Annotated in this window: 88 protein-coding genes and 2 pseudogenes (2 of these 90 cut by a window edge); 59 read left to right on the top strand and 31 right to left on the bottom strand. The window is 39.8% G+C overall.

The features are described 5' to 3' along the window. A protein-coding gene (radA, locus tag ACYIB7_RS09310) for a DNA repair protein RadA (RefSeq protein ID WP_103982106.1) crosses the window boundary here: on the top strand, positions 1-1,015 show its 3' portion. Its footprint begins 356 nt before the window's first position; the window shows 1,015 of its 1,371 coding nt (coding positions 357-1,371); its start codon lies off the left edge, out of view; the stop codon is at positions 1,013-1,015. Between the two features lie 9 nt (positions 1,016-1,024). After that, positions 1,025-2,587, top strand: a complete 1,563-nt coding sequence (locus tag ACYIB7_RS09305) for an NAD(P)/FAD-dependent oxidoreductase (protein ID WP_480336852.1) — start codon at positions 1,025-1,027, stop codon at positions 2,585-2,587. Here the strand turns inward: ACYIB7_RS09305 and ACYIB7_RS09300 are convergent. Then, entirely contained in the window at positions 2,565-2,960 is a 396-nt protein-coding gene (locus tag ACYIB7_RS09300; protein ID WP_103982104.1) for a hypothetical protein, read from the bottom strand. The two genes, ACYIB7_RS09305 and ACYIB7_RS09300, sit on opposite strands and share 23 nt — an antisense overlap. Positions 2,961-2,975: 15 nt before the next feature. After that, a complete protein-coding gene (locus ACYIB7_RS09295) occupies positions 2,976-3,791 on the bottom strand; it encodes a peptidylprolyl isomerase (protein ID WP_103982311.1) in 816 nt (271 codons plus the stop codon). A 112-nt stretch (positions 3,792-3,903) separates the two neighbouring features. Between ACYIB7_RS09295 and ACYIB7_RS09290 the strand changes: the two genes are divergently transcribed. Both ACYIB7_RS09290 and ACYIB7_RS09285 read left to right on the top strand, forming a co-directional pair. Next, positions 3,904-5,580, top strand: coding sequence for a putative transporter (locus ACYIB7_RS09290; RefSeq protein ID WP_103982103.1), 1,677 nt, complete (start codon positions 3,904-3,906; stop codon positions 5,578-5,580). Between the two features lie 258 nt (positions 5,581-5,838). Continuing rightward, positions 5,839-6,684, top strand: a complete 846-nt coding sequence (locus ACYIB7_RS09285) for an ROK family protein (RefSeq protein ID WP_103982102.1) — start codon at positions 5,839-5,841, stop codon at positions 6,682-6,684. A gap of 101 nt (positions 6,685-6,785) precedes the next feature. Here ACYIB7_RS09285 and ACYIB7_RS09280 read toward each other — a convergent pair whose 3' ends face one another. From ACYIB7_RS09280 to recJ, 3 genes are read right to left on the bottom strand one after another with little or no spacing between them, the layout of a single operon-like run. Then, positions 6,786-7,649 carry a hypothetical protein gene (locus ACYIB7_RS09280; protein WP_099465466.1) on the bottom strand — a complete coding sequence of 288 codons (864 nt, stop codon included), beginning with the start codon at positions 7,647-7,649 and terminating at the stop codon, positions 6,786-6,788. 60 nt (positions 7,650-7,709) lie between these two features. Further along, on the bottom strand, positions 7,710-9,626 hold the full coding sequence (locus tag ACYIB7_RS09275; protein ID WP_480336850.1) for a RecQ family ATP-dependent DNA helicase: 1,917 nt from the start codon (positions 9,624-9,626) through the stop codon (positions 7,710-7,712). A gap of 9 nt (positions 9,627-9,635) precedes the next feature. Continuing rightward, entirely contained in the window at positions 9,636-11,360 is a 1,725-nt protein-coding gene (recJ, locus tag ACYIB7_RS09270; RefSeq protein ID WP_099465464.1) for a single-stranded-DNA-specific exonuclease RecJ, read from the bottom strand. Positions 11,361-11,556: 196 nt separating this feature from the next. On the opposite strand from recJ, the gene ACYIB7_RS09265 reads away from it, so the two are divergent. Genes ACYIB7_RS09265 through ACYIB7_RS09245 form a run of 5 tightly spaced genes read left to right on the top strand, consistent with a single transcriptional unit; the run spans position 11,557 to position 16,658 of the window. Then, positions 11,557-12,117 carry an L-threonylcarbamoyladenylate synthase gene (locus ACYIB7_RS09265; RefSeq protein WP_103982100.1) on the top strand — a complete coding sequence of 187 codons (561 nt, stop codon included), beginning with the start codon at positions 11,557-11,559 and terminating at the stop codon, positions 12,115-12,117. A gap of 1 nt (position 12,118) precedes the next feature. Continuing rightward, on the top strand, positions 12,119-13,519 hold the full coding sequence (locus ACYIB7_RS09260; RefSeq protein WP_480336848.1) for a sugar transferase: 1,401 nt from the start codon (positions 12,119-12,121) through the stop codon (positions 13,517-13,519). A 1-nt stretch (position 13,520) separates the two neighbouring features. Next, positions 13,521-15,305, top strand: a complete 1,785-nt coding sequence (locus ACYIB7_RS09255; RefSeq protein WP_103982098.1) for a chloride channel protein — start codon at positions 13,521-13,523, stop codon at positions 15,303-15,305. A 6-nt stretch (positions 15,306-15,311) separates the two neighbouring features. Beyond that, positions 15,312-16,286 carry a methionyl-tRNA formyltransferase gene (fmt, locus tag ACYIB7_RS09250; protein ID WP_480336846.1) on the top strand — a complete coding sequence of 325 codons (975 nt, stop codon included), beginning with the start codon at positions 15,312-15,314 and terminating at the stop codon, positions 16,284-16,286. Beyond that, positions 16,287-16,658 (top strand): YbaN family protein, encoded by a 372-nt coding sequence (locus ACYIB7_RS09245; RefSeq protein ID WP_103982096.1) that lies wholly within the window; start codon positions 16,287-16,289, stop codon positions 16,656-16,658. It abuts the gene before it with no gap. A gap of 22 nt (positions 16,659-16,680) precedes the next feature. Here the strand turns inward: ACYIB7_RS09245 and ACYIB7_RS09240 are convergent, their stop codons facing one another. Next, on the bottom strand, positions 16,681-17,850 hold the full coding sequence (locus ACYIB7_RS09240) for a sensor histidine kinase (RefSeq protein WP_480336843.1): 1,170 nt from the start codon (positions 17,848-17,850) through the stop codon (positions 16,681-16,683). Next, positions 17,834-18,058, bottom strand: a complete 225-nt coding sequence (locus tag ACYIB7_RS09235) for a hypothetical protein (protein ID WP_103982094.1) — start codon at positions 18,056-18,058, stop codon at positions 17,834-17,836. Before ACYIB7_RS09235 ends, ACYIB7_RS09240 begins: the two co-directional genes overlap by 17 nt. Positions 18,059-18,681: 623 nt before the next feature. On the opposite strand from ACYIB7_RS09235, the gene ACYIB7_RS09230 reads away from it, so the two are divergent. The 5 genes from ACYIB7_RS09230 to mobV all read left to right on the top strand — a co-directional run bounded on the left by ACYIB7_RS09230 (position 18,682) and on the right by mobV (position 24,661). Then, complete coding sequence (locus ACYIB7_RS09230) at positions 18,682-19,917, top strand: site-specific integrase (RefSeq protein ID WP_016564205.1); 1,236 nt, start codon at positions 18,682-18,684, stop codon at positions 19,915-19,917. 18 nt (positions 19,918-19,935) lie between these two features. Beyond that, on the top strand, positions 19,936-20,325 hold the full coding sequence (locus ACYIB7_RS09225; protein ID WP_016564204.1) for a hypothetical protein: 390 nt from the start codon (positions 19,936-19,938) through the stop codon (positions 20,323-20,325). A 310-nt stretch (positions 20,326-20,635) separates the two neighbouring features. Next, positions 20,636-21,877 (top strand): primase-helicase family protein, encoded by a 1,242-nt coding sequence (locus ACYIB7_RS09220; RefSeq protein WP_016564203.1) that lies wholly within the window; start codon positions 20,636-20,638, stop codon positions 21,875-21,877. A 254-nt stretch (positions 21,878-22,131) separates the two neighbouring features. After that, on the top strand, positions 22,132-23,100 hold the full coding sequence (locus ACYIB7_RS09215; RefSeq protein ID WP_016564201.1) for a toprim domain-containing protein: 969 nt from the start codon (positions 22,132-22,134) through the stop codon (positions 23,098-23,100). Positions 23,101-23,293: 193 nt separating this feature from the next. Beyond that, complete coding sequence (mobV, locus tag ACYIB7_RS09210; protein WP_022508104.1) at positions 23,294-24,661, top strand: MobV family relaxase; 1,368 nt, start codon at positions 23,294-23,296, stop codon at positions 24,659-24,661. Between the two features lie 89 nt (positions 24,662-24,750). On the opposite strand, the gene ACYIB7_RS09205 is transcribed toward mobV, so the two are convergent. From ACYIB7_RS09205 to ACYIB7_RS09185, 5 genes are all read right to left on the bottom strand, one after another. Further along, positions 24,751-25,977, bottom strand: coding sequence for an MFS transporter (locus ACYIB7_RS09205; RefSeq protein WP_016564142.1), 1,227 nt, complete (start codon positions 25,975-25,977; stop codon positions 24,751-24,753). 1,075 nt (positions 25,978-27,052) lie between these two features. Next, entirely contained in the window at positions 27,053-28,309 is a 1,257-nt protein-coding gene (locus ACYIB7_RS09200; protein WP_103982093.1) for an acyloxyacyl hydrolase, read from the bottom strand. A gap of 167 nt (positions 28,310-28,476) precedes the next feature. Beyond that, a complete protein-coding gene (locus ACYIB7_RS09195) occupies positions 28,477-31,596 on the bottom strand; it encodes an efflux RND transporter permease subunit (protein ID WP_480336839.1) in 3,120 nt (1,039 codons plus the stop codon). Positions 31,597-31,602: 6 nt separating this feature from the next. Further along, a complete protein-coding gene (locus ACYIB7_RS09190) occupies positions 31,603-32,724 on the bottom strand; it encodes an efflux RND transporter periplasmic adaptor subunit (protein WP_103982091.1) in 1,122 nt (373 codons plus the stop codon). Between the two features lie 39 nt (positions 32,725-32,763). Beyond that, entirely contained in the window at positions 32,764-34,176 is a 1,413-nt protein-coding gene (locus ACYIB7_RS09185) for an efflux transporter outer membrane subunit (protein WP_099465453.1), read from the bottom strand. Positions 34,177-34,514: 338 nt separating this feature from the next. Between ACYIB7_RS09185 and ACYIB7_RS09180 the strand changes: the two genes are divergently transcribed. Genes ACYIB7_RS09180 through ACYIB7_RS09160 form a run of 5 tightly spaced genes read left to right on the top strand, consistent with a single transcriptional unit; the run spans position 34,515 to position 39,458 of the window. After that, a complete protein-coding gene (locus ACYIB7_RS09180) occupies positions 34,515-35,894 on the top strand; it encodes a polyamine ABC transporter ATP-binding protein (RefSeq protein WP_103982089.1) in 1,380 nt (459 codons plus the stop codon). A gap of 42 nt (positions 35,895-35,936) precedes the next feature. Beyond that, on the top strand, positions 35,937-36,707 hold the full coding sequence (locus tag ACYIB7_RS09175) for an ABC transporter permease (protein WP_103982088.1): 771 nt from the start codon (positions 35,937-35,939) through the stop codon (positions 36,705-36,707). Further along, on the top strand, positions 36,707-37,495 hold the full coding sequence (locus ACYIB7_RS09170) for an ABC transporter permease (protein WP_394340836.1): 789 nt from the start codon (positions 36,707-36,709) through the stop codon (positions 37,493-37,495). The genes ACYIB7_RS09175 and ACYIB7_RS09170 overlap by 1 nt, the downstream gene beginning before the upstream one ends. 5 nt (positions 37,496-37,500) lie before the next feature. Then, positions 37,501-38,835 (top strand): ABC transporter substrate-binding protein, encoded by a 1,335-nt coding sequence (locus ACYIB7_RS09165; RefSeq protein ID WP_103982086.1) that lies wholly within the window; start codon positions 37,501-37,503, stop codon positions 38,833-38,835. 8 nt (positions 38,836-38,843) lie between these two features. Next, positions 38,844-39,458 carry an HAD family hydrolase gene (locus ACYIB7_RS09160; RefSeq protein WP_480336837.1) on the top strand — a complete coding sequence of 205 codons (615 nt, stop codon included), beginning with the start codon at positions 38,844-38,846 and terminating at the stop codon, positions 39,456-39,458. A 362-nt stretch (positions 39,459-39,820) separates the two neighbouring features. Here ACYIB7_RS09160 and ACYIB7_RS09155 read toward each other — a convergent pair whose 3' ends face one another. Beyond that, a complete protein-coding gene (locus ACYIB7_RS09155) occupies positions 39,821-40,501 on the bottom strand; it encodes a queuosine precursor transporter (protein WP_099465447.1) in 681 nt (226 codons plus the stop codon). Positions 40,502-41,001: 500 nt separating this feature from the next. Here ACYIB7_RS09155 and ACYIB7_RS09150 point away from each other — a divergent pair, with 500 nt between their 5' ends. Both ACYIB7_RS09150 and ACYIB7_RS09145 read left to right on the top strand, forming a co-directional pair. Further along, entirely contained in the window at positions 41,002-42,243 is a 1,242-nt protein-coding gene (locus ACYIB7_RS09150; RefSeq protein ID WP_103982084.1) for a PLP-dependent transferase, read from the top strand. After that, complete coding sequence (locus ACYIB7_RS09145) at positions 42,240-42,890, top strand: response regulator transcription factor (RefSeq protein WP_103982083.1); 651 nt, start codon at positions 42,240-42,242, stop codon at positions 42,888-42,890. The genes ACYIB7_RS09150 and ACYIB7_RS09145 overlap by 4 nt, the downstream gene beginning before the upstream one ends. Here the strand turns inward: ACYIB7_RS09145 and ACYIB7_RS09140 are convergent. Next, complete coding sequence (locus ACYIB7_RS09140) at positions 42,881-43,318, bottom strand: hypothetical protein (RefSeq protein ID WP_103982082.1); 438 nt, start codon at positions 43,316-43,318, stop codon at positions 42,881-42,883. The genes ACYIB7_RS09145 and ACYIB7_RS09140 overlap by 10 nt on opposite strands. 351 nt (positions 43,319-43,669) lie before the next feature. Then, positions 43,670-44,617: a cysteine synthase A gene (gene cysK, locus ACYIB7_RS09135; RefSeq protein ID WP_103982081.1), complete on the bottom strand. Its 948-nt coding sequence runs from the start codon at positions 44,615-44,617 to the stop codon at positions 43,670-43,672. 429 nt (positions 44,618-45,046) lie between these two features. Here cysK and ACYIB7_RS09130 point away from each other — a divergent pair, with 429 nt between their 5' ends. The 7 genes from ACYIB7_RS09130 (at position 45,047) to ACYIB7_RS09100 (ending at position 57,601) form a co-directional block, all read left to right on the top strand. Beyond that, complete coding sequence (locus tag ACYIB7_RS09130; RefSeq protein ID WP_103982080.1) at positions 45,047-45,592, top strand: RNA polymerase sigma-70 factor; 546 nt, start codon at positions 45,047-45,049, stop codon at positions 45,590-45,592. Positions 45,593-45,719: 127 nt separating this feature from the next. Further along, on the top strand, positions 45,720-46,688 hold the full coding sequence (locus ACYIB7_RS09125; RefSeq protein WP_103982079.1) for a FecR family protein: 969 nt from the start codon (positions 45,720-45,722) through the stop codon (positions 46,686-46,688). A gap of 164 nt (positions 46,689-46,852) precedes the next feature. Continuing rightward, positions 46,853-50,293 carry a TonB-dependent receptor gene (locus ACYIB7_RS09120; protein ID WP_480336834.1) on the top strand — a complete coding sequence of 1,147 codons (3,441 nt, stop codon included), beginning with the start codon at positions 46,853-46,855 and terminating at the stop codon, positions 50,291-50,293. Positions 50,294-50,308: 15 nt separating this feature from the next. Then, a complete protein-coding gene (locus ACYIB7_RS09115) occupies positions 50,309-52,237 on the top strand; it encodes a RagB/SusD family nutrient uptake outer membrane protein (RefSeq protein ID WP_480336833.1) in 1,929 nt (642 codons plus the stop codon). Positions 52,238-52,260: 23 nt separating this feature from the next. Beyond that, positions 52,261-52,986: a DUF3823 domain-containing protein gene (locus ACYIB7_RS09110; protein WP_103982076.1), complete on the top strand. Its 726-nt coding sequence runs from the start codon at positions 52,261-52,263 to the stop codon at positions 52,984-52,986. 108 nt (positions 52,987-53,094) lie between these two features. Further along, positions 53,095-55,320 (top strand): hypothetical protein, encoded by a 2,226-nt coding sequence (locus tag ACYIB7_RS09105; protein ID WP_480336832.1) that lies wholly within the window; start codon positions 53,095-53,097, stop codon positions 55,318-55,320. Positions 55,321-55,327: 7 nt separating this feature from the next. After that, a complete protein-coding gene (locus ACYIB7_RS09100; protein ID WP_480338469.1) occupies positions 55,328-57,601 on the top strand; it encodes a GH92 family glycosyl hydrolase in 2,274 nt (757 codons plus the stop codon). Positions 57,602-57,722: 121 nt separating this feature from the next. On the opposite strand, the gene ACYIB7_RS09095 is transcribed toward ACYIB7_RS09100, so the two are convergent. After that, positions 57,723-58,892, bottom strand: a complete 1,170-nt coding sequence (locus tag ACYIB7_RS09095) for an MFS transporter (RefSeq protein WP_103982308.1) — start codon at positions 58,890-58,892, stop codon at positions 57,723-57,725. 173 nt (positions 58,893-59,065) lie between these two features. On the opposite strand from ACYIB7_RS09095, the gene ACYIB7_RS09090 reads away from it, so the two are divergent. The 5 genes from ACYIB7_RS09090 to ACYIB7_RS09070 all read left to right on the top strand — a co-directional run bounded on the left by ACYIB7_RS09090 (position 59,066) and on the right by ACYIB7_RS09070 (position 62,591). Then, positions 59,066-60,367: a phenylacetate--CoA ligase family protein gene (locus ACYIB7_RS09090; RefSeq protein WP_103982075.1), complete on the top strand. Its 1,302-nt coding sequence runs from the start codon at positions 59,066-59,068 to the stop codon at positions 60,365-60,367. A gap of 22 nt (positions 60,368-60,389) precedes the next feature. Next, positions 60,390-60,815: an amino acid-binding protein gene (locus ACYIB7_RS09085; protein WP_099465435.1), complete on the top strand. Its 426-nt coding sequence runs from the start codon at positions 60,390-60,392 to the stop codon at positions 60,813-60,815. Between the two features lie 66 nt (positions 60,816-60,881). Next, positions 60,882-61,691: an outer membrane protein assembly factor BamD gene (locus ACYIB7_RS09080; RefSeq protein ID WP_103982074.1), complete on the top strand. Its 810-nt coding sequence runs from the start codon at positions 60,882-60,884 to the stop codon at positions 61,689-61,691. Positions 61,692-61,714: 23 nt separating this feature from the next. Next, entirely contained in the window at positions 61,715-62,047 is a 333-nt protein-coding gene (locus tag ACYIB7_RS09075; protein ID WP_099465522.1) for a DNA-directed RNA polymerase subunit omega, read from the top strand. Between the two features lie 76 nt (positions 62,048-62,123). Further along, positions 62,124-62,591, top strand: coding sequence for a DUF4293 domain-containing protein (locus tag ACYIB7_RS09070; RefSeq protein ID WP_103982073.1), 468 nt, complete (start codon positions 62,124-62,126; stop codon positions 62,589-62,591). Between the two features lie 127 nt (positions 62,592-62,718). Here ACYIB7_RS09070 and ACYIB7_RS09065 read toward each other — a convergent pair whose 3' ends face one another. Next, the gene (locus ACYIB7_RS09065; protein ID WP_103982072.1) at positions 62,719-63,381 is read right to left on the bottom strand and encodes a porin family protein; all 663 of its coding nucleotides are present in this window, start codon (positions 63,379-63,381) and stop codon (positions 62,719-62,721) included. Beyond that, complete coding sequence (locus ACYIB7_RS09060; RefSeq protein ID WP_103982071.1) at positions 63,378-65,177, bottom strand: PBP1 and LysM peptidoglycan-binding domain-containing protein; 1,800 nt, start codon at positions 65,175-65,177, stop codon at positions 63,378-63,380. The genes ACYIB7_RS09065 and ACYIB7_RS09060 overlap by 4 nt, the downstream gene beginning before the upstream one ends. Positions 65,178-65,491: 314 nt before the next feature. On the opposite strand from ACYIB7_RS09060, the gene ACYIB7_RS09055 reads away from it, so the two are divergent. From ACYIB7_RS09055 to nhaA, 7 genes are all read left to right on the top strand, one after another. After that, entirely contained in the window at positions 65,492-66,835 is a 1,344-nt protein-coding gene (locus tag ACYIB7_RS09055; protein ID WP_480336828.1) for a T9SS type B sorting domain-containing protein, read from the top strand. After that, the gene (locus tag ACYIB7_RS09050) at positions 66,828-67,793 is read left to right on the top strand and encodes a lytic transglycosylase domain-containing protein (protein WP_394340833.1); all 966 of its coding nucleotides are present in this window, start codon (positions 66,828-66,830) and stop codon (positions 67,791-67,793) included. The genes ACYIB7_RS09055 and ACYIB7_RS09050 overlap by 8 nt, the downstream gene beginning before the upstream one ends. Before the next feature lie 14 nt (positions 67,794-67,807). Further along, positions 67,808-70,645: an excinuclease ABC subunit UvrA gene (uvrA, locus tag ACYIB7_RS09045; protein ID WP_099465521.1), complete on the top strand. Its 2,838-nt coding sequence runs from the start codon at positions 67,808-67,810 to the stop codon at positions 70,643-70,645. Positions 70,646-70,650: 5 nt separating this feature from the next. After that, positions 70,651-70,869: a hypothetical protein gene (locus ACYIB7_RS09040; RefSeq protein ID WP_103982068.1), complete on the top strand. Its 219-nt coding sequence runs from the start codon at positions 70,651-70,653 to the stop codon at positions 70,867-70,869. A gap of 3 nt (positions 70,870-70,872) precedes the next feature. Next, complete coding sequence (locus tag ACYIB7_RS09035; protein WP_455628402.1) at positions 70,873-71,469, top strand: IMPACT family protein; 597 nt, start codon at positions 70,873-70,875, stop codon at positions 71,467-71,469. Positions 71,470-71,750: 281 nt separating this feature from the next. Next, the gene (locus ACYIB7_RS09030) at positions 71,751-72,962 is read left to right on the top strand and encodes a cation:proton antiporter family protein (protein ID WP_103982066.1); all 1,212 of its coding nucleotides are present in this window, start codon (positions 71,751-71,753) and stop codon (positions 72,960-72,962) included. A 56-nt stretch (positions 72,963-73,018) separates the two neighbouring features. Then, positions 73,019-74,365: a Na+/H+ antiporter NhaA gene (gene nhaA, locus ACYIB7_RS09025; protein WP_099465520.1), complete on the top strand. Its 1,347-nt coding sequence runs from the start codon at positions 73,019-73,021 to the stop codon at positions 74,363-74,365. A 13-nt stretch (positions 74,366-74,378) separates the two neighbouring features. Here nhaA and pbpC read toward each other — a convergent pair whose 3' ends face one another. Further along, complete coding sequence (pbpC, locus tag ACYIB7_RS09020; protein WP_480338468.1) at positions 74,379-76,715, bottom strand: penicillin-binding protein 1C; 2,337 nt, start codon at positions 76,713-76,715, stop codon at positions 74,379-74,381. 154 nt (positions 76,716-76,869) lie between these two features. Here pbpC and ACYIB7_RS09015 point away from each other — a divergent pair, with 154 nt between their 5' ends. Beyond that, on the top strand, positions 76,870-82,401 hold the full coding sequence (locus ACYIB7_RS09015; protein WP_480336825.1) for an alpha-2-macroglobulin family protein: 5,532 nt from the start codon (positions 76,870-76,872) through the stop codon (positions 82,399-82,401). On the opposite strand, the gene ACYIB7_RS09010 is transcribed toward ACYIB7_RS09015, so the two are convergent. Beyond that, positions 82,388-82,861 carry a GAF domain-containing protein gene (locus ACYIB7_RS09010; protein WP_103982064.1) on the bottom strand — a complete coding sequence of 158 codons (474 nt, stop codon included), beginning with the start codon at positions 82,859-82,861 and terminating at the stop codon, positions 82,388-82,390. The genes ACYIB7_RS09015 and ACYIB7_RS09010 overlap by 14 nt on opposite strands. Positions 82,862-82,937: 76 nt before the next feature. Between ACYIB7_RS09010 and ACYIB7_RS09005 the strand changes: the two genes are divergently transcribed. The 11 genes from ACYIB7_RS09005 to glmM all read left to right on the top strand — a co-directional run bounded on the left by ACYIB7_RS09005 (position 82,938) and on the right by glmM (position 94,480). Then, a complete protein-coding gene (locus ACYIB7_RS09005) occupies positions 82,938-84,293 on the top strand; it encodes an MATE family efflux transporter (RefSeq protein ID WP_480336823.1) in 1,356 nt (451 codons plus the stop codon). 46 nt (positions 84,294-84,339) lie between these two features. Beyond that, positions 84,340-84,981 (top strand): cytidylate kinase-like family protein, encoded by a 642-nt coding sequence (locus tag ACYIB7_RS09000; RefSeq protein ID WP_103982062.1) that lies wholly within the window; start codon positions 84,340-84,342, stop codon positions 84,979-84,981. A gap of 382 nt (positions 84,982-85,363) precedes the next feature. After that, positions 85,364-86,659 (top strand): hypothetical protein, encoded by a 1,296-nt coding sequence (locus ACYIB7_RS08995; protein ID WP_103982061.1) that lies wholly within the window; start codon positions 85,364-85,366, stop codon positions 86,657-86,659. 33 nt (positions 86,660-86,692) lie between these two features. After that, positions 86,693-88,288, top strand: a complete 1,596-nt coding sequence (locus ACYIB7_RS08990; RefSeq protein WP_103982060.1) for an OmpP1/FadL family transporter — start codon at positions 86,693-86,695, stop codon at positions 88,286-88,288. Positions 88,289-88,492: 204 nt separating this feature from the next. After that, on the top strand, positions 88,493-89,086 hold the full coding sequence (locus ACYIB7_RS08985; RefSeq protein ID WP_099465418.1) for an RNA polymerase sigma factor: 594 nt from the start codon (positions 88,493-88,495) through the stop codon (positions 89,084-89,086). A 77-nt stretch (positions 89,087-89,163) separates the two neighbouring features. Beyond that, positions 89,164-89,340, top strand: coding sequence for a hypothetical protein (locus ACYIB7_RS08980; RefSeq protein ID WP_199163430.1), 177 nt, complete (start codon positions 89,164-89,166; stop codon positions 89,338-89,340). Between the two features lie 80 nt (positions 89,341-89,420). Beyond that, positions 89,421-90,071: a ribulose-phosphate 3-epimerase gene (rpe, locus tag ACYIB7_RS08975; protein ID WP_103982059.1), complete on the top strand. Its 651-nt coding sequence runs from the start codon at positions 89,421-89,423 to the stop codon at positions 90,069-90,071. Positions 90,072-90,403: 332 nt separating this feature from the next. Beyond that, positions 90,404-91,375 carry a ComEC/Rec2 family competence protein gene (locus ACYIB7_RS08970; RefSeq protein WP_234999255.1) on the top strand — a complete coding sequence of 324 codons (972 nt, stop codon included), beginning with the start codon at positions 90,404-90,406 and terminating at the stop codon, positions 91,373-91,375. A 47-nt stretch (positions 91,376-91,422) separates the two neighbouring features. Further along, positions 91,423-92,472: a DHH family phosphoesterase gene (locus ACYIB7_RS08965; RefSeq protein ID WP_103982057.1), complete on the top strand. Its 1,050-nt coding sequence runs from the start codon at positions 91,423-91,425 to the stop codon at positions 92,470-92,472. A gap of 53 nt (positions 92,473-92,525) precedes the next feature. Beyond that, positions 92,526-93,083 carry a BamK family beta-barrel-assembly machinery protein gene (gene bamK, locus ACYIB7_RS08960; protein WP_099465414.1) on the top strand — a complete coding sequence of 186 codons (558 nt, stop codon included), beginning with the start codon at positions 92,526-92,528 and terminating at the stop codon, positions 93,081-93,083. 8 nt (positions 93,084-93,091) lie between these two features. Continuing rightward, positions 93,092-94,480: a phosphoglucosamine mutase gene (glmM, locus tag ACYIB7_RS08955; RefSeq protein ID WP_480336820.1), complete on the top strand. Its 1,389-nt coding sequence runs from the start codon at positions 93,092-93,094 to the stop codon at positions 94,478-94,480. 70 nt (positions 94,481-94,550) lie between these two features. Here the strand turns inward: glmM and ACYIB7_RS08950 are convergent, their stop codons facing one another. Continuing rightward, positions 94,551-94,817: an integrase core domain-containing protein gene (locus ACYIB7_RS08950; protein ID WP_160034605.1), complete on the bottom strand. Its 267-nt coding sequence runs from the start codon at positions 94,815-94,817 to the stop codon at positions 94,551-94,553. 86 nt (positions 94,818-94,903) lie between these two features. On the opposite strand from ACYIB7_RS08950, the pseudogene ACYIB7_RS08945 reads away from it, so the two are divergent. Continuing rightward, a pseudogene (locus ACYIB7_RS08945) lies at positions 94,904-95,083 on the top strand (LytTR family DNA-binding domain-containing protein); the annotation flags it as partial. 2 nt (positions 95,084-95,085) lie between these two features. Here the strand turns inward: ACYIB7_RS08945 and ACYIB7_RS08940 are convergent. Both ACYIB7_RS08940 and ACYIB7_RS08935 read right to left on the bottom strand, forming a co-directional pair. After that, entirely contained in the window at positions 95,086-96,855 is a 1,770-nt protein-coding gene (locus tag ACYIB7_RS08940) for a sensor histidine kinase (protein ID WP_480336817.1), read from the bottom strand. Between the two features lie 12 nt (positions 96,856-96,867). Next, positions 96,868-97,554, bottom strand: a complete 687-nt coding sequence (locus tag ACYIB7_RS08935; RefSeq protein ID WP_103982053.1) for a response regulator transcription factor — start codon at positions 97,552-97,554, stop codon at positions 96,868-96,870. Between the two features lie 420 nt (positions 97,555-97,974). Between ACYIB7_RS08935 and ACYIB7_RS08930 the strand changes: the two genes are divergently transcribed. After that, positions 97,975-98,292 carry a hypothetical protein gene (locus ACYIB7_RS08930; RefSeq protein WP_103982052.1) on the top strand — a complete coding sequence of 106 codons (318 nt, stop codon included), beginning with the start codon at positions 97,975-97,977 and terminating at the stop codon, positions 98,290-98,292. 104 nt (positions 98,293-98,396) lie between these two features. Here ACYIB7_RS08930 and ACYIB7_RS08925 read toward each other — a convergent pair whose 3' ends face one another. Next, entirely contained in the window at positions 98,397-98,891 is a 495-nt protein-coding gene (locus ACYIB7_RS08925; protein WP_103982051.1) for an NUDIX hydrolase, read from the bottom strand. A gap of 28 nt (positions 98,892-98,919) precedes the next feature. Next, positions 98,920-100,950: a DNA topoisomerase 3 gene (locus ACYIB7_RS08920; protein WP_480336814.1), complete on the bottom strand. Its 2,031-nt coding sequence runs from the start codon at positions 100,948-100,950 to the stop codon at positions 98,920-98,922. Between the two features lie 162 nt (positions 100,951-101,112). On the opposite strand from ACYIB7_RS08920, the pseudogene ACYIB7_RS08915 reads away from it, so the two are divergent. From ACYIB7_RS08915 to ACYIB7_RS08905, 3 genes and pseudogenes are all read left to right on the top strand, one after another. Next, positions 101,113-101,877: pseudogene (locus ACYIB7_RS08915) on the top strand (sulfatase-like hydrolase/transferase); the annotation flags it as partial. 156 nt (positions 101,878-102,033) lie between these two features. Further along, positions 102,034-102,864, top strand: a complete 831-nt coding sequence (locus ACYIB7_RS08910; protein WP_103982048.1) for a metallophosphoesterase — start codon at positions 102,034-102,036, stop codon at positions 102,862-102,864. Between the two features lie 167 nt (positions 102,865-103,031). Further along, positions 103,032-104,594 carry a carboxylase gene (locus tag ACYIB7_RS08905; protein ID WP_103982047.1) on the top strand — a complete coding sequence of 521 codons (1,563 nt, stop codon included), beginning with the start codon at positions 103,032-103,034 and terminating at the stop codon, positions 104,592-104,594. Between the two features lie 116 nt (positions 104,595-104,710). Here ACYIB7_RS08905 and rpiB read toward each other — a convergent pair whose 3' ends face one another. The 6 genes from rpiB to ACYIB7_RS08875 all read right to left on the bottom strand — a co-directional run bounded on the left by rpiB (position 104,711) and on the right by ACYIB7_RS08875 (position 112,809). Then, on the bottom strand, positions 104,711-105,151 hold the full coding sequence (gene rpiB / locus ACYIB7_RS08900; RefSeq protein WP_103982046.1) for a ribose 5-phosphate isomerase B: 441 nt from the start codon (positions 105,149-105,151) through the stop codon (positions 104,711-104,713). After that, a complete protein-coding gene (locus ACYIB7_RS08895; protein ID WP_480336811.1) occupies positions 105,151-107,178 on the bottom strand; it encodes a transketolase family protein in 2,028 nt (675 codons plus the stop codon). Before ACYIB7_RS08895 ends, rpiB begins: the two co-directional genes overlap by 1 nt. A gap of 256 nt (positions 107,179-107,434) precedes the next feature. Further along, entirely contained in the window at positions 107,435-108,586 is a 1,152-nt protein-coding gene (gene galK / locus ACYIB7_RS08890) for a galactokinase (protein WP_103982044.1), read from the bottom strand. Between the two features lie 121 nt (positions 108,587-108,707). Further along, positions 108,708-109,985: an MFS transporter gene (locus ACYIB7_RS08885; RefSeq protein ID WP_103982043.1), complete on the bottom strand. Its 1,278-nt coding sequence runs from the start codon at positions 109,983-109,985 to the stop codon at positions 108,708-108,710. A gap of 34 nt (positions 109,986-110,019) precedes the next feature. Next, on the bottom strand, positions 110,020-111,099 hold the full coding sequence (locus ACYIB7_RS08880) for an aldose epimerase family protein (protein WP_103982042.1): 1,080 nt from the start codon (positions 111,097-111,099) through the stop codon (positions 110,020-110,022). Positions 111,100-111,288: 189 nt separating this feature from the next. Beyond that, positions 111,289-112,809, bottom strand: a complete 1,521-nt coding sequence (locus tag ACYIB7_RS08875; RefSeq protein WP_103982041.1) for a hypothetical protein — start codon at positions 112,807-112,809, stop codon at positions 111,289-111,291. Between the two features lie 351 nt (positions 112,810-113,160). Between ACYIB7_RS08875 and rbsK the strand changes: the two genes are divergently transcribed. Both rbsK and ACYIB7_RS08865 read left to right on the top strand, forming a co-directional pair. Beyond that, entirely contained in the window at positions 113,161-114,075 is a 915-nt protein-coding gene (rbsK, locus tag ACYIB7_RS08870; protein ID WP_103982040.1) for a ribokinase, read from the top strand. 56 nt (positions 114,076-114,131) lie between these two features. Further along, on the top strand, positions 114,132-115,343 hold the 5' portion of the coding sequence (locus ACYIB7_RS08865) for an ADP-ribosylglycohydrolase family protein (RefSeq protein WP_480338467.1). The gene runs 309 nt beyond the window's last position; 1,212 of the gene's 1,521 nt are visible here — the first part of the coding sequence; it begins with the start codon at positions 114,132-114,134; the stop codon falls past the right edge of the window.

Genomic DNA, 115,343 nt, shown 5'->3' with positions numbered 1-115,343 from the left:
AACTTTATATGTTTCAGGAGAAGAAAGCAGCCGACAGTTGAAGTTGCGTGCGGATCGGCTGAAGCATGATACCCCGGATTGTTTTATTCTGTGTGAGACAAATCTGGAGCAAATATTTGTACAAGCCCAGAATGTACAGCCGGATTTGTTGATTATTGATTCGATACAAACAATTTTTACCGAATTGGTGGAATCGTCTCCAGGAAGTGTTTCTCAAGTGCGGGAATGTAGTGCTGCCATCTTGAAATATGCAAAAGAAAGCGGTGTTCCTGTTTTATTGATCGGTCATATTAATAAAGAGGGAAGCATTGCCGGTCCGAAGGTCTTGGAACATATAGTTGATACGGTTCTTCAGTTTGAAGGCGACCAACATTATATGTATCGTATTTTACGTAGTATTAAGAATCGTTTCGGTAGTACTGCGGAACTGGGAATTTATGAAATGAGACAAAATGGATTGCGTGAAGTAAGTAATCCGTCTGAGTTACTGCTTACCCAGAACCATGAGGGTTTGAGTGGTGTGGCGATTGCTGCGGCAATTGAGGGCGTTCGTCCGTTTCTTATTGAGACACAGGCTTTGGTCAGTTCTGCTGTTTATGGTACTCCGCAGCGGAGTGCTACGGGATTTGACCTGCGCCGGATGAATATGTTGCTGGCGGTTCTTGAAAAACGTGCAGGCTTTAAGCTGATCCAAAAAGATGTTTTTATGAATATTGCAGGTGGCTTAAAGGTAAATGATCCTGCAATAGATTTGGCTGTCATTAGTGCTGTTCTTTCGTCCAGTTTGGATATTAGTATTGAAACAGGTGTTTGTATGGCCGGTGAAGTGGGGTTGTCCGGCGAGATTCGTCCGGTAAACCGTATAGAGCAACGTATTATGGAAGCAGAGAAATTGGGATTTTCCGGTATTATTATTCCGCATAATAACCTGAAAGGGTTTGAATCGAATAAGTGCAAAATTCAGATTATTCAGGTGAAAAAAGTAGAAGAAGCATTCCGTCATTTGTTCGGATAATATAAAAGTATGGTAACAGAATTACAATTTCGCCTTTTGCCGGAAGAAACGGCTAATGAACAGGCATTAAAATTGGTTGCTGCCCGTGAAATGGGAGAGACCGCAGAAAACATCCGGGCTGTTCGTGTATTGAAGCGCTCAATAGATGCCCGGCAGCGTATTATATATGTTAATGTAAAGCTTCGTGTTTTTATTAATGAATTACCTGAAGAATCCGAATACCAATCTGTAGAATATAAAGATGTGACGGATAGGAAGAATGTGATTGTAGTAGGGGCTGGACCTGGAGGTTTGTTTGCGGCTCTCCGCTTGATAGAGCTTGGTCTACGTCCGATCATAGTTGAGCGTGGAAAAGATGTACGTGAACGGAAGAAAGATATAGCTTTGATAAGCCGTGAGCATAAGGTAAATAATGAATCTAATTATAGTTTTGGAGAAGGAGGGGCTGGAGCCTACTCGGATGGAAAACTTTATACTCGCAGTAAAAAACGTGGTTCGGTAGATAAGATTCTGAATGTCTTTTGTCAGTTCGGTGCAAGTCCTTCTATTTTGGCAGATGCACATCCGCATATCGGAACTGATAAATTACCCCGTGTGATTGAGAATATCCGTGAACAGATCAAAAAGTGTGGAGGTGAAGTCCATTTTGAAACACGAATGGATGCGTTTGTAATGAAAGGAGACGAAGTGGTCGGAATAGAAACGAATACAGGCAAAACTTTTTTTGGACCTGTTATTCTTGCAACCGGACATTCTGCACGTGATGTTTATTATTATTTGCATGAAAAAGCAATTCCAATCGAAGCAAAAGGCATTGCTGTAGGTGTTCGGTTAGAGCATCCGCAGGAATTAATAGATCAGATACAATACCACCGGAAAGAAGGACGTGGCAAATATCTGCCTGCTGCTGAATATAGTTTCGTGACACAGGTAAATGGACGTGGCGTTTACTCGTTTTGTATGTGTCCGGGTGGTTTTGTAGTTCCGGCGGCAAGTGGCCCGAAGCAGGTTGTTGTTAATGGTATGTCTCCATCCAACCGTGGCTCTCGCTGGGCTAATTCGGGTATGGTAGTGGAAATTCATCCTGAAGATTTTCCCGAATTTGCTTCATATAAAGAGTTAGCATTGATAAAGTTTCAGGAGCAGTTAGAAGAATATTGCTGGCAAAATGGTGGCATGAAACAAGTTGCTCCAGCACAACGTATGGCAGATTTTATACAGAAAAGAAACTCCTTCGATTTGCCTGTATCTTCTTATACGCCAGGGTTATTGGCATCACCTCTTCATTTCTGGATGCCCGAATTTGTCACCAGCCGGTTACGTGAAGGACTTCGGTATTTCGGTAAAGTTTCCAATGGGTTTTTAACAAATGAGGCGACAATGATTGGAGTGGAAACGCGTACCTCTTCTCCTGTCCGTATTGTACGTGACCGGGAAACTTATCAGCATGTTACAGTAAAAGGCCTCTTTCCTTGCGGTGAGGGTGCCGGTTATGCCGGAGGAATTGTTTCTGCGGCTATAGACGGCGAACGATGTGCGGAAGGGGTAGCTATGTTGATAGCAAGTCATTGATTTGTTCCATTAGAGCAATGCGTTCTAGGGAGAAAGTTGAGTCGTGCTTTTGTATGTATTCTAATAATTCTTTAGCCCGAAACAGTGTTTTTTTATTATTAGGATCAGGTTGTATATAACTGTCTTCAATAAGTGTTTTTGCTGCTATTTCCATGCGGGATAAACCTTGTGAATCTTCGCAGTCCAGAAATCGGCGGAGATCGTCTATTGAAGTTGTAAGTAAGAAATCTCTGTCTAATTTTAAGGATGTATAAACAGTTTCAATTAATTCAGGATTGCGTCCGCCACCATTTAAGTTACGATTGAAGATGATCTGAGCAATTACTTTGCCCAGCTCTTCGATCTGTACCATAATAAAGTCTCTTTTTAGCATAAGCTTAATGATTTTTTATTTAACGGTTATACTTATAATTCGTATATCTTTTTGGGGTCTGTCGTAAGCATCACGAGGCTGTGAGGCTATTTGATCAAGAATTTCGAAACCTTCAATAAGCTCGCCGTAAACAGTATATTCTCCGTCAAGATAGTGATAACCACCTACGGTTGTATAAGCTTTCCGTTGTTCTTCAGTGAATATTAAATGGCCTGGAGTTGCCAGAATAAAAGAGTCTATCTTTGCACTGATAGAAGCTGCCAGTTTATTATATTCTTGCGGGTTTTCCTCACGAAGACGTTCTACTTCCTCACGAACCGGTTCATAGAATTGTTTTAATGCTTTTTTGCGGATAGGTTGGTTCTTTATCCGTTCTAATGTGTCTAATCTTCCTTCGGTATAGACTTTTCCTTGTACGATGAAAAATTGAGACATATCCGATTTCTTTTTGGGGTTCACGTCATCACCTTGCCGTGGAGCAGCTATGGCACCTTTCTTACAGAAATATTTAGGATTAAATTCCGGCATAATTTCAGAAGAAGAGTCTCCGAAACCACAACGCGCCCCTGCTGGTGCATTCCGCGTGTCAGGTGCGCCGCCTTGTATCATAAAATCTTTAATAACCCGGGAAAATAATGTTCCATTATATTTTCCGGCCTTGGCTCTTTCGGTAAAGGCACGGACATGATTTGGCACATCATTATATAATTTGGCTTTCATTACTCCGATATTTGTCGTTATCGTTACTGTTTTTTCTTGTGCCCTTATGTGGAGGAAAGAAAATGAACTGACAATAAGCGCTATAATTATTGTATTGTATGTTTTATTCATGGCAATAACTGTTTGTTGGGTAAAGATAATACTTATGTTGTAAAACACAAAACAAATGTCTACCTTTGCACCCTTATTAATAAGCAATAAGTTTTTAAAATATTTAAATAATATGGATTGGATAAATGATTTGTTATGGGGTGAAGGCATAGGGCATTCTATATTATTGTTGTCTATTGTGATTGCTGCAGGTATCCAACTGGGTAGAATTAAGGTGTTTGGTGTGTCTTTAGGTATCACACTCGTATTGTTTGTGGGGATTATACTCGGACATTTTGGTTTTACGATCAACTCTAATGTAATACATTTTTTTAAGGAGTTTGGATTAATTTTATTTGTTTACTCTGTTGGTATGCAAGTTGGCCCTGGTTTCTTTTCTTCATTTAAGAAAGGTGGAGTGACTTTAAATATGTTGGCTTGTGGAATCGTATTTCTTGGGGTAATAACAGCAATCGTTATTCATTATATTACGGGAGTATCGATGTCTACGATGGTTGGCATTCTTTCCGGTGCGGTGACGAATACGCCTGGGTTGGGGGCTGCTCAGCAAGCATATTCGGATATGTTCGGCGTTTCTGATAAAACGATAGCTCTGGGTTATGCAGTGGCTTATCCGCTGGGTGTGATTGGTATTATTCTTTCTACGATTTTTATTCGTTATGTATTTCGTATTAGTTTTGAGAAAGAAACGGAAAAGCTTAATACGGAAGATGATAAACATATAAATGAAGCGAAGCCCATATCTTTGATAGTCAAAAATCCGGCTCTTTTTGGTAAGAAGGTCAGCGAGTTGTCAAATTTGCTGGAGCATAGGGATTTTGTTATTTCCCGTGTATGGCGTAATGATAATAAACAAATCGAAATAGCTTCTGCCGCAACTGTTTTACAGGAATATGATAAAATATTTGTCATAACTACCGAACAGGATGCTGAGACGATCAAAGCATTTATCGGCGAAGAAATAGATATGGAACGTAAACAATGGATACGTATGGAAAGTCAGTTTATCAATCGCCGTATATTGATTACAAAGCCTGAACTGAATGGAAAGCATTTAGGACAATTAAAATTGCGTAAATTATATGGTATAAATATTACGCGTATTAATCGTGCCGGTGTGGATTTGGTTGCAACTCCTGGATTAAGATTACAGGTAGGTGACCGTGTAAATGTTGTAGGTACTGAAACTGCAGTATCTAATGTTGAGAAAGTTTTAGGTAATTCCATGAAGCGTCTGAATGAACCGAATTTGATTACTATTTTTATAGGCATTGCATTAGGTATTATTTTAGGAAGTATTCCTATTTCGTTTCCGGGTATTCCTCAACCCGTGAAATTAGGGTTGGCAGGCGGCCCTCTTGTTGTGGCTATCCTGATAAGCCGTTTTGGATATCAATATAAATTGATTACATATACGACCCAAAGTGCAAATTTTATGTTGCGCGAGATAGGTATAACACTTTTCCTGGCATGTGTAGGATTGAGTGCCGGTGATGGCTTTGTAGATACGATCGTGAACAACGGAGGTTTGGCATGGATAGGTTATGGATTTATAATTACTGTAGTTCCGCTATTGATTGTAGGATGTATTGGCCGTTATTTCTGTAAAATCAATTATTTTACATTAATGGGGCTGATAGCCGGAAGTACAACTGATCCTCCGGCATTGGCTTATTCAAATGCAACGGCTGGAAACGATGCTCCGTCAGTGGGATATGCAACTGTATATCCGTTAACAATGTTTCTGAGAGTACTTACCGCTCAGTTATTAATTTTATTTTTTGCCTGATTCTGTAAAAACAATAACAATTATTGCTGTCCGATAAACTATTTTAAATTAGATTATAAAATTTCCAATAACTATGAGTGGAAGTACACATGGATAGCAATAAAAGGATATATGTTTTTATTTACAAAAGACAGCTCTTTAGTAAGCCCTTTCTTGCTTGTATATTTACTAAGTTTTATAAGACAGTAAATAATAACAAATATTTTCTTTTATGGATTAAATGAATATATTTGTTAGCTAAAGAAATAATAGAATATCATGGAGAAAAAAAACTCGGTTATTGGTGTAGATCTTGGAGGCACAAATATGCGTGCAGGTCGTATTAAGGATGGTATATTAATAGCAAAGAATACAATCCCTACACCAAAACAAGCGAAAAATTGTGAGGAAACGTTGGGTGCTTTAATAGAAGTAATACATTCTGTATGGGATGAAAGTGTGACAGCTATAGGAATAGGTGTTCCCAGTGTCGTAGACCGTATGCGGGGCATCGTGTACAATGTTGCTAATATTCCACATTGGGAGGAAGTACATTTAAAAGAGATACTGGAAAAGGAGTTTTCTGTTACTGTTTATGTCGATAATGATGCAAATTGTTTTGCTTTAGGCGAACGTATATTTGGAGATGGACGTGATATTGAGAATTTTGTAGGACTTACCTTAGGCACCGGACTAGGAGGTGGTATCATTCAACGTGGAAAATTGCTTTCAGATGCCAACTGTGGTTCAGGAGAGTTCGGTATGTTGCCTTATAAAGATAAAATACTGGAATACTACTGTAGCGGTTCTTACTTTATGAATGTATGGGGTGTTGACGGAAAAGAAATGCACGCCCGTGCTATGAGAGGGGAAGCTGAGGCTTTGGAAGCCTATCGTCAGTTAGGAATTTATATTGCGGCAGCAATCAAGATCGTAGTATTGACAGTAGACCCGGAAATGATTATTTTTGGAGGTTCTGTAGCCTCTGCTCATATGTTGTTTGAAGAAAGTATGCGTGAAAATTTAAAAGATTTCGACTATCCTAATTCTATAAAAAAATTGCAAATACGTTACTCGACAATGGAAGATCCGGGTATTGTCGGTGCGGCATCTTTGTGCTATTAACTAAGGTGAAATCTTTTGCTTGTATTCTAAAGCCGTGCAGAATGTGAATGGAAACTGTGCGGCTTTATAATAAACGGCTGTAGTTATTAATTATCTTATTTCTAAAAGCAACGTATATATGCTAATGAGTATCTGTCATATAAATCGTCTTGTAAGCCATGTCGATAACGGAATGAAATGATATTCTTTTTAATTTCATAATTTAATTTGGTACGGATGGCCATTGGGCGGTCTCCGTTATTTTTATATCCTTTAATTCCGGATAAGTCAGCATTGAGCGTGAAACTTTTGTAAATACCGGAAATACCTCCTCCATACGAAATTGCATCATTCTGGCGATGTACCGTGTTATTTGTCATCCAGCAATAAAAACCAACCATTGCCTGTATGCGTAGAGACATGCTTTCGTCGGCCGATTTTAGAAGGGTTCTTCCAGCCGTAATATCAAACCAGTAGGAGGCAGCATCAGTAAAACGTGCGTCACATAAACGGCCTCCGCTTGCTGTTTTTAAGTTTAGACTGACCATTACATCTGCCCATTTTTCACTGCGGACTACTTGTACATAGGTGGTTGCTATCAAATCTCCAAAACATTTAATGGGAGGGGTCAGTTCTACGGCTGAACGTTCATCTCTTGTTTCGGGAGTCATTTTGTAGTTCTCAATAATTACACCGCTTAGTTCAATGCCTGCACGCCCCTTTGCTATTGGGATAAAGAGCCGGGCAAATAAATCTTTTGTTTTATCTCCTTTATAATAGCTATATTCTCCGCGTAATTCTATTTCCCAACGTTTCCCAACACTTCCATTTTGTAATTCAGGCATGGGGAAAGCATTCGGTCCGAAATAGCGTGGCGAGTAGGTTAAAAATTCCATTTTATCACGCCAATCTTCACTAAAAACTGCCGATGGAATAAATAATAATATGGAGATGTAGAGGACTGTTGATTTAAAAAAATGTATCATGTTATTTATAAGTTTGAAAGTACTTGTATTTGTAGAGCCACAAATGTACTGTTTTTGGAGTTATTCTGTTTCTTTTATATAATGAATATATCCATCTTTTAATATAAAATGTTCATCGTGTTCTGCTAAATACCGGATCGCAGTGATACTTTTTTCTACAGGGAATGGTAAAGATTCGGCGAGAGTCTTAATGTGCATGGTCTGCTCTTTTAGCGTATTTTGTAATGCTTTCCGGATATCGTTAAACATTTTGTTGCTTAATCCGGAATCATTTCTTGCCAGACATATATCACAACAACCACAATCCTCCGATTTTGTTTCGCCAAAATAAGCTAGTAACATACGACTTCGACAAACAGAATTCTCATCAATATATTTTAATATTTTGTTTATACGTTCTTCAAAACGCTTTTTGCGCTCGTTATAAGCCTGATGTGGAATAACCAGATATTTTTGATCTTCACGGGTTCGCGTATAAATAATGAGCGGTGTTTTTTTATGAGGGATGTAATTTACGACTCTGTATTTGGAAAGGCCAATTAACGTATCGTATATCTCTTGCTGATTAATCCCGGAACGGCTTGCTATCAAAGCCTCGTCTATATATACGTAATCTGCAAATAATCCAGTGTATGACCGTAGTATAGTTTGTATAATCTCGTCTGTTTTTTTGTCTTGATGTAAATGTTTGTAGAGTTCATCGCGAGTGGCTGTAAATAGTAAACGCGATGCATTGTCTACTTCTTCCGTATATTCAATATAGCCTGATAGCTCTAATATTTTTAATGCATGATGTGTTTGAAGCAAAGAAAATTTGAATACAGAACAAAAATCAGATAATGAAAAATCGTGTACGGTGTCTAACCCGTAGCCTACAGCAATTTGATAATAATTGCCCAAAGCCTCATAGACCCGAAAAATGAAATCTTTATCAGGGAATTCATCGGCCAGACGTTTTTTTAACTTTGCATTGTCTATGCCGGAACATAAAGCTACAGCATAAGCTTTTTGTTCGTCACGTCCGGCACGTCCGGCTTCCTGGTAATATTCTTCTAGTGATCCGGGCATATCCAGATGGACAACTAGTCGGACGTCTGGTTTATCTATGCCCATTCCAAAAGCATTTGTGGAAACAATTACACGGCATTCATTATTTTTCCAATTATTTTGCCGTATAGTTTTCTCTTCACGGTTTAGTCCGGCATGGTAGAAGCTTGCCGATATACCGGCTTGCTGTAACAAACCTGCAATTTCTTTCGTCCGCTTTCTGTTTCTCACATAAACAATGGTACTTCCTTGTATTCTACCTAATATGTATATGAGTGTATTGATTTTGTCTTCAGTATGACGTACAATATATGAAAGGTTCTTACGGGCAAAACTTTTTTGGAAAACATTTTTTTCTTTGAATGACAGTTTTTCCTGTATGTCATTAACTACTTCAGGTGTAGCAGTTGCCGTAAGTGCCAGAACCGGGACGGCTGAGGGTAGCTCTTTACGAATCTCTGCAATATTAAGGTAGGAGGGACGGAAGTCATATCCCCATTGTGAAATACAATGACTTTCGTCTATAACAAGTAAGCATACTTTCATTGCCTGCAACTTTGAACGAAAAATTTCAGTACTTAGCCGTTCTGGTGATACGTATAAGAATTTATAGTCGCCAAAGATACAGTTTTCTAGTTGGGTGATGATTTCTTGCCTGCTCATCCCAGAATATACAGCAGTGGCTTTGATTCCCAACCGGCGTAAATTATCGACCTGGTCTTTCATCAAAGCTATAAGAGGGGTAACTACGATACAAATTCCTTCCATAGTCATAACCGGAACTTGGAATGTAATAGATTTACCTCCTCCTGTGGGCATCAGTCCGAGTGTGTCTTTTCCTGCACACACAGAATGAATGATATCTTCCTGTAAAGGACGGAAAGTCCGGTAACCCCAATATTTTTTTAATATCTTATGGTAGATATCCACAAGTGTCCTTCATATATCGTCCGGCTTGATATCTTTTATCATCAGCTGTAAAGAAGTATTTCCGTTATAGGTGTTTTCTTCTATTGTATAGCAGATGTTAAAAGGTTTCATGCCTTTTATATGCTCACTAAATTGATACATTCCGAAAGCAATGCCGTGGATAGGTGTATTGGAATTGCCGTCTATAACTTCCAGTTTGATATGTTCCAGGTCTTTACCTACAAGCTTGCTTGTACCATAATCTTTGACATCTAAAGAACAAAATACGGGTTTTTGATTGTCTGGGCCAAAAGGACTCATTTTCTTCAGATCATTCATGAATTTGGTATTGATGTCTTTTAAGTCTAATATGGCGTCAATGTCAATTTGGGGAGTCATTTGTTCCGGAATAATTTCATCGGCAGCTAGTTGCAGAAAGCGCTCTGTAAAAGCTTCCAGATTTTCTTCTTTTAAAGATAGACCGGCCGCATAGGTATGTCCCCCAAAATTTTCCAGTAAATCCCTGCAACTTTCTATAGCTTTGTAAATATCAAACCCGGTGACAGAACGTGCAGAACCTGTTATTAATTCGGATGATTTGGTTAAAACGACTGCCGGACGATAGTATTTTTCTGTTAACCTGGAAGCTACAATACCAATGACACCTTTATGCCATCCCTGGTTATAGACAACAATGGCTTTACGATCTTCCATGTTTTCGAATTCGTCAATGATAGCATTTGCTTCATCGGTTATTTTTTTGTCCAGTTCCCGTCGTTCTTCATTATATTGATTGATATTTTCACTCTTTTCCCTGGCGGATTCACTGTCTTTCGAAAGGAGAAGTTCAACAGCTTCTTTTCCGTTCATCATACGTCCCGAAGCATTGATACGCGGTCCTATTTTGAAAACAATATCGCTGATAGTAATTTCTTTTCCTGTTAATCCGCAAATGTCTATGATACCTTTTAATCCTAAACTTGGGTTGCAATTTAATTGCTTCAACCCATAATAGGCAAGTACTCTGTTTTCTCCTGTAATGGGAACAATGTCAGAGGCGATACTTACAGCAGTAAGTTCCAATAGTTTTTCTAAATCTGAAAATGGAAAATTATTGCTTTTGGCAAATGCCTGCATGAGTTTAAATCCTACCCCACATCCCGATAAGTGTTCGTAGGGGTAGATTGAATCAGCTCGTTTGGCGTCCAACACAGCAACAGCATCCGGTAATACATCATCGGGCATATGATGGTCGCAAATAATAAAATCAATACCTTTCTGTTTGGCATATTCTATTTTTTCGATAGCCTTTATGCCACAGTCCAAAGATATGATTAATGATATATCATTCTCCGCCGCATAATCTATACCTTTGTAAGAGATGCCGTATCCTTCATCATAACGATCCGGAATGTAAAAATCCAGACTTGATGAATAAGGGCGTAAATATTTATATACAAGAGATACGGCAGTTGTTCCGTCTACATCGTAATCACCGTATATTAAAATTTTTTCTTTATTTCCTAAAGCCTTATTTAACCTTTTGACCGCTTTATCCATGTCGGGCATGAGGTACGGATCATGAAGATCATTCAGACTGGGTTTAAAGAATTTTTTTACTTCCTCAACGGAAGTAATTCCCCTCTGAACAAGCAGAAGACCTATAACCGGATTGAGACCCAGTTCGGCCACTAATTCGTCTCTTTTATGTAATTCTTCTTCTGTTGGGGTTCGAAAATTCCATCTGTTAATCATTATATATTGTTTTTTTCTTTTTTCTAGCTATCGATGCATTTTGGGCATAAATACCACTTATGCAATATATTTCAATCCGTAAAGTTAGGAATTAAAAATCGTATAATAACTACTGCTTAGTGAAAATAGTTTTTTTCTTATTATTTTTTTGAAGTCCGCGAAACCTTTGTACATTTGTCAAAATAATGTAAAGAAAATGCAGGAAGACATAAAAAAAGCCTGTGAAGTAATGCAGGCCGGAGGGGTAATTCTTTATCCTACAGATACAATTTGGGGTATCGGCTGTGATGCTACCAATGAAAAGGCTGTACAGAAAGTGTATGAGTTAAAGCAAAGAGTAGATAATAAAGCAATGCTGGTACTGATTGATAGTACTGCTAAGTTAAATATGTATGTATCCGAATTGCCTGATATTGCCTGGGATTTAATAAATGTGGCCGATAAACCATTAACAATTATTTATCCTACAGCTAAGAATCTTGCCTCTAATTTATTGGCAGAGGATGGTAGCGTTGGTATACGTGTTACGAATGAGGAATTTTCTCGTGCTTTATGTGAACGTTTTCGTAAACCGTTAGTTTCTACTTCTGCTAATGTGAGTGGCGAAAAATCTCCTGCAAACTTTTGTGAAATCTCTGAAGACATAAAAAATGGAGTTGATTATATTGTGCAATATCGTCAGGATGATATGAGTAAGGCACAGCCGTCAAATATTATTAAGTTGGGTTTGGGAGGACTTATCCAGGTAATCAGATAGAATGAAAAAAAGCTGGCAGGCAGGAAAATATATTATATCGGATTTTCTATCGGCATCATTAGTTTGGCTGTTGTTTAATCTGCTCCGTTACGATGAAGTTGCTGTTTATGGTGGTTTTCGTACGCTGCAAGATTATTTGTTATATATATATATATGGGGCGGCCAGTTTCTACTTCCATTTTTCTGGATTTTCTTATATTATATTTCTGGATATTATAATAAGCCATTTGGAAAATCGCGTTTAGTAGAATTGTTTTCTACTTTTTTGACTGTACTTATTGGCGTAGTTCTTGTTTTCTTTATATTTGTACTGAATGATTTACCTCGTTCTTTTCATATTTATTACGAACTATTCTTTTCATTGTTTGGACTTCAGTTTTTGTTAACTTATATTCCTCGTTTAATAATAACCCAGAATGGCATACGAAAAATAAAACGGAGGGAATGGGCCTTAAATGTTCTGATAATAGGTGCAGGAGAAAAAGCAGTTTATATTGCAACAGAGTTATATAAATTAGGCTATAATGTAATTGGGTTTATACCTGAAGATAAAAATATACCGATTAAAGTTACACAGCAACAGATTCTCGGTTCGTTGGCTGATTTGTCTGATTTGATAGAAAAAGAGTCTGTTGATGAATTGGTTGTAGTGCTAGACAGTTCAGATAGCCAAAAGTTGTTGGACATATTGTACTCTCTTTACCATTATAAACGTCCGATAAAGGTGCTGGCAGATAAATCCAACGTTCTTTCGCGGGTAAAAATTAAAACTATTTACGGTATTCCTTTGATTGACGTTACAGATAATAATTTTTCACAAGTTGAGAAAAATGTGAAATTTTTTATGGATAAGGTATTATCAGTGTTGGTATTGATATTATTATCCCCTCTTTATTTATATATAGCTTGGAGAGTGAAAAGAGATTCTTTTGGTCCCGTCTTTTATCGACAAGAACGCATTGGATATATGGGACAACCTTTTGTAATGTATAAATTCAGGACTATGTATGTTGATTCTGAAAATAATGGTCCGTTATTATCTGTAGAGAATGATCAACGTGTAACTCCTTTCGGCCGTTTTATGCGTAAATACCGGTTAGATGAACTTCCCCAGTTCTGGAATGTATTAAAAGGAGATATGTCTATTGTCGGGCCTCGCCCGGAACGTAAATATTTTATAGATCAGATAGTAAAGAAAGTTCCCTTTTATTATTTGTTACACAACGTTCGTCCGGGTATTACTTCATGGGGAATGGTAAAATACGGATATGCAGGTAGTGTAGATGAGATGATAGAGCGGTTGAAGTATGATATATTATATTATGAAAATATGTCATTAGTATTGGATATTACTATTCTGATATATACAATAAAAACAGTTATTACAGGCAAAGGTATTTAAAATGGCTAAAGAAGGATTATTTTATAAATTTCTGTTGTGGAGAGAGAAACGGATAAAAGAAAAACATTTTATTCTGATTATTAGTTTCATCGTGGGAATTTGCACTGCAGCATCAGCAATTATATTAAAACAGTTAATCCATTTAATACAGCATTTGCTTACTGCTAATTTTGCTGCGGATGGAGTAAATTATTTATTACTTCTTTATCCGGTTATTGGCATTTTGTTGGCCGGTTTATTTGTGAAGTATATTGTTCGGGATGATATAAGCCATGGAGTGACAAAGATTCTATATGCTATTTCTCAGCGAAAAAGCCGTATCAAACCTCATAATACATGGTCTTCCATTGTAGCAAGCTCAGTTACGATTGGTTTTGGTGGATCTGTAGGAGCGGAAGCTCCTATTGTATTAACGGGAGCAGCTATAGGTTCCAATTTAGGACGTATTTTTCGGATGGAGCAAAAAACATTGATGCTTCTGGTTGGTTGTGGTGCTGCCGGCGCTATTTCCGGTATTTTTAAAGCTCCTATAGCAGGTCTTGTTTTTGTGATAGAAGTTTTAATGCTGGATTTAACAATGACATCTGTATTACCGCTACTGATATCTTCCGTAACGGCAGCTACTGTTTCTTATATATTTACAGGTACAGAGGCTATGTTTAAATTTTCTCAAACGGAAGTTTTCGAAATACAGCGTATTCCTTATGTGTTATTATTAGGTGTATTTTGTGGTTTAGTATCTCTTTATTTTACTCGTGTGATGAACCGGGTAGAGGGTATGTATAGAAAACTTGGAAGTTATTGGCATAAATTTTTGTTGGGAGGTGTAATGCTAAGTATTCTGATTTTTATATTTCCGCCTCTTTATGGTGAAGGTTATGATACGATAGGCTCTTTATTAAACGGGCAATTCTCCCATATAATGGATAAAAGTTTGTTTTATGATTTGAATGATACTTATTGGGGAGTTATTCTTTTTCTATTATTAATAATATTGACGAAAGTCTTTGCTTCCAGCGCTACAAATGCTGGGGGGGGGTGTGGTGGTATATTTGCTCCTAGTTTATATTTGGGATGTATTGCCGGATTTGTTTTTGCACATACTTCAAATTATTTTCCATTTACAATGTATATATCTGAGAAGAATTTTGCACTGTTAGGTATGGCTGGAATAATGTCTGGAGTAATGCACGCTCCACTGACCGGAGTTTTTCTTATTGCAGAACTTACCGGTGGATATGATTTATTTCTTCCATTAATGATTGTTTCTATAAGTTCTTATATAACAATCCTGATGTTTGAGCCTCATAGTATTTATTCTATGCGTTTGGCACAGAAGGGAGAATTGCTTACTCACCATAAGGATAAAGCGGTATTAACATTATTGAGTATAGATAATGTAATAGAAAGGGATTTTGAAACGGTATCACCGGAAATGTCATTAGGAGATATGGTAAAAGTGATAGCTCGAAGTCCCCGGAATACTTTTCCTGTAATTGATGAAAAAGGGGTTTTACTAGGAATTGTATTATTGGATAATATCCGTAATATAATGTTCCGGCCAGAACTTTACAATCGTTTTCATGTTTCTAAATTTATGGTGTCGGCACCTGCTAAAATTCGAATTAGTATGCCGATGGAACAAATAATGCAAACTTTTGATGATACAAAAGCCTGGAATCTTCCGGTTGTGGATGATGAAGGACATTATATAGGCTTTATGTCTAAATCAAAGATTTTTAATTCGTATCGTGAAGTTTTGGTTGATAATTTTTCAGGAGATTAAATAAAAATGAGAAAAGAAGACTTGCGTATTGTTTATATGGGTACTCCGGACTTTGCAGTGGAGAGCTTACGTGTTTTGGTGGAAAATGGCTATAATGTAGTAGGAGTAGTTACTATGCCCGATAAGCCGATAGGCAGACACGGCAGTGTTTTGCAATCCAGTCCTGTTAAACAATATGCCGAATCAAAAGGTTTGCCTGTTCTGCAACCTGAAAAACTTAAAGATGAAACTTTTTTGACTCAATTGAAAGATTGGAATGCCGATTTGCAGATAGTAGTTGCTTTTCGAATGCTACCGGAAGTTGTTTGGGATATGCCTCGGTTGGGAACATTTAATTTGCATGCTTCTTTGTTACCTCAATACCGTGGGGCTGCTCCTATTAATTGGGCTGTAATTAATGGAGATAATGAAACTGGCGCAACCACTTTTTTCCTTACTCATGAAATTGATACAGGAAAAATTATTCTTCAAAGACGTTTGCCTATTGCAGATACGGATGATGTTGGGACAGTGCATGATTCATTAATGCAAATGGGGGCAAAATTAGTGACGGATACCGTAGACTTGTTGTTGGCCGGTAAGGTTGATGTTGTTTCGCAAGAAGATTTTTATAAAGATTTATCGGAGCTTCGCCCTGCTCCTAAAATTTTTAAAGATACTTGTCATATTAATTGGAATCAGCCAGTAAAGAAGATATATGATTTTATCCGTGGTTTGTCTCCCTATCCGGCTGCTTGGACGGATTTGGTTGCAGTGGATGGTTCCCGCCAGGTATTGAAGATTTATCAGACAGAAAAGCGTTTGGTTAATCATGACATTTCAGTAGGAACTATTTGTACGGATAAGAAAAGCTATATTGATATAGCTGTGGAAGACGGTTATTTGCGCTTGTTGTCCTTACAACTGGCAGGTAAGAAACGTATGAATGTAACAGACTTTCTCAATGGAAACAAACAAATTGGTGATTATACCGTTGAGTAAATGAATAGGGCCAGGCGGGTTATTTATATTGTCTTAGGAACCTTCTTTTTGATATTGGGTGCAATTGGTATTTTTGTGCCCTTACTTCCTACAACTCCGTTTTGGCTTCTGACATGTTGGTTTTACATTCGTGGTTCCGGATATTTATATAATAAAGTAATGCAGAATCGCTATTTTGGTCCATATATCCGCAATTTTATAGAAGATAAAGCTATACCTATGCGTTCTAAAGTTATATCAGTTGGTATAATTTGGCTTTCAACTATATCTACTACAGCTTTTTTGATTGAGAAATGGTGGATTATACTTTGTCTTTTCTTAATCAGTGCCGGAGTAAGTTGGCATATTTTATCATATCCTACGAAACAATAGTATATAAGAGGTTGTCTGTTGTTTATATAGATGCCATTCCTTTTTCTGTTACTGTGTGAGGAATAGTGAATGTAAAAGTAGAGCCTGCCCCTTCTTTTGAACATACCGAGATTGTTCCGCCCATTTTCGTAACTAGCCCTTTACAGATAGCTAACCCTAATCCGACTCCATCTTTTTTATTCATACCAATTTGAGTGAAACGGGAAAATATATTTTTTATTTCTTCCTCAGGAATACCGCATCCTGTATCGCTTACGTAGAATCGAATGAATCCATCTTCACACTTGTAGCCAAAATGTATATTACCAGTGGTAGTGTATTTTATTGCATTTGTAAGCAGGTTTATCAGAACCTGGCTTAATCGACTTTTATCTATATATAAAGTTTGATCGGAACAAGGATCTAGGACAAATTCAATTTCTTTTTTCATTTTCAGTTGTATGGTCATGTATATGTCTTTCATAAGAGGTTGTAAAGGCACATTTACATAGTCAAATGTCAATAGATCTGACTCAATTTTAGATATATCCAGTATATCATTTATCAATTTAACCAATAATTCATTGTTTGTTTTGATTATGTTTATGTATTCATGTCGTAAATTCAGGTCAATTTCATCACTAAGTAGTTCGGCAAAGCCTACGATTGCGTGTAATGGCGTGCGGATATCATGCGTCATGTTTGCAAGGAATACCGATTTTAATTGACTTGATATCTCAGCTTTTTCTTTGGCTTTTTGCAAGATTTCTTCGTGCTCAATGTATTCTTGGTTATCTATTATACATCCTACAATTAAACAGGGTTTGCCATCATTGTCAAATTTTTTGGTTTTGCCTGTTATTTCGTAATTACAGTATTTACTATTATCATTTTTTAATTCGAAATTTGTTGTGAATTTTTCAAGCTTTTCTTCTCTTATTTTATTAATAAGATGAAGTAATTTGGCTTGATCTTCTGCTTGTTGTAATGAGGATAAAGATTTACAGATATATTGATTCTTTTGCAATAGATGATTTTTGCTTCCGTAAAGCTGGATGCATTGATTACAATGCACTTTGTCGCAGGTTTTAAATTTATTGAAATCAAATGAGTATAATGTTGCACGGCTGTTTTGCAAAGCCTGTTCCATTAGAGTTTGGTTTTCGGAAACCTTGTCTGTTGGCTTATTATTTGCTTTATTCGGTTTTGCCATTTCGTTTTTTCTGATGATCGGTTAAAAAAGTATTTTCAAAAAGATGATTTAAAAAGAATAATGATTTATCCGTTATATCGTATTTCTTTTTCATGGAGTAATTGATATCAATCATTGCTCCATTAATATCATATAAAGCTTCGCTTATTGGAGGATGATAGTTAAAGTATTTAAACGGCACTTGGCTATCGTTAGAAAACGTATCCATAATTTTACCCTCAATAAAGTTTTACCCTTCCTAGATAGTATGCAAAATAAGTAAAACTTTGTTTGTAGAATATTGACTTTATCGAGAATTGTTTACAGAATAACAAAATATAACTATTGCTTTTTTTTGTCTGATGTAAATATTTGATTTAAAGTTTTTTTGTGCATTTATTTGTGCTTCTTTGATTTGCTTTGATTTTCTATGTGTTTGGGATAATGTTGTTTGGTGGGGAGTAATGAGATGGGATTAAGTTTTACTGATTTTATAGTTATTTGAAGTTTCTGTCGGTTAAATATATATTAACATAGTATTAAGAAAAAAGGGATGCTTTTGCACCCCTCTCATCAATATAATTTAAAATAAACACCTAACGGAATAGCAAATTTGAGTAAAGCGTAGCGAACAGACTGAAAAAGCGTTCGTTACGCTATATTTTTCTCTTGTTCAAAAGCCAAGAAGAGACAGAATATGGACAAACGCAGCAAAAGTTCAGTTACTTTATCATTACCCGTGCGATGATGCAAATTTCTTGCGAAACCTAAATTTTGCATCGTTTGGCGTTATGTGTCGTATCTGTCGGTAACTCACTATGAATTAATTTTGTAACCAAAAAAAAGTGAGTTATGAGAAGTACATTTAAGGTATTGTTCTACGTGAAGAAAGGCAGTGAGAAACCCAACGGCAACCTGCCTTTGATGTGTCGCATTACGGTGGACGGAGAGATTAAGCAGTTCAGTTGCAAGATGGATGTTCCCTTGCGCCTGTGGGACGTGAAGAACAACCGTGCTTCGGGTAAGAGTGCCGAAGCGCAAAGAATCAACCGTGCCGTTGACAAAATCAGAGTGGAGATAAACCGCCGTTATCAAGAGTTGATGCAGACGGACGGTTATGTCACTGCTGCCAAGTTGAAAGATGCCTATCTCGGCATCGGTATCAAACAGGAAACCTTGCTAAAACTGTTTGAACAACACAACAGCGAATTTGCCAAGAAAGTGGGACACAGCAGGGCAAAAGGAACATTCCGACGTTATGTTACCGTCTGCAAGCACATCCGTGAGTTCCTACCCCATACCTACAAGCGTGAAGATATTCCGTTAAAAGAGTTGAACCTCTCGTTCATCAACGACTTCGAGTATTTCCTGCGTACTGAGAAAAAATGCCGCACCAATACCATTTGGGGCTACATGATTGTGCTGAAACACATTATTTCCATAGCGAGGAATGACGGTCGTCTGCCGTTCAATCCCTTTGCAGGGTACATCAACTCTCCCGAAAGCGTGGACAGAGGGTATATTACGAGAGAGGAGATACACACAATGATGAACACCGATATGCCCGACAAGACACACGAGCTTGTCAGGGATTTATTTCTGTTCTCCACCTTTACAGGTTTGGCATATTCCGATGTCAAGAACCTTACGGAAGACAACCTGCAAACATTCTTTGACGGAAATCTGTGGATTATCACCCGAAGAAAGAAAACTAACACGGAATCCAATATCCGATTGTTGGATGTTCCCCGAAAGATAATAGAGAAGTACAGGGGTATGACAAGAGATAATAAAGTATTCCCCATGCCGAGTAACACGACTTGCAACAAGAAGCTGAAAGCCATTGCCAAGTTGTGCGGTATAAAAGTCCACTTGACCTATCATGTAGCAAGACATTCGGCAGCGACCACTGTGCTGTTATCCAACGGAGTACCCATTGAAACCGTCAGCCGACTTTTGGGACATACCAACATAAAAACGACCCAAATTTACGCAAAAATCACAGCCCAAAAGATTAGTCAGGATATGGAAACATTGTCGCACAAACTGGAGGATATGGAAAAGAACATTTGCAATGCCATTCAGTAACCCTTAAATCAAACGATAATGAAAGAGGAAAGAAACATCATAACAATGAACGAGTTCGGCAATGTAGTTATGCCGAAAGATATACAGGCAACCGCCATGAGTGAGTGGGAGCTTTGCGAGTTGTTCAATGTAACCGCCCCGACTATCAGGGCAGGGATAAAGACACTCTGCAAGAACGGCATTCTGAATGAGTGTGAGATAAGGCATACCATCCGACTGTCCGACAAGTGCAGCATGGAGGTTTACAGCCTTGAAACGATAATCGCCCTTGCGTTCCGTATCGGCACATACAGTGCGAAGCAGGTGCGCAATGCCGTTCTTGAAAGACTGTACTTGCGAAAAGAGAAAACAAGCATCTTCTTTTCGCTGAACACCAACGGCATAGCCAAAGCCGAATACTTCTCGTAGCTGAATTGGTTGCACGACTGACGGAATCCATTCATTCAGTCACGAATAGAGTAATCAAGCCAGCGTGTCAGCATATAATCTGACCGACATATCAACAGGAACTCCAATTTTTTCTCCCGAAAAGCGTAATCCCCACATTCGTTTTTTGGGAGTTTTTTCGTCTGTCCTGCCCGACTTCCGTTCCAAACCATTGAAAGTTTTTTCTTCGGGGGCTATTTGTCACCGTTCTGCCGCGTTTTGCGTAACAACTTATCCGATAAATGCTTATACTTTTGTAGCTGGTATTTTTCAAACTTAAAACCATTTGATTATGTCAGCTAACAAACAACAAGACAGCCACAGACCGCCATCGGATGGTGGCATGGCAAAGGAGGAATTCATCCGAGTGGGGACTACGCTTTACAAGATTGTGGAGCAGCCCAAACTGAACGGAGGGTATGTAAGGAAACGCATAGCATGGAACAACGAAACCCTGCGCCAAGACTACGGCAAGGACTACATCGGCAGCGTTCCCAAGTATGACGGCTTCTGCACCGTACCCGAACACATCGGCTACCATCCCGTGGTCGGCAAGTTCCTTAACCTCTATGAACCGATAGACCACCAACCTAAAGAGGGCGATTTCTCGCATATCCAATCTTTGGTAGGTCACATCTTCGGGGAGCAATACGAGTTGGGCATGGACTACCTACAACTGCTCTACTTGTACCCCATTCAAAAGCTGCCTATCCTGCTGTTGGTATCAGAGGAACGCAACACAGGCAAAAGCACATTTCTGAATTTTCTAAAACTCCTATTTCAGAACAATGTAACCTTTAACACCAACGAGGATTTCCGTAGCCAATTCAATTCCGACTGGGCCGGCAAACTGCTTATCGTGGTGGACGAGGTGCTGCTCAACCGTAGGGAGGACAGCGAGCGGTTGAAGAACCTAAGCACCACACTTTCCTACAAGGTGGAAGCCAAAGGCAAAGACCGTGACGAGATAGCGTTTTTCGCCAAGTTCGTGCTATGCTCCAACAACGAGTACTTGCCTGTAATCATTGATGCAGGGGAAACACGCTATTGGGTACGCAAGATAGACCGCTTGCAGTCTGATGATACCGACTTCCTGCAAAAGCTGAAAGCGGAGATACCCGCCTTTCTTCATTTCCTGCAACACAGAACACTATCCACCGAAAAGGAAAGCCGTATGTGGTTTGCTCCATCGCTGTTGCATACCGAAGCCTTGCAGAAGATAATCCGCAGCAACCGTAACCGACTGGAGATAGAGATGCACGAGCTGATACTTGACATCATGGATAGTGTCGGCACGGACACATTCTCGTTCTGCTACAACGACATTCTTCTGTTGCTGGTACACTCGCAGGTAAAAGTGGAGAAGCACCAAGTCCGAAAGGTGTTGCAGGAGTGTTGGAAACTTACGCCTGCACCCAACGGACTGACCTATACCACCTACCAATTCAACTACAATCGGGAGTGTCGGTATGAGCCTGTAAAACGGGTCGGTCGTTTCTATTCTGTCACGAGGGAACAACTTGAATCCCTGTAATATCATTCTTTTTTTTGTTGAATTGATGAATAAGGATATAACTATGCTGACAATAAACAATATACACTCTCAACAAAATCTCAACAATCGAAAAGAGAAGTTGAGAGAGGAACAGCACCCGATTGTTGATTTCTCTTTTGGCGAGTGGTTTGTTGAGAAGATGTTGAGCAAATATCTTTCTGTAAATAAATGTGTTATATAAGCCATTCAACAAATCAACGTTTTTACAATCATCATCAAATCTATAGAATATCATGAACATACAAGAAGTTAAACAAATCAGAATCGCAGACTATCTGCAAAGTTTGGGTTACACGCCCGTCAAGCAACAGGGCAGCAGCTTTTGGTACAAATCACCGCTGAGAGAGGAAACGGACGCATCTTTCAAGGTAAACACAGAACTCAACAAATGGTACGATTTTGGACTTGGCAAGGGCGGTAACATCATCGCATTGGCAGCGGAACTCTACCATACGGAAGATGTAACCTGCCTGTTGAAGCGCATAGAGGAACGGACACCATACATCCGCCCTGCATCGTTTTCTTTTGGCAAGCAGCAATCCGACAACCGCACTTATCGGGTATTAAGAGTTGGCGAGCTGTCATCACCTGCGCTCATTGCCTATCTGCAAGAAAGGGGGATAGACATTGAACTCGCCAAAAGGGAGTGTAAGGAACTGCGGTTTGAGAATGCCGACAAACCCTATTTCGCCATCGGCTTCCCGAATATGGCAAGAGGGTATGAAGTGCGTAATAGATACTTCAAGGGATGTGTCGCCCCGAAGGACATCACCCATATCCGACAGCAAAAAGAGCCACGAACCGTCTGTTATCTTTTCGAGGGCTTCATGGATTATCTCTCGTTCCTGACCATCCGAGTAAAGAACAATCCGCAACACCCACGATTGAATGCACAGGATTACGTCATTCTCAACTCCGTTTCCAACCTCTCGAAAGCGGAAAGCATATTGGCAACCTATACCCGAATCGGCTGTTTCCTTGACAATGACACAGCAGGACGGAACGCATACGCCAACCTGCAACGGATGTTGGGTGACCGCTTGCAGGATATGTCGGTTCACTATGCAGGGTATAATGACTTGAACGAGTACCTGTGCAAAAAACTCTTGTCCCAATCGACAGAGCCGATAAAGGAGGAGAAGCAAGTACAATCCGCAAGGCGGATGATGCAGCCACCGAAAAAGAAAGGGCTGAAAATATAGAGGGGAACAGGTTCGCTTTCCCAAGGGTATTTAGACAGAAATACCATAGCTCAATAGGGCGTTTTCTTCACGCATTACACGGTAATGCTAAAAACTCCCTATCGAGCCAAAGGGAAATCCCTTTGGAAACCCTGAGAGCCAATGCCACAGGCAGAGAATACACTCATAACAATAACCGTAAAAATCAAACTACATGGGATATTTTTCATTGGACATAAAGAAAGCAAAAGGTTCATCGGACACCGTACAATCCGACCATATAGAGAGAAGAATCATACCTAAAAACGCAGACCCGACAAGAACGCATCTGAACAGGGTACTTATAGAATACCCCGATGGCGTTCATGGCAGGGATGAAGCGATTGCCCACAGGCTGAACACGGCAGGCATCAAGCGGAAGATTACACATGACCAAGTCCGTGTAGTCCGAGTGGTTCTGTCGGGAACACATGAGGACATGATGGACATACAGGAAAACGGAAGACTTGACGAATGGTGCAGCGACAGCATCCAATGGCTGCAAGCCACATTCGGCAGGGAGAACGTGGTTGCCGCCCATCTTCACATGGACGAGAAGACACCGCATATCCATGCAGCCATTGTTCCCATCGTGACAGGTGAAAGGCGCAAAGCCAAGAAAGAGCAGGAAGACGGCAAACGGAAGTATCACAAGAAAGCAAATACCGTCCGTTTGTGTGCCGATGACCTGTTCAACCGTCAGACCTTGATTGCGTACCACGACAATTATGCAAGGGTTATGGCTAAATACGGATTACAGCGAGGTGTGCGAGGTTCCGAAGCACGGCACACCACCACGACACAGTATTATCGGGACATACAGAAAAAGAACGCTGCCCTTGATGCAGAAAACAAGCGGTTACAGGAGCAGAAAACCGAAACCGAACAGGAACTCAGACAAGCCAAGAAAGAGGTACAGACCGAGAAACTGAAAGGTGCAGCCACCACCGCAGCGACCAACATAGCTGAAAGTGTCGGTTCTCTTTTCGGGAGCAACAAGGTCAAGACTTTGGAAAGGGAGAACACCGCCCTGTATCGGGAAGTTGCCACCCATGAGGAAACCATTGAGATACTGCAAAACCGCATACACACGATGCAAACCGAGCACAACCGCCAGTTGTTGGAAATACAGCAGAATCACCGTAAGGAGATGGCGGAAAAAAGTGTCAGACACAAAGATGAAGTATCAGGTTTGAAACGCATTATCGAAAAGCTGTGTGCATGGTTTCCTATGGCAAAGGAAATTATGAGAATAGAGAGCCTGTGCCGCCTTGTCGGGTTCAATGAAAGGCAGACCACGACATTGACTTATGGTAAGCCTTTGATATACGAGGGCAAACTTTATTCGGAGGAACATAATCGGAGTTTTACGACAGAAAGAGCAGGCTTTCAAGTGGTGAAAGACCCTGCGGACAAGTCTAAACTGACACTCGTAATCAACCGCCAGCCCATAGGCGAATGGTTCAGGGAACAGTTCGACAGGCTACGGCAGAGCATACGACAGCCAATTCAACCACAAAGGAAAAGTAGAGGAATTACATAAGTAGTTAAAACAGATTGCAATAAGCCTCCGATAATCGTATTTCCCTATCAGAGGCTTATTGCTGTTTAGATTTAGTTACGTTTCATAAATCATGATTTTTGTTTTTGATTGTCGACCTTTCTAAGTTGTGGAAGACATAAGGCTATTATAGCGAGAAGCAGAATAGCCATACCTGAGAACAAAAACCAACGGTTTACCCCGATTTGGTCTGCAAATGCACCCGACACTACCAACCCAAGCGGCATGGCAAACGACATGATGCTGCCAAGAAGTCCGAAAACACGCCCTAAATACTCGGGTTGTATCTGTTCTTGAAATAGCGCGGTCTGTACTCCATTATAGAATGGGGCAGAAAAGCCCATCAACGTACAACATATCGCAAATATCATAAAACCATTGGTTGGTAGCAAGCCGGAAACAGTCAATGACACTCCCATAAGAAAGATAGAGCCGATGATATTTGCCATGCGCTTTTTGAAACCTCCCCATGCGCCCAATAGAAGTCCGCCCAACAACATACCAACTGCAAAAACAATTTCCACCACGGAAGCATGCAAGGTACTTCCCTCGAAATAATTCATACTCATCAGCGGAAATAGCGCATTGATTGGCATATAAATGAACATATTGATTGCTCCTATCCAAAGCAATGTGAAAAGAGCTTTATTTTGTCGTATTGCGTTATAGCCAATGCGCAGTTCGGTGAAAAAGTTTTCTTGCTGCAGCGCTTCAATCGGTTGTTTTGGGATGTGAACCATTGCAACAGTGATACAGGCAATTATTGCTCCGAATACGTCAAGGGCAACCGCAGAATTCAACCCCCATTTTGCATAGAGAAAAGCGGCAATTGCCGGACTTAGGATGAAACTTGCCGATTGGATGGACTGGGTGTAGCCGGCACATTTGACTAACTGTTCTTCAGGCACTAAAAGAGGTGTTACCGCACTTAACGCAGGGGAATGGAATGCAGTGCCAACGCTTCTAATGAAGAGGATGAGCATTACTATCCATACAGGTAGTTCCGCTGACAGGGAAATTACGGTAAGTACCAGTCCAGCACAAGCTATGATGACATCTGCACCAATCATGACCATTTTCCGGTTCCAGCGGTCAACAAGTACTCCGATTGCAGAACCTAAAACCGCTTGAGGTAGAAACCCAACCAAGGTCGCCATTGACAACACCATCGCAGACCCTGTTGTATTTGTCAGATGCCAGATGATGGCCATTTGAAGAACCCCACTTGTTATCAGGGACACAGCTTGCCCCGCCCATATTGTATAGAAATCTTGTTTCCAATTTCTGATTTTTTCCATTTGAATTTTTCCTTTTATCTTTTGAATGTTTCTTGATTTTATAGCACAAAAAATCTCTCGACAAGCCTGAAATAGCATGCCGGATTACAAAGACAATGACATTCAAATCGAATTAATTAGATTTGAATGTGGAAAAATTACCAAGGTTTATGATATGCAATATTAACGGTGTTTTTACCTGTTAATATTGTACAATTGTTCATAATCATATTGAAAACCACTATATATGTTGCGACTTATCTTAATTGGGATGGTATTATATGCACACCGAATCCGCTGCAAAGTTACAATAAATTATTCGATTTTTGCACTAACTAAAGTAAAGAATTTCAATGCTTCCTGAATTTTGCCTTTCCTTTTTTATCCAAATCTGCAAAAAATAACGGCATAAGCAAATAGGTATATATCGAAAGGCAAAAAATGGCGAATACTGTTTGTATTGGATACTATATCAAAGATTTGTCGTATCTTTGCACCTGAAAGAGTTATTTGATAGTAAAACACCGCAAAACGCTGAAAATCGCACGGTTTCCTAGTCGTTACCATTACTTTTCAGATACTCCGTTAAATGTTTATTCATCAAACGGTTAGACGAAACCGTTCAGAATTTAAAATAGAAATTTAAACTAAAGAAATGGGGCTTATTTTTTATATCCCCATTTTACTAATTCAGACTGACCCATTTTACCATGCACGTAAAACCAGAATAGCCCAAGGCTGACGCCCTAATAATTCAATGTAATGACTAAACAATCTTTTTACCATAATACCTAACAAATGTGTTTTACAACACAAATATACGGGGTGTTTTGATACGTTGTACTCTCAAAAAGCAATTAAATGCAACGTGAATATGATTTCTTGATATATGATAAAAAATGTCACCCTATTACAGAAATGTAACGTCTATGAGATATTAATGAAGTTCTCCTTATGTATTTCTACTCATAATTATGACTTGATCAGATCATAACTATGAATCGAACAGATCATCCGTATGATTTATATAACTCACACTTGTGATTCGATTCGTTTTTGGTGTATTTTATACGGATAGTGTGTATTGGAGAGTCATCTAACGGTGGAATGTTGGATATCTGTTGTTGAACCTATATCCGATACCTAGCATTAAAAAGTTGGGGGTATGAAAGTTCTGGAGATTATATCCTATATGGATAAAAGAACTTCGGGTAACTTCTATTTTCAGTGCCAGTACTTGATAAAGCGCTTTTAAATCGCCGCCGCCATGCAATACGTTGGCACCTATACCTAAATTGACAGTGAAGTATGGCATAACATATTCTACGCGTCCGGAAAGTCCGAGTGCCAACTGCTTATTAAGCCCGGGCTTATAAAATTGCTGTTCGGTGCCTACAATATAATCTTCGGTATAGACATTAGCACTTCCATCGTAAACACCGTCAACAGATACTCCGGCACGGAACTTATAGTTGATATTATACATTGGTGCAAAGTTGAACCCGAATACCGGATAGGTTTCCGGAGAAGCTACCTGTTCATCGCCATAGGCAACACCTTTTCGCCGCCATGATCCGAATAATAGTAAATCATAACTGATATGATGTGGAAATTTCGGGATTTTGAGGTGATCCGAAGAATTAGAAAGAAAATTTTCTTCTCTGTTGAAATTATATACTAATCCGATTTTAAGACCGGTTGTATTCAGACCTGAATTTGGATATTTGGTATTGCCATTTGAGAAGTGAGTAAGGTCGACTCCTGCATTCAGGTCGAATAACCGTGATAACTTCCAGTTAAGATAAAAGTTGACATTAAGATAAGCGTTAATCTTCGAACCGATTACTTTGTTATAGGAGTTGTAATCGAAGTCGTAAGGGTGCCAGCCGGCAGATATGCCGAAATTCCATTCGTAATTGAATGATAACCGCGGACTGAATCTGGCTAATCGTGCTCCTTGAAAAATATATGCAGCAAACGGATCACCTAAATATTTTTTTTCACTAAAGGTGTAATAGGCTAGTCCTATTCCTTGGTAAGCTCCTCCGTAGATACGGTCTGTATATGTGTTGGGACGGAATTGAAATGAGTATCTCAGGTGTGCGGAAATAGAACTTCTGATTAATTTCCCTGTTTCATTTTCTCCGCGTAAAAAAGGATTTGTCGGAATGATATAAGCCGGACGGGCTTCTATTCCAAGTTTGTGAATAAAGCGATGGGAGGAAAAGGTACTGTCTGTTTTATTTTCGGATTCGTTATTATTAGGTAAACTTTCAGCGAAAGCTATATCGGATAAGAAAAGCATTATTACTGAAATCACCACAACCTTCAACATCTCTAATAGGCTTTTCATATGTAGTGTTACTCCTTGTTATTTGTAAATATTTGAGCTTTAACTCAAAGTGACCTACAAACATAGTTATACTATTTGAAATATGCGGTATAATGATTTGGAAATTTACTATATATTAAATAAAGAGACCGGCTTATTGTTGTTTTGTGCCGGTCTCTTTGGTAGTTTTACTTTTTCTCTTTTTTGTCAAACCATTTTTCCTGGATGGTCTGCATTAATTCGTAGAAATTAGGGATCAGGGCTGTTGCAAATATAGTATTGATAGCCATACCAAATACAACGGCTGCTCCTAATGCAATACGGCTGGCTGCTCCTGCACCGGAGGCAAACAGTAAAGGCATTACTCCTAAGACGAATGCAAACGAGGTCATCAATATAGGACGTAAGCGGACATGTCCGGCTTCGAGTGCGGAATCGCGAATGGTGTTGCCTTGAGTATGAAAATCTCTTGCAAATTCGATAATAAGAATACCGTTTTTTGCAGAAAGGGCGATCAGTAAGATTATACCGATTTGTGTATAAATGCTTATAGGAACTCTCATGACAAAGCATCCCAATACGGCTCCCAGCAAAGCAACAGGCAATCCCATGATGGCGGCTGCCGGGCTTGTCCAGCTTTCATATTGGGCTGCCAGAACAAGGAAGGCTACCAATAGTGCCAATATAAAAATCGTACTGGTTGTAGAACCGGCTTTTGTTTCCTGATAAGCAACAGAAGTCCATTCGTAGCCGAAATTATTTCCTAATTGCTCCTGTATCAGTTCTTCCATTGCTTTGATTCCTTCGTTTGAACTGTATTCAGGATTGACAATACAGGTTATAGCAGCCGAAGAATACATATTGTACAGGTTAATTTGATTCAACCCCAATTGTTCTTCGACTTTTGTGAAAGATGAAAACGGTACCATTTCGCCGGAACTGTTTTCCAAACTTAAACGGAGAACATCATCTATTACTTTCTGGGATTGATCGTTTGCCTCTATCTTTACCTGATAGATATGTCCGAATTTTACAAAATCGTTTACATAGGCTGCTCCCATATAATAGCTTAATGTAGAGAATACATTATTAAGTTGCAATCCGAGCAATTGAACTTTATCGCGGTCAATGTTCAATAAATATTGCGGAACATTAGCCTGATACATGCAAGATATGTTTAATAACTGAGGCTTTTCGTGATAATGTTCCATTAATGTCTCTATTGCATGTTGCATTTCGGTTGGCCCCAGATTATTACGATCTTCTAATTGCAGTTGTAAACCTCCGGATGCACCTAGACCGGGTATGGCTGGAGGTACCATGCCAAATATCTGGGCTTCTTGTATTCCGGAAGCTTCCATATTGAAACGATTTACGATAGCTTGGGCTGTGTGTTCTTTACCTTTACGGTCTTTCCAGTTTTTCAGTATAACGAAAAAGGTTCCCGCATTAGGTTGTTCTCCACCGCCCATGATGGAAAAGCCGCTAACACTCACGTATGATTTTACTTCCGGATATTGGCTTAATATGTCATTGATTTTTTTGACAACAGTTTCAGTACGATTCAGGCTGGCTGCAGGAGGTAATTGAGCGACAACAAGGAAATATCCGTCATCTTCTTCCGGTATAAAACTGCTGGGCCATTTAATAAACATCATAATTGCTATAAACGTGATAACAGCATAACCGAATAGGGTAACTGCCTGGTTTTTCAGGAAATGGCCAACTACGTTGTCATATAGCTTTTGAGTCTTACCGAATAGTTTGTTGAATCCTCTGAAAAGGAAAAATTTTGATTCTTTCGGGCTTGGCTGCAGAAATAAGGCACATAATGCCGGGGTTAATGTGAGTGAATTGATTCCACTTAATACTGTTGCCGATGCAATAGTCAAAGCGAATTGTTTGTAAAGCTGCCCTGATATGCCACTGATAAAAGTAGTAGGAATAAATACAGCCAATAAAACAAGAACTACGCCGACAATAGGGCCTACTATTTCTCTCATTGCTTCTGTCACGGCTTCACGGGGTGTGTATTTGCCAGTGTCTAATAAACGGGTGGAGTTTTCTACTACGACAATGGCATCATCTACAACGATGGCAATTGCAAGGATAAGACCGAATAATGTCAGCGTATTAATAGAAAATCCTAATGCAGACATAACAGCCAGTGTTCCTATTAATGAAACAGGTATTGTGATACATGGAATAATTACAGCCCTGAAATTTTGCAGGAACAGGAAGATCACTAATACTACCAACAGAGTTGTTTCAATGAATGTAATAAGTACTTCATGTATGGAGGCATCTATTACGTCTGTTGTATCCAATGTTACCTGGTACTCTATGCCTTCGGGAAGATTGGAGGCCAATTGTTGCATTTTGGCTTTTACTACTTTTGACACATCTAAAGAATTAGAGCCCGGTAGCTGATATATGGCAATTGCAGCACTTTCTTCTCCGTTTAATTTAGAGACGACATTATAAGATGAACTACCCAGCTCGATACGGGCTACATCTTTTAGACGGAGAATTTTTCCTCCATCCTCAGTTCGTAAAATAATATTTCCAAACTCCTGAGCATCGGTCAGGCGTCCGCGAACAGTTAATGTGTATTGAAACGGATCATTTGCATTGGCAAGCGGCTGACCCACATATCCGGCTGATACTTGTGTGTTTTGGGTAGAAATAGCCTGGAATACCATTTCCGGAGTCAGGTTGCGGATACGCATAGCGTCCGGATCCAGCCATACACGCATGCTATAATCGCCGGCTCCCATAACGCTTACCGAACCTATGCCTGGAAGACGCGTTAATTCATCTGTCAGGTTTAATTGTGCGTAGTTGCTTAAATAAAGTCCGTTATACATAGGCTTCTGGGAGCTTAATGTAAGCAACATGACAATGTTGGAAGATTGTTTTTTTGTTGTAATACCTTGTACAATTACGGCTTCGGGCAGACTGCTCTGGGCTATACTTACCCGGTTTTGTACCATGACGGTGGCCATGTCAATATCTGTTCCGACAGCAAATGTTATGGTGAGAGAATAAGCTCCCGAGCTTGAGGAATTGGAACTCATGTATAACATTCCGTCTACACCGTTTACTTGTTTTTCGATAGGCAGACCTACGGTTTGTGCCACCGTTTCTGCATTAGCACCCGGATAAAAAGCTGATACTTGTACGGTAGGCGGTGTGATCTCGGGATATTGGGCAACAGGTAGTATATTTAATGTTACTATCCCGGCTACTACAATAATCAGAGCAAGTACTGTAGCGAATATAGGCCTGTTTATAAAGAATTTAACCATGATCTTTTATTTTATGGGCTTAATAGTCATACCATCTCTTACCTTTAACAAGGCTGTTGTGACATAACGTTCGTTAGGTTGAATGCCACTGATAACCTGCCTTAGAGTGTCGTTTATCAGTTGTCCGGGTTCAATATGACGGTATTTAACTATGTTGGAATCATTAACGATATAAAGGTATTTTCCTAACTGGTCTGTACCTATGGAAGCATCTTGTACTAAAATTGCTTGTTTCTCTTCGGCATAAGGTAATGTGATCGTTACATAAAGTCCGCTTTTTAATAAGCCTTCGGGATTGTCCAGGTTTGCACGGACATTTAATGTACCTGTCGATAAATCTACATTCGGGGATAAATAATCCAGTCTTCCTATATAGCTTTGTTTGCCGTCTTTTCCCAGATGGACTGTGATTTCTTTAGGTAGTTTTACTTTTCCTTCGTCGCTCCGGGCATTTAGCATAAGCATTTTCATAAGTTGATTGTCTTCAATATTGAAGTTGGCATACATAAGGTCGTCTTTATAGATAGTTGCCAATGTTACGGGTTGCAAGGAACCGTTAATGTAATTACCGATATCATATTTTCCCCTTGTTACACTTCCGTTGAATGGTGCACGTATATAGCAATAACTTAAATTTTTTTGCGCCGTATTTAGTTCAGCTTCGGCATTCTTGACCGATGCTTCTGCTTCCGATACGGTTGATTGTGCTTGTAATACTTGAATCTGGCTTACAGCTCCGCTCTTTACGGCTTCTTTCATTCTCTTGTAATTATTTTGAGCATAAGTTAGCTGTGCCTGGGTCGTTTTTAAAGAAGCTTCTGCCTGTTGAACATTGTTTTTGTAAATGTCCGGTTCAATGATATATATTAAATCTCCTTTTTTTACTTTTTGCCCCGGTTTAAGATAAGAGGTTTGTAAATATCCGTTTACACGGGCAACAAGATTGACCATGAGTTCGGATGTTAAATAGCCCGGATAGTCTTTTGTCAGTGTAATGTCCCGTATTTCGGGAGTCGCTACGCTAATGGAAGGAACTGGCATCTCCACAGGGTGACTGTTTTTTCCTTTACAAGCGGCCAGCAATAAAAGGGTTACTATTGTAAAGCTATATTTAATAATCGTATTCATTGTGCTTTATATTTATATTGTCAATAATTAGTTTTCAGTTCAATTATTACTTTCGCTCCATCCTCCGCCTAATGCCTGGTAGAGCTGAATAAGGCTGAGCAGTGAATTTCCTTTTGCCTGTGTGAGGGCATTTTCGTATGAAAGCAGAGAGCGCTGTGCATCAAGTACATTTTGGAAAGGGCTGAGTCCTTGTTTATATAAGTCAAGTGATAGAGTCAATGTCTCTTTCCCTTGGTTTACTACTTCCCGTAAGGCAACAATCTGTTTGATGGAATTCTTGTATGCGCTCATTGCATTATCGACTTCCTGTACGGAAGTTAAAACCGTCTCGTTAAACTGGCGTACGGATTCGTCCAATTGGGCTTTTGCCAGCCGGGTGGCTTGCATCAGCTTTGTTCCCTGGAAAAAATTCCAGGTAAGGGTAGGGGCTATTTCATAAGTCAAGCTATTATGGTTTGCAATTTTGTCGATGTCATGAGATGCAAAGCCCACGGAGCCTTTAACGAATATCTGGGGCCACCAATCCGATTTGGATGCTCCTAACGAAGCCGCGTATGCGTTTACCTGCCGTTCGGCAGAACGAATATCCGGCCTGCGTAATAATAGATTGGCAGGAATGCCGACCCCCACAGGTTCGATATATTCGGGTAATGGTTGTTGGGTTTCTGTTATTTTGCGTACATCCCATGGATAAAGTCCCATTAAAACTCCAAGTGAATTGGTGTATTGAATGATTCCGGCTTCCAGCATCGGGACGGATGATTTTGTGTCGTAATATACGGATAGAGCTTGTGCAACATCGAGTTTTGAAACAAGTCCGGTCTCAAATCTTTTTTCTGTTATTTTCACTACGGCCAGTTGGGATTCACAGTTTTTGTTTACGACTTCCAATTCTTGTTGCAGTTCCCGTAGGTTAATATAAGCGGATGCAACCTGAGCGCAGAGGGAGACCATAACAGCATTGTATTCTTCTTTTGAAGCGGCAAAGTTTTCTTTTTGGGCTTTTACCCTGTTGCGGATACTGCCGAAGACATCAATTTCCCAATTCATATTAAGCGATGCATCCGTATATTGAGTGACGGATTGAGGCAGTTGTGTGGTATTGCCACTGCTTTGTTGTCGCGTCCATCCTGCATTTAAACCTAGTGTTGGTGAGTAACTGCCTTGTTGTATGCGAAGGTTGGCTTTTGCCATGGCAATACGGTCGGCAGCCATTTGAACAGAATAATTCTGTTTTATGGCGACAGCTATCAGGGAATCGAGTAGCGGATCGTTGAAGTTGCTCCACCAATGGTCGTCTACAGGTAATGTTTGTTGGAAATCGTCGCTGTTTTCTTGCCAAGTCTGGGGAAGTGCCCGTTCAAGATACTTCTGTCCGTTCTGGGCGGAAAGTAAAACAGGCGAAAGAAGGCAGAGTACGGCATAACACCATTTGCGTAAATATACGTACATAATATTCTTGTTTAGATTTATTTCATAACATTTAAAAGTAGGAATTGTTCTGTTTTGTTTTCTCCGTTAACATAACTATAACGAACGCATTAAACCTTCAATAAACAGGCAGTGATGGCGGTACGGGCGATTTCGGAAAGGTTCTTTTTGCATATACGGTTCTTACGAACTTCTGCTTGATATGTGGAAGGCAGGAGGATTAAACTAACAAAACTACGTTGGTACAATCTTCAGATAACGGAAGGTGTGTTTGATTATCCTTCAAATTGTGTACCTTTGTCCCGCTTATAATAAATGAACGGTTGATTGTTTAATTTGATAGAATTAAGGATAGATTTATGCAAAAGTCCGACTGCATTATTGGTATCGAACATGTCTATAAATATTTTGGAGATAAGGCTGTACTGAATGATGTAAATTTGTTTGTTCGCAAGGGCGAGTTCGTTACTATATTAGGACCCTCGGGTTGTGGTAAAACTACTCTTTTACGTTTGATTGCCGGGTTTCAGACAGCGTCGGAAGGCGAAATATCCATTGCTGGAAAAGATATTACACAAACACCCCCTCATAAGCGCCCTGTCAATACCGTATTTCAAAAATATGCACTTTTCCCGCATCTTAATGTTTTTAACAACATTGCCTTCGGATTGAAACTTAAAAAAATGCCGTCTGCTACCATAACCAAAAAGGTAAAGCAAGCCTTAAAGATGGTGGGGATGACGGATTATGAATACAGGGATGTAGATTCTCTTTCCGGTGGACAACAGCAACGTGTGGCTATAGCGCGTGCAATTGTGAATGAGCCGGAAGTGCTTTTGCTGGATGAACCATTGGCTGCCTTGGATCTGAAAATGCGCAAGGATATGCAAATGGAGTTGAAGGAGATGCACAAATCTTTAGGTATTACGTTCGTATATGTGACGCATGATCAGGAAGAAGCTTTGACACTCAGTGACACTATTGTTGTCATGAGCGAAGGGAAGATTCAACAGATTGGTACACCGATCGATATATACAATGAACCGATAAATTCGTTTGTTGCAGATTTCATTGGAGAAAGTAATGTGCTAAATGGTTTGATGGTAAAGGACAAACTTGTTACGTTTGCCGGGCGCGAGTTTGAATGTGTTGATGAAGGCTTTGGAGATAATGTTCCTGTCGATGTGGTTATCCGGCCCGAAGATATTTATATTTTTGAACCCTCGGAGGCCGCAATGCTGACAGGTACGGTAACTTCTTCGATCTTCAAAGGTGTTCACTATGAAATGATGGTTCAAACACCGAATGGATATGAATTTATGGTACAGGACTACCATTGTTTCGATACAGGCATGGAAGTAGGGTTGCTGGTGAAGCCATTCGATATTCATGTTATGAAGAAAGAACGCACTTGCAATACATTTGAAGGAAAATTGGTTGATGCTACCCATGTGGAGTTTTTGGGATGTGTGTTTGAATGTAAGGAAGTGAAAGATATCGATCCGGAAACACCGGTTAAGGTTGAGGTGAATTTTGAGCACGTTATTCTGGAGGATAATGAAGAAGACGGAAAGCTGACCGGCGAGGTGAAATTTATCTTATATAAAGGAAACCATTATCATCTGACTGTTTTTACGGATTGGGATGAAAATATTTTTGTAGATACAAATGATGTATGGGACGACGGAGACCGGGTAGGTATTACTATAGCCCCTGAAAATATACGAATCATTCATTGATAAAAAGGAAAGGATGTGATTACTAAATTCTCAGCTTTTTTTATGCGGCGCAGGAATTGGACGATTCCATATGCTGTTTTTCTTGCCATTTTTGTGGTAATGCCGCTGCTCCTGATTCTAATTTATGCGTTTACGAATGCGGATGGTGCTTTCACTTTTGCCAATTTCAGGAAGTTTATGATGCACCCGGAAGCTATAAATACATTCGTTTATTCGATAGGGATTGCTATAATAACAACGTTAATCTGCCTTATTCTGGGATATCCGGCTGCTTATATATTAAGCCAGGCGCGGTTTAATACATCCCGTACTATGGTCATGCTGTTTATCCTTCCTATGTGGGTAAATATACTGATTCGTACATTGGCTACTGTTGCATTGTTCGATTTTCTTGATTTCCCTTTGGGAGAAGGTGCTCTGATATTCGGTATGGTTTATAATTTTCTCCCGTTTATGATTTATCCGATTTATAATACGCTCCAAAAAATGGATTCCAGCTTAGTTGAGGCGGCACAGGATTTAGGGGCAAATCCTCTCCAGGTTTTTATTAAAACAATCTTTCCATTGTCAATGCCCGGAGTAATGAGTGGCGTGGTTATGGTATTTATGCCAACTGTTTCCACTTTTGCTATTGCCGAGTTGCTTACAATGAATAACATCAAACTCTTCGGAACAACAGTACAGGAAAATATTAATAATGGAATGTGGAATTATGGTGCTGCTCTTTCTTTAATTATGTTGATATTGATAGGAGTCACTATTTTATTCAGCAATGATAGCGATGACACATCAAATGAAGGAGGTGTGATATGATGGCGAAATTTATAGCGAAGACTTATTTATGGTTGCTTCTCGTATTGCTTTATGCTCCGATATTGATTATAATGATATTCTCTTTTACGGAAGCCAAAGTATTAGGAAACTGGACAGGTTTTTCTACTAAGTTGTATAGCTCTTTGTTTGCAGGCAATGTGCAACATTCATTAATCGGTGCTTTGTGGACGACATTTGCGATAGCTATGCTGGCGGCCATTATATCGACGTTGTTGGGAAGTGTAGCAGCCATTGGCATTTTCAATCTGCGTTCGCGTACTCGCCAGGTTGTTAGTTTTGTAAATGCAATACCGATGATGAATGCAGATATTATCACAGGTATATCTTTGTTTTTACTGTTTGTGAGTTTCGGGATTTCTCAGGGATTTACAACCGTACTTCTTGCCCATATTACTTTTTGTACCCCTTATGTGGTATTAAGTGTGATGCCCCGTTTAAAGAAAATGAATCCGAATGTGTATGAAGCCGCACTGGATTTGGGGGCAACACCTTTTCAGGCGTTACGCAAAGTTATTTTTCCTGAAATACGGCCGGGTATGATTAGCGGATTTATTTTGGCATTCACTTTATCGATTGATGATTTTGCCGTAACTATTTTTACTATAGGAAATGAAGGATTAGAAACGTTGTCTACCTTTATTTATGCAGATGCCCGTAAAGGAGGGCTGACACCTGAGCTTCGTCCTTTATCAACTATTATCTTCGTTACAGTGTTAGTATTATTGATTATTATAAATAAACGGGCTGAAAAAGCAAAAGCCAGATAAATAAAATGAGTAAAATTTTAAGATTCTTATGCCTGTTAACCTTTTTGATTGGTTTGCTTTCTTCATGTTCCAGAACAAAGGAAGAACGTAATAAAATATTGAAAATATATAATTGGGCAGATTATATAGATGAGGATGTATTGAATAATTTCCCGAAATGGTATAAAGAACAGACGGGTGAAGATATAAAAGTTATCTATCAGGTTTTCGATATTAATGAAATCATGCTTACCAAAATTGAACGTGGACATGAAGACTTTGATTTGGTTTGCCCTTCCGAATATATTATTGAACGGATGTTGAAAAAAGATTTATTGCTCCCGATAGATCGAAACTTTGGTAAGACTCCCGATTATATAAATAACATATCTCCTTATATAAAAGAGCAATTGAATAAACTGAGCCAGCCCGGACGTGTAGCTACAAATTATGTCGTAGCTTATATGTGGGGCACAACCGGATTGCTTTATAATGAAAATTTCATCTCTCGTGAAGAGGTTATGACGTGGGATTGTTTGTGGAATCCTGAATATAAGGGAAAAATCCTGATGAAAGATAGCTATCGGGATGCTTACGGAACAGCCATTATATATGCCCATACCAACAAATTGGCAGAAGGCAAAGTTTCTGTTGAACAGTTGATGAATGACAATTCGCCTGAAGCAATCGCTTTGGCTGAAAAGTATTTGAAATTGATGAAACCGAATATTGCCGGCTGGGAAGCAGATTTTGGAAAAGAAATGATGACTAAGAACAAAGCCTGGATGAATCTTACCTGGAGCGGTGATGCAGTCTGGGCTATGGAAGAAGCGGCTGCTGTTGGTGTGAATCTTGGATATGAAGTTCCGCAGGAGGGAAGTAATATATGGTATGACGGCTGGGTTATTCCGAAATACGCATGTAACGTAAAGGCAGCCAGTTATTTTATTGATTATATTTGTCAACCGGATATTGCTTTGAAAAATATGGATGCAATAGGCTACGTTAGTGCTGTTGCTACCCCCGAAATACTGGAAGCTAAAATTGATACGACAATTACACAATATTCAAATCTGAGCTATTTTTTTGGAGCTGGTGCGGATAGCATACAGATTAATTTAGTCCAATATCCTGATCAAAAAATAGTAGAGCGATGCGCAATGATCCGTGACTTCGGAGATGAAACAGAACTTGTATTGGAAATGTGGAGCCGCGTTAAAGGAGATAATTTGAATACGGGCATTCTCTTGTTGATATTTACGGTATTCGGGCTACTTTTTGTATGGATCGTGATTCGTAAGATACGGAAATATAAGCAGAAACAGCGTCATCGCAGACGTCGTAAACGTTGGTATAAATAAAGAACATTATGGATGGTATTAAAAATATAATCATAGATTTAGGCGGAGTTATTATTAATTTGACGCGCAATCGCTGTATCGAGGCTTTTGAACAACTGGGAGTAAGTAATGTCCGGGAAAATATCGTAAATAATTTTCAGCACAAAGATCTTTTTATGAAACTGGAGTTAGGCTATATTTCTCCGGCTGACTTTAGGGATGGTATTCGTGATTTAGCTAAAAAAAATCTTACAGATCGGCAAATAGATGAAGCCTGGATTGCCATGTTGGGAGATGTGCCCGAATATAAGCTTGATCTGTTATTGAAACTTCGGAAAAAATACAATACGATGTTGCTTAGTAATACCAATGAAATTCATTGGAAATGGATTGCCCAAAAATGGTTTACTTATAAAGGATTACAGGCCGGTGATTTTTTCAATAAGATATATCTTTCCTATGAACTGCACATGCTAAAGCCCAATACTGATATTTTTGAATATGTCCTTAATGATGCCGCTATTCGTTCAGAAGAAACTTTGTTGATTGATGATGCATTACCCAATTGCCGTACAGCTGAAGCGATGCGTATACGGGCATATACAGTACAGCCCCGCGAAGATTGGTCTCATTTGTTTTATTAATAATTAAACTTTTAACTTTTCAATCAGAACTAATACGGTTATCATCTGTTTTATAGACATCAATTTAAAACCGATTGATATTCGTGATATGAAAAAGTTATTAGTTCTGTTATTACTATTGCCTGCTATGTTGGGGAGTTGTTCAAAAAGATGAATTATCTCCTATGCCCTTTATACGGTGTCGACAGGAGCTATTGTTCGGGATAATATTTTATAAAACTTCGGGTAGGTGAGTATAATTAAGGACACGTTTGGCACTTACTGCCGCTATTGGGGGAATATTTGATGAAGAAAGCGGTTCCAATGGGCTTTGAAGTTGCCAATTGGAATGAAAAAACTGAGAACATTGATTTTGAAGGGAATTAAATATCCTTTACCCTCAATATATTGTACGAAGTCCCTACATCGTACACATCATTCCCGTCTACCTTCTTGATGTATTTTACTACTCGGATGGTGACGGGAAGTATTATTACTTCATATAATGATTTTAGTACTGCTTGTGTAGCAATCATTATTAACAGCTCACTTGTAGGAATTAAACCTCCGAAAGCAATAGGAAAGAAAATAAGTGAATCAGCACTTTCGCCGGCTAGTGTGGAAACTATTGCGCGTAGAGAAAAATGCTTCCCTTGTGAAGCAATTTTCATTTTGCTCATTACATAAGCATTTAAAAAGGAACCGATAAGGAAAGCAATCAAACTTGCTATTGCAATGCGAGGTGCCATTCCAAATACAAAATTGAATCCTTCTTCTCCTTCCCAAAAAGGTGCAGCGGGAAGCATTACGGCAAGTTGTGCAAGTCCGATCACCAGAAAATTGGAAGCAAACCCGCTCCAGATAATCAAACGTGCTTTTTTGAATCCCCAAACTTCTGCAATACAATCATTAATAATATAGGATATTGGGAAAACGATTAATCCTGCCGTAGCAGTAATACCTGCTACCTGTACGACTTTTGTTTCTAAAAGGTTGGACGCTACAAGGCAAATATTGAATAAGATACCTAGCAGCATGAATGATATTGTAACTGTTTTTTGCATCTCTCTTGTTTTTAACGAGGTTAATCAAGCACTCGGGATTGCAAAGATAGGCATTTTTTTAGAAATGGTGGGAATATGTAATACCTATTGCATGTTTGTAATTGTTTAATTTATAATCGCTTCCGGTAGAGAAACGTATTCGATCAGTATTCATTCGACCGTTATAACCGGTATTGTTAAATATTTCTGCGTATGCAAATGGAGAAAAGTTGTTTTTGAAATAGGCAGATAAATAATAATAGAAAGATGTTTTTATGTAAAAATCGTGTCATGAAGCAGCGTTTGTCATTTCTCTGATTAGTTGGCCCGCAAATATAATGAATATCAAATGGAATCATGATAGGCTAATCAGAATAAATTCAAAATATATGTGTTTATTAAAATGTAAAATTAAAATATTGGTTTGATTAAGATTAAAATGATGGTTATTTATTTTTCTGTAATGTAAATGATTGATATTTTTGCAGAAACAAGAGTAAAAAAGCGATAAAATTAGATTCATGGAAGATTTTAGCTTTGAAGCACGAGTGCTTCATACTCCATATCAGAAACCTGATATCTATGGAGCATTGTCAATGCCGGTTTATAATACGGCAGCTTATGAATTTGAGACGGCGGAAGCAATGGAAGCTGCTTTCTGTGGACATACGACAGACCACGCTTATTCCCGAATAACAAATCCTACGGTCCAATACTTTGAAGATCGCGTACGTGCAATTACTAATGCAGTGAGTGTTACAGCTTTGAATTCAGGAATGGCGGCAATTACAAATACTCTGATAGCGCTTACTCATGCAGGAGGAAATATTGTAACTTCTCCTCATTTGTTTGGCAATACGTTTTCATTGATGAAAAACACATTGGCTGCGTTTGGTGTAGAAACGCGGTTTTGTGATCTGACGAATGAAGAAGAGGTTCGTGATAATGTTGATTTGAATACCTGTGCAATCTTTCTTGAAGTAATTACCAATCCTCAATTGGAAGTGGCCGATCTCCGGATGCTTTCTTTTATAGGTAAAGAATTTAGAATACCTCTGATTGCTGATACTACAGTTGTCCCATTTTCTGTATTTCATGCTTCAGATTTTGGTGTGGACATAGAAATAATATCTAGTACAAAATATATTTCAGGCGGGGCAACTAGTATTGGAGGATTGATTATTGATTATGGAACTGCAGACTGGAGCCATTCCATACCGTTGAAACATTGGTATGAACAGTTTGGAAGCAATGCTTTTACAGCACGTATGCGTAAAGAAATTCATCGGAATCTGGGTGCATATATGACTCCTCAGGTAGCTTACATGCAGACTTTGGGGCTCGAAACGATGCAGGTTCGTTTTAACCATCAGGCTTCAACTTGCCTGGAACTGGCAAAATGCCTTCAGAAGTTGGCAGGGATAGAATCTGTAAATTATACAGGACTGGAAAATAATCCGTTTTACACTATAAGTACAACGCAGTTCGGTATTTATCCGGGAGCGATGTTAACGTTTGATTTGGCTTCTCGTGAAGTATGTTTTGCTTTTATGAATAAGCTTAAATTAATACGTCGTGCAACTAATTTGTTTGATAATAAAACACTGGCAATTCATCCGGCAAGTACTATATACGGGGGATTTACCGAAGAGCAACGGAAAGCGATGGATATAAGTCAGCAAACCATACGTTTGTCGGTTGGCTTGGAATCGATAGACGATTTGTATAATGATATCAGGCAAGCTCTGGATTCTGTTAAATGAAAACAATAATTTTAGCGGATAATCAAGATATTACCCGTGCCGGTATTTTATATATATGTGAGAGGATACCTGGCATAGATTCCATATTGGAAGCGGAAGACAATAAGCAACTATTGCGTTTGCTGTCTATATATCCGGATGCCGTTATTGTTTTGGATTATACCTTGTTTGATTTGGCAGGTGTGGATGAACTTATTATTTTACAGACCCGTTTTAATCATTCCCACTGGTTGTTATTTAGTGATGAATTGAGTGAAGAATTTATTCGTAAGATCCTTTTTAGTACTGAAACCGCCAGCATAGTAATGAAGGATGCTGCGTTAGACGAGATTCAAAAAGCTATTCATTCAGCATTAACTTCTCAGCGTTTTATAAGCGATCGTATTTCTGGTTCGTCAGTAAGCAAGCTCCCCGCTAAAGAGTTGGGAGAACGTCCAATTTTAACTGTAACAGAAAAAGAAATACTGAAATTAATAGCATCAGGTAAAACGACAAAAGAGATTGCTGCAGAACGTTTTTCCAGTGTTCATACTGTAACTACTCACCGTAAAAATATTTTCCGGAAACTCGAAATCAATAACGTTCATGAAGCAACTAAATATGCTTTGCGTGCCGGAATAATAGATTCTGCCGAATATTATATTTGATTAGATTTCTTCTTTGCTCTATATCCTTGTATGATAAATAATATTCCTGTAATGATTAATGCGGAAGATAGTCCTGTATAAAATACGGAAATAAAAGAATTGGGAAGAAGTTGTAATTTCCGGATTGTTATACCGAAAGTAATCATAAATGCCATGATTATCCATCCTTTGATATCAAAGAAGGAAAAGGGACAATTCTTCTTTTCTTTTTTCAATGCTATGCGGTCACGGTGTTTATAAAATAGTTTTTTGAATACAAGATAGAAAAATAGCAAAAACACAATAATAGCTTCACATACTTTAAATAACGGGTTTTGTGCATCATCTATCCAGGTCAAAATACCAATTCGTAAAATATTTGTCCCTGCAATGATCCATACAAATCCTGCTATAAATAATAAAGTCCGTTTATGTACACCGTATTTCATTTACCGTTTGTTTCCTGCAAATATAAAAATTAGTATGAAACTACTTCTCCTTTTTCATTCATAAAAACTCTGGTTTTTTGCCCTTCTTGTGTTGTGGTATATGTAGAAAATCATCCTACTTTCTCAAGCCGGATGATTCCTATAGAATGATAATAAAAGGTTTGCCTTTTGATTTACTATAAATATAATTGCAAAATTGATGCCATGCCTTTCTGGATTTGATTAAAAATATAATATCCTGTCTATTAAGTAGGTATGAGGGTTGTTGTCTGTGTGAAGTATAAGTTTGTGGTGTAGAAGTTGTGGAAAGGTGTGTAATATTTCCACAACTTCTGCAATGTGCTATTATTTTTATAAAGGATATTCGTCAAAAGCGTATAGCACTGTAGACAAATACCTTTCTCCCGTATCAGGTAATAACGTTACAATTGTTTTTCCCGAATTTTCGGGAAGCTGGGCTAACTGTAATGCGGCATATACCGCAGCTCCGGATGAAATACCTACTAATAGTCCTTCTTGTTGAGATAATTCTCTACTTGTACGAATAGCATCATTGTTGTCAACTTGTATGATTTGATCTACAACGTCCGGATTATAAATCTTAGGTATAAAACCGGCGCCTATACCTTGTATCTTATGAGGTCCGGGTTTTCCACCGGAAAGAACAGGAGAGTCGCTAGGTTCTACTGCTACGATACGAATGTTTGGATTATGCTTTTTTAGTCCTGTTCCGACTCCACTGATTGTTCCTCCTGTGCCTACTCCTGCAACAAAAATATCAACTTTGCCGTCTGTATCGCGCCAGATTTCTTCTGCGGTAGTCTGTGTATGCTTCGCCGGATTTGCCGGATTTTCAAACTGCTGTAAAATAATAGAGTCCGGATTTTCTTTATGTAGTTCTTCCGCTTTGGCAATAGCTCCTTTCATGCCTTCAGAACCTGGTGTTAAAACCAGGTTTGCCCCAAGAGCTTTTAAAAGATTACGTCGTTCAAGGCTCATGGTTTCAGGCATTGTCAGGATTAGTTTATATCCTTTTGAGGCAGATACAAATGCTAATCCAACTCCCGTGTTTCCACTTGTTGGCTCTATTATTGTGGCTCCGGGCTTTAGGAGTCCTTTCGTTTCTGCGTCTTCAATCATAGCTAATGCTACACGGTCTTTTACGCTACCGGCTGGGTTGAAATATTCCAGTTTTCCAATCAATTTTGCTTTTGCTCCTTTTTTTGCATTGAAACTTGATAACTCCAGGAGAGGAGTGTTGCCGATTAAATCTGTCAGCTGTTTTGCTATTTTTGCCATATTCTGAAAAATTAGTTGTTCATATTTTTATATAACAAAGGTAGATATGTCTTTTCATATAGTAAATACCATAAACAGGGTATATTGCCGGAAAATAAAAAATAATTTATCCCGATGATTTTTGAAAAACGTCCCGATGATTTTACAAAATCATCAAGGGGATTTGTTAAGGGAATAAAGATCGAATTTAGTATAAATATATTGTCATTTTTTATTAAACGACAAAAAATGCTATCTTTGACGAAAATTAATTAACGCGAATGCCATTAATGGCATATATGTTTGTATCGTTACGATACAAACAATGTGTCTATATATGTATTTGTGAATGGAATGAACAAATGGGCACGACCGTATTTGGGAAATGTTTTTTATTTGTTTCCGATTATTTGATATTGAAGTTGCCAACAACTAAATTGTAATAGCAGAATGGATGAAAAAGAACTCATATTGCTAGTCAGACAAGGTAATCAAAGTGCATTCACTACCTTATATAAAAATTATTGGCGTCAGGTTTATAATTTTTGCCGTTTATATCTGATCGATAAAAATGCAATAGAGGAAGTTGTTCAGGAAGTATTTGTCAAGGTCTGGGAGTCTCGAGATTTTATCCGTGAAGATGATAATTTCAAAGGGCTTCTTTTTATAATTACCAGAAATCTTGTGTTCAATCAGCATCGTAAAAATGTAAATGAAGACTTCTATAAAATGACGATTCTTGCTGCAATGGAAGACTCATATAATATGGAAGAGGAGATAGATGCTCGAAATCTGTCCGAATATATAGATCAACTGATAGCCGAATTACCTCCGCGTCGAAAAGAAATATTTAATCTTAGCCGGAAAGAACATTTGAGTTATAAAGAAATAGCCCAACAGCTCAATTTGTCTGAAAAGACAGTGGAACATCAAATAAGCGAAGCACTGAAATATCTGAAACAAAATGTATATATGTTATCTCTTTTTCTTTTTTGATCCATTCGGGGGGAAATTATTATTTCATTCGGAAGAAAGTAAAATTTCATTCGGATGATTTTTTTTTATCTATGGATGGGGGTAGTATTAGTTTGGTGTGTATTTATATATAGATTGACTAAAATTAATGAATAGCGACAAGAAAGACATATTAAAGAAATTAATGCATGAATCTTTGAATAAGGAAGAAGAAACAGCATTGATTAATAGACCTGAAATTTCAGGAAAAATGCTTTGCCAGTGGGATTCTTATGATGGCGCTAGATTTTCGGAAGAAGATGGGAGTCGCATTTGGGGTAATATCCGGAAAAGGATAAATGGTAAAATCAGTAAGCAAGTTGTGTTCTATAAAGTATATAGTTTGGTAGCATCAGTGGTATTAGTTTTAGGTTTAGGTGGTGCTATTTATTTTGCTGACAGGGAACCCGCTCCATTAATGTTTGTAGCAAGTTCCGGTATAAAGAACTTCGAGCCGGTTTCATTACCGGATGGAACAGAGGTGCAGATGGGCCCTGGCAGTAAAATAGTTTATCCGGAAAAGTTTTCCGGAAAAACCCGGGAGGTTACTTTGGAAGGTCAAGCATTTTTTGATGTGGCAAAGAATCCCGGTAAACCGTTTATAGTTCATACGCCGGATATGAAAGTAACAGCATTGGGTACCGCTTTTGAAGTGTTTAGCTATAAACATGAAAATAAGCATGAAATTATTCTGCTGAACGGAAAAGTGAAAATCGGGGTTAATAATGAAAAACACCCTAGTAACAAGGAAGTGGAGCTTTTGCCGAATGAGATGTTTGTATATGACAAATGGAATAAAACGGCCAGTGTGCGAACCGTTAACGCCGATAAATATTCGACGTGGAGAAATAACGGCATATTAAGTTTTGAAAATGAAAAGCTGAATATGATAATTCCGCGTTTGGAACAATGGTTCGGTCGAAAAATAATTTGCCAGAAAAATGTTGCAGATAGTTACCGTTTTACATTTAAAGTGAGAGACGAATCGCTCGAACGTATTTTGTATATACTGAGCAAATCGTCTCCGATAAGATACGTCGAAATGAATGGAGATTATAAATTATATTTAGAAAAATAACAAACTATTAGCCTAATTTATTTCTATGTGGGAAAATACATCTTAAGTCTAACAAAAGTTGGAGGATAAACTTGTCATCCTCCAACCAGTGAGTTCTTGATGGCAGGCAAAGGAGTTGAGAGGCCAAAAGCCTGCTAATTATTCACCAATAACATTACAAAGTTATGAAAAAAATCAAAGAACGGGATAATTATGTCCCGGGATTTAGAAAAACAATTCGTATTATGAAAATGACGACATTGTTATCTGTGTTTGTGGCTTGTAGCATCTCTGCATCCTCATATTCACAGAATTACAAAGTATCGTTGAGCAAGCAAAATTGTAGCATTATTGAAGTTTTGAGGGAAATCGAAAAATCAAGTGAATTTACATTTTTCTTCAACGACAACCAGGTAAATGTAAACAAACAAACAAGTGTAAATGTAAAAAACGCATCTTTAGAAGAGGTGTTGGAACAAGTATTGCGTAATACCAATTATAAATACCAGATTATTGATCGCCAAGTGCTGATTAAAACTAAAGAAGCCGAAGCTGTAACAATGTCTAGCCAGCAAAAAAGAATCGTTACTGGTACGGTAAAAGATGCAATGGGTGAGGCGGTTATTGGCGCAAACGTAATGGTAAAAGGTACTACTACCGGTACGGTAACAGATCTGGATGGTAATTTTAGCATTGAAGTTCCTGCCGGTGCTGTTCTTTTGGTTTCTTATATCGGATATATGGAGCAAGAAGTTGCAGTAAAAGGAAATCAGCCGGTTACTATTGCTTTACGTGAGGATACACAGAAACTGGATGAAGTGGTAGTTGTAGGTTATGGTACGCAGAAGAAGGTTACATTGACCGGTGCCGTATCTGCGATTAAGAGTGACGATATCGTAACAACCAAGAATGAGAACGCTCAGAACATGCTGACCGGTAAAGTTCCTGGGGTACGTGTTGTACAGAAATCTTCAGAGCCAGGTTCTTTCAACAACTCATTTGATATTCGTGGTATGGGTAATCCATTGATCATTATAGATGGTGTGCCTCGTGATAATATGTCGCGTCTGGATGCAAACGATATTGAATCATTATCAGTATTGAAAGATGCCTCGGCTGCTATTTATGGTGTGCGTGCTGCAAATGGTGTTGTTCTAATCACAACGAAGAAAGGTAAGGAAGGTTCTTTGGAACTTTCTTATGATGGAAATGTAGGATGGCAGAATCCGACAGGTTCGCCAAGGAGTGCAAGCGCTGCGGACTGGATGACATTGAAAAATGAAAAAGCGATGCACCGTTTGGAAGGCGGTATTCTTCCTTACAGCCAAGAAGAGATTGATGCTTATCGCCGTGGAGATAAGGTTGGAACAGATTGGTGGGATGCTTGTATGCGGACATTGGCTCCTCAAACACAGCATACATTAAGTGCTACCGGAGGTAATGAAAAGACAAACTTCTATATCAGTACGGGTTATTTGTATCAGGAATCTTTCCTGAAGAGCAAGAGCTTGGATTATAATCGTTTTAATGTTCGTTCTAACGTAACAAGCAAACTGACGAATCGTTTGACCGTTTCATTAAACATGAGCGGTATCATGGATGAGAAGAGCCAGCCGTATGAAAACTCCGACTGGATTATCCGTGCTTTCCAACGTGCTCCGGCTACGCAGCCTATCTATGCAAATAATAATCCGGAATACTTGCAGAACGGATGGATCGAAGGTGATAACCCTGTTGCTATGATGGATGCCAATCAGGTTGGTTATAAGAAATATAACAACAAATGGTTCCAGACTTCAGCAGAGGCAACCTATGATGTTCCTTATATCGAAGGGTTGAAGGCAAGGGCAATGTTCAGTTATGATTATCAGATTGCAGATAACAAACTATATCAAAAAACATATAATCAATATACGTATGATGAGGCTTCGGATACATATCAGAAGCATGGACGTGTAGGAACAAGCAAGTTCCGCCGTGAACACTATACAAAAGAAGCGTTGCTTTATCAGGTGGCATTGAACTACAGCCGCTTGTTTAACGAAAAGCATAATGTGAACGGTTTGTTATTGTTGGAGGGTAGCCAAAGAAACGGAGATAACTTTTTCGCTCAGCGTGAGTTATCATTGGCTTTAGATCAGCTATTTGCCGGAAACAGTGACAATCAGGAAGGTAATATGAGTACCAACTATGATGTGGACGATCCTTCTAAAAGAGATTTATATAAGGAAGCAAATTTAGGTTTGGTTGGTAAATTCGGATACGATTATGAATCGAAATATCTGGCTGAATTCAGTTTCCGTTATGATGGTTCTTCTAAATTCGGAACAGGTGCACAGTGGGGATTCTTCCCTTCAGCTTCTGTGGGATGGCGTATTTCGGAAGAGGCATTCTGGAAAGATTCCAAACTTTCATTTGTGAACAATGCAAAACTTCGCGCTTCTTATGGAAAGATGGGTGACGACCGTGCATCAAACTATCAGTTTGTAAATGGTTACTTGTATCCGGGCGGAGGCTTTGACGGTCAAGGTGGAGCAGGAACAGTATTTGACGGAACATTTGTTTCGGGTGTTCAGAGCAAAGGTATTACAAACCCGTATATCACTTGGTATATCTCTAAGACATTGAACATAGGTGCTGACGTAGAGATGTGGAATGGTCTTCTGGGTGTTTCGGCCGACTATTTTACACGTGACAGAACCGGATTGCTGGCAAAGAGAGATCTGAGTTTGCCGGGAGTGGTAGGTGCCGAACTTCCGCAAGAAAACTTGAACGGTGACTTTACACATGGTGTTGAAATGGAATTGACCCACCGTAACAGAGTTGGTGAAGTAAACTACAACCTGAAAGGTATTTTCTCATATACTCGTACGCAGACTACTTATCAGGAACGCGGCAGAGCTGGTAACTCGTATGAAAACTGGCGTAATAACGGAAACGACCGTTACAACGATATTAAATGGGGAAAAGGTGATGGCGGACGTTATACATCGTATGACTATATATTGAACAGTCCTATTTATGCAGATAAGAATGTGCTTCCGGGCGACTATATTTATCTAGACTGGGATGGCGACGGACAGATAACAGATCATGACACTCATCCGATAGGTTATACAGGCAAGCCAATGATCAACTTTAGTTTTGCGGCTGGTGCTGAATATAAAGGATTTGACTTGAACCTGTTGTTTCAAGGTGCTGGTATGAGCTACGTTAGATATATCGAGCAGTTGCGCGAACCGATGTGGGGTAATGATTACTCAAATGCATTGGAGTATTTTATGGACAGATGGCATCCAGTCGATCCTACGGCAAATCCATATGCACCGTCTACTATTTGGGTTCCGGGTAAATTTGGTTATACAGGAACTGTAGCGGATGAAAATTCACGCTTTAATTTTTATAATGCAAGTTATCTGCGTTTGAAAAGTGCTGAAATTGGTTATACTTTACCTCAGCAATGGGTTTCTAAAGCAGGAATCAAGAGTGTAAGAATCTACTTGAATGGTTATAACCTTTTCACTATAAAGGGAGTTGAAATCGATCCGGAACATCCGGAAGATAGCTATGGTAATATGTATCCTTTGAACAGAACGTTCTCTGTAGGTGCAAATGTTAAATTTTAATCTCGTTCAAAAGTCATGAAACTTTCAAAATATATATTATTGCTTGCTTTAACGTGTGGCATGCCTTCGTGTCTTGATTTGGATATTCCACCGTTGAATGTTGTACAGGATGATGATGTTTTTGGTACGGAAAATGGAGTAAAGAGTTATCTGGCGCGTTTATACAGCCAGCAGTTTATTGAAGATTTCCGTTATTCGCATACTCGTGGATTCAATAACTCGTTTGCATTCCAATCTACATTTGGTATGACAGGTGAGGCTTTGAACCGTGATATTCATGGAGCGGAAACCGAGTCTAACCAGATATGGAATGATGCTTACAAATTGATCCGTGAAACAAACTATTTCCTGGAAACATTGCCAAAATATGCATCCAACTTCTCTAAAGAACAGGTTGACAACTGGATGGGAGAAGCTTATTTTACGCGTGCTTTCACTTATCATGCCTTGGCAAAACGTTATGGCGGTGTACCAATTGTAAACAGTGTTCTTAAATATCCAGATCAGCCGATAGAAGAGCTGACGGTAAACCGTTCTTCTGAAGAAGCTGTATATGAGCAGATGGAGAAGGATTTTGATGAGGCTTATAAATTGCTTCCGGAAACCAGTCAGAAAGGCCGTGCTAATAAATATGTAGCTGCAGCTTTTAAAGCGAGAGCAATGTTGTTTGCCGGTTCTATTGCAAAATATAATGAGGTAGACAAACGCGACGACAAGGATAATACAATTCGGGTTTGTGGTGTTTCAAGAGAGAAAGCGAAAGAATACTTCAAGAAAAGTTATGACGCCGCTTGTCTGTTGAAAGGTAAATATACATTATATAAAGATGGTTGGAAGGCTGATGATAAGCAGGCTCAATATCAGAACTATGTGGATATGTATTTTGCTGAAAACAGCCGCGAAAATATCTTTATCCGTCAGTATAAATATCCCGAATCGGTACATGGTTATGATGCTTATAACATCCCACGTCAGTTTCGTACAAATGGGTGGACTGCATCAACAAGCCCTACGCTGAGCTTTGTGGAAATGTTTGAAGGATTTCCTAAGAATGCACAAAACAAGATTCAGGTATTCGATGAGAATGGTAAATACAAACTCTATAATACCACAATGGAACTGTTCGAAAATGCAGAACCACGCTTGCGTGCAATCGTGATTTTACCTGGCGACGAGCTGAAAGGCGAACAGGTGGAAATCTGGAGAGGTATTTACACAGGTGAGGTTGCCAATGGTATTTCTCGTTTGCAGTTGTCGGATGAACCTGCCGAAAGATATGAAAATGATCCGCATTGTAAGGATCTTATTGTAAGTTCGCAGAGTGCAGAAAACCAGACCGTGCGTGTTTTGCCTAATGGTGAAAAGATGAACGCCAGCGGTCGTAGCGGTTGTTTTTATGACAATGGAGAATGTACGATAGCCGGCTTTGCTGTGCGTAAATGGATTGATCCTTCTATTCCTGCCGCTTTGGTTATGGAAAGACGTTCGGAGCAGGCTTGGCTTGAAATGCGTTATGCCGAAGTGCTGTTAACTCGTGCCGAGGCTGCTGTTGAGTTGGCTGAAGAAGGAGCTGCAGACGCTGACTATATGCAGGACGCTTTTGATTGTATCAATGAAATTCGTGAAAGAGCAGGTGCTACTTTATTGACAAGCAAAGCCGAATTGACAAAGGAAATCGTACGTGTTGAAAGACGTAAGGAATTGAGTTTCGAGAATAAAGTATGGTGGGATATGAGACGTTGGAGAACAGCTCACCGTGAGCAGAACTCTACGCTTTATAGATCGTTGTTTCCATTCTATGCAGAAAAAGCAGGCAAATGGTTCTTTGACGCTCGTCCGGATGATAAGAACAAACGCTTTACATTTGATGAAAGATGGTATTATAATCAGATACCGAATGATGAAATAACAAAAAGCGGACTTACTCAGAATCCAGGTTATTAATCTTATAATACAGAGAAAATAAAATGAAAAAAGTAATATGTTATTTATCAATGGCACTGTTGCTGCTGGCTGGCAGTTCTTGTACCAAATTTGATAATTATGAAGAACCTGCCGAAACAATTAAGGGAGTAGTATTTGATAAAAATACCGGAAAGCCCTTACAAACAGAAGTGGGTGAAGGTGGTATCCGTATTAAGTTGATGGAATATAGTTGGAGTGATTCTCCTACTCCTTATTATTTCGGAGGAATGCAGGAAGGCAACTTTAATAATACCAAAATATTTGCAGGCGAATATGGTATTACGGTAATGGGTGCTTTTGTTCCGCTTGCCGAAGAAAGACATAAGGTGAAAGGTACATTGGATCTGAAGTTTGAAGTAGAGCCATTCCTTAATGTTGATTGGGTAGGCGAACCTGTTGTCAATGCTGATAAAACTGTAACGGTGAAAGCTTTGATCAAGAGAGGTACCAATAACAAGGATTTCCAGCAAAATGTGTCTGATGTTCGTTTCTTTGTTGTAGCCGGCGCTCCTTATGTTGGCGAGAACAATAAGGATGACCGTTATTCAGTGTATATCTCAGGTACGGAAGCCAATAATATGTTGGGCACTACAGTATCGTTGACTACAAAAGCTCCTTTGGAATCGGGTTTTACTTACCATCTTCGGGTTGGTGCTCGTATTGACAAGGAGATTGAAGGTAACAGACGGTATAACTATACTGAAATGGTTACGCTGAAGATGCCTTGATTGAATAAATCGTAAGATATTTGTATATATTGGGGGCGCCTTAATTAGATAACGTGATAAAACGACTATTAAGGTGCCCCTTTGTTTTTTTCTTAAATATAATAATCTATGAAGACGAATGTAAAAAAAGTATTGACTTGTTGTGCTTTATTATCTTTCATTGCTTCGGGCTGCCAGTCCGGACAAAAAGCAGTGGAAAATCAAACAGAAAAAAGAGAGAGGACTGCTTTTCAAACCGGGCAACCCTGGAAACCAACTACCGATACGCGTGCCGATGTGGCCATTGTATACGGGGTAGGAGGGAATCCTTCTGAGAAAAGAGCGAATATGACATTTGAAGAACGGGTACAAAGCTGGCGTGATAAAGGCTACACAACCCACTTTATGACTGGTATTGCTTGGGGTGAGTATCAGGATTATTTTACTGGAGAATGGGATGGAAAGTGGCATCTGGATGAAGGACAGGTAACTATGAAAGGGGACACAATCTGGCACGGACACATGGTTCCGTATATTGTACCTTCTATGAACTTTATCGAATACATGAAGGAAAGACACATCAAACGCGTAATAGATGCAGGCATTGATGCTATCTACCTGGAGGAACCGGAATTCTGGGCACGTGCCGGATATAGCGATGCTTTCAAGCGCGAATGGAAAGATTACTATGGTTTTGACTGGCGTCCGCAGCATGAATCTGCCGAAAATACCTATTTATCTAACAAATTAAAATATCATTTATATTATCGTGCCCTGAATGAGTGTTTTACCTATGCAAAAGAATATGGTAAAAGTAAAGGGATGGATGTTCGTTGTTATGTCCCTACCCATTCTTTAGTGAATTATTCTCAGTGGCAGATTGTAAGCCCCGAAGCAAGCCTGGCTTCTTTACCTTGTGTGGATGGATATATTGCCCAGGTATGGACCGGCACTTCACGTGAGCCGAACTATTTTAACGGGGTAGCAAAAGAACGTGTATTTGAAACAGCGTTTCTTGAATATGGCTGTATGGAGTCTATGACTGCGCCAACAGGCCGTAAGGTGTTTTTCCTTACAGACCCGATTGAAGACTGGCCTCGCGACTGGGCGGACTATAAGAAGAACTATCAGGCAACCTTTACAGCCAAGTTGCTTTATCCGAACAATAACAATTATGAGGTAATGCCTTGGCCGGATCGTATCTATGAAGGTCTCTACCGCACTAGTGCCAATAGTGAAGAGAAAGCGTTGATCCCACGTTTCTATTCTACACAGATGCAGGTTATGATTAATTCTTTGAATGATATGCCCCTGTCTGATAATAAGGTGAGTGGCTCGTCGGGTATCAGTGTGTTGATGGCTAATTCGTTGATGTTTCAGCGTGCTCCGCAACCTGTAGCAGGATATGATGATCCGCAATTATCAAACTTCTACGGACAGGCATTGCCATTCCTTAAGCGTGGTGTTCCGGTTCATTTGTTGCACCTTGAAAATGTCTCTTATCCGGAAACATGGAAAGATACAAAAGTGCTGTTGATGTCATATTCGAATATGAAGCCGCTGGATAAAGAAGTTCATGAACATATTGCCGACTGGGTAAAAAATGGCGGTGTGTTGGTATATAGTACGCGTGATACGGATCCTTTCCAGAATGTACAGGAATGGTGGAATACAGGAGAAAACAAATATAAGACTCCGTCTGAACATCTGTTTCAGGAAATGGGTATTGCTAAAGACGCTAAAGAAGGAGAATACGTTTGTGGCAAGGGTACGGTTTACGTGATTCGCAAAGACCCGAAAGAATTTGTACTGGCCGCTAACAGTGATGCTGACTTTGTAGCAACAGTGAAGAACCTGTATGAGGAAAAGGCTAATGCCGGCACACTGGAATTTAAGAATAGTTTCTCGCTGTCAAGAGGAAACTATGATTTGGTATCTGTGTTGGACGAGAGCGTAAGCAATGAACCTTATGTATTGAAAGGTACTTTAATTGACTTGTTCGATCCGAAGTTGCCCGTTCTGTCTGAAAAGGTAGTTAATCCCGGCGAACAAGCCTATATATATAATGTAGGACGCGTAGCTAATCCGGAAACTCCGCAGATATTGGCCGCTGCTGCTCGCGCTTACGACGAAAAAGCAGATAAAGGCAGCTATTCATTTGTGGCAAAGAGTCCCATAAATACAACAAATGTAATGCGCGTGTTATTGCCTGCTGCACCAAAATCGGCTGTATTTACAGATGCAAAAGGTAATGAAATAAAAGAAGCTACATGTGAGTGGGATGAAACAAGCAAAACTTGCCTGTTAGGATTTGAAAATAATCCGGAGGGTGTAAAAGTTTCACTGAAGTGGTAATAGAATGATGAATATAAAGAAAATAGCAGGCGTTCTTTTTTTAGGGAGCGCCTTTCTCTCTGCTTTTGCAGGAGAAAAGGATTGGGTGGAATATGTAAATACCTTGCAAGGGACAAATTCGAAATTTGAACTTACACGTGGCAATACCTATGCGACAACGGCTATGCCGTGGGGTATGAATTTCTGGACTCCACAAACCGGTTTGGTAGGTGACGGATGGATTTACCAGCATTTTAAAGATTCTATCCGCGGATTCCGCCAGACCCACCAATGTAGTTCGTGGACAAATGATTATGGTGCCTTTTCTATTATGCCGGTAGTTGGTAATTTGGCCGTAGATCAATATGGAAGAGCAACCCGCTTTAGCCATGATAAGGAAGTGGCAAAGCCAAACTATTATAAGGTAACTTTCGAAAACGGGCAAACGACGGAAATGTCGCCTACCGAGCGTGGCGTTTATTTTCGTTTTGCCTATCCGCAGGGTAAAGATGCCTATCTGGTGCTTGACGGGCATCGCGGCGGCAATATGGTACGTCTGTATCCGGAAGAAAACAAGATTGTCGGTTTTACGAGCAATGGCAATCATTCTTGTCCGGATGGATTTGCAAATTATTTTGTGCTATATTTCAATAAGCCGTTTAAGAGCTATGGTACATGGAAAGATGCTGATGGAAAGAAAACGGAAAACAGCAAGGATGCTAACGGCAGTCATGTTGGAGCCTATGTTCAGTTTGAGTCCGGAGCTGTGGTGGAAGCAAAAGTAATATCCTCTTTTATCAGCATAGATCAGGCAGAGATGAACTTTAGGCGGGAATTGGCCGGTTTAAAATCTTTGGAAGAAGCCCGTGAGTTGGCTGCCGATGCATGGAACGAACAACTCGGTAAGGTGGAAGTGGAAGGCGGAACGGAAGAAGAAAAAGCAACATTCTATTCTTGCTTTTTCCGTTCGATGTTGTTCCCGCGCAAGTTCTACGAATACGATGCCAATAATAATCCGATCTACTACAGTACTTACGATGGCAAGTTGCACGATGGATATATGTATACCGACAATGGTTTCTGGGATACGTTTCGCGCCCAGTTCCCACTGAATGCGCTTTTGCACCCCGAGATTCATGGACGTTATGTAAACTCGTTGCTGGATGCTTACGATCAGAGCGGATGGTTGCCAACCTGGTCGTTTCCGGGACATAACTGTGGTATGGTAGGTAATCATGCGGCCTCTTTACTGGCGGATGCTTATGTGAAAGGTTTCTCATTCGATACCGACAAAGCATTGAAAGCCATGCTGCATGAGGCAACAAATAAAGGACCTCACGGACCTTCCAATGGGCGCGACGGCTGGGCGGATTATTTTTCTTTGGGTTATGTGCCTTATCCTGAATATCGCGAATCGGTTGCGAAGACGTTGGAGTTTTGCTATGATGACTTTTGCGCCTATCAGATTGCTCGCCTGTCGGGTAATGATTATATGGCGAAGCTGTTCGGAAAGCAGATATATAATTATGAGAATGTATATGAACCTTCCACCCGTTTTATGCGCGGACGTGATAAAAAGGGTAACTGGACACCAAACTTTGATCCGAAAGAATGGGGTGGCCCTTACACAGAAGGATGCGCTTGGCATTATCATTGGTCGGTTTTCCATGACATACAAGGCTTGATAAATTTGATGGGTGGCGAAAAGAACTTTGTGGCGAAGCTAGACTCCGTATTCTCCGAGCCAAATACTTTTAAGGTAGGGACGTATGGCTACGTAATTCATGAAATGGCAGAGATGGCTATGATTAATATGGGACAGTATGCGCATGGAAATCAGCCTATTCAACACATGATTTATCTCTATAATTATGCCGGCGAACCTTGGAAAAGCCAGTATTGGGCACGTGAAGTGATGAACAAACTCTATAGTTCGGGCCCTAACGGTTATCCGGGTGACGAAGATCAGGGACAAACCTCGTCATGGTATGTGATTAGCGCAATGGGATTGTATTCAGTTTGTCCCGGCACAGACCAATACGTGATAGGCAGCCCTGTCTTTCCTAAGATGACGATTCACTTGGAGAATGGCAAAAAGCTGGTAATTGAAGCAGACGGCAATTCGTTGGACAACCGTTATATCCAGTTGTCCAGCCTGAACGGCAAACCGTTTACACGCAACTGGCTTACATATAAAGAGCTGACCGACGGCGGAGTAATCCGTTATAAGATGGGAAATAAACCGAATATATCTCGTGGTGTTACGGTGAAAGACCGTCCCTATTCGGTGTCTGCTAAGTAGTTGATTTGTTGTTTATTAAAAAGATATATCTTTTGTATCTTAAACACATGTCTTTGCAATTCGAAAGTCATGTCTTTGGATTGCAAAAGATGTATCTTTTTTTGAAGAATATATTGTCTGTTTATTGTTGTTTTGCAGAGGTATACTTTAGCTGTAATCCAAGAAAGATTGCTCCCGGAATAAATAAAATAACAGCAGAAGACAGTAAGGCTATTTGCAGCGAATAGATATCATTTAGCCAACCGATGAACGGAGCAATTGCGGCAAACATCAGACGGATAATGAAATTGCGGATAGAGAGTACGGTGGCTCGCATTTCGGAAAATGTCATCTGATTGATATATCCTTTGAGGATAGGTGTGGCAAACCCTCTGAAAATATAAAATATAAACAAGATAGCGAGCCCTGCATATGTAAGATTGAAGGCTAGAGCTACGTAACCTCCGATGATAACGCTGAGAATCAGTATTCCCATTTTTTTTAACCCGAAATAACGATCTACGCGGTCTGAATATAAGGCGGCAAAACCTACGGTGAGGTTTAAGACAGTCCAGATAACACCGTAGTAGGATGTAGGCGTTTCCAAATGCATCAATAGGGGTTGTACGAGCCAAGCCATCGTGAGAGTGGCAGCCCCGATAATGCCGGAGAACATAATATTATAGCAAAGCGGCCTGTTAGTTATCAGGGAGTATTTTATAATCCGTATGATCTCGGAAACCGGGTTTTGTATCTTGTTTTTTATGTTGAACTCCTTTAATGCCAAAGCGGCCGGAATGCCCGAAAAGGCAATAACAGCCTGTATATAAAATGGAAATCTCAAAGAATAGGCGGCCAGTAAACCTCCGAATATACCTGCAATTGCTTCCGCAAAGTTGCCGATCATGGTGATACGCCCTTCGTAGCGTAGATATAATTCTTCTTTTTTATAATGTAAGGTGGTGTCATATAGCAAAGCGGAGTCTGCCCCGTTTACTAATGTCTGCCCCACACCCAGTAATATTTCGGCAATAAGGAAAGCATGGAATGTGGAAGTGAAAGAATAACATAAATAACCTCCGAAAAATAGAAAGCATCCATATATTAGGCACTTACGTCTTCCCCAGACATCCGCCAGATAACCCGACGGTATTTCTAAAGCTACAGCCGCAACAGAATAAACACTTTTGAGAATAAAGACATCTTGTAAGCCAAGCCCATGTTTTTCATAAAACAACACAATTATAGGCATTACCAGGCTGAACCATTTGGATAGCTTGATCAGATAAAGAGCAAGGATGTTTCTTCTCATGTCGTTATTAAGCGTGAAAACCGGCATTTCAACTGCAAAAGTAGCAATTTAAATCGTATTTATTTCCAGCTTAGGAGGCAGGATGTAAAAAAAGTTGTTACTTTGCGACCGGCTTATGCTATTAATTTTTGAATAAACAGTAGTAAATTATAACGAAAAAATAGTTTGATACCATGATTTGGAACGAAACAATTGAATGCATGGACCGCGAAGAGATGCGGAAATTACAAAGTATCCGGTTGAAACGGGTTGTTGAACACGTATATCATAATAGTCCTTTTTACCGCAAAAAGATGCAGGAGATGGGAATAACACCTAATGATATTCAATCAATTGATGATATAGCCAAGCTCCCTTTTACAGTTAAACAAGATCTTCGGGATAACTATCCATTCGGCTTAATGGCAGTTCCGATGTCTGAGATTGTTCGTCTGCATGCCTCTTCCGGCACTACAGGAAAGCCTATTGTGGTAGGTTACACCCGTAAAGATTTGTCAGTTTGGGCTGAAGTTGTAGCAAGATGCCTGATAGCTTATGGCTTGACAAAGAATGATGCAGTGCAGGTTTCCTATGGCTATGGTTTGTTTACCGGAGGGTTGGGGGCTCATGCCGGAGTAGAGAATATAGGTGGAACCGTTATTCCGATGAGCAGCGGTAATACGCAAAAACAAATCCAGTTGATGCACGATTTTGGCGCAAAAGGTTTGGCTTGTACACCCTCTTATGCCCTTTATCTGGCAGAAACAATCCGCGAATCAGGTATTCCTTTGGAAGAATTTAAATTGAGAGTAGGTGTGTTTGGTGCAGAACCATGGACCGAAAATATGCGTAAAGAACTGGAAGAAAAGTTGAATATAAAAGCCTATGATATTTACGGACTAACTGAAATATGTGGCCCGGGAGTAGGGGGCGAGTGTGAATGTCAGAACGGTACGCATTTATGGGAAGACCATTTCTTTCCTGAAATAGTTGATCCGCAGACCTTGCAGCCTGTAGCACCGGGTGAAGTAGGCGAATTGGTATTTACCACCCTGACCAAAGAAGGTATGCCGATGATACGTTATCGTACGCGAGACCTTACATCGCTGATCTATGAAAAATGTGCTTGCGGTCGTACAGCTGTTCGAATGAACCGTATTTTAGGACGAAGTGACGATATGTTGATTATTCGTGGCGTAAATGTTTTCCCATCTCAAGTAGAATCCGTAATTTTGGAACTTTCGGAGTTCGAACCGCATTATTTGATTGTAGTAGACCGTGTGAACAATACGGATACTTTCCAGATACAGGTGGAGGTGCGCCAGGAATATTATTCGGATGAGATCAATAAAATGATTGCCCTGAAGAAAAAGATTGCCAACCGCATGCAAAGCGTGATCGGTTTGCAGCCTGATATTAAGATTGTGGAACCGCGTAGCATTGAGCGAAGCATGGGCAAAGCCAAGCACGTGATAGACAATCGTAAGTTAGTTTAACCCCTTTAAAAATTAAGGTACTATGTTAATTAAACAATTATCTATCTTTCTGGAGAATAAGAAAGGCCGTTTTACGGAAGTTGCTAAGATATTGGGCGAAGCAGGTATAAATATGTCTGCGTTTACGGTTGCTGAAAATTCCGACTTTGGAATTCTTCGTTTAATAGTGTCAGATACGGATAAAGCAATTAAAGTATTGCGTGATAAGTTGTATGCAGTGAGTGTTGCTGAAGTAGTTTGCTTACACTGCCCTAATCAGCCGGGAGCGTTGGCTAAAGCTATGGATATAATTACATCGGCAGGAATTTTTATTGAATATATGTATGCTTTTTCACAGGGAGATGCGGCAAATGTTATTATTCGCCCGGATAATGTAGAAAAGTGTGCAGAGGTTCTAAAGGCTAATAAACTGGAGCTGATTGCAGCCAGTGATTTGTATAAGTTATAAATATTAACGTTTTGCGTTTCGTTTATTTGCTAGGAAGCACTAACTTTGCGCGCTAAAAGTATGTGAATGAAAAAGGTTGTATTTCTATTGATGATGATTACAGTCTTATTATCTTCTTGCGGAGAATATAATAAGATTTTGAAAAGTACGGATTATGAACTCAAATATTCATACGCAAAGAAGTATTTCAATGCGAAGCAATATTCAAAATCTGCTACTTTGTTGGAGGAACTGGTTACAATCTTTAAGGGAACTGCTTATGCCGAGGAATCTTTGTATTTGTTGGCACAAAGCTATTATGGCCAAAAAGATTATCAAACGGCTGCACAATACTTCCAGACTTATTACACGACTTATCCGAAAGGTGAGTATACTGAATTAGCCCGGTATTATTCTGGATATGGTTTATATCTGGATTCTCCTGATCCCCGGTTGGACCAGAGTCAGACGTATAAGGCCATTGAACAGTTGCAGCTTTATTTAGAGTATTATCCTCAGAGCGAACATGCCGAAGAAGCACAAAAGATTATGTTCGAACTGCAGGAAAAGTTAGCTTATAAGGAATTGTTGGCTGCCAGATTGTACTATAATTTGGGTACTTATTTGGGCAACAATTATTTATCGTGCGTAATTACTTCGCAGAATGCTTTGAAAGATTATCCTTACTCAAAGTATCGTGAAGAGTTTATGTATCTTATTATTCGTTCAAAGTATGAATTGGCTTTAGTCAGTGTAGAAGAGAAGTTGCAGGGTCGTTATCGTGAAGTTGTTGACGAATACTACAATTATATGAACGAATATCCGGAAGGAAAGTATGTAAAACAGGTACAGAAATTCTATGATTACGCCAGCAAACGCATTTCAGATGCATATTAATGAAATTAATCAATAAAACGAATATGGATTACAGAAAATCAAATGCTCCTGCGAATACAGTAACCCGCGACATGATGAAATTGTCCGAAGATACGGGTAATGTATACGAAACAGTAATGATTATCTCTAAGCGAGCTAATCAGATTAGTGTTGAAATGAAACAGGATCTGGAAAAGAAACTTCAGGAATTTGCGTCTTACAACGATAATTTGGAAGAAGTTTTTGAAAACAGAGAACAGATTGAAATTTCGCGTTATTATGAAAAGCTTCCTAAATCGACTTTGATCGCAGCCCAGGAGTATGAAGAAGGTAAGGTTTATTATAAGAACCCTGCTAAAGAAAAAAATAACTTCTAATAAGAATTTGATGTTACAGACAACGGAAAGGCTGACCCGGTAAGAGTCGGCCTTTCCATTTAAAAGACTAAATATCATGTTGCAGAGAATACAAACTGTTTATTTGCTTATTATTGTGGCATTAACTATAGCCACATTGTTTTTGCCTCTTGCCGTTCTTCAGGTAGGAGATATGTTATTATCCTTTGATGCTACGGGTGTTAATACAATGGCTGTTCCGTCTGAACTGATTTATCCGACGTGGGGGCTTTTTGCGTTGACTGCAATTATTGCTTTAATAGCACTGATTACTATATTTTTGTTTAGAAAAAGAATGCTGCAAATACGTTTGTGTATATTTAACGCTCTTTTGATGGTCGGTTTTTATGCCTTGTTTGCCTTTTTTGTATGGAATGTAAAAAATCAAGTGGGAGAGGAAGATATGGTATTTGCTGTTAAGATAGCATTGGCATTTCCTTTAATTAATCTGATTTTGGACTATTTGGCTATCCGTAATATCGGAGCAGACGAAACGTTGGTTCGTTCATTGGATAGACTGAGATAAGAAAAAAGATATAGATATACTAAGTCCCGCCTTACACTCAACTCGTTTAAAGTGTTAAGACGGGACTTTTTATTTACAAAAGACATGTCTTTTTGATCATTTGAATTATTAGGGAAAGTTCTGACTTTTATTTGATAACCGGTAGCAGATAGGTTAGTTTTACTGATATAATTTGTCCGGAAGATTTAGAAAAGAAATCGGCTTTACGACTATTATAAATATCACCTAAGGCATAATAGTAACGTCCTTCAAGTAAGAAATAACCGATTCCTGTGCGCAATTCAAGTCCTGGCCCTCCACATAAACCCCAGTCGAATTTTTTGTCGATAGGCATAGTGTGTTGTTCGTTTGTAATATTAGGTTCTGCACCATTCAGGTTTTCTTTTGTACTTTCGCTTAATGCATAACCTATTTTAGGGCCAAGGTTAACAAATACCTTGAAACGTTTGCTTCCGAAATAAATATGAGTCAGGAAGGGTATTTCGATGTAGTTGATAGTGCGGCTGTACTCGTATTGAGGTTCGTCCTTGAAACTCTCTTTCCAACCCTGCTGCGTGAAATTGACTTCGCCTTGTAATCCTACGTATGCTTCTGTATTCCATCGTACAGTTAAACCGCCGGTATATCCCATTAACATGCCGGTTTTTACTTTAGGGTAGAAGGAAACAGATGAAAAGGTTGTCCCGAAATTAGCACCTATGGCCAGTTCCTGTTTGAATTTATCTTGTGCGTGGATCGTATTGTAACTAACCCAAAACAAAGCGGCTAATGTGAATATTTTCTTGATCATCTTAATTCAGTCCGTGTTACCGTGTAATCATTATTATAATGGACAATGAAGAGGTTTGTATTGATGAATCCTCCCCAGTTATTAACGCGGTGGAAATCAAATCCTGTTTGTATGCTGGCGTACTTAATCTTATCCAGATTGTTTTCAAAATTGGCACCGTATTTATGAATAGCGCTTATAAAATACATACCGGTGTCAAAGCCTAAAATACCGTATTTAGGGAAAGTATTAATAAGGTTTTTGCTGTACCATGTTTTATATGAGGTATAAAAGTTCTGTACGTTGGCTGCCAGATTGTCAGCGTAGAAGTTGCTATAGATATACGTATTGAGGGCATAAAAATCTTCCAGGCATTCACGTGTATAGGTTTGCCATTCGGGGTAACCGAACAGGGTTATACCATATTCCGGTGTTGATTCGGCCAACATCCGTAACGGTGATTTTATTTTGTTGAGCGCGTCTAAAGATCCGGAAGTCGGAATGACTACGTTACGTTTATCTTTACTCATCAATTGTTCTATGTCTGTTTGGAATGTTTCGGCATGATATGGTAATTCCTTGTATTTTATTTGGCGGCCTTTCATTTCCGCTTTAAAAGCTTTGATGAAATCAGTTTTTTCTTCTTTGTCTTTTATATCCAATAATATAATGTTGTAATCCGCAAAAAGATCGCATCCGGCTTGCGATGCTTTTGAATACAAATAAGAATGAGGAGTATTTACCTGGAATACGGATGCATTTGACAAGACGTCATCGTTTTTGGATGTAAAAGGAATGATATATTTAATATTGTGCTTTTGAGCGAAGTTTGCTACGGGAGTAATTTGTTCGTTCTGTACGGCGCCAATGATCAAATTAGCATCTCTGAGAGCATCTTCCTTGAGTATTTCATTTAATTTTTTAGTTCCGTTGCCAGTGTCATACACAGACAATTCGATATTGCATCCCATATTGCGCATACTGTCTACTGCTAGCAGTAAGCCTTCATAGTATTCAATAAAACGGGAAGTTGCGGCGGAAGCTACGGATTCATTAGTCATAAATGGGAGCAGCAATGCTATCTTTATCATATCTACCCGTTTAATGTCTTTCGGTGTAGATAATAAGGCATTTACATCATGCTCTTTTGGGGCAACAGCCATCTCTGTTACTGTTTCTTCGGATTGTACAGGTATTTTGATAACCATGCCGGCCTTTATTCCGTTTTTTAATTTGGGATTATATTTGATTAATTCATTACTGGAAATATTGAATTTCCTGCATATGCGGTACATTGTTTCTTTTTTCTCGATTGTGTACTCAATTTCTTTGGTTACAGTTTTCTTTTCTGTAGTAGGCAAGGCTTCTATTTTTGTTGCCGGGATACGGATAATTTTACCAATGTTAAAGGTTGATGCAGACAATCCTGGGTTTGCCTGTATAATGTTTTCTGCCGGTACAGCATATTTTACAGATAGGGAATATAGTGTTTCTTTTGGTTGTATTGTATGATATGTATAGTTGCCGGCAAGATTTTTATCGGAAGAAGAGGCTGTGTCTTTTTGGGGTATTTTTAATACGGCACCGGCTTTGATACCTTCTTTACTTTCCGGATTCAGACGGTAAATATCATCTACACTTACGCCATACATCGTGGCAATGGCATATACTGTTTGTCCTTGTTCAATAGTGTGATAAAATATGTCGTCGCTTTGTTCGTAAATGGTCGAAGCTTTTTTGTGATTACTCTGTGAATAAAGAGATACACTGATGAAGCTGAAAAAAAGTGTTACTACGTATACGCTGATCTTATTCATTTGCTGTTTAGAATATTTGCTACAAAGATAATGTATGTCCGTATAAAATACTAACGAAATATCTTGTAATATTGTAAAATTGGTTTTCCTACCTTCTGCTAATTGCGAACTACATCTGTGTTATTCAGGTCGCTAATCTTTTTAAGAACAGATGCCTACCCAAATTAAAGTAAAATAAAAGGGGGACATTTCTTCACTAACATACACATCGTTTATTAACTTATAGGATAAATGTTTCTAAAAATCCCTATCTTTGTAGCCCCTGATATGAGCCTTGTTTAAGTGTCAATATCAGAGATTAAGAAGAAGTCTATATGTTAAAAGGAATTTTAAGGAAGTCAGGTGTAATTATTTATTTACTATTTGCTGTTCTGGCTGCGTACGCCCAATATCGCGTGACTGGCGGAAAAGGAGCACCTATGCTTGCGGAAGATGATACAAAGAACCGTTTGCAGGTATATATGGTTTATGGAGTAAATAATACAGAGATAAGTTACACGTCATCATCAACTTCCCATCAATGGTACCGGTATAAGACCCGGATGCAGGACGCAGAAAAAATTCCGTGTATTCAGAACGGCACTACTTCCATAATTCGGAATGTAGAAGATGGCTATGGTTATTTTGTGGGTGAATCCGCCATTATACAGCAACGTTATGTGTGGATTATCGATTATGGTAAGCATGCTTTTAACATATCCGGCTTATATGTGTCGGATAAAGGGAACCCTTGCTCTGCAGTGCGTTTGACAGGAACGGCAGAAATGGATAAATTGTCGTATCGTACTCCTTCGGGAATGGAGAGTGAAGTAAAGCGCGAATTTGAAATTGTTTATAATACGATGGAGTATTCGAAAGATTTGAAAGTGTTTTCTCGTATAGAGAAGAAGGTGGCAACTTCAGATCCTTTCTCTGTTTCTTTGCCGGCTCCATTGTGTGATACGGATTTTTTATTGAAAGGCGACCAGTTTGCCAAATACTTTAATGTTGAAAAGTCTATAAGTACGGGAGAATATCCGGCTGTTGCTATTGAAATGTATGCTGACTCCTCTTTTGTTGCAGACGAATCGTTAAATATGTCGACTACAGGGGACGGATTTTCGGCACCGGTCACTATCCGTTTTACTGCCCGTGCGAATGATCCGGTAGCGGCTATTTATGTGTGGACTATTTATAAAACTCCTCAGGATGGAAATTCGGAAGATGAAGAGATCGAACCTATTATCCGTTATCCGGGAGAAGAAATAGAATATACATTCCAGCAGGCAGGAGAGTTTACAGCCCGTCTGGAAGTAAGTGACCGAACGGGTGTTTGTTCGGATATGGAAGAGATTCAATTATCAATTTCAGAATCTTTCCTTGATATACCTAATGCATTTTCGCCGGGGACAACTCCCGGAATAAACGACGAATTTAAGGTCGTTTATAAATCATTAGTCCGTTTTAGCGGAACTATCTTCAACCGCTGGGGGTCTCAAATGTTCCATTGGACTGATCCTTCGCAAGGATGGGATGGTAAAAAAGGGGGAAAATATGTTCCGCCCGGCGTTTATTTCTATGTGATAGAAGCAACCGGTTCGGATGGTAAGAAATATAAAAAGAGCGGAGATATTAATCTTCTTCGCCCCAAAACAATAGATGATCAGATTCATGACTAAGAATAGTGTTATTAGCTTTTGTGCTGGAAGCTTAATTTGCCTGACAGCGTGTTTGTCTTTAGGTTCAAATGATTCGGAAAAGGAAATGGAGCAACGTCCTGTTGTTTCGTCGATGACTGTTTCTCCGGAAATTCCTAATACAGTGCCTTTCTGTGGTAAAATGATCGATATTACCCGGTATAATATGCGGGAAGGGTTTGACAGGGAATTAAGTAGTTTCACTTATTTTCATGCCAATACAATGTTGCTTATAAAGCGGGCAAACCGTTATTTCCCGATTATCGAACCCATTTTGAAAGCAAATAATATCCCTGACGACTTTAAATATCTGGCCGTGATAGAAAGCTTTCTCGATCCTCGCGTAACTTCCCCGGCAAGAGCCGTTGGAATGTGGCAGTTATTGGAAGGGACGGCTAAACAATATGGTTGTTCGGTTACTCCTACGGTTGACGAACGTTGTAATGTGGAGAAATCAACTCAGGCTGCTTGTCGCTATTTGAAAGCGGCATATAATAAATATGGAGATTGGGCTGTTGTGGCTTCATCATATAATGCCGGTATGGGACGTATTTCGGGAGAATTGCAAAAACAAGATGCCGATAACACTTTTGATCTTTGGTTAGTGGAAGAAACTACCCGTTATGTGTATCGTATTATGGCTATAAAGCAGATATTTGAGAATCCGTACAAATATGGATTTGTGCTTCGTGCCCGAGACTTGTATAAACCTTTTGAGTGTACGGAAGTTGTTGTATCTTCGGATATTCCCGATTTGTCTGTTTTTGCTAAAGAGCACGGTATTACTTATGCCGACTTAAAACGCTTTAATCCCTGGTTGCGCGACCGTAAACTTATAACAGGAGGCGCAACATATAAAATACAGATACCACAGGAAAAGGATTTGTACTATAAAACACCTAATACCGTAGTCCATAATCCGGATTGGGTGGTGAAATGAAAGAAGAGAAAAGAATGAGTAATCAAGATAAATTAGAGGGTGGGCGTATTTCCGTATGGGGAGCCCGTGTTCATAATCTTAAAAATATAGATGTAGAGATACCACGTAACAAATTGTCCGTTATTACGGGTATGAGTGGTAGTGGAAAATCTTCTTTGGCATTCGATACCATTTTTGCAGAAGGACAAAGACGCTATGTGGAAACCTTTTCTGCGTATGCCCGTAATTTTCTGGGAAATATGGAACGCCCAGATGTTGATAAAATAACAGGCCTGAGTCCGGTTATCTCGATAGAACAGAAGACAACAAACAAAAACCCCCGTTCTACGGTAGGTACAACAACTGAGATATATGACTTTTTCCGTTTGCTCTATGCCCGTGCCGGTGAAGCTTATTCATATCTGAGCGGTGAGAAAATGGTGAAGTACACCGAAGAACAGGTTCTGCAATTGATCCTTGAAAGGTATCAAGGCAAAAAGACCTATTTGCTGGCTCCCTTAGTGCGTAATCGTAAAGGACATTATAAGGAACTGTTTGAGCAAATCCGTAAGAAAGGATACATTAATGTTCGGGTTGACGGTGAATTGAAGGAAATATTTCATGGCATGAAGTTGGATCGCTATAAGATGCATAGCATTGAGGTCGTTATAGACAAGCTGGTCGTATCCGCTTCCGATGAGCGTCGTTTGAAAGAAAGTCTGAAAATTGCCATGAAGCAGGGAGATGGCTTAATACTTGTACTTGATGCCGATACGAATGAAGTACGTCATTATAGCCGCCGCCTGATGGACCCGGCTACCGGACTTTCATATAGCGAACCTGCACCACATAACTTTTCATTTAACTCGCCACAGGGAGCTTGTCCGAAGTGTAAAGGATTAGGGCAGGTCAACCTCCTGGACATGGAGAAGATCGTTCCTGATCCTTCTTTAAGTATATACAACGGAGGTATTGTAGCTTTGGGAAAGTATAAAAACTCGCTTATCTTTTGGCAGATAGAAGCTATTTGTGATAAGTATGGCGTAACTATCAAGACTCCCGTTAAGGATATTCCCGAAGAAGCGATAGATGAAATTATGAACGGGACGGACGAACGTCTCCAGATAAAAAACGATTCTTTGGGTAATTCCAACTATTTCCTGTCATACGAGGGAGTTGCCAAATATATAATGATGCAACAGGAGAACGAAGCCTCCGCCTCTGCTCAGAAATGGGCCGGACAGTTTATCAAAATGTCTGTTTGCCCCGAATGTAATGGGCAGAGACTTAATCAGGAAGCCTTGCATTATCTTATCGCAGGAAAGAATATAGCCGAGATATCAGCTTTCGATATATCCGAACTGAATGAATGGGTAAAAGATCTGGAAGACAGGCTTGATCCTAAACAACGGCAAATAGCGGTGGAGATATTGAAGGAAATCCGTTCGCGCCTGAAATTCCTGTTGGATGTAGGCTTGGATTATCTTTCGTTAAACCGTGCTTCGGCTACCTTATCCGGAGGAGAGAGCCAGCGTATTCGTTTGGCAACCCAGATAGGAAGCCAATTGGTAAATGTACTCTACATACTGGATGAACCCAGTATCGGTTTGCATCAGCGGGATAATGTCCGTCTGATAAATTCCCTGAAGCAATTACGTGATACAGGCAACTCCGTTATTGTTGTAGAGCATGATAAGGATATGATGCTCAATGCCGATTATGTGGTAGATATGGGACCTAAAGCAGGCCGTTTGGGAGGAGAAGTGGTATTTGAAGGAACACCAGCCGAGATGCTCAAATCAGATACGCTTACTTCGGCTTATCTGAATGGCAAGACCGAAATTGCTATTCCCGCCGAACGCCGTAAAGGAAACGGACAATTTATAACAATCAAAGGAGCGAAGGGGAATAATCTCAAGAATGTGGATGTCACTTTCCCTTTAGGCACATTTATATGTGTGACAGGTGTTTCCGGCAGTGGGAAGTCTACTCTGATAAACAGGACTCTGCAACCCATACTGAGTCAATATTTCTATCGTTCATTGGAAGATCCGTTGGCTTACGATTCGGTAGAGGGCATAGATAATATTGATAAAATAGTGAACGTAGACCAATCGCCCATAGGCCGTTCGCCCCGGAGCAATCCGGCAACATATACGGGCGTCTTTTCAGATATACGCAGCCTGTTTGTAGACCTGCCGGAATCGAAAGTGAGGGGCTATAAACCCGGACGTTTTTCTTTTAATGTCTCCGGCGGACGCTGCGAGACCTGCAAAGGCAATGGTTATAAGACGATAGAAATGAATTTCCTGCCCGACGTGCTGGTTCCTTGCGAAGACTGTCATGGCAAACGTTATAACCGTGAAACGCTGGAGGTTCGTTTCCGGGGTAAGTCCATAGCCGATATATTGGATATGACGATCAACATGGCGGTGGAGTTCTTCGAAAATATCCCCTCTATTTTATCAAAAGTGAAGGTCTTGCAAGATGTAGGCCTGGGCTATATTAAGCTCGGACAGCCTTCTACTACCTTATCCGGAGGAGAGAGCCAGCGCGTGAAGCTTGCAACGGAATTGTCCAAACGTGATACGGGCCGCACTCTGTATGTACTGGATGAACCGACTACCGGACTGCATTTTGAAGACATACGCGTCTTGCTGGGCGTCTTGAATAAGTTGGTAGATAAGGGCAACACCATTATTGTGATAGAACACAACCTGGACGTTATCAAAAGTGCCGACTACGTAATAGACATGGGACCCGAAGGCGGCCGCCGCGGTGGACAAGTTTTGTTTACCGGTACTCCCGAAGCTCTTGCTGCGAGCAAAGCAGGCTTTACTGCTCCATTTTTAAAAGAAGAACTAAAGAAGTAAACAGAATGAAGAATCCCATTCAAATGATAAAGCAATGTGCCGAGAAGGATGAACCTTACTTCGTGTTGCGCGGACAGGATATCTGTGCGCTTCCTGCTATCGAAACCTATTTTGAAGCTGTGAAGAAGCACGTAAAAGATCCTTATTTTATAGAAGAAATTGAAGAGATAATGAAAGACTTTCGCGCTTATCGCGAAGAACAAAAAACACATATACCTGATTAATTTATGGCAAACGACAGTTACAGAACCATCAAACAAGTAGCAGAAGGATATTATACGGAAAAGCGCAGCCGCTTTATTTCGTATGCTATTCCGGTGCGTACGGTCGATGACGTGAAGATGCAACTGGAGCAATACCGTAAGCAATACTATGATGCCCGCCACGTATGTTGGGCTTATATGCTTGGAGCAGACCGTCAAACCTTTCGTGCCAATGATGACGGCGAACCCTCGTCTACGGCCGGTAAGCCCATTCTTGGGCAGATCAATTCGAACGAACTGACAGACATCCTTATCATTGTAGTCCGCTATTTTGGAGGAATTGAGCTGGGCACCAGCGGGCTCATTGTAGCTTACCGCACAGCCGCCGCCGAAGCCATTGCTGCCGCCGAAATAGAAGAACGAACGGTAGATGAAGATATTACCGTTGTCTTTGAGTATCCCTACCTGAACAGTATCATGCGCATTGTAAAAGAAGATAATCCGGTGATTATCTCCCAACACTTCGACATGGACTGTGAAATGACACTCCGTATCCGTCTGGGAGAAGCAGAACGTCTCAAGAGCCGCCTGCTTAAGGTGGAAACAGCCCGGCTTCTATGAACCGGACCTCTCCACTGTGGCTATTCTATGTTTTGCACCGTAGGGCACGGAGTCATCTCCCTACCTGGGGGGATAACTTCTCCCTACCTGGCGGGATGATTTCTCCCTTACTAGGGAGATAAATTCTCCCTAGTAAGGGGGATTGCTCAGTACCGTACGCTGCGAACCTCTTCACAGCCTAAAGCGAAAGCGTAGGGAGGGGAGAGTGGGGAGCCCTTTGGCTAACCGTTATCAACAAAACTTATATATCAATTGTTTCAATTAATAAAATAGATTTGCGAATGAAAAAAGTACTATTGTTTTCTTTCTTTTTAGTGTCAGGATTGGTTGTTTCACAAATATTGCCTTCTCTGGCAGGTGATAACTATTCATTGGTAAAGACAGTGTCTAATACCTTTCTCTTTGTTTGTCTGTCATTCATTATGATTAATGTAGGCCGGGAGTTCGAGATTGATAAGACACGCTGGAAATCATATACCGAAGACTATTTCATCGCAATGGCAACGGCTGCTTTTCCCTGGATATTTGTGGCGTTATATTATATGTTTATATTGCTTCCCGAAATGTATTGGGGGCAATGGGACGCCTGGAAAGAGAATTTATTGCTGAGCCGTTTTGCCGCGCCTACTTCTGCCGGCATCTTGTTTACCATGCTGGCTGCGGCAGGACTAAAGGCTTCGTGGGTGTACAAGAAAGTGCAAGTGTTGGCCATCTTTGACGACCTCGATACTATCTTGCTGATGATACCTTTGCAAATAATGATGATAGGCTTACGTTGGCAGTTGGGCGTTATTATCCTGGTCGTTGTGCTTTTGCTTATTCTGGGATGGAAAAAAATGGGTTCGTATAATGTGCGCCAGGATTGGAAGGCTATTTTGACCTATGCCGTCGTTACTTTTGCCATAACGCAGATTATTTATCTGGTCTCTAAAAAGATGTATGGTGAAGACGGCAGTATTCACATAGAAGTGCTTCTTCCTGCATTTGTTGTAGGTATGATTATGAGACATAAGCATATCGATACAAAGGTAGAACATCGTGTGGCCGATCTTATTTCTTACCTTTTTATGTTTCTTGTGGGTGTCAGCATGCCGGTATTCCTGGGTATTGACTTTGCGGGACAGTCGTCCGAAGTGGCCACTATTACGGGGGCGCAACCCATGATGTCATGGCCTATGATTATTTTGCACGTAGTGGTTGTTTCTTTCCTGTCTAATATAGGAAAACTGTTTCCTATCTTCTTTTATCGCGAACGGCGCAAGCGTGAACGCCTGGCGCTTTCGATAGGTATGTTTACCCGTGGAGAAGTGGGAGCCGGGGTTATCTTTATAGCATTAGGTTATAATTTAGGAGGTCCCGCCCTTATAATTTCCGTGTTAACTATTGTGTTTAATTTAATATTAACAGGTATCTTTGTCGTCTGGGTAGAGAAACTTACACGCAGCGCATATAAACTGGAGCAAGCAGAAAAAGCCGAAGCTGTGGGTTGTTAGAAAAACATACGGAGATGCATCCGCCCAATGGTGTATCTCCGCATAATTTATTTTTTATGGACCGTACTATTCATGTTATCCTTAAACCGTTGCGCCGTTTTGCCATACAAAAAACGAACGCTAGTCTGTTGCTGTTTATGGCCACTGTTATAGCCATGATCTTAGCCAATTCCCCTTGGGAGGGTACGTATCACCAATTATTATCTTTTCCGATCAATTTGCAGGCTTGGACATTCAATTTCTTTTCGCACCAGGGAGAACCGATGTCCATGTTAGCTTTTGTGAATGATGCCCTGATGGCCGTCTTTTTCTTTGTGATTGGCCTCGAAATCAAACAGGAGATACTGATAGGGGAACTATGTTCCGTACGGAAAGCGTTGCTTCCTGTAATTGCGGCATGCGGAGGTATGATAGTTCCGGTTCTGTTTTATATACTGGTATGTAGTTCCGGGCCGGAGGCCAGAGGTGCTGCAATCCCGATGGCTACAGACATAGCTTTTGCTTTGGCTGTTTTAGGATTATTGGGCAAACGGGTGCCGCTGAGTATGCGTATTTTTCTTACGGCTTTGGCCGTAGTGGATGATATAGGTGGGATTATTATTATTGCTTTATTTTATAGTGGCGAGATTGCTTCCGTGCCGTTATTGATATCTATTGCTATTTTGGCATTGCTATATGTTGGCGGTAAACTCGGGATTCATAATAGTCTGTTTTATTATGTGGCCGGCTTTATTGTGTGGTTGTTATTTCTGGAATCGGGGGTTCATCCTACTATAGCCGGGGTATTGGTGGCATTTACGGTTCCTGCACGTCCGGTGGTTAAGCTGGATGATTTTACTTGCGACATGACCGGGTATTTGGATATGCTGGATTATACGGAGGTGAAACAGTCAAAGCAAGCGGCGGTGTTGACTCCGACTCAAATCCAGGTACTTAATAATATCCATTCTTTGGCGGATAAGACAATCAGCCCGTTACAGAGTATTGCCGATAAGCTTCATCCGTTGGTAAATTACCTGATCCTTCCTTTGTTTGCATTTGTTAATGCCGGAGTGACCTTTGGCAATATTCAGCCGCAGACGTTGCTGAATGTTCCGTTGGCAGTGTTGGCCGGTTTGTTTGTTGGTAAGACAGTGGGAATATTCTCCTTTTCATATCTGTTTGTTAAATCCGGCATTGTTTCTATGCCCACAGGAATGAGTAAACGGACACTTCTGGGTGTGTCTATGTTGGGAGGAATCGGTTTTACGGTGGCCTTGTTTATTGCCAACCTTTCTTTTGGTTCGGATACGCCTGTAGGCATTGATCTTTTGAATCAGGCTAAACTTGGTGTGTTTTCCGGATCGTTCATTTCCGGTTTATGCGGTTATTTGTTGCTGAAGAAAATGTTACCTAAAGAGTAATAATACCTTCCTGTTATTTTACTTCAAACATAATCTTTCGTTGATTACCTGAGTTGTCAATGAGGGTGAGAAGATGCTTTCCGGCAGGTACGATGCAAGCAATCTGATGATTCCCGGTTGTTTCCCCCAAATAAGACTTGTCCAGGTGCCAGTATATTGTTGCCTCTTTACGGGCATGGGCGGCTTTGAATACAAATTTCTCTTGTTGACCTGAAAAGCCCTTTGGCAGGAATAGTACGGCATTATGTTCCGGATAAATCAGTTCTATTTGGCGGCTTTGTACTTGTTCGCATCCTGGTTTAAACGGAGGAAGCGGGATATAATCTATGTGGTAGTTTTTATAATAATATTCTTGTGAAGGTGGTAATATGAACCATGAGCGTGTAATCATATTGTTTATCGATTCACATGAACTGTTTACTCTGTATTTGCCATTTGCAGAAAGATGTACCAGTTTATGATAAGGACATATTGTTGTATTGTTACCGGAACGTGGTATATATAGTGTGTCAACCTGTTCACATATAGCAGAAGCTTTGTGGCCGCTATGCCTGCAAATAGCAACTTGTTCCATTTCGTCGTAAGGCATGTCGAACCAGTCGTTGCCCGGGAGTAGGGAGAACAAGTCAAATAATACAGGGGCGGCATTTCCTACTCCTGTCAATCCCGGACGTCCTTCCCCTGACGCATTTCCTACCCAGACACCTACCGCGTAATGAGGTGTGAAGCCTATAGCCCATGCATCCCGCCCTCCATAGCTTGTTCCGGTTTTCCACGCAATTTTTTTCATCGATTCAAATTGTTGCCAGTCGGCTTCTTCTTCCGGACGGTTTAGGGCGGACATGGCTTCTGCCGTAAACCATAAAGAGGCAGCAGAAAGGGAAGGGATGTCTGTCAGCCTTTTATCAGTAACGTATTGTACGGGATTTCTTTCTATTACGGGAAAAGGACTTAAAGGATGTATGTCGGCAGCATTATATCTTCCGTTATATTTCCGGTAATGTGACAACACTCGCGATATGGAGGCATATATGCCTGTAAGGTCCCATAAAGTACCTTCGGCTCCTCCCAGGATCAGGGAGGCTCCGTAATGTTCTTCGGGAAAACGTAAGGTCGTCATTCCCCATGTTTTCAGTAGTTGCATAAAGCGTCCGGTGTTGTATTGGGATAGCATTCGTACTAACGGCACATTTAGAGAACGTTCTATTGCAACATGTGCAGGAACGGCTCCGTAGAAGGTTTTATTGAAATTCTGGGGCATGAATCCGTTTATATTTAAAGGGACGTCCGAAATCAGAGTTGAGGGTAAAATTAATCCGTCATGTAACATTCCGGCATAAAGTAAAGGTTTTAATATACTACCGGTGCTACGTGGCGAGGTAATGATATCTACCTGATTTCCTTTCTTATCATCGCCTTTGAGAGTAACATTCCCGGCGTATGCTATTACTTCTCCTGTTTCTACATTGGTAATAATGGCTGCTAAGTTGTTAATATGGTTTGAACTATACTCTAAGGCATAACGGTTTACCATTTCTTGCACTTGCTGTTGTAATGTTTGTTTTACCGACGTGGTGATGCGCTCACCCGGCATATCCGCTGCCAGCCTTTCTAATAAATGAGGTGCATCATTGGGCAACGGTAGAGGAGCATCCGGTAGAGGTTCCATGCAGGATAGTTCATATTCGGTACTGTCAATGATATTTTGGTTTACTAACAAACCAAGAAGCTTGTCTCTTTTATCTTTGAGTTGTTTACGGTTACGTCCGGGATGAATCATTGCCGGTGAGTTTGGCAATACAGCCAATGTTGCATATTCTGCCCATGATAAATTATCGAGACTCCGTCCGAAATATCGCCAGGCTGCGGTTTCTGCTCCGATTACGTTCCCGCCGAAAGGGGCATGAGAAGCATATAGATTTAATATTTCATTTTTGCTGTAGATTGTTTCCAGAAAAACAGCCCAACACATTTCTATTCCTTTTTCATAAAAAGACCGTTGTTTGTTTCCTCTGGCAATACGTGCTAGTTGCATGGTAAGGGTGCTCCCTCCGCTTATAATACGTTTGGCCTGGCTGTTCAGTTTGAGGGCACGTGTTATCGCTACTATGTCTACTCCCGGATGATAATAGAATCTTTTGTCTTCGTAAGTTATCAGACATTTGGCGAATTTCTCGGGTAGTGAGTCTGTTGCAGGAAACCTCCATTGTCCGTCAGGTGCAATACGTGCTCCTAACAAGTTCCCTTCGGCCGAGTAAAGTAGTGTAGAATAGATGTCAGGAAACAGAGTGCGCGGAACAATAATATACATGATCCCCCATAGAATACCCAAAAGTGCAACGAGGCTCATAAGTAGTTTGACAGGTCTGCGTTTTATGTTTTTGTAGAACATCTTTTTATTCTGATTAGGACGCTAATATATGGATTTTTCTATTTTTAGATAGACTGATTAAGAGAAAAGATTATCTTTGTCATAGACAGTATTTACGTTAATATCAATCGTTATGGCAAAGTATCTGTACTTGATTTGTTCTTTATATCTTCTTACATTGTTTTCCGGTTGTAATACGAAGAATAGTGATAACGGAGAATTGGCATTCAGTCCCTATGTAGAAGCTTTTACTTCTGGTAAAATATCGAGATATGCTCCCGTGTATTTGATTCTTAATCAAGAAGTCCCGGCTGATAAAATGAATGCGGAACAGTTAAATAAACTGATTCGTATAAAACCGGAAGTAAAGGGTGCTTTTTCTTTCGAGAATGGGCAGACTATAGTGTTTAGACCTGCTAAAAACTTTGAACGCAATACGGCATATAAAATCACTGCAGATCTTTCCGAGTGGTTTGATGCCAAAGGAAAAGACAGGTATTTTACTTTTAAATTCTCTACAAACCCGCTTACCTTTCGGGCTAATGTGGAGTCAATAAATGTGAATGCTAAAAATGAGAATGGATATGATGTTGTGTGCACTTTGTATACACCTGATAAAGAAACACCCGAAACTGTTGAGGCTCTGATTCGGTTTTCGGAAAAAGTAGAGACTGTCTGGCTGCATAGCCCGGATGGTAAGAAGCATCAGGTTTCCTTAATGAATGTAGCAGCCGGTACTGATGGTGCACGTAAACTGGTTGTTTCTGTAGCTCCCAATAAATCTGATGTTCAGGAAGATGATCTTTTGTCTGTTGATATTCCCTCAGTGAACGATTTCTCTGTGTATAGTGTTAATTATGTTTCCGAACCGGAGAAATATGTAGAGATTGCTTTTACCAAGTTATTGGATATAACGCAAGATATGCAGGGACTTGCCTTTATAGCCGGTAATACATCGGAGACTGTGAGTATGGATGGCAATAAACTTCGTTTATATCCGGATGCCCAGCGTGAAGGTGTGCTTAATGTTCATTTAAACAGGGAAATAAAGAGTAAAAGCGGTTTGAAGCTGGGACAGGATGTTGTCCGGCAAGTTGATATAAATACTTCATTGCCCGCCGTTCGTTTTATTGGAAATGGGGTTATTATTCCCCAATCAACGCAACTGACTGTTCCTTTCCAGGCAGTATATCTTCGTGGTGTGGTAGTACGTGTAATTAAGGTATTGGAACAAAATATCGGTCAGTTTCTACAGGTGAATAATCTGAATGAAACTTCGGATCTTATGCGGGTTGGCCGCTTGGTTGCGCGAAAGACTATTTTTTTAGACGATGACGCTTCCCTGGATATTTCCAAGTGGAATACTTTTGCTATTGACCTAAAACAACTGATACAACCTGAGCCTGGAGCTATTTATCGGGTCGAATTGTCTTTTAATAAAGAATTGTCCGCTTATCCTTGTGACGGAGGAACGAAAATTTCAAAAGAACAAATATTGGCAGAGGATGAGATAAAGTTCAAAGAAGAATGCAGCCGTTTTGATGATGGCGGTTATTATTATTACAATGGAGATTTTAACTGGTCGGATTATAACTATAACGAACGGAATAATCCTTGTTCCAACAGTTATTATTATAATAAGGTAACAGGAAAAAATATACTGGCAACCAATCTTGGCCTTATGGCTATGGCCGGCGGGGATAATGAAATGACTGTCTTGGTGCACAATATAGTAAGTACGCATCCCGAAAAAAAGGTAGACGTAGCAGTTTATAACTTTCAACATCAGGTTTTAGCCAAAGGCGTAACGGATGATAAAGGTTGTGCGAAATTGAAACTTGCTTCCGGCAAGCCTTTCTACCTGATAGCCTCTTTAGGCAAACAGCGTTCGTATCTTCGTGTGGATAATGGATCGGCTTTATCGTTGAGTTCGTTTGATGTATCGGGAGAAGTGATACAGAAGGGGATTAAAGGTTTTATTTATGGAGAACGGGGCGTGTGGCGTCCGGGTGATACGTTGCATTTAGGTTTTATGCTGAATGACGGTTTGAAACAATTGCCGGCTAATCATCCTGTTGTTATGGAACTATATAATCCGTTAGGACAACTTTATACCCGAAAAACACAGACACAAGGCGTGTTGGGAACTTATGTGTTTGACATGCCCACCGAACCGGATGCTCCGACAGGTGCCTGGAATGTAAATGTTAATGTGGGAGGTGCTACTTTTACAAAACGGCTACGTATTGAATCCATAAAACCGAACCGTTTAAAAATAAACCTAACGATGCCGGAGAAGACTTTGTTGCGTAACGAACCTATAGATGCCCATTTACATGTGGAATGGTTGCAGGGAGCAACAGCCCGCAATTTAAAATATGATATACAAGGAACGTTTATCCCGGCACCTACAAGTTTTACGGGATATAAGGATTTCTACTTTGACGATCCCTCCCGGGTATTCAATAGTGAAGAAAGCAAATTGATTTCCGGTACTACGGATGGAAATGGGAATGCGGTTATTCAAGCCCGTTTCGAGGCGGGAACTTCTGCTCCCGGAATGCTTATGGCAAACTTTGTAACACGGGTATATGAAGAATCGGGCGACTTTAGTATTGATGCTAACCGGATGCTTTATTCTCCATATCGGCGATATGCCGGAATCAAGTCTCCGCAACAAGAGAAGGAACAGTTGAATACCGGAACAGAATATACATACGAGGTTGCTTCGGTTGACTATTTAGGTAATCCGCAATCTAATACGGAGCTGGAAGTTTCTATATATAAAGTATACTGGTATTGGTGGTGGAGTTCGGACAATAGCGATTTGGCAAATTATGTTTCTGAGTCATATAACAAACCGGTTAAGAATTTCACGGTTCGTACCGGGACAAACGGTAAAGGGCAGTTCAAACTCTCATTTAATGACGAACAATGGGGAACTTATTTTATTTCGGTTAAAGATAAAGATAGCAAGCATTCTACCGGTGTGATGAGCTATTATGACTGGCCTTACAATGAAGGTCGTCGTAATGCCGACGGTAGCCAGGCTGCAACCATGTTGAGTTTTAAGACTGATAAGGATAATTATACTCCGGGTGAGAAATTGATTGTTACTATACCTTCTTCCAAAGGGAGCCGTGCTATTGTGAATATTGAGAATGGAAGCCGTGTACTTTCTACTATGGAATATGAATGTGGCGATGGACAAACTATCATTAAGCTGGATGTTACGCCTGAGATGCAACCTAATGCATACGTGTATGTTACATTATTGCAACCGCACGGAATTACGCAAAATGACTTGCCAATCCGGTTATATGGAGTAGTTCCGTTTACAGTTACTTCTCCTGAGAGTCATCTTACTCCGGTAATTCAAACACCGGATGAAATAAAGCCAGAAAGTAATTATACGGTTGTTGTTTCAGAGCAAAGCGGTCGCGAAATGGCTTATACGTTGGCTATTGTGGATGAAGGGCTTTTGGATCTTACCCGTTTCCGTACACCCGAACCATGGAAAGCTTTTAATGCGCGTGAGGCTCTGGGAGTCAATACCTGGGATTTATATAACTATGTGCTGGGAGCTTATGGCGGACGTATTGAACAGTTGTTTAGTATTGGTGGTGACGATGCTTTGAATAAAGGCCCGAAAGCGATTGTAAATCGCTTTAAACCAGTAGTACAGTTTGAAGGACCCTTCCTATTGAAGAAAGGGCAGAAGCAATCTCATTCTTATAAGATGCCAAATTATAACGGACGGGTAAAAGTGATGATAGTAGCCGGTAATGGTGAGGCATACGGCCATGCTGATAAAACTGTGATGGTGCGTAAACCGGTGATGTTGCTTGGAACTTTGCCACGGGTAATTGGCGTAGGCGAAGAGATGATAGTTCCCGCCACTGTTTTTGCCACCGAAGATGGTGTGGGAAATGTGGATGTTTCTATTTCTTGTTCGGATAATATGCTGGTTGTGGGAGAGGATGCAAAGATTTTGAATTTTGGTAAGAAAGGAGATAAGCAAGCTCAGTTCCGTATTCGTGTGAAAGATACTCCGGGGGTTGGACATATTACGATTACGGCGGTTGGCAAAGGTGATAAATCTGTATATGAAGCCGATATTGAAATCCGTTCCGTACGGCGTTCTCAAACCAAAGTAATTCCTGTTACGCTGGATGCCGGAAAATCATGGAAAGAAGCAGTTAAATTACCGGGAACTGACGGTACAAATACATTGACCCTGGAAATGTCGGATATACAGCCTGTTAATTTGTCTGCGCGTCTCGGTTATCTTCTTGGTTATCCGCATGGTTGTATTGAGCAGATTATATCAAAGGCATTTCCACAATTATACCTGGAGGAATTTGTGTTTCTTTCGAAAGAACAGGAAATTTCTACCGAGAGCGCTGTAAAAGAGGTGCTGCGCCGTTTGCGTTCATATCAAACTGTAGATGGAGCTTTCTCTTATTGGCCGGGCGGAACCAGTACGAATGGATGGGGCACTGTTTATGCTACCCATTTTATACTTTCTGCCGAAGCACAAGGTTATCTGGTGCCTGAATCTGTTAAACGTAATGTTTTGAATAACCTGCGAAGAGTGGCCCGGGATTGGAAACCGGTTCAATCCTATTATCAACGTTCGGAAGAGATGACGCAGTCTTATCGTTTGTATGTGTTGGCTCTGGCTCAACTTCCTGAAGTGGGAGCTATGAACAGACTGAAAGAAAATACTTCATTGTCTGCTGTGAGCCGCTGGATGCTTGCTTCGGCATATGCTTTGATTGGCCGTCCGGATGTTGCCAATACTTTAATATCTAAAACTACAAATTTGAAAATGGACTATTCCGAATATGATTTGACGTTTGGCAGTGATCTGCGTGACGATGCAATTCGTCTTATGACGCTCTGCTTGCTTGATAAAGGTAAAGAAGCTGCCGGTATGGCAAATGAAATTTCAAAATCTTTATCTTCGGATGAATGGTTGAGTACACAAAGCACTGCATTTGCATTAGTTAGTTTGTCCGAATATGTAAAACGTTACCAGGTTGGTGAAACAATGGATTTTTCTTATTCCTGTGCCGGAAAATCGGAAAAGGTAACTAGTCCCAAGAATATATGGTCTGAAGTATTATTGAAAAAAGCCTCTTCTTCTGCTTCTTTGGAAATTAAGAATACGGGTAAGTCTACTTTGTTTGCCCGTGTTATCATGGAAGGAATACCTGAACAGGGTAAAGAAGAAGCATATTCAAATGGTATAACAATGGCCATTAGCTATGTTGGTATGAATGGCCGTCCGGTAAATGTGGACAGTCTGGAACAAGGAACGAATTTTGTTGCTGTTGTGACTATAAAGAACCCTGCGGCACGTGGCTTTAATAATTTGGTACTTACCGAAATATTTCCTGCCGGATGGGAAATACTTAATACGCGTTTCTTGAATGAAGGTGCAACAAGTGTACAAACGGTAGGAGTTAGTTATCAGGATATTCGCGACGATCGTGTATATAGTTACATTGATAATCTGCCTTCAGGCCGACAAGTGACAGTGAAAATTAATCTATGTGCTGTTTATCCGGGACGTTTCTATTTGCCGCCTGTATATTGTGAGGCTATGTATAATAATTTGATTCGGGCTAATACAGCCGGTCGACAGGTCAGTGTACAATAAGATTGCATATTTTTTCCAGACAGGCTGAATCTGTTTCGTCGAAACTGTTCAGTTTGTCACTGTCTATATCCAATACGGCTATAACTTGCCCTTCTTTAATGAGGGGTACGACAATTTCCGACTTTGAGGCTGAATTGCAGGCTATATGTCCCGGAAACATATTTACGTCGGGAACAATAATTGTATGTGCTTCTTTCCATGCTGTGCCGCATACGCCTTTTCCGTATTGGATTCGTGTACAGGCAACAGGTCCTTGAAAAGGAGATAATACCAATTGTTCGTTTTTTACAGTGTAAAACCCAACCCAAAAGAAATCGAAAGTCTGTTTTAATGCAGCTGTAATGTTGGCCATGTTGGCGACGAAATCAGTCTCTCCGTCTACCAGTGATTTAATTTGTGGAAATAAAGTTTTGTACTGATCCTCTTTATTACCTTGCCTGATGATTAATTCTTCTGCCATATTTTATAATCCATTATACAAAAGCAAAGGTAAAAATTAAGTCTAAAAGTGTGTATCTTTGCAGAAAATATAATATATGGCAAAACAAAACTCTCCTTTGGTATTAGGTACCGAGCCTGTCGGTAAGTTACTGACCCAGTATGCAATTCCGGCCATTATAGCGATGACAGCTTCTTCTCTTTATAATATGGCAGACAGCATTTTCATAGGACATGGTGTTGGTCCGTTGGCTATTTCTGGTTTGGCTTTAACTTTTCCGTTAATGAATTTAGCAGCAGCTTTTGGTTCGCTTGTTGGCGTCGGAGCTTCTACTTTGGTATCTGTTAAGTTGGGACAAAAAAATTATGAAGGAGCCAATAAGGTTTTGGGAAATGTACTGATGTTGAATATCCTGTTAGGGGTTACTTTTACTTTTGTTTTTCTCTTTCTGTTAGATCCGGTTTTATATTTTTTTGGAGCCAGCGAAAATACGATTTCTTATGCGCGCGATTATATGCGGGTTATTTTATATGGCAACGTTGTTACTCATATGTATCTGGGATTGAATGCTGTACTTCGTTCTTCGGGTTTCCCTAAGTTGGCAATGTATGCAACATTGGCTTCGGTTGTAATAAACTGTGTTTTGAATCCTCTTTTTATATTTGGTTTCGGATGGGGCATTGAGGGTTCGGCCTGGGCTACGGTTATTTCTCAGGTGATTTCACTGATGGGACAGTTTATTCATTTCTCAAAACCGAAACAGTTGATTCATTTTCATCGTGGCATATTTCATTTGAGATCAGAAATTGTAAAAGGAATCCTATATATAGGTATGTCCCCTTTTCTGATGAATATGTGTTCGTGTCTGATTATAATTTTGATAAATAGAGGGTTGAAAGAATATGGAGGCGATATGGCGATTGGTGCGTATGGCATTGTAAACCGTATTGTTTTTCTCTTTATTATGATCATAATGGGTTTCAACCAAGGTATGCAGCCTATTGCCGGGTATAATTTCGGAGCCCGCCAGTTCCATCGTGTTACGGAAGTAACTAAACTGACTACTAAATGGGCTGTTGGAGTAGCTACTTTTGGATTTTTATTATGCCAGTTGTTTCCTTCACTGATCGTACAGTTGTTTACTGTGGATGATGAATTAATTAATGCTTCCGTGTATGGTTTGCACATTGTGTTTGCTGTATTTCCGATTGTAGGATTTCAAATGGTGGCAACAAACTTTTTCCTTTCCATAGGTATGTCCAAGAAAGCTATTTTCTTATCACTTACCCGTCAGTTGCTGTTCCTTGTACCTTGCTTGATTATCCTTCCCCGGTTTTTCGGGACACTCGGAGTGTGGATCAGTATACCGGTGGCCGATGCAACTGCAACTATCGTAACGGCTATTGTTTTGGTGAATCAGTTTAGAAAATTTAAACGTATGCCGAAAGAATAAAAAAAATTGTATCTTTAACGCTGTAATATTTTTAACGATTTACTCTATGGATAATAGGATAGTATTAACCATCGGCCGGCAGTTTGGAAGCGGTGGACGAGAAATAGGACAAAAACTGGCAAAATCTTTGGGCATTGCCTATTACGATAAAGAATTGTTGTCCGTAGCGGCAAAAGAAAGCGGATTGTGTGAAGATGTATTTGAGCAGGCTGACGAACGTGCTTCAAGTGGCTTGGCCTATGCTTTTACAATGGGCTATTCGTATATGAGTATGTTTACTCCTTTCAATGATATTTTGTCTAACGATGCACTATTTAAGTTGCAAAGTGATGCCATCCGGAAGTTGGCCGAGACCGAATCGTGTATTCTGGTCGGACGTTGTGCCGATTATATCCTCCGTGATGATACTGCATGTATCAGTTTCTTTGTCCATAATACAATGGAAAATCGTATTCAGAGGATTTTGGAGAGTCAGCAAATTACTGTAGAGCAAGCGAAAGAATTGATAGTTAAAACGGATAAATCCCGTGCCGCTTATTACAATTACTATACAAATAAAGCTTGGGGCGTCGCTTCTTCGTATAACTTTTCCATAGATGCTTCTGTATTAGGTATTGACGAAACAGTGGCCTTTATGAAGAGTTTTGTTGAAAAGAAGCTCAGTATGAAACCACCGCATTTCGGATAATTTATTTATTCCATCTTCTGTATTTTTTCAAGTCGTTTATCAATACCGGCACTGAGGTCGGTCGTAATAAAGCTACCATTCATATTTTTAACTCATCCCGATGATTTTTACAAAACATCCTGATCATTTTCAAAAATCATCGGGATGTTTTGCAGCGAAACGTTCTTCTTATGCATCTTAAATTGTAGACAGCGTGTATTGTCTGTGATAGATAGTTAAAGTATATATAAATGCTTTGATTCCATTAATAACAGGCTATATTTGTACCTATAGTGCAAGGTGTTTATTCTTTAAAAAGAAATACTAGTTAAACCATCGGGATGGTTCAATGTCTAAAATATAAATATCGATTAGGAATATATAAATGAAGAGGAGAAAAAATATGAAACCCATGAAATTAACATCTGTGATAGTTATGCTTCTGGTGACTTTCAGTGTTGCTGCCCAGGAAGAATTCTTTGATGATGTGTATTTCTCTTCAAGCAAGAATAAGAAGAAAGAAAAAGTAGAAGAGAAAAACGTAATACAAACAAAGAGAGAAGTCGCATCTTCAGCCACCTCAGCTTATGGTGCAAGCAGGGATGTGGACGAATATAACCGTCGTTACACTTCTGTAGATGTAGACGAACCTTATAATGATGACGATGAATTTACGGAAAGTGATGTTGTACAAACAAAAGCTGCTCCCGAACGTCGTTCCGATACGGAATATACAGAACGTATTATTCGCTATCATTCACCTAGTAAAATTACAATAGCTGGTGCCGATCAGGTTGATTTGTATTTGAGTGACGGATATTATGGTTATGGCTATGATACCGATTATTCAGATGGAAATGCAAATGTAAACTTCAATATCAATATAGGTAATAGCTGGGGTAACCCATGGTATGGCGGAGGCTGGTATGATCCTTGGATTGGTTACAGTCCTTGGTGGACTTACTCCTCATGGTATGGACCTCGCTGGGGCTTTGGTTGGGGCGGATTTTACGCCGGTTGGTCAAGCCCGTGGTATGGTGGTTGGTATGATCCATGGTATGGTCCATCATGGGGATGGGGCGGCGGCTACTGGGGTGGCCATTGGGGACACCATCATCATTATCCGTATTATGCAACTCCATATACGAAATATAATAACGGACGTACTTCTGGCGGCAGAAGCTATGCCGGTACAAGCACATATAACGGACGTACTTCCAATGGAAGAAGTTATGCAGGCGACCGTTCTACTTCTTCTTCATTAAGAGGAAGTTCTACGACGGGACGAAGTAGTTCGGGACGTGTATCTTCATCTGACAGATCCGGCACATATTCAAGAAGCGGGGCTTCCGGAGCCGGCAGCAGATCCTCTATAGGACGTAGTTCTTCATCATCATCCGGTAACCGTTCGTCATCAGTGAACTCCAGCCGTTCACGCGTGATTGAAAGAAGTAGCAGCGCTGGTCGTTCTTCGTTCAGCCGTCAATATACAGCACCGAGCCGTACTTATAATAATAATCGTTCATATAATAATAGTAGCCGTTCATCATCATCCGAAACCAGAAGTTACACAGCTCCTTCCCGTAGCAGTGGTTCTTCCATAGGTTCTTCAAGTGGTAGTTTTGGTGGTAGCCGGTCAAGTGGCGGTAGCGTTAGGTCAGGAGGTGGCGGAAGCCGTTCCGGTGGTGGCCGTAGATAGAAAGGATATCAGGTTGATTAAATAGAGAATAAGATGAAAAAGATATTGATCGTAATGTCGGCACTCGCTTTATATAGCAGTGCCGCTTTCTCACAAGGCGAGTTAGATGCTTTTAGATTTGTTCAGAATGATCTGAACGGAACAGCGCGTTATTTGAGTATGGGTGGTGCGTTTGGTGCTTTGGGCGGAGATATTTCGGCAATGCATAGCAACCCGGCTGGATTGGCAATTTATCGTAGTTCCGAAATTGTTACAACGTTAAGTTTGTCCAGTGTTTCTGCCAAATCTGATTGGCTGGGTAATAAAGTTGATAATAGCCGTACGAGAGTAAATTTTGACAATATAGCTTATGTGGGTTATTTCCCGACCTCCAATGATGCAGGTCTGGTGAGCTGGAATGTTGGTTTCTCTTACAATAGGGCAAAAAACTATAGCCGTAATTATACTATGAGTACCGGCGGCGGACTGAACACATCCCTGTCCGATTATATTGCCGAGTTGTCAACGCGTTTAGCTCATCGCTCTCCTGGTTTTATTGCAAACGACCTGAAAGACGGAAAAGGGCTTGACCCGTATGCTAACGATCTGCCGTGGATGTCTGTTCTTGGCTATAATGCCGGTTTTATGAATCCTATCGGAGGTGATAGGAGTAGAGAGTTTTCCAGCTCTTATATAAATTCGGGAACAGGAGAATGGCTGAAGCAGACGGGAGCCGATTTGAACGTGACGGAGAGAGGTGCAATTGATCAGTATAATATAGCTTTCGGATTAAATTTTTCTGATGTTTTTTTGTTGGGAGGTACGTTGGCTATTACGGATTTGAATTATGATTATTCTTCCTGGTATAATGAAGTATTTACGGATGACAGTAATCTGAAACTGGAAAATTCCCTTAGCACGGATGGTACAGGTTATTCTTTTAATATAGGAGCCATTGTTCGTCCGTCAGACTATTTCCGGTTAGGCGTTGCATATAATTCTCCTGTCTGGTATAAGATGACAGATTATTTTTACGCAAAAGGTTCTTCGCGTGTGATGGGGGGCGATCAGTGGGCTACTACCCCTGATGGTGCATATTCGAATTACCAGTACCGTTCTCCTGATAAATGGTTGTTCAGTGCTGCTGCAATTATCGGAAAGTATGGGTTAATCAGTGTTGATTATGAGCTAACCAATTACAAGAACATGAAAATGTATTTTGAAAACGGTAATGAAAACCTGGAAACAAATACGTATATAAAAGAAGATTTTGGTATTGGAAATACTTTACGTGTAGGCGCGGAAGCCAGAATAACACCTCAGTTTTCGGTACGCGCGGGTTATGCTTGGAGCGGTAGTCCGGTAAAAGCTGATTTGAGAGACCAGAAAATTGAGACAGTTACTGTAGGTACTATTCCTAACTATACGATAGACCGGGGTGTGAACAATTATACAATAGGTCTTGGTTATCGTTTTACACCTAACTTCTATGCCGATTTGGCGTATGTGTATACAGTACATAAAGAAGATGCTTATAATTTCTCTAATTTATATCCAATGGAAGATGGTGATATTGAAATCCTTAATCAGGGAGCAACTTTGAAAACAAATACGACGCGTGTGGCTTTGACATTGGGCTATAAGTTCTAAAAAGCCATAGTTAGTTCAGAAATGTCCCCTATTTGTACGTGAAAAGTACAGGTAGGGGACATTCTTTTTATAAAAAGAAATGAAAAACTTGCCTAATTAAAATAGTTTTTGTTCTTTTGCTTCCATAATAAACATTGTATAACATTAAAACTTCACAGCCTATAGCATAAACGTTACTCAAGGAAACTTAAAATAAGAAAAGTAATGAGTACATTAAAAATGATGACCGACGAAGATCTGGTTGTCCTTTATGCGCAAGGTGATAATGCTGCATTCGATGTTTTGTTAAGTCGTTATAAAAGCAGCATCCATTCCTATATTTACTTTATAGTACGCAATAGAGATCTTACGGAAGATATTTTCCAGGAGACCTTTGTAAAAGTTATTATGACTATTAAGCAAGGCCGGTATACAGAGAACGGGAAGTTTAAAGCATGGATAACGCGTATTGCCCATAATCTGATTATTGACTATTTCCGTCAGGAACGTAGCGAAAATACAGTCTCCAATGATGAGGTTGAAGTAGACCTTTTTAATAATATAAAACTTTGCGATGGAACAATCGAAGATAATATTGTACGTCGTCAGGTTCTTTCGGATGTGAAAAAATTGGTTAGGCATTTGCCTGATAGTCAGCGTGAAGTGTTGGAAATGAGGTACTATCAGGATCTCAGCTTTAAAGAAATTGCTGATATAACCGGTGTAAGTATCAATACGGCTTTAGGACGTATGAGATATGCTATCCTGAATATGCGCCGTATGGCGGATGAAAACAGCATAGAATTATCTTTGGTATAATTTGATAAAATAATATCATTTCGTGCAATAAGTGGAACAAGGTAACGTTTTAATATCAAAAGAAAAAACAGTTGCCTATGAAAAGACTTTCTACTCAATGTATGAATGAAGCGGACAATAAAGCCAAAAAGAACCCTGATGACAAGAACAGCATGCCTCGCAAGCAAACGCTGGATTTCCTTAGTCAGTTTGCAAGGGTTTATCATGCAGAACCTCTGTTGAGAGCAGACCTCTGCGGTTTAGTAATGAATTAAAGAATTAGAGAAAGAGAACATTTATTATGTAAGTGTTCTCTTTCTTTTTATGTACCTTTGCAAAAAACAAAAGAGTATTTATGAAACATTTAATAGCACCCTCTTTATTGTCTGCGGACTTTATGCATTTGCAGGAAGAGGTAGAAATGATAAATAATAGTGATGCAGACTGGTTACACTTGGATATTATGGATGGCGTATTTGTTCCGAATATCTCTTTTGGCTTTCCTGTGCTTGAGGCATTGAAGCCTATCTGTAAGAAACCAATGGATGTTCACCTGATGATAGTTGAGCCTCAGAAGTTCGTCAGGGAAATTGCAGCTATAGGTGCGTATATGATGAATGTACATTATGAAGCAAGTACGCATTTGCACCGTACGGTGGCAGCAATTAAGGAAACGGGAATGAAAGCGGCAGTTACTCTAAACCCGCATACTCCGGTTTGTCTATTGGAAGACATTATCCAGGATGTGGATATGGTATTGCTTATGTCTGTTAATCCGGGTTTCGGAGGACAGCGTTTCATTGAACATACAGTGGAAAAAACGGTCCGTTTGAAAGAAATGATAACCCGTAAAGGTTTGAATACTTTAATCGAAATAGATGGAGGCGTTAATATGGAAACCGGAAAACGACTGTTAGATGCAGGTGCAGATGTCTTAGTGGCAGGTAGTTTTGTTTTTAAATCTCCTGATCCGTTACAGACGATACGGGATTTGAAAGAATTATAATAAAATACATAAAATACCAAACCTTGACATAAATGATTGAAGAAATTCAAAAGCGGCCTTTTGTGAGGCCGCTTTTCTTATGGATAGCCGGAATCTTGTTACAGTTAATATTTCCTGACTGCAATCTTTCTGTTTTGCTTTTGTTTTCCTCCGGTACATTCTTGTTATTGGCATTCTGTTTCGAAGCGAACGGCAATAGATGTTGTTATAATTACCGCTGGACATGGGGATTTGTTTTTTCTTGTCTGCTAATAACGTCATCCATGTTTGTTACCGCAGGAGTTGAGCGGCAAGATAATCATGTTAGCCCTGCTGTAATACAGCAATTTGCTATGAAAGAACAATCAAAATTGGCCGACTCTTTTGATTGTTTACACTTGACAGATGAAGAAAAATCGGTTTTAGCTACAATAACATTAGGATACCGGCAAGCTATGAACCCGGAGGTGAAAAGAAATTTTTCGACAGCCGGTGTGGCACATATTTTGGCTGTAAGCGGTTTTCATGTAGCTATCGTTTGTGGTTTTCTTTCCATTGCTTTGGGATTTCTTCCAAAGAACAGAGCCGGACGATGGACTAAGTATATTTTAGTAGTGGTTCTTTTATGGAGTTTTGTTTGTGTCACAGGTATGGCCGCTTCAACTGTCAGGGCTGGTTGTATGTTGTCTTTTTACCTGACAGGAAAAGTTTTGCGGCGTACAACAGATAGCTATAATACTTTGGCTGCCGCGGCTTTTTGTATGTTGGTGTACGATCCGTTTTATTTGTTTGATATAGGTTTCCAGTTGAGTTATATAGCAGTATTCTTTATCCTGTATTTACAACCGTCATTAAGGAATTTTATTTATGTAAGAAATCCTTTGTTGTCGATTCCCTGGAATTGGATTACAATAACAATTGCGGCGCAGGTTGGCACGGCGTTACTTTGTTTATTTTATTTCGGACGGTCATCATCCGTGTTTTTATTCACGAACTTGCCTTTAACCTTTATTGCAACAATGCTTATTCCGATGGCATTTTTATGGCTTATGTTGCCTCAATGGTTTCCTGGCCTTGACTGGTTGCAGCGGGGCGTGGAGATTTTAACGCAATGGATGGTGAAAATTGTGGATGCTTTCAGTCACATTCCAGGAGCTATGTTTATTATTCAACTTGATTTTGTAAGTTTGATAGTTTGCTATGCTATTCTTTTGTCATCGTTGTTATATTTACGTTTGCATCGTCCGGTATGGCTACTTTTATCATTGTCTTTATTGTTAATTATAATGTTTGCTGAAGTTATTAAAAGGTATTATGTATCCTGAAACATAAAAAAGTCGTACCTTTGGCTTTGAAAATTTAGAAAGATTATATGATTACAAAAATCATTCACGAAGAAAAGATTCAGAAAGCCAAAAAGTACGTAGAAAAAGGCGAAAGTTTTGTTATAGTAACACATGTATCACCGGATGGTGACGCGCTAGGTTCATCTTTAGGTTTATATCATTTTCTGACTGCTTACGGTAAAGATAATGTTTCGGTGGTTGTGCCAAATGGATTTCCTTCATTTTATAATTGGATGCCGGGACGTAAAGATATAGTGATCCATGAGAAATATCCGGATTTTGCCGAACAATTAATACGTGAAGCGGATGTAATCTTCTGTTTGGATTTTAATGAACCGAAGCGTATAGAAAAGCTGGCTCCGGTTGTTATAGCTGCCGAAGGACGTAAGGTAATGATAGATCATCATTTGAACCCGGCCGATTTTTGTCGTGTAATAATGTCTTATCCCGAAATGTCTTCTACCAGCGAAATGGTATTCCGTTTTATTTGTCGTATGGGCATGTTTGACCTGCTGGATAAAAATGCTGCCGAATGTATTTATACGGGAATGATGACAGATACCGGCTCTTTTACATACAATTCAAATAAACCTGAAATTTATACGATTATCAGCGAACTAATAAAGAAAGGCATAGATAAGGATCTGATATACCGTCAGGTGAATCAAGTCTATTCGGAATCCCGCTTACGTTTGATGGGGTATGTCTTGTATGAAAAGATGAAAATATACCCTGGATGTCATACAGCACTGATTACATTGTCTGATGAAGAATTGAAGCGTTTCCATTATGCAACCGGAGATACGGAAGGTTTTGTAAATCTTCCACTCAGTATAGAAGGTATATGTTTCAGTGTATTCATTCGCGAAGATTCGGATTATATGAAAATATCTTTACGCTCTGTTGGCGATTTTCCTTGTAATCAGTTTGCCTCTAAATATTTCAGTGGAGGAGGACATAAAAATGCTTCCGGTGGCGAATATTATGGAACATTATCGGATGCCGTTGCCGTTTTCGAAAAAGGATTAGAGGAATTTAATCCTAATAAAATGGAAGATTTGAGTAAAAATGCGTAAGATGTGATGGAGATTATTTACATTTGCCAGTCATTATATTTAAAGAGTTACAGATGAAAAAAGGTTTTAATTTCTTGTTGATTGTGTGTGCTGCGCTGGTGGCTATATCATGTAGTAAAACGAAAACGTATACGGATATGCTGAAAGCAGAAAAGAAAGCTATAAACCGCCTGATTGATGAAGAGGGAATTGAAGTATTGGATGATTATCCTGAAGACGGTGTTTTTAAACCCAATCAATTTGTGAAGCTGGATAATGATGTTTATCTGAATGTGATTGATTCAGGTAATGGCCAACGGGCGGTACTTGGACAGACACAGGTGTTGTGCCGTTTTATTGCAAAACCATTGCTGGGTGATACCTCATCTTTTAATACTTTGTCGGAAAGCAACACTTTTCCTGTAGAGTTTACTTATGGGATTAATCAGCCAAAAACTTCTTATTATGCAGATTTTGTAGGGGAAGGACTAGCCAGCGGCCTGGCCTATGTAGGTGACAGTTCGTATGTGAAATTGATAGTTCCGTTTAAAAGATTTACTCAGCAGACCTATTTTAACACGAATGGTATTCCTGTCTATTTTAAGAAGGTAAGGTATATATTTGAAAAATAATCTGACTTATGACTCTAATTAAATCTATTTCCGGTATTCGCGGTACAATTGGTGGTAGTCCGGATGACGGGTTAAATCCGTTGGCTATCGTGAAGTTTGTGGCAGCTTATGCTACATTTATAAAGAAAAGCACAAAAGTAAAGACAAACAAAATTGTTGTAGGACGTGATGCCCGTATTTCCGGTCCGATGGTAAAACAGGTGGTATTGGGTACACTTACAGGTATGGGATTTGATGTTGTGGATATTGATCTTGCAACTACGCCTACTACCGAAATAGCCGTTACTATGGAACAGGCTTGTGGTGGAATTATTTTAACGGCGAGCCATAATCCGAAACAGTGGAATGCTTTGAAGTTATTAAATGAACGGGGCGAATTTCTGAATGCTGCAGAAGGTAATGAAGTATTGGAAATTGCAGCAGCAGAAAATTTTGAGTTTGCCGATGTTGACCATCTGGGTAAGGTAACTGCAGATAATACCTACAAACAAAAACATATCGAAAGTGTTCTGAAGTTGGATTTGGTGGATGTAGAGGCTATTAAGGCTGCCAACTTCCGTGTTGCTATCGATTGCGTAAATTCGGTAGGTGGTGTTGTGCTTCCTGATTTGCTTTATGCGTTAGGTGTAAAAGAAATCTTTAAGTTGCATTGTGCTCCCCATGGTAATTTCTCTCATAATCCGGAACCATTACCTGAAAATCTGACAGAGATTTCGGATTTGATGAAACATGCAAAGGCTGATGTAGGCTTTGTTGTTGATCCGGATGTAGACCGTTTAGCTATTGTTTGTGAAAATGGCGAAATGTTTAACGAAGAATATACGCTGGTAGCCATTGCCGATTATGTTCTGAGTCATACGCCGGGTAGTACGGTTAGCAATCTTAGTTCTAGCCGTGCCTTACGTGATGTAACCTGTAATCATGGTTGCAAATATAATGCGGCTGCAGTAGGAGAGGTGAATGTTGTAACAAAGATGAAGGCAACCGATGCTATAATAGGTGGCGAAGGAAATGGCGGTGTTATTTATCCGGCAAGTCATTATGGTCGCGATGCATTGGTTGGCATAGCTTTGTTCTTGTCTCATTTGGCAAAAAAGAAGATGAAGACCAGCGAACTGCGTGCAACTTATCCTCCGTACTTTATTTCAAAGCAAAAGGTTCAACTTACCCCGGAGATTGATGTGGATGCAATCCTTGTAAAGGTAAAAGAAAAATTTGCCCAGTATGATATTACCGATATTGATGGTGTAAAGATTGACTTCCCTGATAAATGGGTGCATCTTCGTAAGAGTAATACCGAACCTATTATTCGTATCTATTCCGAAGCCCATACAATGAAAGAAGCCGAAGAATTAGGCGGAGAATTGATTCAGATTATCAATGATATGTGTAAGTAGGAAATATAAGAAATAATAATGACTAGTCCTAAATAACCGTTACAGTTATTGGACAAAACTAACACATTTATCACAGTTCAGCAAGGCTAGCCTTGCTGAACTGTTTGTTTTTGTAACTTTTAATTTTAATCTGCCTCTGATGGTGCATATACTCCGGTGTTTTGTATCCGCACGAGTAATGTGGTCTGAGATTATTATATTTATAAACAGCATCCTTTACCAGACGCTTCATCTGCGTCAATGGAAGATTAAGGTCTTCAAGCAGAAACTCATGTTTGAGTATCCCGTTTATCCTTTCTGCTATGGCATTTGCATAAGGATCATAGGATTCAGTCATGCTCGGTATGATATGATACCGTTTCAATAATCTCTGATATGCATCGGAGCAGTATTGTATACCACGATCTGAGTGATGTATTAAGGGTTCCTCCTTCACGGTTTTTCCGCGTAAACAGGCAATTTGTTATTTCCCGCATGGCTGTAAAAGATATAGACCTATGGTTTAACAGCCGTTTGTCTGTCAATCTGAAAGTGCCTGCTCCCGAAAAGATACTGGTAAGCAAAGCCCGCGTTTCGGAGTTTAAGGAATGGTTTACTTCCTGATATTATATTTTTTTCTTGAGTGTAAAGAAAAATGTGACACCTTTTCCCAGGCTGCTTTTGGCCGAGATTTGCCCTTTATGGAAGTTGACGCCATTCTTTACAATGGATAAACCTAGTCCGGTTCCGCCTACTTTACGGCTTCGCCCTTTGTCTACCCGGTAAAAACGTTCGAAAATACGGTTGATATGTTCTTCAGCTATGCCGGTGCCATTGTCGGAGAAACTGAAGTAATAATACTTAGGATCTTCCTTATAGCAGTTTACTGTAATATGAACTTCTTCACCGGCATAAGCAATTGCATTATCGTACAGATTGCGGAATATGGAATAAAGTAGTGAATAGTTGCCGTATATGGTTGGATTATCCGGTAAGATGGCTTCGGCTGTAATTTTCTTTTCTTCCATTTCTTTGGAGCATTCTTTCTGTATTTCCGCTATTAATTTGGGTATATTTACTTCCGATAAGTCAAACATACCTGCAGCTTCATCCAAACGGTTTAATACGGATATATCGCGGAGTAATCCGGTTAGCCGGGTACTTTGTGAATAACAACGTTCCAAAAAGAATTGGCGTTTGTCGGGCATTAAATCCGGATTGCTTATAATAGTTTCCAAATATCCTTGAATGCTGCTGACCGGTGTTTTCAGTTCGTGCGCTACGTTTTGTGTTAGCTGGCGTTTCATACGGCTTTCTTCTTCCTGTCGCGAAATATCGTTAACAGATAATTCGTAACTGTTATCGAGGAACAGGATGCATTCAATTAGAAATATTTTTCCGTTTTTGTCGACGGTAACAGATTGGCGGAGTACTTTATTTTTTCGGTTTTGCAGGTTGATTGTCTTGGTAAGGAAAGTGCGGATTGGCTCCATTTCCGGAATATCCAGGACATCTTCTGCCTGGTGTATCTGTGTATCGGATATGATGTTCAGGAATTGGATAAAAAGGATATTGGACAGTATTTCCTTCCCATCGGCAGTGAACATGGCAAAACCTTCCTTAGAATATTGGAAATGCTTGATAATCTTATCCCGTTCCATTGAAAGCTCGTCTTTGGCCTTCTGCTGGCGATGATAAAGTGTAACGATATTTTGTGAAATGTCACCTAATTCGTCATTCGGAAAAGTATAGTCTGTTTCGGGTATCTGCCCTTTTTGGATGTTTAAAGCAAAGTCGCGTAGTTTTGAGATAGTCCGGCCAATATTGAATGTGAAACGTGAAAGGACAAAGAAGAAGATCAATATCATTAAGACTGCAAAGTAGATAAAGTCTTTATTGATGGAAAGGATTCCTTTTACGTATGGATCGTAAGGCAGGGCGGTACGGAAAATATATCCGCCTATATTGTTGGCCGAATAGAAATAACGTTTACCGGTTGAACGCGACGAGCGGATGGCGAATCCTTCGTTGTATAAACGGGCTTTGCGTACTTCGCTGCGATCGTTATGGTTGCTGAATTCTTCTGTTCCGCTGTTGTCAAACAGTACTTTGCCGGAAGGGTCGATAACGGTTACCCGGAGCTCTTTATGGGGAATATCTTCAATGAATTGTCTGACAGCAAGATTGATATTGTCGGTTTGCTGGTTTTTGCGGAATAATTGGTAGTTGTAATTGCTTAACACATTATTCAGCTTCTCCTGTGCAAATTCACGTTCCCGCTGATATTGGAACAATAGGAAGCAAACAGAGAACCCCAGGAACATAAAGAAAATAGACCAGAACAGCCGTTGGCTAAATGGGACCCGGTTTCTTTTTTCTTCTTCAATCTTGACCATATTTGCCTTCTGTTAAAATTCGAAACAGTAACCGAAACCTAAGCGGGTTACGATATTCTTTCCATATATGCCTATCTTCTTTCGCAGACGCGTAATGTTAACGTCTATAGTACGGTCTAACACATACACTTCGTCTTTCCAGATACGCGACAGAATTTCTTCTCTTGAAAAGACATTCCCTTTATTTTCTAACAGTAGCTTTAGTATCTCGAATTCTTTTTTGGTAAGAGCTACTTCTACGCCATCCACGGTAGCTTTAATGCGTTTGGTGTCCATAACCAATGTTTCGTAAACCAAAAGGTCGCTTTCTTTGGTTTGCTCTTTATTTGCTGTCCGCCTTAATACGGCTTTGACACGTGCTGTAACCTGGCGGATAGAGAATGGTTTGGATATGTAATCGTCGGCTCCCAGGTTAAATCCGGTAAGCATGTCGTTTTCCGTATCTTTGGCAGTTAGGAAGATAATGGGAATGTTTGCTGTGCTTTCATTTTTACGTAATATGCTTGCCAGTTTGAAGCCGGATATTTCTCCCATCATTACATCAAGCAGTAGTAACTGGTAAACGGATAAATCCATCTTTAAAGCCTCTTCGGCACTGAAAGCAGTATCTACTTCATAACCTTCTGTTTCAAGATTAAACTTGAGGATTTCACATAAATCTTCTTCATCATCTACTACAAGGATCCGGGTTGTTGCCATACTCTTTATTCTTTTTACAAATATAATTCTTTTTGACAAAGGACGATGTTTCTTATTTCGGCTAAGTGAAATATATATTACATTTACGTGAAGATAGACATTGTTTTCAAAGTCTGTTTTCACAAATGATTGAAATAATAGTTGATTACTGTAAACGGCGTAAGTGGCGCAAAAATACGGAATATTATCAGTTTTCTAATGAAAAAAATAGCCATTTAGAAGTTACTATGAAGCTCTTGTCATTTTATTACTTTAAAGCCAAGTTTCTTAACCTCGTAAACTAAATTCCCAACCTCAAACATTATAATATCTTTTCCTTTATACTACCTATATCTTTGCTCCTGTAAGCTTACAGAGATAGTTAATATAGGCGGATTCCGAAAAGCCTTTGAGAGAGTAGGAAAATTAGTATTTAATATTATGGCAGCAGAAGAAAAAATTCCAATAGGTGGCGTTTTAGTTACGCCTGGAAAATGTCCGAAATTCACAATGGATGGTAGAAATTATCACTTTACACTACATCAAGAGAAAAAACATGTTACATTGGAGAAGCCTGATGGAAAAGATGAAGCTCATTATTTTTTTCGTACAGACCCGTCTACAAGTGGACCAGGATATGTAGTAACAGGTTATAAAGAACCTGGAAATCATGATCTTGATGAACTTAAAAATGTAAGCAAATATGTTAAGGAGAATTATACAGAAATCTTAAAAAAAGCGTTCCGTGGTAAAAAATAAATGAGACAATCGCCTAGAATATTACTGCTCTAGGCGATTGTTTTATGATGTCTTGTTCAATATCGCAGGGTCATCTGATCTTTTTTTCAAAAAATCATTGTTAATTATGTAAGGAACAGTTTACTGAATTCTTTTTCGAAGTTCGGTGTGAAAACCTGTTTTCCTAAATTGGCTTTTATCTCTTCCAACGGCCAAAAACGGCCGCCGTCTAATTCTTCCTTATCAGGAGTAATTATTCCGTTGTATGTTGTGCGGAAGGTATTCACCAGTTCTTTTTCTATTGCAGATTCGAATACATAGCTGGTAATGAATTCCGGAGTGAACTCTGTTATGCCTAATTCTTCACGCACTTCACGGCGCAAGGCTTCTTCAACCGTTTCTCCGTAATCGATATGCCCGCCCACTGCAGTGTCCCATTTGCCCGGCTGGATATCTTTTGTCATGGAGCGTTTCTGCAAGTATAAATCTCCATTGTCGTTAAATATATGGAGGTGGATGACCGGATGTAATTGTTTGCTTCCGCTGTGGCACTCCTGCCGGGTTGCTTTTCCTATTGTTTCACCTGTTTCGTTTACAAGTGGGAACCATTCTGTTTTCATTCCTGTATAATTTGTGATACAAAAGTTGTTATTTTCCAAGCCCCTTTATAACTTCTGCCAATTCTTCATCCGATAATCCTTCACCATATGTTGTGTAATCCAGACGGAAGGTGCAGCCGTTCTTATATTCTGAACAACCATAGGCCGTTTTTCCACGTAGGATGGAGCCTTTTTTGCAGATGGGGCAGACGGGTTTCTTTGTACGGGGTTTCCGGGGTTTCCTTTCTTTGCCCTTTTCTTTTTTTTCTTTTTCTTCAACCGGTACTTGCTCGATAGTGATAGTACGGTTGCTTTGATCGGAGAGGACGTTGTTGACAATTTGTCCGACAAGCTGCTTTAGTTCTTCCAGAAAAGTGCGCGCTTCGTAGGTGCCTTTTTCAATCAGGCGAAGTTTCTTTTCCCAAAGCCCGGTAAGCTCGGCACTTTTCAGAAGTTCTTCGTTTATGGTGCCTATCAGTTCTACACCCGTTGCCGTAGGAAATAAGTTCTTCCGTTCTTTCCGTATATAATTGCGTTTGAACAGTGTCTCAATAATAGCCGCACGGGTAGAAGGACGGCCAATGCCGTTTTCTTTCAGGGCATCGCGCAATTCATCGTTATCTACCAGTTTACCTGCTGTTTCCATAGCACGTAGCAGGGTTGCTTCCGTATATGGTTTGGGTGGCTGTGTCCATTTCTCTCCTAAAGTTGGCTTATGAGGGCCGCTTTCGCCAACTTTAAATTCGGGAAGTACGCCTTCTTCTTCTGACGGTTCTGCATCCGGGTCTTTTTGCTCGGCACCGAATACTACGCGCCATCCGGGTTTCAGTATTTGCTTTCCGGTTACCTTGAACTCTACTTTTCCTACTTTTCCTAATACGGTAGTTGTTGAGATGTCACAATCCGGATAAAAAGCGGCAATAAAACGGCGTACTACCAAATCGTATACTTTTCGTTCATTATCTGTCAGGTTTCTTGCCTGTACGCCTGTCGGGATTATGGCATGGTGGTCGGTAACTTTGGTATTGTCGAATACTTTCTTACTTTTCGGAATCTTGGCTGAGAGCACAGGGGCTGTCAGTTCTGCATAATCGGCCAGTCCTTTAAGCGTATTGGGCACTTTGGGATAGATGTCTTCACTCAGGAAAGTTGTATCTACACGGGGATAGGTGGTTATTTTCTTTTCGTATAATGATTGTATCAGCTTTAATGTCTCGTCGGCCGTAAAAGCAAATTTCTTGTTGCATTCTACCTGCAAAGATGTTAGGTCGAATAACCGGGGAGCATATTCTTTTCCTTTCTTTTCGGATACATTTGTGACGGTAAAGTCTTCTTGTTGTACAATCTCGAGGAATGCTTCTCCTTCTTCTTTCTTTGTAAATTTTCCTTTGGTTGCAGAAAAGGTGGTATTCCGGTAAACGGTCTTCAGCTCCCAATAGGGTTCCGGTTTGAAGTTCTCTATTTCTGCCTGCCGGTTGACTATGAGTGCCAGTGTGGGTGTTTGTACGCGCCCGATGGAGAGTACCTGTTTGTTCTGGCCGTAACGCAACGTGTATAAACGGGTGGCATTCATGCCTAGCAGCCAGTCTCCTATAGCCCGGGATAATCCGGCTTCGTATAGTTTGTTGAAATCTGTTTGTTCCTTTAATTCCCGGAAACCTTCACGAATGGCTTCTTCTGTCAATGATGAAATCCACAAACGGTAAACCGGGCATTTGCAGCCGGCTTTTTGCATTACCCAACGCTGGATAAGTTCCCCTTCTTGTCCGGCATCACCACAGTTTATTACCATTTCGGCATTTTGCATCAGGCCTTCTATTGTCTTGAATTGTTGTTCATAAGTAGGATTATTTATCAGCTTGATGCCAAAACGGGGAGGTATCATCGGGAGGGAACCGAGGCTCCACCGTTTCCAGTTGTCAGTGTATTCGTGCGGTTCCTTAAGGGTACATAAATGGCCGAATGTCCAGGTTACCTGATAACCGTTACCTTCGATATACCCGTTCATTCGTTGGGTTGCACCGAGGACTTCGGCAATTTCGCGAGCCACACTGGGCTTTTCGGCAATACATACTTTCATCAGCTCCGTTCCTTTTCTGAATTGTGAGGCAAAGGTATATCATCCCGATCATTTTTTCAAATCATCGGGAAGATTTACAAAAAACATCGGGATGATTTTAATTGCCTTCTTTTGGTCTTTCTCATAATTTGGTTTAGTTTTGTATGATGTAAAATATATATCATGAACAACAAACTAATGGTATTGGTTGCTGCATCCGCTTTTTCCTTGTCGGCAGTAGCTTCAAATTATACAAATATCGTACTTATAAACCTGGATGATGCAGGCTATGGAGATTTCTCTTTCAATGGTGCTTATGGCTATAGTACTCCTAATATAGACCGGATGGCCGCCCAGGGGATTCGTTTCACACACTTTTTGGCAGGCCAACCTATCAGCGGTGCTTCGAGAGCCGGTTTGATGACAGGATGTTATCCTAACCGTATAGGTTTTGCCGGTGCTCCCGGTCCGGATTCCAATTATGGTATTCATCAGGACGAGATGACAATGGGAGAGTTGCTGAAACAAAAAGGATATAGCACGGCTGTATTTGGCAAATGGCATTTGGGAAGCCAGGAACAATTTCTCCCTTTGCAAAATGGCTTTGACGAATACTACGGGCTCCCGTATTCTAACGATATGTGGCCATTCCACCCGCAACAAGGCGAGATATTCAATTTCCCCGATTTACCTACATACGATGGAAATAAAGTGATAGGGTATAATACTGACCAAAGCCGGTTTACCACCGATTATACCACCCGGTCGGTTAACTTTATAAAGAAGAATAAAAACAAGCCTTTCTTTTTGTACCTGGCACATTCCATGCCTCATGTCCCTTTGGCAGTATCGGATAAATTCAAAGGTAAAAGCCAACAGGGATTGTATGGGGATGTGATGATGGAGATAGATTGGAGTGTGGGAGAGGTGATGAAGACATATAATGATCCTGAATACGCAGATATAATTAAAGAAATGAAGCGGGAACTTCTTGAATTGCGCAAACAATATAAAGATACGGATCAGGAAACCCCACGGATGCAGGAAATTATAAATACCTGTTATTGGTAAATGTGATGTTGACAATTATTAAATCATATACTCATGAATAAATTATTTTTTTCTTTAGTAACAGTACTTCTTTGTATGAATCAGGCATTTGCTCAGTCGGATGCATTTTATTTTGTTCAGATGTCAGACCCGCAGTTCGGGATGTTGGATGGTAATAAATCTTTCACAAAAGAAACGAAGTTGATGGAACAGGCTGTGGAGGCTGTAAACAAGTTGAATCCGGAATTTATCGTTTTTACAGGTGACTTGGTGAATGTCTGGAATGATAAAAAACAGATTTCCGAATTCCGGCGAATCTTGGGGCAGATAAAAAAAGAAATCCCGGTGTATGTATTGCCTGGCAATCACGATTTTGATGTAAATGTTTCAGACGAAGCTTTTCAGGCTTATCTGGATGAATATGGCTATGACAGTTTTAATTTCCAGGTTAAGAACACTTGCTTTATCGGCTTGAATAGCCCGGTTATCTTCGCCGACAAGAAAGATGAAGAACAATCGCAGCTGGTGTGGATGGAAAGAATCCTGAAAAACTCACAGAAGTGTAACCATCGTATCCTTTTCAGCCACTATTCTTTTTTTGTGGAAACACCGGATGAGGCAGACCAATATTTCAATATTCCATTGACGAAGCGCGGAAATTATATTGATATGTTTAACAAATACAATGTCGATGCTATGTTTTCAGGACATTTGCATCGGAATGCCAAAGGTTCTGCAGGTAATTTTAAGATGATAACTTCAAGTGCATTGTGCTATCCGTTAGGTGAAGACAAAGTTGGTTTCCGTATTGTAAAGGTTTATCCGGACCGTATCGAGTCGGATTACTATGATTTGGATAATATTCCTGTAAAAGTAAATTTATAGTAATTGCATAAAAATATGAAGGAAACTATTTACGGTATTTTGTTCCTGCTCTGTGGGTTTAGAAAATTTGTTTATTCTTAACCTGAAAAACCGTGCCAATCTTATTTAGCGTTTGTTATAATATTGTAAAGACTTCAGTCTGATAGAACGATTTAAATAAGTTTGGTATGGTACGTAAATTATTAATTCGAGATTTAACTCTTCGTGATGGTCAGCAGTCTGCATTTGCTACAAGAATGTCACAGAAGCAAATAGACCGCGTTCTTCCTTATTATAAAGATGCTGGTTTTTATGCCATGGAAGTATGGGGTGGGGCAGTGCCCGATTCTGTAATGCGTTACTTAAATGAAAATCCGTGGGAACGCCTGGAAAAAATAAAAGCGATAATAGGAGACGCATCCAATCTTACTGCCCTTTCCCGTGGTCGCAACCTCTTCGGTTATAATCCGTATACGGATGAGATTATAGATGGCTTTTGCCGGAATGCCATTCAGTCGGGTATAAGTGTTATGCGTATTTTTGATGCTTTGAATGATGTGGACAATATTAAATCTACTATTCGTTACGTTAAAAAGTATGGTGGAAAAGCGGATTGCGCCGTTTGTTATACGATAGATCCCCACCATTCGGCAGTAGAACGTATTAAGGCAGCTTTGCATGGACATCCTCTGCATAAACCAATCTTTACAGATGAGTATTTTCTGAATAAAGCTCTTTTAATGGAATCGCTGGGGGCTGATATGATAACTCTGAAAGATATGAGTGGCTTGATTCCTCCGGGACGTACGGCAGAACTGATACGGCTTTTAAAAAAGAACCTGAAAGTCCCTGTGGATTTTCATACACATTGTACGCCCGGTTATGGTTTGGCATCCGTATTGATGGCAATAGTGAATGGTGCTGATATTGTTGATACAAATATATGGAATTTTGCAGGTGGCCCGGCCGCACCGGCAGTTGAATTGGTTTATATTTTTTGTAGGAAGATGGGAATAGAGCTCGATTTGAATATGGAAGCTGTTGCCAGGATTAATGCGGAATTGCTTGAAATACGTAAAGAATTATCTGCGTTTGATACGGCAAAGAAGCTACCGAAGCACTTTGATCCGCTGGAAGATAAAATTCCTGCCGAAATAAATCGTTTCTTTAATGATGCTATTGAGGCTGCGCGTAAAGATAAAGAAGATGATCTGCTGCTTTATTGCCATGCAATAGAAGAATATTTTGATTTCCCAGAGCCAAATGACTTGGTGAAGAAAGCTCAGATCCCCGGAGGAATGTACACGAATATGGTTGCCCAGTTGAAGCAATTGGGACAGTCTGATTTATTGGAAAAGGCAATGTCATTGATCCCTCAGGTCAGAATGGATGCAGGATTGCCTCCGCTGGTTACTCCTACAAGCCAGATTATCGGTGCTCAAGCTGTGTCTTGTGCTTTGGATGAAGAAAACGGGCGTCCGATGTATAGTAATCCTTCCAATCAGTTTATTGCATTGGTTAAAGGTGAATATGGTAAGACGCCTATACCGGTTGATCCTGCTTTTCGTTTGAAAATTGCCGGTGTCCGTGATGAGATGCCTTATGATGGTTCATCTTATGTGATGCAGGAAAATCTTGTATTGGAAGAAAGTGGTGTATTGTTAGCTGAAAATGAAAAGGAAATCCTTTTGTTGGAATTATTCCCTACTGTTGCGCGTACGTTTTTGACAAAGCAAAAGATGAATAAATGATACGGGTTTAAAAGAGCTGACTTTTAATCGTAAAAGTCCCGTCTTAACATTTCAATTGAACTGACTTTTGAAATGTTAAGACGGGACTTCTATATTTAAAAGAATTATCTTTTTTATTACATAATTGAAACAGGAATCTTATCTATTCTTCTTTGATGACGTCCGCCTTCAAATGGTTCGTCAAAAAAAGAATTGACAATTTTAGCTGCTTCCTCATTGCCGACAAAACGGCCGGGCATAACTAATATGTTTGCATCGTTATGAGCTCGCGCAAGCCGGGCTATTTCTTTATTCCAACAGAGCGCTGCACGTATGTTTTGATGTTTGTTGAGAGTCATTGCAATGCCGTTTCCTGTACCACAAATAGCAATACCCGGATATACTTCTCCCTTTTCGACAGCTTTAGCCAGCTCATGGGCAAAATCGGGATAATCGCAGCTTTCGGTTGAATAAGTTCCGAAATCTTTGTAAAGTAATCCCTTATTATCGAACACTTGCTTTAGATACTCTTTTAATTCAAAACCAGCATGGTCGCACGCTAAACCTATCATTTTCATTATGCTAATAAATCTTTTACTTGCTTATATACGTTTTGTCCTGTGAAACCTAATTTTTCATCCAATACTTTATACGGTGCAGAGAATCCGAAAGATTCTAATCCCCAGACTTTACCGTTTGCGCCAACCAGGCTTTCCAGATTAACCGGCAAACCGGCAGTTAAGCCAAATACTTTGTTACCTGCAGGAATGATTGATTCCTGATATTCTTTACTTTGGTTGCGGAACAAACCTTCCGATGGAACAGATACGATACGAACCTTAATACCATCTTTACGAAGCAATTCTGCTCCTTCTACCAGTGTCGATACTTCCGAACCTGAAGCAACCAAAACTACGTCAGGATTTGCATCTTCATTTACAATGTAAGCTCCTTTTTCTGCCTGCAATGCTTCTTTGTAACGGTTGTCTTTGGCTGGCAGATCGTTTATATTCTGTCTGGAAAGGATTAATGCTGTAGGAGTATAAATATTTTCCATAGCCATCTTCCATGCAACAGTTGTTTCTACAACATCGGCTGGACGAAGTACTAAAACTGAATTATGTCCTTTATGATTTTTCAGTTTTTCCATCAGGCGGATCTGTGCCTCTTGTTCTACCGGTTCATGGGTAGGACCATCTTCACCAACACGGAATGCATCATGTGTCCAGATAAATTTGACAGGTTGTTCCATTAATGCAGCCATACGGATTGCTGGCTTCATATAATCTGAGAATACAAAGAATGTACCACATGCGGCAATGATACCACCATGTAAAGACATACCGATGCATACGCAGGCCATAGTTAATTCTGATACACCAGCCTGGAAGAAAGCACCACTGAAATCACCTTTTCTGAATGAATGTGTTTTCTTTAAGAAACCATCTGTCTTATCCGAATTTGAAAGGTCGGCAGAAGCAACTACCATATTTTCAACCTGGGTAGCCAATACGCCTAATACGGTTGCAGAGCCTCCGCGTGTAGCTTGATTCGGCTTTTGTTCTATAGCTGCCCAGTCTATTTCCGGAGCAGTACCGGAAAACCATTTTTTCATCTTGGCTGCTAATTCCGGATTCTGTTTAGCCCAAGCGTCACGAACCGCATAACGTTCGGCAACGATAGTTTCCAGTTCTTTGGCGCGTTTTGTATATAATTCGGCTACTTCAGGGAATATGGTGAATGGATTTTCCGGATCACCTCCTAATGCCTTGATTGTTTCCGTTATTGAAACACCAGCTGCCGATAGAGGTTGACCATGTGTGGATACTTTGTTTTCGTAGCTGCTATGATCTTCTCCTAAAGCACCTTTTCCCATAATTGTATTACCAATGATTAGGGTTGGTCTTTTGGATTCGGCTTTTGCTTCTGTTAAAGCCTGGCGTATTTGATTTGCGTCATTACCATTAATTGTAATGACTTTCCATCCCCAAGCTTCGTATTTCATGGTTACGTTTTCTGCTGTAACTTCTTCTACAGTGGTAGATAGCTGTACGTTGTTGGAGTCGTAAAACATGATCAGGTTGTCAAGACCCAGAGTTCCGGCAACGCGTCCGGCTCCTTGTGATATTTCTTCCTGAATACCTCCGTCAGAAATATAGGCATAAATAGTCTGGTTCATAACTTCTCCCAAACGCGCTTTCAGGAATTTTGCACCAATAGCTGCACCTACGGCATATGTATGTCCTTGTCCTAAAGGACCGGAAGTGTTTTCTATGCCATGCATTACGTCTACTTCGGGATGTCCCGGAGTGATACTGCCCCATTGGCGGAATTGTTTTAGTTCGTCCATTGTGTACTTGCCTGTAAGTGCCAGAACAGAGTAAAGCATAGGAGACATGTGCCCGGGATCAAGGAAAAAACGATCTCTGCCTTCCCATCTCGGATTTTTAGGATCGTACACTAAAAACTCTGAGAATAGTACGTTGATAAAATCAGCACCACCCATAGCACCGCCCGGGTGACCTGAATTTGCTTTTTCCACCATTGAAGCAGCTAAAACACGAATATTGTTTGCTGCTCTATTCAATATTTTAATATCATTCATTTTGGGAGAATTATTATTTTTTGTGCAAAGATAGTTAATCTCTTTGTATCAGTCATTATATCAGTGAAACAATTCGTCCGGGGAAAAGGTTTCTTTCATCCTGTTTTTTTGTAAATGGGCTGATAATAAACAAGGCCTTGAAGAAGAAAGTAGAACTTTCTGTGAAAGAAATAGGATAGTGTTTGTATGAACAAGGTCTTTTAAAAAACTTTTAAGAAGAAAAGGGGAGGCTTTGCAAAGTCTCCCCTTACTTTATTTAGCACAGTTTTCTGGAACCGTCACTAATCACAACATCATATACTTTCGGATTGCGTCCGAATTTTTCTTTATATGTTTTTGTTGCTTCTTCAATAAATGCATCATATTTGTCTTCTTTTACCAAGTTTATGGTACAGCCGCCAAATCCACCGCCCATGACACGTGAACCTGTTACGCCGCATTTCTTGGCAATATCATTCAGGAAGTCCAGCTCTTCACAGCTCACTTCATATAGTTTACTCATACCATGATGAGTTTCGTACATTTTTTTACCTACTGTTTCGTAATCGCCTATTTCCAAAGCATCGCAAACATCCAGTACACGTTGAATTTCTTCAATTACATATTCTGCACGCATGTAATCTTCGGCTGATATTTCATTTTTAACTTCTTTCAGCCAATCCATAGTTGCATCACGCAAAAACTCTACGTGTGGATGATTTTTTTGAATTGCTGCAACAGCTCTTTCACAAGATTCACGACGTTTATTGTATGCAGAAGAAGCCAATTCATGTTTAACTACTGAATCAAGCAGTACTAATTTATAACCTTCCGGGTTAAATGGGAAATATTGATATTCTAATGAACGGCAATCCAGACGGATAAGACTTCCGGCCTTACCGAATACGGAAGCAAATTGATCCATAATGCCACAATTAACACCACAATAGTTGTGTTCGGTAGCTTGTCCGATTTTTGCTAATTCGAATTTGTCCAGACCGCAGTTGAATATTTCATTTAAAGCAAATGCATAAGTGCTTTCTAATGCCGCAGAAGAAGACATTCCGGCTCCCAGAGGAACGTCGCCGGCAAAAGCTGTATTGAATCCGCCGATTTTGCCGCCGCGTTTGATGATTTCACGACAAACGCCGAAGATATATCTTGCCCAGCTTGCACGAGGTGCGTCTTCTTCATTCAATCCGAATTCTACATAGTCTTTCAGGTCAATGGAATACGCGCGTACTTTATCTGTTCCGTTGGCTTTTATTTCGGCTACCATGCCCTTATCTACGGCTCCGGGGAATACAAAACCACCGTTGTAGTCGGTATGTTCACCTATCAGGTTAATACGCCCCGGTGAAGCGTATACAGATCCTGTTGTTCCGTCGAAATGTTTGATAAAACGGCTTCTTACAAATTCTATATCCATGATCTTAGTCTTTTAATGAGGTTAAAAACAATTTTATTTATAAATGAAAGAGATTAGTTAAGTTGTACGATCAGACAATCTTAACTAATCTCTTACCTTCGTCTATTTTGATTTTGAAGTATTATTCTACAGGAATATCTTTATTTACATTCTTGCTGCCAATCAATGCGTAGTAAAGAATATATGCAAGCCCCAGGATGATTACCCAGAAGCTGGCAATGAAACCTGCTGCATCGGCTACTGCACCTTGAACCAATGGCAGAATACCACCGCCGCAAACCATTACCATAAAGATGCCCGAGGCAGCAGCTGTATATTTACCCAATCCTTCTACTGCCAGGTTGAAAATACCACCCCACATGATTGACGTACATAAACCGCAAAGAGCCATGAACATGATTCCGATAGGAACTTCTACCATTCCGAATGAAATATCAGACAAGAATACCGGCATACTAACTTTTGTGTCTTCTGGAGAGAAGATCGCAATCAAGATAAAGATAATACCTACGGTTGCAGCCGTTGTCAGCATGACTTTACTTGAAATCTTGGCTCCTAAAGATGCACCGCATAAACGACCAACCATCATAAGGAACCAATAAGTGCCAACTAAAGATCCGGCAATTGTTGTATCGATGCCGATTTCAGGAGAAGTAGCAAACAAATTCATAAAATTAGGAATACCAACTTCTACACCTACATACAAGAAGATAGCAACAGTTCCCATGATAAAGTGACGGAAAGAAAGAGCACTATGCTTATCAGGAGTCTTTGCTGCCTCTTTAGCCATAGCCATGTGAGGTTCAGGTATGTCCATAATGAACAGAACGATAAATACCACGGCGAAAATACCCATAGCCAGGAATAAGGCCGGGTTAGCGTTGCTAATCTGTGCTCTTGCAGCATCACCAATCAGATAGCCTACCAATACCGGAACGATAGTTGCACCGATAGAGTTTACAGAACCTGCAATCTGAATCAATTGGTTTCCTTTGTTGCCACCGCCGCCAAGCGTATTCAACATTGGGTTTACTACAGTATTCAACATACACATAGAGAAACCAGAAACGAATGCACCAGTCAGGTAAACGGTATAACTACCAACTACACCAGACAAATAAGAAATAGCTACACCACAGAAACCAACGATAATTGCTAATAATGCAGTTTTCTTATAACCGATTTTCTGCAATAATAAACCTGCCGGAATACCCATAAATGCATAGGCAATGAAGTTGGCAGCATTACCCAGCTGAGACATAAAGTTGCTGGCTGCGAATTGATTTTTAACGATAATGCCAAACGGGTTCTGTAAACCTGTTACAAATGATATCATGAAGAATAAAGCCACCATCATGATAATTGGCAACGTGTAATTTTTTTGTTTGGTAGATTCCATTGTTTTTAATGTTTTTAAATTTATTGATTAATAATTATTTTTCTGCTTTGAATTTGTAGATAGTTGTGCTACCGAATATTTCGCCCGGACGTAGAAGGGTAGAAGGATATTCCGGCTTATTCGGGCTGTCGGGATAATGCTGCGTTTCCAGACATAATGCGGCACGTTCAGGATAACGTTGACCTTTTTTTCCTTCAAAATTTCCAGTCATCCAGTTTCCTGTATATAATTGTACACCCGGTTGTGTGGTATATACATCCATAATAATGCCGGTCTTAGGAGAAAGACAACGTGCACAAAAAGAGAGTTCATCGTCTTCTTTATTTAAAATATATGTGTGGTCGTAGCCTTTTCCAAAAACCAGTTGTTCAAAGTCATCGTTAATGCGTTCGCCCACTTCATGAGGAGTGCGGAAATCCATAGGTGTACCTTCGACTTTTTCTTTAGGCCCGTAAGGTATGGCCGTACTGTCGGTTGGTAAATAATAATCGGCATTAATTGTTAGAATATGATCTCCGATGTAGGGATCTCCGGCTCCGGATAAATTGAAATAAGAGTGATTGGTCAGATTCAGAACGGTAGGCTTATCGGTTGTGGCATGATAAGAAATAACAACTTCGTTATTATCTGTCAAATGGTAAGTTACGATCGTTTGTAATTTGCCGGGAAAACCTTCTTCACCATCAGCAGAAATATATTCTAATGTTACCGTTTGTTCGTCCTGTTGAAGTATATCCCATACCTGGGCATTAAAACCTTTTATTCCTCCGTGGAGACTGTTTGGTCCATTATTAATAGCTAATTTGTCATATATTATACCGTCAATAGAGAATTTTCCTTTAGCGATGCGATTTCCGTAGCGACCGCAAATTGCTCCGAAATAAGGTTCTTCAGAAGTTAGGTAATCATCAATAGATTTATGCCCTGTAACTACATCTGTTAACTTCCCATTTCTGTCAGGAACCATTAGCGATATAATTTTTGCGCCGTAATTGGTAATGGAAAGTTCTGCTCCTTGTCTGTTTTTGAGAATACAGAGCATTGTATTTTTTCCGTCTATGAGCTTGTTGAAATCAGTAACCATCAAGCCAGACAGCGTGTATTTGTTTTCCATGTATATATTAGTTATTCAAAATTGAGTGTAAAAGTAACTTTCTTCTTTGTATTTATGTAATAATAAAAGGATGTTTTAGAGCATGCTTTTATTTTTTAAGCGGCTATTTTGAACATTTGTTTGTCATTTATAGCTGTTTAGTGTGTCTTTGCTATTATGAAGATTGTTCATGTTTGCTTTCAAAGTCTGCTATGAAGCTTTTTCCTGCAATATTTCGGCAAAAGGACGGTTTGTCAATTTGCTTTCTATCCATGAAAGAAAATCAAATGTTTTTAATAAGTGCCGTTCATATTTATCTTGTTTGATTTTGCTGATGTCTTTTTGATAATGGGCCCATAATTTGTTTTGCATTTTTTTATAAGATGGGAGCGGGTATGCCTGTACAAATCGAAATATGAGTTTCTCGGTGATATACACTTGCTTTTCAAAACTGATATTCCGCTTTATAGAACTGATTTCGCTGATTAAGAAATCATAATTGCCTAACTCTGCCTGTAAAAGTAAGTTAATGAGCCGGGCTATTTTGTATGAAGGCAGAGCATAAAATAGCTTGCCTGAACTAAATATTTTTTTTATTTTCTTTTTAGCATTTGGTATGTCTCCGCAACTAAGATAAAAAATAGCAATGTTGGTATATAATTTTAATTGGGCTTCAAGTTCCAGTAAATCGCTTTTTTTGATTAGACATTCTTCATGGTTATCTATTAATTTTTTTGCTGATTTGAAATCACCTGTATTCTGAAAACTCGCTAATTCATATTGAAAAATGCGAGCTTTTATATCTAATACAAATTCTGTCGGGTAATCTTTGTTTTCTAGTTCTTTGAGTTTGGTTAAGAAAAAAGGCATTTCTTTATATAATCCGGCTGTATGCAAACTGTCTAATATGCCATGAATGGCACTTACATAATAAATAGGTGGATTTAATATCAAATGTTTGTTTTTTTCAAATAGGTTAATCAGTTCCTGATAATGCCGTATTGCCGATTTATAATTACCGGAGTTCAGATAATAGGTCGCTTGAAATAATAAATGTAGCTTAGTTGCTTCAAAACCTTTGTAAGAACTGTTTGCTATAAGATTAAGTTCACTTAATACCAGATCGTTCAGATCTTCTTTTTGTTTGTCAGAACGTGAATATCCTTTATAGATTAAGCGGTGTTTTAAAATATCATATAGTTGCCGATGCATATTCACATTTCTCGAATACTTCATCGTCTCTTGTATTTTCATTTGTTTTGTTACTAGTTTCCGTTCGCTTACTCCTTCAAAATTAAGGGTACTTAAATATCTTATTTCGGTTCGGAAAATTAACAATAATAATGGATCATTTTCATAAGCTGTGGCCAGCTTTTTAGCTTTTTCCAGTTCTGTAAAGGAATCGTCAAATAAAGCTCTTTCAAATAAAATATCTGCTTTGGAAATATAGTTAAATATTTCGGTTTGTATGTTTTGTTTTTCCCTCAATTTAATTAAGCAATCCAAAATGACTCTGTAAAGATGTTTTACGGCCATGTCGAAACTGCAGCCATTTTGTTCTTTGCAAAAATGGGTGTAAACTTCATCCATGGATAGTTTTTTATCCAATAAATTAAAAAGGGATAAGTATACCTTTTCTCCATTTTGTAGGTTGGCATACAGGCGAAAATACCTTTTTTCCGCCTTTGTCAGAGAATTTACTAAAATGACAAGAGAAGATGCTTTATTCATAATAGTATATTGTTTATAAAAGATACAAAATAATTGTGTAATTGAATATGATAAATTGAATTATTTACCCAATTAGATAATCCCAAAAATAATTCTTTTTATTTAATCCGAAAGACAATATCCGTTTGTTTTTAATTTTGGGTTTATCATTTTGCTTTAAAATTGTTATGTTTTCTGTTAAGGGATGTGTTTACCTTTGTTCTAAATCATCTCGATGTTTTTGAAAAATTATCCCGATGATTTGAAGAAAAGATCGAGATGATTTTGTTTTATACAAAATCCAGGGTTGGAGTAAAATCCAGGATATTCACGGAATTAATGTTTAACTAAAGATAATTATTAGTGAAAAAAATGCAGGAACATAGAATATTGGTAGTTGGCAGCAGTAACACTGATATGGTGATTAAAACCGAACATCTTCCTCGTCCGGGGGAGACTGTTCTCGGAGGAACTTTCTTCATGAACCCCGGAGGAAAAGGTGCTAATCAGGCAGTTGCCATTTCTCGTTTGGGAGGGAAAGTCTCGTTTGTGTGTAAGACAGGTAGTGACATATTTGGTCACCAGTCCCAACAATTGTTTGAAGAGGAAGGTATCGATACTTCGTATATTTTCTCCGATCCGAATCATCCCTCGGGTGTGGCGTTGATAACGGTAGATGCACATGCCGAGAATTGTATTGTTGTGGCATCGGGAGCTAATGCAAATTTGCTACCATCGGATCTGGCTCAAGCTATTGAAGCTATTGATGAGGCAGATTTAATACTTATGCAGTTAGAAATACCTATGGAGACTGTCGAATATGTGGCCGAAATAGCCTACCGTAAAAATAAGAAAGTTATTCTTAATCCGGCTCCTGCATGTCCTCTTCCTTCGTCTTTGCTTCAACATTTATATATGATTACTCCTAATGAGACCGAAGCAGAAATGATTTCCGGAATAAAAATTACGGATGAAATATCGGCAGGAGAGGCTGCCAAACGAATTTCGGATATGGGCGTCCAATGTGTCATTATCACATTAGGTTCAAAAGGTGCGCTGGTTTATCAGGATTCTGTGGTGGATATTATTCCTGCATTAAAAGTAAATGCAGTTGATACAACTGCGGCAGGAGACATATTTAACGGAGCACTTACTGTTGCACTTTCCGAAGGGCGTGATTTACCGGATGCAGTACGTTTTGCATGTAAGGCTTCGGCTATATCCGTTACTCGTGTTGGAGCGCAATCTTCGGCTCCGTACCGGAATGAAGTAGATATATTTGGTTAATCTTCAAAAATAAGACTATCATGAAAAAAAAGACTTTTCTTGCCGTAGGTTTAGCTATGATGCTTTGCTGTTTCAGTTCTTGCAACCAACAACAGGCACCTGCAAATCAGACTACGGTTCCCAAAGATTTTACCATTAGCCGTGAAGTTTTGATGGATAAGATCAAAGGCGGCTGGGCCGGACAAACGATAGGTTGCTCTTATGGTGGACCTACAGAATTTAGGTATAACGGAACGATGATTCAGGATTATGTTACTATTCCCTGGCCGGATGGCTATATAAAGTGGTGGTATGACACTTTTCCCGGATTGTATGATGATGTTTACATGGATCTGACATTTGTTGAAGTGTTTGACCGGTTGGGATTAGACGCTCCTGCCGATTCTTTTGCAGTTGCATTTGCTAATGCGGGATATACATTATGGCATGCTAATCAGGCTGCAAGGTATAATATTCTGCAAGGTATTATGCCTCCGGCTTCCGGCCATTGGCTTAATAATCCGCATGCTGATGATATTGATTACCAGATAGAGGCCGATTATGCAGGCTTGATGTCTCCGGGTATGCCTAACGCAGCTTCTGCTATTTCGGATAAAATAGGGCATATCATGAATTATGGCGATGGTTGGTACGGCGGTGTGTATGTAGGTGCTATGTATTCTTTGGCTTTCATATCCGACGATATTGAATTTATTGTTACGGAAGCATTGAAAACAATACCCGAACAAAGCACTTATTACCAATGTATGAATGATGTAATCCGTTGGCACAAAGAATTCCCGAATGATTGGAAACGTACTTGGTTTGAATGTGAAAAAAAATGGAGTCAGGATATAGGCTGCCCGGACGGAGTCTTTGTCCCGCTTAATATAGATGCGGTTATTAATAGTGCTTATATAATAATAGGTCTGTTGTATGGTGAAGGGGACTTTTATAAAACGATGGATATTTCGACACGTTGCGGACAGGATTCCGATTGTAACCCGGCTTCGGCTGCAGGTATTCTCGGAACTATGCTGGGGTATAGCCACATTCCGGAATATTGGACAAAAAATCTGAAGGAAGTTGAAGACATAAATTTTGCTTATACAACTATTTCTCTGAATAAAACGTATCAGATGAGTTTTGATCAGGCTATGCAGATGATAGAACGCAATGGTGGAAAAATAGAAGGGAATGATATTGTTATAGCTTGCCAGCAGCCTGTTCCCGTAAAATATGAGAAAGCATTTGAAGGGCAATACCCAACGGGGAAAATTGCTATAGAT

It is taken from the genome of Parabacteroides sp. KHUB-03 (assembly GCF_056640975.1).
The sequence above is the reverse complement of the archived record's forward strand: the minus strand, read 5'-3'. Positions and strand labels throughout refer to the sequence as shown.

Coding starts and splice junctions, on each gene's coding strand:
- ACYIB7_RS09305 (WP_480336852.1), top strand. CDS start 1,025: ATGGTAACAGAATTACAATTTCGCCTTTTGCCGGAAGAAACGGCTAAT.
- ACYIB7_RS09300 (WP_103982104.1), bottom strand. CDS start 2,960: ATGCTAAAAAGAGACTTTATTATGGTACAGATCGAAGAGCTGGGCAAA.
- ACYIB7_RS09295 (WP_103982311.1), bottom strand. CDS start 3,791: ATGAATAAAACATACAATACAATAATTATAGCGCTTATTGTCAGTTCA.
- ACYIB7_RS09290 (WP_103982103.1), top strand. CDS start 3,904: ATGGATTGGATAAATGATTTGTTATGGGGTGAAGGCATAGGGCATTCT.
- ACYIB7_RS09285 (WP_103982102.1), top strand. CDS start 5,839: ATGGAGAAAAAAAACTCGGTTATTGGTGTAGATCTTGGAGGCACAAAT.
- ACYIB7_RS09280 (WP_099465466.1), bottom strand. CDS start 7,649: ATGATACATTTTTTTAAATCAACAGTCCTCTACATCTCCATATTATTA.
- recJ (WP_099465464.1), bottom strand. CDS start 11,360: ATGATTAACAGATGGAATTTTCGAACCCCAACAGAAGAAGAATTACAT.
- ACYIB7_RS09265 (WP_103982100.1), top strand. CDS start 11,557: ATGCAGGAAGACATAAAAAAAGCCTGTGAAGTAATGCAGGCCGGAGGG.
- ACYIB7_RS09260 (WP_480336848.1), top strand. CDS start 12,119: ATGAAAAAAAGCTGGCAGGCAGGAAAATATATTATATCGGATTTTCTA.
- ACYIB7_RS09255 (WP_103982098.1), top strand. CDS start 13,521: ATGGCTAAAGAAGGATTATTTTATAAATTTCTGTTGTGGAGAGAGAAA.
- fmt (WP_480336846.1), top strand. CDS start 15,312: ATGAGAAAAGAAGACTTGCGTATTGTTTATATGGGTACTCCGGACTTT.
- ACYIB7_RS09245 (WP_103982096.1), top strand. CDS start 16,287: ATGAATAGGGCCAGGCGGGTTATTTATATTGTCTTAGGAACCTTCTTT.
- ACYIB7_RS09240 (WP_480336843.1), bottom strand. CDS start 17,850: ATGGCAAAACCGAATAAAGCAAATAATAAGCCAACAGACAAGGTTTCC.
- ACYIB7_RS09235 (WP_103982094.1), bottom strand. CDS start 18,058: ATGGATACGTTTTCTAACGATAGCCAAGTGCCGTTTAAATACTTTAAC.
- ACYIB7_RS09230 (WP_016564205.1), top strand. CDS start 18,682: ATGAGAAGTACATTTAAGGTATTGTTCTACGTGAAGAAAGGCAGTGAG.
- ACYIB7_RS09225 (WP_016564204.1), top strand. CDS start 19,936: ATGAAAGAGGAAAGAAACATCATAACAATGAACGAGTTCGGCAATGTA.
- ACYIB7_RS09220 (WP_016564203.1), top strand. CDS start 20,636: ATGTCAGCTAACAAACAACAAGACAGCCACAGACCGCCATCGGATGGT.
- ACYIB7_RS09215 (WP_016564201.1), top strand. CDS start 22,132: ATGAACATACAAGAAGTTAAACAAATCAGAATCGCAGACTATCTGCAA.
- mobV (WP_022508104.1), top strand. CDS start 23,294: ATGGGATATTTTTCATTGGACATAAAGAAAGCAAAAGGTTCATCGGAC.
- ACYIB7_RS09205 (WP_016564142.1), bottom strand. CDS start 25,977: ATGGAAAAAATCAGAAATTGGAAACAAGATTTCTATACAATATGGGCG.
- ACYIB7_RS09200 (WP_103982093.1), bottom strand. CDS start 28,309: ATGAAAAGCCTATTAGAGATGTTGAAGGTTGTGGTGATTTCAGTAATA.
- ACYIB7_RS09195 (WP_480336839.1), bottom strand. CDS start 31,596: ATGGTTAAATTCTTTATAAACAGGCCTATATTCGCTACAGTACTTGCT.
- ACYIB7_RS09190 (WP_103982091.1), bottom strand. CDS start 32,724: ATGAATACGATTATTAAATATAGCTTTACAATAGTAACCCTTTTATTG.
- ACYIB7_RS09185 (WP_099465453.1), bottom strand. CDS start 34,176: ATGTACGTATATTTACGCAAATGGTGTTATGCCGTACTCTGCCTTCTT.
- ACYIB7_RS09180 (WP_103982089.1), top strand. CDS start 34,515: ATGCAAAAGTCCGACTGCATTATTGGTATCGAACATGTCTATAAATAT.
- ACYIB7_RS09175 (WP_103982088.1), top strand. CDS start 35,937: ATGCGGCGCAGGAATTGGACGATTCCATATGCTGTTTTTCTTGCCATT.
- ACYIB7_RS09170 (WP_394340836.1), top strand. CDS start 36,707: ATGGCGAAATTTATAGCGAAGACTTATTTATGGTTGCTTCTCGTATTG.
- ACYIB7_RS09165 (WP_103982086.1), top strand. CDS start 37,501: ATGAGTAAAATTTTAAGATTCTTATGCCTGTTAACCTTTTTGATTGGT.
- ACYIB7_RS09160 (WP_480336837.1), top strand. CDS start 38,844: ATGGATGGTATTAAAAATATAATCATAGATTTAGGCGGAGTTATTATT.
- ACYIB7_RS09155 (WP_099465447.1), bottom strand. CDS start 40,501: ATGCAAAAAACAGTTACAATATCATTCATGCTGCTAGGTATCTTATTC.
- ACYIB7_RS09150 (WP_103982084.1), top strand. CDS start 41,002: ATGGAAGATTTTAGCTTTGAAGCACGAGTGCTTCATACTCCATATCAG.
- ACYIB7_RS09145 (WP_103982083.1), top strand. CDS start 42,240: ATGAAAACAATAATTTTAGCGGATAATCAAGATATTACCCGTGCCGGT.
- ACYIB7_RS09140 (WP_103982082.1), bottom strand. CDS start 43,318: ATGAAATACGGTGTACATAAACGGACTTTATTATTTATAGCAGGATTT.
- cysK (WP_103982081.1), bottom strand. CDS start 44,617: ATGGCAAAAATAGCAAAACAGCTGACAGATTTAATCGGCAACACTCCT.
- ACYIB7_RS09130 (WP_103982080.1), top strand. CDS start 45,047: ATGGATGAAAAAGAACTCATATTGCTAGTCAGACAAGGTAATCAAAGT.
- ACYIB7_RS09125 (WP_103982079.1), top strand. CDS start 45,720: ATGAATAGCGACAAGAAAGACATATTAAAGAAATTAATGCATGAATCT.
- ACYIB7_RS09120 (WP_480336834.1), top strand. CDS start 46,853: ATGAAAAAAATCAAAGAACGGGATAATTATGTCCCGGGATTTAGAAAA.
- ACYIB7_RS09115 (WP_480336833.1), top strand. CDS start 50,309: ATGAAACTTTCAAAATATATATTATTGCTTGCTTTAACGTGTGGCATG.
- ACYIB7_RS09110 (WP_103982076.1), top strand. CDS start 52,261: ATGAAAAAAGTAATATGTTATTTATCAATGGCACTGTTGCTGCTGGCT.
- ACYIB7_RS09105 (WP_480336832.1), top strand. CDS start 53,095: ATGAAGACGAATGTAAAAAAAGTATTGACTTGTTGTGCTTTATTATCT.
- ACYIB7_RS09100 (WP_480338469.1), top strand. CDS start 55,328: ATGAATATAAAGAAAATAGCAGGCGTTCTTTTTTTAGGGAGCGCCTTT.
- ACYIB7_RS09095 (WP_103982308.1), bottom strand. CDS start 58,892: ATGAGAAGAAACATCCTTGCTCTTTATCTGATCAAGCTATCCAAATGG.
- ACYIB7_RS09090 (WP_103982075.1), top strand. CDS start 59,066: ATGATTTGGAACGAAACAATTGAATGCATGGACCGCGAAGAGATGCGG.
- ACYIB7_RS09085 (WP_099465435.1), top strand. CDS start 60,390: ATGTTAATTAAACAATTATCTATCTTTCTGGAGAATAAGAAAGGCCGT.
- ACYIB7_RS09080 (WP_103982074.1), top strand. CDS start 60,882: ATGAAAAAGGTTGTATTTCTATTGATGATGATTACAGTCTTATTATCT.
- ACYIB7_RS09075 (WP_099465522.1), top strand. CDS start 61,715: ATGGATTACAGAAAATCAAATGCTCCTGCGAATACAGTAACCCGCGAC.
- ACYIB7_RS09070 (WP_103982073.1), top strand. CDS start 62,124: ATGTTGCAGAGAATACAAACTGTTTATTTGCTTATTATTGTGGCATTA.
- ACYIB7_RS09065 (WP_103982072.1), bottom strand. CDS start 63,381: ATGATCAAGAAAATATTCACATTAGCCGCTTTGTTTTGGGTTAGTTAC.
- ACYIB7_RS09060 (WP_103982071.1), bottom strand. CDS start 65,177: ATGAATAAGATCAGCGTATACGTAGTAACACTTTTTTTCAGCTTCATC.
- ACYIB7_RS09055 (WP_480336828.1), top strand. CDS start 65,492: ATGTTAAAAGGAATTTTAAGGAAGTCAGGTGTAATTATTTATTTACTA.
- ACYIB7_RS09050 (WP_394340833.1), top strand. CDS start 66,828: ATGACTAAGAATAGTGTTATTAGCTTTTGTGCTGGAAGCTTAATTTGC.
- uvrA (WP_099465521.1), top strand. CDS start 67,808: ATGAGTAATCAAGATAAATTAGAGGGTGGGCGTATTTCCGTATGGGGA.
- ACYIB7_RS09040 (WP_103982068.1), top strand. CDS start 70,651: ATGAAGAATCCCATTCAAATGATAAAGCAATGTGCCGAGAAGGATGAA.
- ACYIB7_RS09035 (WP_455628402.1), top strand. CDS start 70,873: ATGGCAAACGACAGTTACAGAACCATCAAACAAGTAGCAGAAGGATAT.
- ACYIB7_RS09030 (WP_103982066.1), top strand. CDS start 71,751: ATGAAAAAAGTACTATTGTTTTCTTTCTTTTTAGTGTCAGGATTGGTT.
- nhaA (WP_099465520.1), top strand. CDS start 73,019: ATGGACCGTACTATTCATGTTATCCTTAAACCGTTGCGCCGTTTTGCC.
- pbpC (WP_480338468.1), bottom strand. CDS start 76,715: ATGAGCCTCGTTGCACTTTTGGGTATTCTATGGGGGATCATGTATATT.
- ACYIB7_RS09015 (WP_480336825.1), top strand. CDS start 76,870: ATGGCAAAGTATCTGTACTTGATTTGTTCTTTATATCTTCTTACATTG.
- ACYIB7_RS09010 (WP_103982064.1), bottom strand. CDS start 82,861: ATGGCAGAAGAATTAATCATCAGGCAAGGTAATAAAGAGGATCAGTAC.
- ACYIB7_RS09005 (WP_480336823.1), top strand. CDS start 82,938: ATGGCAAAACAAAACTCTCCTTTGGTATTAGGTACCGAGCCTGTCGGT.
- ACYIB7_RS09000 (WP_103982062.1), top strand. CDS start 84,340: ATGGATAATAGGATAGTATTAACCATCGGCCGGCAGTTTGGAAGCGGT.
- ACYIB7_RS08995 (WP_103982061.1), top strand. CDS start 85,364: ATGAAACCCATGAAATTAACATCTGTGATAGTTATGCTTCTGGTGACT.
- ACYIB7_RS08990 (WP_103982060.1), top strand. CDS start 86,693: ATGAAAAAGATATTGATCGTAATGTCGGCACTCGCTTTATATAGCAGT.
- ACYIB7_RS08985 (WP_099465418.1), top strand. CDS start 88,493: ATGAGTACATTAAAAATGATGACCGACGAAGATCTGGTTGTCCTTTAT.
- ACYIB7_RS08980 (WP_199163430.1), top strand. CDS start 89,164: ATGAAAAGACTTTCTACTCAATGTATGAATGAAGCGGACAATAAAGCC.
- rpe (WP_103982059.1), top strand. CDS start 89,421: ATGAAACATTTAATAGCACCCTCTTTATTGTCTGCGGACTTTATGCAT.
- ACYIB7_RS08970 (WP_234999255.1), top strand. CDS start 90,404: ATGAAAGAACAATCAAAATTGGCCGACTCTTTTGATTGTTTACACTTG.
- ACYIB7_RS08965 (WP_103982057.1), top strand. CDS start 91,423: ATGATTACAAAAATCATTCACGAAGAAAAGATTCAGAAAGCCAAAAAG.
- bamK (WP_099465414.1), top strand. CDS start 92,526: ATGAAAAAAGGTTTTAATTTCTTGTTGATTGTGTGTGCTGCGCTGGTG.
- glmM (WP_480336820.1), top strand. CDS start 93,092: ATGACTCTAATTAAATCTATTTCCGGTATTCGCGGTACAATTGGTGGT.
- ACYIB7_RS08950 (WP_160034605.1), bottom strand. CDS start 94,817: ATGACTGAATCCTATGATCCTTATGCAAATGCCATAGCAGAAAGGATA.
- ACYIB7_RS08940 (WP_480336817.1), bottom strand. CDS start 96,855: ATGGTCAAGATTGAAGAAGAAAAAAGAAACCGGGTCCCATTTAGCCAA.
- ACYIB7_RS08935 (WP_103982053.1), bottom strand. CDS start 97,554: ATGGCAACAACCCGGATCCTTGTAGTAGATGATGAAGAAGATTTATGT.
- ACYIB7_RS08930 (WP_103982052.1), top strand. CDS start 97,975: ATGGCAGCAGAAGAAAAAATTCCAATAGGTGGCGTTTTAGTTACGCCT.
- ACYIB7_RS08925 (WP_103982051.1), bottom strand. CDS start 98,891: ATGAAAACAGAATGGTTCCCACTTGTAAACGAAACAGGTGAAACAATA.
- ACYIB7_RS08920 (WP_480336814.1), bottom strand. CDS start 100,950: ATGAAAGTATGTATTGCCGAAAAGCCCAGTGTGGCTCGCGAAATTGCC.
- ACYIB7_RS08910 (WP_103982048.1), top strand. CDS start 102,034: ATGAATAAATTATTTTTTTCTTTAGTAACAGTACTTCTTTGTATGAAT.
- ACYIB7_RS08905 (WP_103982047.1), top strand. CDS start 103,032: ATGGTACGTAAATTATTAATTCGAGATTTAACTCTTCGTGATGGTCAG.
- rpiB (WP_103982046.1), bottom strand. CDS start 105,151: ATGAAAATGATAGGTTTAGCGTGCGACCATGCTGGTTTTGAATTAAAA.
- ACYIB7_RS08895 (WP_480336811.1), bottom strand. CDS start 107,178: ATGAATGATATTAAAATATTGAATAGAGCAGCAAACAATATTCGTGTT.
- galK (WP_103982044.1), bottom strand. CDS start 108,586: ATGGATATAGAATTTGTAAGAAGCCGTTTTATCAAACATTTCGACGGA.
- ACYIB7_RS08885 (WP_103982043.1), bottom strand. CDS start 109,985: ATGGAATCTACCAAACAAAAAAATTACACGTTGCCAATTATCATGATG.
- ACYIB7_RS08880 (WP_103982042.1), bottom strand. CDS start 111,099: ATGGAAAACAAATACACGCTGTCTGGCTTGATGGTTACTGATTTCAAC.
- ACYIB7_RS08875 (WP_103982041.1), bottom strand. CDS start 112,809: ATGAATAAAGCATCTTCTCTTGTCATTTTAGTAAATTCTCTGACAAAG.
- rbsK (WP_103982040.1), top strand. CDS start 113,161: ATGCAGGAACATAGAATATTGGTAGTTGGCAGCAGTAACACTGATATG.